The organism is Pseudomonas alkylphenolica (assembly GCF_004025535.1).
GTDB classification, from domain to species: domain Bacteria; phylum Pseudomonadota; class Gammaproteobacteria; order Pseudomonadales; family Pseudomonadaceae; genus Aquipseudomonas; species Aquipseudomonas alkylphenolica_A.
In genome coordinates this window covers 1-115,343 of the sequence record NZ_QJRG01000049.1, presented here as the reverse complement: position 1 = coordinate 115,343, position 115,343 = coordinate 1, and the positions used below count along the sequence as shown (strand labels likewise).

98 protein-coding genes, 2 tRNA genes and 1 pseudogene (1 of these 101 running past the window's edge) are annotated in these 115,343 nt (G+C 59.9%); 33 read left to right on the top strand and 68 right to left on the bottom strand.

The genetic code is table 11. The features are described 5' to 3' along the window. The 36 genes and pseudogenes from gmd to mtnA all read right to left on the bottom strand — a co-directional run. A protein-coding gene (gmd, locus tag DM813_RS24025) for a GDP-mannose 4,6-dehydratase (protein WP_128325912.1) crosses the window boundary here: on the bottom strand, positions 1-30 show its beginning. It extends 1,005 nt beyond the left edge of the window; 30 of the gene's 1,035 nt are visible here — the first part of the coding sequence; its start codon is at positions 28-30; its stop codon lies beyond the left edge, outside the window. 76 nt (positions 31-106) lie between these two features. Then, a complete protein-coding gene (locus DM813_RS24020) occupies positions 107-565 on the bottom strand; it encodes a hypothetical protein (protein ID WP_164897290.1) in 459 nt (152 codons plus the stop codon). A gap of 215 nt (positions 566-780) precedes the next feature. Next, entirely contained in the window at positions 781-3,399 is a 2,619-nt protein-coding gene (locus DM813_RS24015; RefSeq protein WP_164897289.1) for a glycosyltransferase family 4 protein, read from the bottom strand. A gap of 1,408 nt (positions 3,400-4,807) precedes the next feature. Then, a pseudogene (locus DM813_RS29100) lies at positions 4,808-5,539 on the bottom strand (methyltransferase domain-containing protein); the annotation flags it as partial. A gap of 20 nt (positions 5,540-5,559) precedes the next feature. Further along, entirely contained in the window at positions 5,560-7,356 is a 1,797-nt protein-coding gene (locus tag DM813_RS24005; protein WP_128325908.1) for a methyltransferase domain-containing protein, read from the bottom strand. Beyond that, positions 7,353-8,588, bottom strand: coding sequence for an ABC transporter ATP-binding protein (locus DM813_RS24000; protein WP_128325907.1), 1,236 nt, complete (start codon positions 8,586-8,588; stop codon positions 7,353-7,355). Before DM813_RS24000 ends, DM813_RS24005 begins: the two co-directional genes overlap by 4 nt. Further along, the gene (locus tag DM813_RS23995; protein WP_128325906.1) at positions 8,585-9,379 is read right to left on the bottom strand and encodes an ABC transporter permease; all 795 of its coding nucleotides are present in this window, start codon (positions 9,377-9,379) and stop codon (positions 8,585-8,587) included. Before DM813_RS23995 ends, DM813_RS24000 begins: the two co-directional genes overlap by 4 nt. Continuing rightward, positions 9,379-10,740 carry a phosphomannomutase gene (locus DM813_RS23990; protein WP_431312008.1) on the bottom strand — a complete coding sequence of 454 codons (1,362 nt, stop codon included), beginning with the start codon at positions 10,738-10,740 and terminating at the stop codon, positions 9,379-9,381. The genes DM813_RS23995 and DM813_RS23990 overlap by 1 nt, the downstream gene beginning before the upstream one ends. A 60-nt stretch (positions 10,741-10,800) precedes the next feature. After that, entirely contained in the window at positions 10,801-12,246 is a 1,446-nt protein-coding gene (locus tag DM813_RS23985; protein WP_128325905.1) for a mannose-1-phosphate guanylyltransferase/mannose-6-phosphate isomerase, read from the bottom strand. 482 nt (positions 12,247-12,728) lie between these two features. After that, complete coding sequence (gene rfbA, locus DM813_RS23980) at positions 12,729-13,595, bottom strand: glucose-1-phosphate thymidylyltransferase RfbA (RefSeq protein WP_128325904.1); 867 nt, start codon at positions 13,593-13,595, stop codon at positions 12,729-12,731. 4 nt (positions 13,596-13,599) lie between these two features. Beyond that, positions 13,600-14,496 carry a dTDP-4-dehydrorhamnose reductase gene (gene rfbD / locus DM813_RS23975; protein WP_128325903.1) on the bottom strand — a complete coding sequence of 299 codons (897 nt, stop codon included), beginning with the start codon at positions 14,494-14,496 and terminating at the stop codon, positions 13,600-13,602. Continuing rightward, a complete protein-coding gene (gene rfbB, locus DM813_RS23970; protein ID WP_128325902.1) occupies positions 14,493-15,563 on the bottom strand; it encodes a dTDP-glucose 4,6-dehydratase in 1,071 nt (356 codons plus the stop codon). Before rfbB ends, rfbD begins: the two co-directional genes overlap by 4 nt. Before the next feature lie 113 nt (positions 15,564-15,676). After that, positions 15,677-17,674 (bottom strand): polysaccharide biosynthesis protein, encoded by a 1,998-nt coding sequence (locus DM813_RS23965; protein WP_128325901.1) that lies wholly within the window; start codon positions 17,672-17,674, stop codon positions 15,677-15,679. Between the two features lie 56 nt (positions 17,675-17,730). Beyond that, a complete protein-coding gene (locus DM813_RS23960; protein ID WP_128325900.1) occupies positions 17,731-18,744 on the bottom strand; it encodes an MraY family glycosyltransferase in 1,014 nt (337 codons plus the stop codon). Further along, the gene (locus DM813_RS23955) at positions 18,744-19,730 is read right to left on the bottom strand and encodes a UDP-glucose 4-epimerase family protein (RefSeq protein WP_128325899.1); all 987 of its coding nucleotides are present in this window, start codon (positions 19,728-19,730) and stop codon (positions 18,744-18,746) included. The genes DM813_RS23960 and DM813_RS23955 overlap by 1 nt, the downstream gene beginning before the upstream one ends. Next, complete coding sequence (locus DM813_RS23950; RefSeq protein ID WP_128325898.1) at positions 19,730-20,839, bottom strand: DUF1972 domain-containing protein; 1,110 nt, start codon at positions 20,837-20,839, stop codon at positions 19,730-19,732. The genes DM813_RS23955 and DM813_RS23950 overlap by 1 nt, the downstream gene beginning before the upstream one ends. Further along, positions 20,829-21,920, bottom strand: coding sequence for a glycosyltransferase family 4 protein (locus DM813_RS23945; RefSeq protein WP_128325897.1), 1,092 nt, complete (start codon positions 21,918-21,920; stop codon positions 20,829-20,831). Before DM813_RS23945 ends, DM813_RS23950 begins: the two co-directional genes overlap by 11 nt. Continuing rightward, positions 21,917-22,624 carry an acyltransferase gene (locus DM813_RS23940; RefSeq protein ID WP_128325896.1) on the bottom strand — a complete coding sequence of 236 codons (708 nt, stop codon included), beginning with the start codon at positions 22,622-22,624 and terminating at the stop codon, positions 21,917-21,919. Before DM813_RS23940 ends, DM813_RS23945 begins: the two co-directional genes overlap by 4 nt. After that, positions 22,621-23,490: a hypothetical protein gene (locus tag DM813_RS23935; RefSeq protein WP_241653239.1), complete on the bottom strand. Its 870-nt coding sequence runs from the start codon at positions 23,488-23,490 to the stop codon at positions 22,621-22,623. Before DM813_RS23935 ends, DM813_RS23940 begins: the two co-directional genes overlap by 4 nt. Then, complete coding sequence (locus DM813_RS23930; RefSeq protein ID WP_128325895.1) at positions 23,429-24,700, bottom strand: hypothetical protein; 1,272 nt, start codon at positions 24,698-24,700, stop codon at positions 23,429-23,431. The genes DM813_RS23935 and DM813_RS23930 overlap by 62 nt, the downstream gene beginning before the upstream one ends. Beyond that, positions 24,697-26,121: a hypothetical protein gene (locus tag DM813_RS23925; RefSeq protein ID WP_128325894.1), complete on the bottom strand. Its 1,425-nt coding sequence runs from the start codon at positions 26,119-26,121 to the stop codon at positions 24,697-24,699. The genes DM813_RS23930 and DM813_RS23925 overlap by 4 nt, the downstream gene beginning before the upstream one ends. A 3-nt stretch (positions 26,122-26,124) precedes the next feature. Further along, positions 26,125-27,396, bottom strand: a complete 1,272-nt coding sequence (locus tag DM813_RS23920) for an O-antigen translocase (protein WP_128325893.1) — start codon at positions 27,394-27,396, stop codon at positions 26,125-26,127. A 9-nt stretch (positions 27,397-27,405) separates the two neighbouring features. Next, positions 27,406-28,512 (bottom strand): DegT/DnrJ/EryC1/StrS family aminotransferase, encoded by a 1,107-nt coding sequence (locus DM813_RS23915; RefSeq protein WP_128325892.1) that lies wholly within the window; start codon positions 28,510-28,512, stop codon positions 27,406-27,408. Continuing rightward, entirely contained in the window at positions 28,505-28,975 is a 471-nt protein-coding gene (locus DM813_RS23910; RefSeq protein WP_128325891.1) for an acyltransferase, read from the bottom strand. The genes DM813_RS23915 and DM813_RS23910 overlap by 8 nt, the downstream gene beginning before the upstream one ends. Beyond that, positions 28,950-29,948, bottom strand: coding sequence for a dTDP-4-dehydrorhamnose 3,5-epimerase (rfbC, locus tag DM813_RS28830; protein ID WP_128325890.1), 999 nt, complete (start codon positions 29,946-29,948; stop codon positions 28,950-28,952). Before rfbC ends, DM813_RS23910 begins: the two co-directional genes overlap by 26 nt. A 308-nt stretch (positions 29,949-30,256) precedes the next feature. Further along, complete coding sequence (locus DM813_RS23900) at positions 30,257-31,300, bottom strand: LPS O-antigen chain length determinant protein WzzB (RefSeq protein WP_128325889.1); 1,044 nt, start codon at positions 31,298-31,300, stop codon at positions 30,257-30,259. Between the two features lie 232 nt (positions 31,301-31,532). Then, positions 31,533-32,960: an MBL fold metallo-hydrolase gene (locus DM813_RS23895; protein WP_128325888.1), complete on the bottom strand. Its 1,428-nt coding sequence runs from the start codon at positions 32,958-32,960 to the stop codon at positions 31,533-31,535. Positions 32,961-33,063: 103 nt separating this feature from the next. Continuing rightward, positions 33,064-33,327, bottom strand: coding sequence for a LapA family protein (locus DM813_RS23890; RefSeq protein ID WP_128325887.1), 264 nt, complete (start codon positions 33,325-33,327; stop codon positions 33,064-33,066). A gap of 18 nt (positions 33,328-33,345) precedes the next feature. Then, a complete protein-coding gene (gene ihfB, locus DM813_RS23885) occupies positions 33,346-33,642 on the bottom strand; it encodes an integration host factor subunit beta (protein WP_128325886.1) in 297 nt (98 codons plus the stop codon). 263 nt (positions 33,643-33,905) lie between these two features. Next, a complete protein-coding gene (gene rpsA / locus DM813_RS23880) occupies positions 33,906-35,582 on the bottom strand; it encodes a 30S ribosomal protein S1 (RefSeq protein ID WP_045180061.1) in 1,677 nt (558 codons plus the stop codon). A gap of 125 nt (positions 35,583-35,707) precedes the next feature. Next, positions 35,708-36,394: a (d)CMP kinase gene (gene cmk, locus DM813_RS23875; RefSeq protein WP_128325885.1), complete on the bottom strand. Its 687-nt coding sequence runs from the start codon at positions 36,392-36,394 to the stop codon at positions 35,708-35,710. Next, the gene (locus tag DM813_RS23870; protein ID WP_241653247.1) at positions 36,391-38,598 is read right to left on the bottom strand and encodes a bifunctional prephenate dehydrogenase/3-phosphoshikimate 1-carboxyvinyltransferase; all 2,208 of its coding nucleotides are present in this window, start codon (positions 38,596-38,598) and stop codon (positions 36,391-36,393) included. Before DM813_RS23870 ends, cmk begins: the two co-directional genes overlap by 4 nt. 77 nt (positions 38,599-38,675) lie before the next feature. Beyond that, positions 38,676-39,770, bottom strand: a complete 1,095-nt coding sequence (pheA, locus tag DM813_RS23865; protein WP_128325883.1) for a prephenate dehydratase — start codon at positions 39,768-39,770, stop codon at positions 38,676-38,678. Next, positions 39,770-40,855, bottom strand: a complete 1,086-nt coding sequence (serC, locus tag DM813_RS23860) for a 3-phosphoserine/phosphohydroxythreonine transaminase (protein ID WP_128325882.1) — start codon at positions 40,853-40,855, stop codon at positions 39,770-39,772. Before serC ends, pheA begins: the two co-directional genes overlap by 1 nt. A gap of 100 nt (positions 40,856-40,955) precedes the next feature. Next, a complete protein-coding gene (gyrA, locus tag DM813_RS23855; RefSeq protein WP_128325881.1) occupies positions 40,956-43,592 on the bottom strand; it encodes a DNA gyrase subunit A in 2,637 nt (878 codons plus the stop codon). A gap of 279 nt (positions 43,593-43,871) precedes the next feature. After that, positions 43,872-44,948: an S-methyl-5-thioribose-1-phosphate isomerase gene (gene mtnA, locus DM813_RS23850; protein WP_128325880.1), complete on the bottom strand. Its 1,077-nt coding sequence runs from the start codon at positions 44,946-44,948 to the stop codon at positions 43,872-43,874. A 113-nt stretch (positions 44,949-45,061) separates the two neighbouring features. Between mtnA and DM813_RS23845 the strand changes: the two genes are divergently transcribed. The 4 genes from DM813_RS23845 to DM813_RS23830 all read left to right on the top strand — a co-directional run bounded on the left by DM813_RS23845 (position 45,062) and on the right by DM813_RS23830 (position 48,669). Then, entirely contained in the window at positions 45,062-46,393 is a 1,332-nt protein-coding gene (locus DM813_RS23845) for a TRZ/ATZ family hydrolase (protein WP_128325879.1), read from the top strand. A gap of 63 nt (positions 46,394-46,456) precedes the next feature. After that, the gene (gene ubiG, locus DM813_RS23840) at positions 46,457-47,155 is read left to right on the top strand and encodes a bifunctional 2-polyprenyl-6-hydroxyphenol methylase/3-demethylubiquinol 3-O-methyltransferase UbiG (RefSeq protein WP_128325878.1); all 699 of its coding nucleotides are present in this window, start codon (positions 46,457-46,459) and stop codon (positions 47,153-47,155) included. Positions 47,156-47,157: 2 nt separating this feature from the next. After that, the gene (gene mupP / locus DM813_RS23835) at positions 47,158-47,829 is read left to right on the top strand and encodes an N-acetylmuramic acid 6-phosphate phosphatase MupP (RefSeq protein ID WP_128325877.1); all 672 of its coding nucleotides are present in this window, start codon (positions 47,158-47,160) and stop codon (positions 47,827-47,829) included. Between the two features lie 99 nt (positions 47,830-47,928). Beyond that, the gene (locus tag DM813_RS23830) at positions 47,929-48,669 is read left to right on the top strand and encodes a YciK family oxidoreductase (protein ID WP_128325876.1); all 741 of its coding nucleotides are present in this window, start codon (positions 47,929-47,931) and stop codon (positions 48,667-48,669) included. 2 nt (positions 48,670-48,671) lie between these two features. Here DM813_RS23830 and DM813_RS23825 read toward each other — a convergent pair whose 3' ends face one another. The 7 genes from DM813_RS23825 to DM813_RS23795 all read right to left on the bottom strand — a co-directional run bounded on the left by DM813_RS23825 (position 48,672) and on the right by DM813_RS23795 (position 56,408). Further along, positions 48,672-49,424, bottom strand: a complete 753-nt coding sequence (locus DM813_RS23825) for a TenA family transcriptional regulator (RefSeq protein WP_431312012.1) — start codon at positions 49,422-49,424, stop codon at positions 48,672-48,674. A gap of 70 nt (positions 49,425-49,494) precedes the next feature. Then, positions 49,495-51,951 (bottom strand): EAL domain-containing protein, encoded by a 2,457-nt coding sequence (locus tag DM813_RS23820; RefSeq protein ID WP_128325874.1) that lies wholly within the window; start codon positions 51,949-51,951, stop codon positions 49,495-49,497. Positions 51,952-52,062: 111 nt separating this feature from the next. Continuing rightward, positions 52,063-53,895: an ABC transporter ATP-binding protein gene (locus tag DM813_RS23815; protein ID WP_128325873.1), complete on the bottom strand. Its 1,833-nt coding sequence runs from the start codon at positions 53,893-53,895 to the stop codon at positions 52,063-52,065. Beyond that, positions 53,888-54,520, bottom strand: a complete 633-nt coding sequence (locus DM813_RS23810) for a DsbA family protein (RefSeq protein WP_128325872.1) — start codon at positions 54,518-54,520, stop codon at positions 53,888-53,890. The genes DM813_RS23815 and DM813_RS23810 overlap by 8 nt, the downstream gene beginning before the upstream one ends. Before the next feature lie 3 nt (positions 54,521-54,523). Further along, on the bottom strand, positions 54,524-55,462 hold the full coding sequence (locus DM813_RS23805) for a rhodanese-related sulfurtransferase (protein ID WP_128325871.1): 939 nt from the start codon (positions 55,460-55,462) through the stop codon (positions 54,524-54,526). Between the two features lie 107 nt (positions 55,463-55,569). Further along, positions 55,570-55,869 carry a BolA family protein gene (locus tag DM813_RS23800; protein WP_128325870.1) on the bottom strand — a complete coding sequence of 100 codons (300 nt, stop codon included), beginning with the start codon at positions 55,867-55,869 and terminating at the stop codon, positions 55,570-55,572. Positions 55,870-55,883: 14 nt separating this feature from the next. Next, on the bottom strand, positions 55,884-56,408 hold the full coding sequence (locus DM813_RS23795) for a DUF2059 domain-containing protein (protein ID WP_128325869.1): 525 nt from the start codon (positions 56,406-56,408) through the stop codon (positions 55,884-55,886). A 156-nt stretch (positions 56,409-56,564) separates the two neighbouring features. Between DM813_RS23795 and DM813_RS23790 the strand changes: the two genes are divergently transcribed. Beyond that, positions 56,565-57,959: a class II fumarate hydratase gene (locus DM813_RS23790; protein WP_128325868.1), complete on the top strand. Its 1,395-nt coding sequence runs from the start codon at positions 56,565-56,567 to the stop codon at positions 57,957-57,959. 1 nt (position 57,960) lies between these two features. Here the strand turns inward: DM813_RS23790 and DM813_RS23785 are convergent, their stop codons facing one another. Together DM813_RS23785 and pap are read right to left on the bottom strand one after the other, a co-directional pair. After that, positions 57,961-58,917 (bottom strand): DMT family transporter, encoded by a 957-nt coding sequence (locus DM813_RS23785; RefSeq protein WP_128325867.1) that lies wholly within the window; start codon positions 58,915-58,917, stop codon positions 57,961-57,963. Between the two features lie 158 nt (positions 58,918-59,075). Beyond that, positions 59,076-60,569: a polyphosphate:AMP phosphotransferase gene (gene pap, locus DM813_RS23780; RefSeq protein WP_128325866.1), complete on the bottom strand. Its 1,494-nt coding sequence runs from the start codon at positions 60,567-60,569 to the stop codon at positions 59,076-59,078. Positions 60,570-60,664: 95 nt separating this feature from the next. Here pap and mnmC point away from each other — a divergent pair, with 95 nt between their 5' ends. From mnmC to DM813_RS23755, 5 genes are all read left to right on the top strand, one after another. Next, positions 60,665-62,656, top strand: a complete 1,992-nt coding sequence (gene mnmC / locus DM813_RS23775; RefSeq protein WP_128325865.1) for a bifunctional tRNA (5-methylaminomethyl-2-thiouridine)(34)-methyltransferase MnmD/FAD-dependent 5-carboxymethylaminomethyl-2-thiouridine(34) oxidoreductase MnmC — start codon at positions 60,665-60,667, stop codon at positions 62,654-62,656. A 103-nt stretch (positions 62,657-62,759) separates the two neighbouring features. Beyond that, positions 62,760-64,547 (top strand): N-acetylglutaminylglutamine amidotransferase, encoded by a 1,788-nt coding sequence (locus DM813_RS23770; protein ID WP_128325864.1) that lies wholly within the window; start codon positions 62,760-62,762, stop codon positions 64,545-64,547. A gap of 3 nt (positions 64,548-64,550) precedes the next feature. Beyond that, positions 64,551-66,296 carry an N-acetylglutaminylglutamine synthetase gene (ngg, locus tag DM813_RS23765; protein WP_128325863.1) on the top strand — a complete coding sequence of 582 codons (1,746 nt, stop codon included), beginning with the start codon at positions 64,551-64,553 and terminating at the stop codon, positions 66,294-66,296. A gap of 14 nt (positions 66,297-66,310) precedes the next feature. Next, the gene (locus DM813_RS23760; protein WP_128325862.1) at positions 66,311-67,495 is read left to right on the top strand and encodes an osmoprotectant NAGGN system M42 family peptidase; all 1,185 of its coding nucleotides are present in this window, start codon (positions 66,311-66,313) and stop codon (positions 67,493-67,495) included. A 69-nt stretch (positions 67,496-67,564) separates the two neighbouring features. After that, positions 67,565-67,792, top strand: a complete 228-nt coding sequence (locus DM813_RS23755; RefSeq protein ID WP_128325861.1) for a YheU family protein — start codon at positions 67,565-67,567, stop codon at positions 67,790-67,792. On the opposite strand, the gene csrA is transcribed toward DM813_RS23755, so the two are convergent. From csrA to DM813_RS23740, 3 genes are all read right to left on the bottom strand, one after another. Further along, a complete protein-coding gene (gene csrA / locus DM813_RS23750) occupies positions 67,793-67,975 on the bottom strand; it encodes a carbon storage regulator CsrA (RefSeq protein WP_128325860.1) in 183 nt (60 codons plus the stop codon). Between the two features lie 135 nt (positions 67,976-68,110). Continuing rightward, positions 68,111-68,443, bottom strand: a complete 333-nt coding sequence (locus tag DM813_RS23745; protein ID WP_038608269.1) for a YnfA family protein — start codon at positions 68,441-68,443, stop codon at positions 68,111-68,113. A gap of 51 nt (positions 68,444-68,494) precedes the next feature. Then, positions 68,495-69,310, bottom strand: a complete 816-nt coding sequence (locus tag DM813_RS23740) for an SDR family oxidoreductase (protein ID WP_128325859.1) — start codon at positions 69,308-69,310, stop codon at positions 68,495-68,497. A gap of 234 nt (positions 69,311-69,544) precedes the next feature. Here DM813_RS23740 and DM813_RS23735 point away from each other — a divergent pair, with 234 nt between their 5' ends. Next, positions 69,545-69,697 carry a DUF3309 family protein gene (locus DM813_RS23735; protein WP_010224169.1) on the top strand — a complete coding sequence of 51 codons (153 nt, stop codon included), beginning with the start codon at positions 69,545-69,547 and terminating at the stop codon, positions 69,695-69,697. A gap of 90 nt (positions 69,698-69,787) precedes the next feature. On the opposite strand, the gene DM813_RS23730 is transcribed toward DM813_RS23735, so the two are convergent. The 3 genes from DM813_RS23730 to DM813_RS23720 all read right to left on the bottom strand — a co-directional run bounded on the left by DM813_RS23730 (position 69,788) and on the right by DM813_RS23720 (position 72,795). Continuing rightward, positions 69,788-71,446 carry a cation acetate symporter gene (locus tag DM813_RS23730; protein ID WP_128325858.1) on the bottom strand — a complete coding sequence of 553 codons (1,659 nt, stop codon included), beginning with the start codon at positions 71,444-71,446 and terminating at the stop codon, positions 69,788-69,790. After that, complete coding sequence (locus tag DM813_RS23725) at positions 71,443-71,754, bottom strand: DUF485 domain-containing protein (RefSeq protein ID WP_128325857.1); 312 nt, start codon at positions 71,752-71,754, stop codon at positions 71,443-71,445. Before DM813_RS23725 ends, DM813_RS23730 begins: the two co-directional genes overlap by 4 nt. A 192-nt stretch (positions 71,755-71,946) precedes the next feature. Continuing rightward, positions 71,947-72,795 carry a glycine betaine ABC transporter substrate-binding protein gene (locus tag DM813_RS23720; RefSeq protein WP_128325856.1) on the bottom strand — a complete coding sequence of 283 codons (849 nt, stop codon included), beginning with the start codon at positions 72,793-72,795 and terminating at the stop codon, positions 71,947-71,949. Positions 72,796-73,019: 224 nt separating this feature from the next. Here DM813_RS23720 and DM813_RS23715 point away from each other — a divergent pair, with 224 nt between their 5' ends. Beyond that, positions 73,020-74,576, top strand: coding sequence for a beta (1-6) glucans synthase (locus DM813_RS23715; RefSeq protein ID WP_128325855.1), 1,557 nt, complete (start codon positions 73,020-73,022; stop codon positions 74,574-74,576). A 60-nt stretch (positions 74,577-74,636) separates the two neighbouring features. Here DM813_RS23715 and DM813_RS23710 read toward each other — a convergent pair whose 3' ends face one another. Continuing rightward, positions 74,637-75,002 carry a hypothetical protein gene (locus tag DM813_RS23710; protein WP_128325854.1) on the bottom strand — a complete coding sequence of 122 codons (366 nt, stop codon included), beginning with the start codon at positions 75,000-75,002 and terminating at the stop codon, positions 74,637-74,639. A 242-nt stretch (positions 75,003-75,244) separates the two neighbouring features. On the opposite strand from DM813_RS23710, the gene DM813_RS23705 reads away from it, so the two are divergent. Further along, entirely contained in the window at positions 75,245-76,543 is a 1,299-nt protein-coding gene (locus tag DM813_RS23705) for a serine/threonine protein kinase (RefSeq protein WP_128325853.1), read from the top strand. Next, the gene (locus tag DM813_RS23700) at positions 76,536-77,321 is read left to right on the top strand and encodes an MlaA family lipoprotein (protein WP_128325852.1); all 786 of its coding nucleotides are present in this window, start codon (positions 76,536-76,538) and stop codon (positions 77,319-77,321) included. The genes DM813_RS23705 and DM813_RS23700 overlap by 8 nt, the downstream gene beginning before the upstream one ends. A 6-nt stretch (positions 77,322-77,327) precedes the next feature. Here the strand turns inward: DM813_RS23700 and DM813_RS23695 are convergent, their stop codons facing one another. Together DM813_RS23695 and DM813_RS23690 are read right to left on the bottom strand one after the other, a co-directional pair. Beyond that, on the bottom strand, positions 77,328-78,488 hold the full coding sequence (locus tag DM813_RS23695; protein WP_128325851.1) for a patatin-like phospholipase family protein: 1,161 nt from the start codon (positions 78,486-78,488) through the stop codon (positions 77,328-77,330). Positions 78,489-78,524: 36 nt separating this feature from the next. Continuing rightward, complete coding sequence (locus DM813_RS23690; RefSeq protein WP_128325850.1) at positions 78,525-79,457, bottom strand: lipid A biosynthesis lauroyl acyltransferase; 933 nt, start codon at positions 79,455-79,457, stop codon at positions 78,525-78,527. A 111-nt stretch (positions 79,458-79,568) separates the two neighbouring features. On the opposite strand from DM813_RS23690, the gene minC reads away from it, so the two are divergent. The 7 genes from minC to DM813_RS23660 all read left to right on the top strand — a co-directional run bounded on the left by minC (position 79,569) and on the right by DM813_RS23660 (position 86,217). Further along, the gene (gene minC / locus DM813_RS23685; RefSeq protein WP_128325849.1) at positions 79,569-80,327 is read left to right on the top strand and encodes a septum site-determining protein MinC; all 759 of its coding nucleotides are present in this window, start codon (positions 79,569-79,571) and stop codon (positions 80,325-80,327) included. A gap of 98 nt (positions 80,328-80,425) precedes the next feature. After that, positions 80,426-81,238, top strand: a complete 813-nt coding sequence (gene minD / locus DM813_RS23680; protein ID WP_128325848.1) for a septum site-determining protein MinD — start codon at positions 80,426-80,428, stop codon at positions 81,236-81,238. Between the two features lie 3 nt (positions 81,239-81,241). Further along, a complete protein-coding gene (gene minE, locus DM813_RS23675; RefSeq protein ID WP_019693048.1) occupies positions 81,242-81,496 on the top strand; it encodes a cell division topological specificity factor MinE in 255 nt (84 codons plus the stop codon). Between the two features lie 95 nt (positions 81,497-81,591). Next, positions 81,592-82,227, top strand: a complete 636-nt coding sequence (locus DM813_RS23670) for an RluA family pseudouridine synthase (protein WP_128325847.1) — start codon at positions 81,592-81,594, stop codon at positions 82,225-82,227. Positions 82,228-82,328: 101 nt separating this feature from the next. Then, positions 82,329-83,618: a M18 family aminopeptidase gene (locus tag DM813_RS23665; protein WP_128325846.1), complete on the top strand. Its 1,290-nt coding sequence runs from the start codon at positions 82,329-82,331 to the stop codon at positions 83,616-83,618. Positions 83,619-83,841: 223 nt separating this feature from the next. Continuing rightward, positions 83,842-84,012, top strand: coding sequence for a hypothetical protein (locus DM813_RS28510; protein WP_164897288.1), 171 nt, complete (start codon positions 83,842-83,844; stop codon positions 84,010-84,012). Positions 84,013-84,060: 48 nt separating this feature from the next. Continuing rightward, the gene (locus tag DM813_RS23660; protein ID WP_128325845.1) at positions 84,061-86,217 is read left to right on the top strand and encodes a mechanosensitive ion channel family protein; all 2,157 of its coding nucleotides are present in this window, start codon (positions 84,061-84,063) and stop codon (positions 86,215-86,217) included. Here the strand turns inward: DM813_RS23660 and phnR are convergent. Beyond that, a complete protein-coding gene (gene phnR, locus DM813_RS23655) occupies positions 86,214-86,927 on the bottom strand; it encodes a phosphonate utilization transcriptional regulator PhnR (protein ID WP_128325844.1) in 714 nt (237 codons plus the stop codon). The genes DM813_RS23660 and phnR overlap by 4 nt on opposite strands. A 293-nt stretch (positions 86,928-87,220) precedes the next feature. On the opposite strand from phnR, the gene DM813_RS23650 reads away from it, so the two are divergent. From DM813_RS23650 to DM813_RS23625, 6 genes are all read left to right on the top strand, one after another. After that, a complete protein-coding gene (locus DM813_RS23650; RefSeq protein ID WP_128325843.1) occupies positions 87,221-88,285 on the top strand; it encodes an ABC transporter substrate-binding protein in 1,065 nt (354 codons plus the stop codon). A 121-nt stretch (positions 88,286-88,406) separates the two neighbouring features. Next, positions 88,407-89,213, top strand: a complete 807-nt coding sequence (locus DM813_RS23645) for an alkaline phosphatase family protein (protein WP_128325842.1) — start codon at positions 88,407-88,409, stop codon at positions 89,211-89,213. A gap of 23 nt (positions 89,214-89,236) precedes the next feature. After that, complete coding sequence (locus DM813_RS23640) at positions 89,237-90,052, top strand: ABC transporter permease (RefSeq protein ID WP_128326423.1); 816 nt, start codon at positions 89,237-89,239, stop codon at positions 90,050-90,052. After that, positions 90,039-90,836 (top strand): ABC transporter permease, encoded by a 798-nt coding sequence (locus tag DM813_RS23635; RefSeq protein WP_128325841.1) that lies wholly within the window; start codon positions 90,039-90,041, stop codon positions 90,834-90,836. The genes DM813_RS23640 and DM813_RS23635 overlap by 14 nt, the downstream gene beginning before the upstream one ends. Before the next feature lies 1 nt (position 90,837). Next, entirely contained in the window at positions 90,838-91,827 is a 990-nt protein-coding gene (locus DM813_RS23630; RefSeq protein ID WP_128325840.1) for an ABC transporter ATP-binding protein, read from the top strand. A gap of 25 nt (positions 91,828-91,852) precedes the next feature. Next, on the top strand, positions 91,853-92,506 hold the full coding sequence (locus DM813_RS23625; RefSeq protein ID WP_128325839.1) for an HAD family hydrolase: 654 nt from the start codon (positions 91,853-91,855) through the stop codon (positions 92,504-92,506). Between the two features lie 79 nt (positions 92,507-92,585). Here DM813_RS23625 and DM813_RS23620 read toward each other — a convergent pair whose 3' ends face one another. Next, the gene (locus tag DM813_RS23620) at positions 92,586-93,548 is read right to left on the bottom strand and encodes an NAD(P)H-quinone oxidoreductase (protein ID WP_128325838.1); all 963 of its coding nucleotides are present in this window, start codon (positions 93,546-93,548) and stop codon (positions 92,586-92,588) included. 140 nt (positions 93,549-93,688) lie between these two features. Between DM813_RS23620 and DM813_RS23615 the strand changes: the two genes are divergently transcribed. Next, a complete protein-coding gene (locus DM813_RS23615; protein WP_164897287.1) occupies positions 93,689-95,776 on the top strand; it encodes a carboxy terminal-processing peptidase in 2,088 nt (695 codons plus the stop codon). Positions 95,777-95,899: 123 nt separating this feature from the next. Then, positions 95,900-97,678 (top strand): bifunctional diguanylate cyclase/phosphodiesterase, encoded by a 1,779-nt coding sequence (locus tag DM813_RS23610; RefSeq protein ID WP_128325836.1) that lies wholly within the window; start codon positions 95,900-95,902, stop codon positions 97,676-97,678. Here DM813_RS23610 and DM813_RS23605 read toward each other — a convergent pair. The 10 genes from DM813_RS23605 to DM813_RS23560 all read right to left on the bottom strand — a co-directional run bounded on the left by DM813_RS23605 (position 97,654) and on the right by DM813_RS23560 (position 108,864). Beyond that, complete coding sequence (locus tag DM813_RS23605) at positions 97,654-98,028, bottom strand: hypothetical protein (protein ID WP_128325835.1); 375 nt, start codon at positions 98,026-98,028, stop codon at positions 97,654-97,656. The two genes, DM813_RS23610 and DM813_RS23605, sit on opposite strands and share 25 nt — an antisense overlap. Further along, the gene (locus DM813_RS23600; RefSeq protein WP_128325834.1) at positions 98,025-98,363 is read right to left on the bottom strand and encodes a helix-turn-helix domain-containing protein; all 339 of its coding nucleotides are present in this window, start codon (positions 98,361-98,363) and stop codon (positions 98,025-98,027) included. Before DM813_RS23600 ends, DM813_RS23605 begins: the two co-directional genes overlap by 4 nt. Before the next feature lie 98 nt (positions 98,364-98,461). Further along, positions 98,462-98,902 (bottom strand): YkvA family protein, encoded by a 441-nt coding sequence (locus DM813_RS23595; protein ID WP_128325833.1) that lies wholly within the window; start codon positions 98,900-98,902, stop codon positions 98,462-98,464. 282 nt (positions 98,903-99,184) lie between these two features. Further along, positions 99,185-99,907: an FKBP-type peptidyl-prolyl cis-trans isomerase gene (locus tag DM813_RS23590; RefSeq protein ID WP_128325832.1), complete on the bottom strand. Its 723-nt coding sequence runs from the start codon at positions 99,905-99,907 to the stop codon at positions 99,185-99,187. Between the two features lie 226 nt (positions 99,908-100,133). Further along, positions 100,134-101,066 (bottom strand): pca operon transcription factor PcaQ, encoded by a 933-nt coding sequence (gene pcaQ / locus DM813_RS23585; protein WP_128325831.1) that lies wholly within the window; start codon positions 101,064-101,066, stop codon positions 100,134-100,136. 40 nt (positions 101,067-101,106) lie between these two features. Next, the gene (gene nirD / locus DM813_RS23580; RefSeq protein ID WP_128325830.1) at positions 101,107-101,472 is read right to left on the bottom strand and encodes a nitrite reductase small subunit NirD; all 366 of its coding nucleotides are present in this window, start codon (positions 101,470-101,472) and stop codon (positions 101,107-101,109) included. Then, positions 101,472-104,030 (bottom strand): nitrite reductase large subunit NirB, encoded by a 2,559-nt coding sequence (nirB, locus tag DM813_RS23575; protein ID WP_128325829.1) that lies wholly within the window; start codon positions 104,028-104,030, stop codon positions 101,472-101,474. Before nirB ends, nirD begins: the two co-directional genes overlap by 1 nt. A gap of 289 nt (positions 104,031-104,319) precedes the next feature. Next, positions 104,320-108,369, bottom strand: a complete 4,050-nt coding sequence (locus DM813_RS23570; protein WP_128325828.1) for a bifunctional nitrate reductase/sulfite reductase flavoprotein subunit alpha — start codon at positions 108,367-108,369, stop codon at positions 104,320-104,322. 322 nt (positions 108,370-108,691) lie between these two features. Next, positions 108,692-108,768 (bottom strand) — tRNA-Asp (locus tag DM813_RS23565). Positions 108,769-108,788: 20 nt separating this feature from the next. Next, positions 108,789-108,864, bottom strand: a tRNA-Val gene (locus tag DM813_RS23560). 158 nt (positions 108,865-109,022) lie between these two features. Between DM813_RS23560 and rdgC the strand changes: the two genes are divergently transcribed. Together rdgC and sugE are read left to right on the top strand one after the other, a co-directional pair. Beyond that, the gene (rdgC, locus tag DM813_RS23555; protein WP_128325827.1) at positions 109,023-109,943 is read left to right on the top strand and encodes a recombination-associated protein RdgC; all 921 of its coding nucleotides are present in this window, start codon (positions 109,023-109,025) and stop codon (positions 109,941-109,943) included. Positions 109,944-110,103: 160 nt separating this feature from the next. Beyond that, the gene (gene sugE, locus DM813_RS23550) at positions 110,104-110,421 is read left to right on the top strand and encodes a quaternary ammonium compound efflux SMR transporter SugE (protein WP_128325826.1); all 318 of its coding nucleotides are present in this window, start codon (positions 110,104-110,106) and stop codon (positions 110,419-110,421) included. Positions 110,422-110,436: 15 nt separating this feature from the next. On the opposite strand, the gene DM813_RS23545 is transcribed toward sugE, so the two are convergent. Both DM813_RS23545 and DM813_RS23540 read right to left on the bottom strand, forming a co-directional pair. Continuing rightward, positions 110,437-112,311 (bottom strand): MFS transporter, encoded by a 1,875-nt coding sequence (locus DM813_RS23545; protein ID WP_128325825.1) that lies wholly within the window; start codon positions 112,309-112,311, stop codon positions 110,437-110,439. A 79-nt stretch (positions 112,312-112,390) separates the two neighbouring features. Further along, on the bottom strand, positions 112,391-113,536 hold the full coding sequence (locus DM813_RS23540) for a TDT family transporter (RefSeq protein ID WP_128325824.1): 1,146 nt from the start codon (positions 113,534-113,536) through the stop codon (positions 112,391-112,393). Between the two features lie 183 nt (positions 113,537-113,719). Here DM813_RS23540 and DM813_RS23535 point away from each other — a divergent pair, with 183 nt between their 5' ends. Further along, positions 113,720-114,895 carry an MFS transporter gene (locus DM813_RS23535; protein ID WP_128325823.1) on the top strand — a complete coding sequence of 392 codons (1,176 nt, stop codon included), beginning with the start codon at positions 113,720-113,722 and terminating at the stop codon, positions 114,893-114,895. Positions 114,896-115,047: 152 nt separating this feature from the next. After that, on the top strand, positions 115,048-115,343 hold a 296-nt coding region (locus DM813_RS23530; RefSeq protein WP_347233032.1), incomplete at its 3' end, for a toxin VasX.

Below are 115,343 nucleotides of genomic sequence, written 5' to 3'. Positions count from 1 at the left end.
AGTAATTCCAGTGACAATGGCCTTCTTCATGAACTCTATTCCTCAATTAAAAACACCCAGGCCGCACTCCGCGCGGCCTGACGAAAAAAGATAAAACCCGCAACGGTCAGTTTACGATTACCGTCAGGTCCAGTGGTTTGACCTTTTTATCCGAGAACCAGGCAACGCCTTCCTGGACCATATTCATTCTCAGCAAATAAATACCCTGCTCCTTCGGAGCCACTACAGTGGCATTTACCAAGACTTCCTTCCCTGGTGCTACATCCTGAGAAAACGAGGTACGCACGCCGTCGCGCAGCAGCATCTGCTCGTCAACATACAACCAGTTGTAAGCGACGTGGACACGATCCTTGCCCGAGGACCAGACGACCTGGCTAGTATTTTCAACGGTCACGGGTACCACGAATTTCGAGCCTGCCTTGACTTGCAAATCCAGGCGATCCGTTTTGTACTCAGCGTGAAATACGTCCTGCTGTGCCTTTCCCGCTGGCGAAGCCGCATTTTGTTTGCCGTCATCACAGGCAGCAAGCAACGAGAAAACCCCTGCACACACCAGCGTTTTCATAACAGTACTCGCATTGAACGAGTAACCGTTACCCAAACGGCTGCTTATTACATTCCCCATACTGCACCCAAAAAATAGAATTTGAGCCGTGCGTAACCGGCATGCCGGACAAACGGCCATTTTAACATCAAATATTCAACGCAAAAACTCTGCCACTACCTTGCGGTGCGCCAGGAAAACCGCCATTTCCACGACGCACTATCAAAGGTGCGGCCTTACGCCCCTTGCAATGCCTGCCGCCAAGGGAACACAAGCACTGACGCCGACGAGATCTGACTGCCGGACTCCACCCAAAAGACACACAGCTCGTACTCACCGGGCTCCAATGGCATCTTCACTTTCAACGGCGCCCGCGGTGAAACCGCTTGAACATCCCGACTGCCATCAACGACAACAGCATCGCCCGCATAGATTCGATAGCCAACACCCGCCATTACTTGATTGACGTTGATATCGATCCACAGCCCGGGTAAGCCGGCCACTACATTGTCGTCCGTTACAGCCAGGGTCATTGGCTTGGCTACCCCGCCAATCAGACGCTGGGCATGGTACTTGTCGTACGCTGCGGCGTAATTGAGCAATCCTGCCGAAGGGTCATTGGCAGAATCATTGCCGGGGTAGTAATTCATGTAATGCACTTCACTGGCAAACCAGCCTGGCATCCACGACGAATAATCTTCTGGCCAGTTCAATGTCGTCACTGGCACGGCACAGAAACGATTGCTGTAACGGTTCAGGCACACGTTAAAGTACAACGACCATTCATCAACACCCCCTGCAACGCAGTTGGCGTACTCACTGTAGATCTCTTGGACCAGTCGCTTCTCGATGATCTGTGGCTGGTGAGCGGAAAACGATTTGTCACCGTAGCCATGCGCAGTCAGGAGTGCCGAAGTTCTCCACTGCCCTTCGTCATACGAAGTCATGCCAAACGGGCTGGCACGCCACTTGGCCATCGAGGAGAAGTAGTAATAGCCTTTGTAGTTCTGCTGATCGCCGTAGTGGTTGGCCGGTAATGGTTTCAGCAGAATGGCGTCATCATCAAGCGAGAGGAAAACAGGCTCGATGGCAGCATTGCCATAGAGGCGCTTGCGCAGCTGGAAATTCCGCTCCTGATGGTCGGCCGGAATTTCTTCACCGACAAACAGATCTTCATCGCAGAGCACAACACCTGCAACGCCCAATGATGCCAGCACAGCCTCGACCGCGCCCTTCATCGCCTCACTGGTCAGTACGACAACAGCACCAAGGTGCCCGAACTTTTTCAGCGACAGCAACGAGCGCTGAAGCGACTCTGGGCGGATGGAGATATACACCAGCTGCAGCGTTTGCCAGTCGATGCCGTGCCGGTCACAAGGCAGATAGGCACGCAATACTTCGTGCACTTTTGCAATGGCGTCAGACCAGACAGGCGCATGGAACTTGCTGACGTTTGCTTTCAACTGGTCGTAGCGCTGCGGATCGGCGACAAGAGCGCTGACAGTTCGCGCCAAGCCTTGCTCGTCATCCAGGCGGAAACTCAAGGTATACCCACGCCCTACCTCTTCGAGCGCACCACCGTCACTGGTCACCACGGCACACCCGTAAGAAAGCGCCTCGAGTACGGGCAACCCGTAGCCTTCGTAGTGAGCAACCGAGACGTACAGGTAGCATGTTTCGTAGAGGTGCTTGAGCACGCCGTCTGTAGCATTCTGCAGCCACAGGAAATTGCCCGCTTTCTGTGCTTCGGCCAGCCGGTCAATAACTTCGTCGCTCTCCCAGCCTTTCTTCCCGACCAGGATGACCTTCAACCCGAGCTGTTTGAACATATCGAGGTTGCGGATGAGCAGCGAATAGTTCTTTCTCGGCTCAACAGTCCCTACAAACAACACAAAACGTTCGCGAGAGAACTTCGAAACCTCAACGGGAATTTTTTCGTCGGATGCATCCAGCGCCGAGAACACGTTACCCAACGGCATGACCGTGGTAGGTGCACAACGCCCCTTCAACTGCTCGGCGATTTTTATATAGTCGCGCCGCACCGCTTCAGAAATGCAAACAAACGTGTCTGAAAAATTGGAAGCGGCAAAAAAATGCTCGAGGAATCGCAGCACGGTAATCGGATGCGAGTACATGGGGAACAGGATAGGGGCTGCATCATAATGGACGTTCAAGATACGAACACCCGCCTCCCGCAACGTGCGATACAACGGCCAGCGCGAGACAGCATCGCCCCATGAGCCATCGACATCGAAGTACACATCACCCCGATCAAAGCAGACCTGAGCGGCGTCGTTGAGCTCGACGAATTCATCATCGTCCAAAGCGACGCGCTTGAATTTTTTATCCGCCCTCGAATAGGCAACATAAACAATATTCTCGACCGCACTGCTGCCCTGCAGCTCACGACTGAGTTCCCGAACCACCCGCTGGATGCCCGTACGGGCTTTGGTAGTCGTGGTATTGGTTACATCAAAAAAGATGTTCGGGCCAGTGTCTGATCGAGAAGCGAATTCAAGGGAAAATTCGGATCGACCTTGTAGCGAATATTCTTCCGAACGCAATATTGCGGCCTGACAGTATTCAACCAGCCCTGCTCGATCCCGGACACGAAGACGCTCAATTGCACCTGGATCTGCCAGACGTCGCAGGTAGTAGTAGTACACCAGGTGTACGACTTCTTCCTTGTCATTGACCCGCGACAACCCCAGATTGGCGAACGTTTCTCCACAACAGATAGCTGCTACGGCATCGACAGCAGCTTCCGACCATGAAAAGAAATCAACCTCAGCTCCTGAGGTGCAATTGCCGCCCGCCAGGCGAAAGAGCGCCTTGGCGTTGTCCTTGAATTCCATTACTTCACTTCTCGCTACAGTCATCAATAATTTTCTTGTGTGCCTGCGCAATGACCGCATGCGCCGCACCACCGTTTTTTTCAACATACGCATCAAACAGGCGCATGTTCGAGGCATCATTGAAGTCGATACCGCCTGAGCCATGAAGGCGTGGCTCACCAGCAACCGCCTCTTGCCCCGGATTCACCGGTACAGTCTCGACCTTTGTTGCCAAGGCCGCCTCAGGCGCGCCAGCCTCGGTATCAGCGATTTCAACCGACTCGGCAAAAATGCTTTCTTGCAGAAATTCCCGGTGAATGGCGAACGCCCGCAAATGGGCATGTAACCGCGGAAACCTTTTCAGCAGGCGATTTAGCCGTTGACTCAACGCTGGTCGCGACAAGACGCCCGCCATCAGCCCTGACACCAACGGTCGAAACATTGCCTTCAACAGCCGGACCGGCAATGACAGTACCCAGCGGGCAGCGATCGACACGCCCCGCAGCGGCGAGGAAATACGCCAGGACGTACTGCTAAGCAGTGCCTGAACGCGTGCGTGGTGCGTTTCGGTTTGCAATGCAAGTTGCTCTGCGGTGGCAAGCGCTTCTGTAAGCTGCACTTGCGACTGCTTCAGTTGCCCTTGCAATTCCGCACTGTGCTTGAGCAGATCCTGTACTTGACTCACCGCCTGGTGACGCTGAGGCTCTGCTGCTGCCAAGCGCTGCTCCAGTGTACTGGCCTGCGTGGTGCGCTGTTGAATCTCGGTTCGCAGTTGTTCAATTTCGTCTTGCAATTGCTGCCCGGCGTCCTTGGCTTGCGCGCTTTCACGCAGCGCTTGATCCCGCTCGGCAAGGAGTATCTCCTGCTCACGGACAAGTGTTTGAGCATGCGCATCTTGCTCGGCAACTTGGTGGCGTAACGCTTCACTTTGCGACTGCAGCAAAGTGCGTTCATTATCAATAGCCAACTTGAGCACTTGCTGCTCTTTGTACATTGCCAACAGTTCAGCAGTTACTTGTTGCAGCTGACGCTGGAACACCTCGACAGACGCCTGCGAGTTTGTCAGCAGCCCCTCGGCTTTTGCGGCGCGAGCCAATTGATCACGCAGCGCAAGTTCGGCGTTCTGGTAGCGAACTTCCGCATTACCGAGACTGTGTTGTGCCTCTTGCAATTGCAAACGCAAATGATGCGCCACCGCCTCGCCTTGCAGTACATCAAGGTCCAGCACCGGATGATTTGCAGCAGCCTGCGCCGTGGTTTTCCCCCTGAGGCCTGGCGCATCCGTACGAGTAACAGCGTGATTCGATGTATCCATGAGTACCGCTGACTTTCCTTGTAAATGCGTAATATATTGGTTCAATACCGCAGATAACTTGACCGCTTTTTCAACTTTGCCTTCCAGCACCAGAAACCGACTTTCAAGGCCATGCTCATAGCGCTCGGCAAGCGTCCCAAGTGCCAGGCCATAGTCCTTGGAAAAGGCCTGATCAAATAGAGCTGTCTGAGTAGTGTCGCCGCTTTTTTGTGCAACGATACCATAATCGGGACTCACTCCCCCAAGCACTTGCATCAATTTGACATCAGTGGCTTGGGACAGGCCGGCAGGTTCCTGCAAACGCATGAGCTTGGAACGAGCGAAGCCTGCGTATTCAGTCAAAAAACCCAATAACAAATGAGGGATTGGCCGTTCATGAGTCGGGTCCAGATAGAAATTATTGGTACCCACCACCAGGTTTTCGGCATTCGGTGTTTCGAGAATCAGAAGCCCCGCAGGCTTGAGTACCCGCAACGCTTCTGTAACCAATTCTTGCAAGCTGGGAAACGGAATGTGCTCGGCAATGTGAAAGCCAGACACAACTGCCAGGCTTTCGTCGGGGAGCTCCTTCAGCTTCTTCAGCGCATCACAGAGTTCAACCGGCAGCTGCAAGGCCTCACAGACCTCCAGCATACCTTCATCAAGGTCTACCCCCAGAGGGGTGAATCCGCTTTCGAGAAGCAGTTCAAGCCATTCACCTCGACCACAGCCGAGATCGAGAGCCATACACTCACCATACAGCGAGGGCAAAGGCGCTATGAAAGCGTGGTACACCTTGAGGCGTTCTTTTATAAGCTCTCTGGAGCCACGATAGCGATCTTCAAATGCTCGGTAAAAACTCGGCATGATCAACGACTCCTAAATGATCAATTTTCTACTACAACCTTGACCATGGAGTCTGTGGAAAGTTTCTGGTCATACCAGCGAACGCCTTCCTGAACAGCGGCTAACTTCAAGTAATATATACCGGTCTTCAGCGGTACTTTAACATCAAGGCTATAGAAGCCACTTTCACCGGGCAGCAATGAAGTATGCAATGGCGTTCGCGTGCCATCAAAAACACAGACTTCGCCCTGCTCATCCAGCAAATGATAACTCAAGTTCACCGGACAAGGCTGAATACTTGCCAGACGAACATCCGTCAGGTTTTCTACCCGCACTGGAACTTCAAAACGTTGCCCTGCACGCACTGAATACGTCAATGCCTCGGCCTTGATATCGACAATAGCTGCGTAATGTGCCGGAATAACGGGCATGACGAAGGCCGACTTGAGTGTCTCAATATCAATCGGCTTGTGCGAGGCAATAGCAAAAATGCTGGTCGACTTCTTGAAGTCACTCACGCCAAAGCGCTTGAGCAAACTACCGCCCGCCGTACGATCAGCAAACCACAGCACAACATAGGGAAAATGTTTTTCCAGCTGCCGTTTGAGTACCCGCGGGTTTTGCTCATTGATATGCATGAGCCGCTCATACCAGGTACGTCGTACCCGCGGCAGCCAAAAGCCGGCAGCGACAGCCTTTTTCTGCTCCTGAGGGTGCAGATATTCGTAATTCCAGGCGTTTGGCGCCGTGTGCACAACCAACTGCCCTTTGTTTTTTTCCAACTTTGCACTGACCAGGGCATACATGGCATCGTTTTCCTCAGGACTGAGGTGCTCAACGATGTCCGCCGCCACTGCCAGGTCATAGTCGCCTTCGTAGGCCTGCGGCTCAAGCACACTGCCGCAAACAACCCGAACATTGGCCGCAGGCCCGTCCATATCCGCAAGGGTCTGGCGGATCAGGGCACAGGCATCGGCGGAATAATCAATTGCCGTTACCGCTGCGCCTTGTTCATAGAACAGGCGCGTCAACTCGCCACGGCCGGCGCCCAGGTCCATAACGGCCTTGGGCTTGCCAAACACCATTGCGGCATCCGCTACTGCCTGCAAACGACTGTCGATAGCGGCGCCTTTGCTTCGACGCCACTCGGAAAATCCGCCGCAATCGTTGAGGTAGTAGTTCTTGGTGTAAGCCGTTGACAGCGGAGCGCTGGAATCGCTGCCGACTTTGGCCATGTCTGAAACGTCCAGATTGGTACGAATCAGCAATTCCCCCGCATAACCCGGGATGATCAGTACCGAGTGAACAGCAGCCTTGTTCAACCACAACCACTCGTTGACAGAGTAGAAGTTCTCGCGAGACCACTGATAACCGTCAACCAGAATGTATCGGCTTTGGGTGACCGCCAGGTCCAGGTCACGGTATGTGCCGTTGCCATCCTGCTGGCCATCGATATGGATAAGGTCGTAATAGCCGCCGGGGAACGCTTTCAACGATTGCGTGTTAACTGAATGCAGATCTGCATTGAAACCCGACGCACGCAGGTTCTCCCCCGCCCAGGCAAGGGCTCCTTTGCTGCCGCCAAACGTGTCGATATCAGCATCCAGCCCGACGAATTGAGCGTCGGGGCAGGCTTCAAGAAACGCCCGGGCCGAGTAACCGTAGCGAACACCCACTTCGAGTATCCGCTTAGGGTTGATGGCCTTGGCAATTGCCCATTTGACCTTGTAGTAATCGACCCACTCATCAAACAGGTGCCGTAAAGGGTCGGCGGGGTTGGCCTGCGCTCTAAAGTCATAGTTAGAGACGCTATGAAAACTCATTATCAAATCAATCATGAAAAACTGACCTCTGGTCGAATGTCAACCATTCCACTCCAGCCTGGAACAGAGCCCGCTAACACTTCAAACACCAACATTGACTGATCAAAAAACAGAGGAATCTTGAATGAGCCGCGGTCATAGCCGCCGTCCGCCACTCCTACCATCAACTCATAGGTATCCGGATAAAGTGCACAATCGAAACTGAACTCAACTGCCAGGCTCTCACCGCACTTGACCGGTCTTAATTTGCCGCCCAAGGTGTAGGTATTAGCCTCATAAATGACAATGCCAGACTTCGTTCTGATTCCGAAGCCCACGTGCGGATCCTGCCAGTCGCTGGCAAACTGAGTGGTAATACGTACAGTCATTCTGGAACCCATCTGTAAATACCCCTGCTCACAGGTAATATTTACACTGACTGGACCAGACGCTTTGTCAACGACAACAAACTTGGCATCACGGTTGTCGTGCAGCGCCTCGTCGGCAATCAAACTGGATTCGGCACTCTCGTCTACCGCGTTGCCCATTACCATTGCGGCCTGGTAATAGTCCATGACACTGGCGGCATCCCCCATCTTCTCGATGGTGCCATCTTTGATGTAGATGCCTTTCTGGCAGAACATGCGGATCGTATCCGGCGCGTGCGAAACCAGCAAAAGGCTCATGCCTTCCTGCTGATAACGCCGGATTCGCTGCATGCATTTATGCTGAAAGCGGGCATCCCCCACCGACAACGCTTCGTCGACGATCAGAATGTCGGGGCGAAACGCTGTTGCCACGGAAAATGCAACGCGAACCTGCATACCGCTCGAATAGGTGCGGACAGGCTCGTCGAAATAAGCACCAATTTCGGCAAAATCCTCGATTTCTGCAATGACCTTGTCGATCTGCTGAAAACTGAAGCCCATCAACCCGCCCGCGTGATAGACGTTCTGGCGACCACTCAGTTCAGGGTTGAAGCCCATCCCCAACTCAAGGATCGCAGCGATACGACCGCCAACCTGCACCTGGCCCTGCGTAGGCTGCAAGGTGCCTGTGATCATTTTCAGCAACGTTGACTTGCCAGCACCATTTTGCCCAACAATGCCAACCGCTTCACCGCGCTCTACCGTAAAGCTGATGCCTTTAAGCACCCAATGTTCTGCACTGGGCTTTACCGGAAGGTAAAACCATCGGGCAATGCGCTGCCACTCGGAACGGTAACTGCGGTAGGCCTTCCCGAGATTATTAACACTTAACAATGTCATAGGGCGTCCACCATTTCTGCAGACGCACGACGAAACAGGAACAGGCCAAGCAACAGCAACCCGACCGACAGGGCGGTGATGATCGCCAGTTGCTGGGGTTCGGGTGCCTTCCCGTACACCAGAACGTCATGATAGGCCGTGACGATGGAATACATGGGGTTGAACACCACCAGCGATTTGAATTGCTCCGGGATAATGGTCACCGGGTAGGCAATTGGCGTGAACCAGAACCACGCCTGGAGAACGATAGGTACCACCTGGCCGACATCGCGAACAAACACATTCAGCACACCCAGCACCAGGCCGATACCCAGTGACAATGCGAGCAGGACAACCGTCAAGGGCAGCAACCACACCACCGCCAGACTGGAGCGGTGGCCGAGTATCGCGAACACCAGCAACAGCGCAAGAAACAGTAGAACATAGTTCAAAAGGCTGGAGCCCACGACAATGGCGGGCAATGTGATTCGCGGAAAACTTATTTTCTTCATCAAGTTGCCCTTCTCGATGAAGAGTGTCAGGCAACGGCCTATCACTTCAGCAAAGAGACTCCAGGCGAGAATGCCGGACATCAGGTACAAGGCATAAACATACTTGTTATCGATGCCCGGCAATTTGGCAGCAAGGACACTGGACAGCACCAGGGCAAAGATGGCGACCTGAGCCAATGGATGGATGATCATCCACAGCCCGCCCAGACGGCTACGGGCAAATCGCGCAACAAACTCATTGCGAATCGAAGAGAAAACGAAGCCCCGGTACCTGATCAGGCTCCTGAGTAATGCAAACATCAGCACTCCAGTATGAGCGTTTCCAGCTCAAAAATTTTCCGCTGCAGCAAGGACTCATCGGCCCGCGTCTCGATGTTCAGACGCAGTAGCGGTTCGGTATTTGAACCCCGGACGTTCAAACGCCACTGTGCAAACTCGATACTTACGCCGTCCGTCTCATCAATGCCCAGCGCAGTGGCTGAGAAATGTTCGCGAATACGTTTGACCGTCCCGGCAACATCGGTCACCTGGTAATTGATTTCGCCGCTGCACGGGAACTGAGCGATGTAAGCGTCTACCAGCTCCGCCAGGGAGTTACCCGATTCGCTAATCAAGGCACACACCAGCAGCCAGGGAATCATGCCGCTATCGCAGTAAAAGAACTCACGGAAGTAATGGTGAGCGCTCATTTCGCCACCGTAAATCGCATCCTCGGCTCGCATGCGTTCTTTGATGAAAGCGTGCCCGGTTTTGCACTGAACTGCATCGCCGCCCGCCCTGCGAACCGTCTCGATGGTGTTCCAGGTCAGGCGCGGGTCATGGATTATTTTGCTTCCAGGGTTTTTCTTCAGGAGCGATTGGGCAAGCAGCGCAACCAGGTAGTAACCCTCGATGAAACGGCCATTGCCATCAAAGAAGAAACAGCGGTCAAAATCACCGTCCCAGGCCAGCGCCAGGTCGCACCCATGCGCAAGCAGAGCCTCTTGGGTCAATGCACGGTTTTCAGGTAACAGCGGGTTGGGCACACCGTGAGGAAATTCGCCATCAGGCTCGGCGTTGATCACAACCCATTCGAAGGGTAACGATTCTTGAAGGGCCGCAATCACTGGGCCGGCAGCGCCATTTCCAGGGTTGGCCAGAATTTTCAGAGGTTTGAGCGCACCGATATCAACATAGCCCAGCAAATGCTGCAGGTACGCCGTTTTATCGGGCCGGGAAGAGACCTTGCCTGGCGAACTGCCAACAGCCCCGAAACGTTCTTCAAGGATGCGCGCCTTGATGGCATGAAGTCCGGTATCACCGCTGATCGGCCGGGACTCCTGACGCACCAGCTTCATCCCGTTGTAGCCTTTGGGGTTATGGCTGGCTGTAACCATGACGCCACCGGAAACCTGATAATGGCTCGTAGCGAAATACACTTCTTCCGTACCGCAAAGACCGATGTCGATTACATCGGCGCCGGCATCGGTTATGCCCCGAATCAACGCATTGGCAATGACCGGGCTTTCCAGCCGCATGTCGTAGCCTACGACGTAGCAGTCACCCTTGAGCTCTGCTACCAACGCCCGCCCGATATTGTAGGCAATGTCACCATTCAACTGTTCGGGCACTTTGCCGCGAATATCATACGCCTTGAAACAGCTCAAGGTATCCATACTCATTATTCCCACCGTACCGGCCATGTCCACAAGACGTGAACATGGCAGTTTGTCACCCGTCGACTAGCCGCTTACACGCCCATAGACATCCTGAAAACGAACAATGTCATCTTCACCCAGATAATCACCGCTCTGAACTTCGATCATCACCAGGTCAATTACCCCCGGGTTCTCGAGTCGGTGCTTATGCCCGGCGCGGATGAACGTAGATTCATTGGTATCAAGCATGAGCTCGCGCTCACCATTGATCACCCGGGCCATACCACTGACCACAATCCAGTGCTCACTGCGGTGGTGATGCATTTGCAACGACAACGAGGCTTGAGGTTTGACAACGATGCGCTTGATCTTGAAGCGCTCGCCTTCTTCAAGCGTGGTGTAGGTACCCCATGGGCGATGAACGGTCTGGTGCAGTTTGTGCGCTTCATGGTTGCGCGATTTGAGCTGCGCAAAAATATGCTTCACGTCCTGCGCATGGTCTTTGTGTGCAACGAGGATGGCGTCTGGCGTGTCGATGACGATGAGGTCCTTGACGCCGACCAAGGCAGCCAGGCGTTCTTTGCTCAGGACGAAATTGTTGCTTGCCCCATGAATCATGACCTCACCGTCCAGGCGGTTGCCGGCCTCATCGGAAGCTGCCAGGTCACTCATGGCTGTCCAGGAACCAATATCGCTCCAACCGATATCGCAGGGAACCGTCGCGACTTTGCTGGAGCGCTCCATCAAGGCATGGTCAATGGAAATATCCGGAACGCCGGCGAAAGAATCCGGGTTCAGCGTGAGTGCCCGACGGCGTCCGCCCTCCTCCATGACACTGCTTTCGTCCATGCAGGCCTTCACAGCCGAGGTGACATCCGGGGCATGGCTTTCCATCTCACGGATCAGATCAGCCGCTTTGAAACAGAAAATACCCGCGTTCCACAGGTACTCTCCCGAGTCCACGTAGCCTTGTGCCGTTTCAAAGTCCGGCTTCTCGACAAAGCGTTTTACCAGGGCACCACCCTCCAGCGCCTGACTGGTGTCGCGATGGATATAGCCATACCCCGTTTCAGGATACTTTGGGGTAATCCCGAATGTGACCATCCAGCCCTCGGCCGCGAGTTTCATGGCGCTATCTACCGCCACCGCAAACGCTTCCTGCTTTTCGATGAGGTGGTCGGCCGGCATTACCAGCATCAGCGTATCCGGCCCATGCGTTTCAAGCAGCTCAAAGGCCGCTGCGACTACGGCCGCTGCGGTATTGCGCCCAAAGGGCTCAAGCACGAAGTTGAGCTCGGCGCCAGCGCTGCCTACCTGGCCGTACTCATCTGCAGTTTTGAAGTAAAGGTCCCGGTTGGTGACCGTCAGAACACTATCAACCCCTGGAAGGTTCAGCGCGCGCGTAAACGTTTTACGAATCAGGTTGCTGCCATCCGGGAGGGGGATAAACGGCTTTGGGTGGGCTGTACGAGATACCGGCCACAGACGTGAGCCAGAGCCACCACAAATAATTACAGGAACGATTTTCACGCGGGGATAGTCCTTTAAATTCGGCCTGAGACGAAGCTGTCAGCCAATCCAGAGTCGACACCCTAGCGTCACGTCAGGATGGAAGAAATCAAACCAGCCTAGCTGGCGCTTCAAGGCGCTTTTAAGGTTAACGAGAAGGTGGGAACTGTAACATAAAACTGCGCTGCTACCGTGAGGAGCGCCACACACAATCGGGCAACTTGCCGACGAAGCGACAGGTTTGCACCCAGCTGACAGCAGGCTGATTATCCCAGCCGTGGTTGTGCCACTTGTGGAGAGCAGCAAACTGCGGATTGTCTAGAGAAGTGCCGGCATTCACTGCCGTATTGAACGTCCTGATTGAATCTGGACAACTGCACCATGCGCCGCTATCAACGGCGTGTACATGGTGCAGGCATTTAACAATGGCGTTGCAACCGATAACTGTGATGCGCTCCCGAAGATGAGGCGCGCGTCACAGTTACGCAACTGCACATCGGACCTTACAACAACCGCAACAAGTACTGCCCATATCCATTTTTCGCCAATGGAGCGGCCAACTTTTCCAACTGTTCGGCATCAATCCATTTCATCCGATACGCCAGTTCTTCCGGGCAGGCAACCTTCAGCCCCTGACGGTGCTCGATCGTGGCGATAAACTGGCTTGCCTCGAGCAAGGACTCATGGGTGCCGGTATCGAGCCAGGCATAGCCACGTCCCATGATCTCGACCGAGAGGTTGCCCCGCTCCAGGTAGGTGCGGTTGACGTCGGTAATTTCCAGCTCACCCCGCGGCGATGGCTTGATCTCTTTGGCAATATCAACCACGTCGTTGTCATAGAAATACAAACCCGTGACAGCATAATTGGACTTGGGTTGCTTGGGCTTCTCTTCAAGGCTGACGGCTTTGCCGGCGCTGTCGAACTCAACCACACCGTAACGCTCAGGGTCGTGAACGTGATAGGCGAACACGCTGGCACCCTCTTGGCGAACCATGGCGCTGGCCAGGAGTTCGTGGAAGTTGTGGCCATAGTAAATGTTGTCGCCCAGCACCAATGCGCAAGGGTCCCCGGCAATGAAGCTTTCACCGATGATGAACGCTTGCGCCAAACCGTCAGGCGAAGCCTGCACCGCGTACTGAATGTTCAGGCCCCACTGACTGCCATCACCCAGGAGCTGCTCAAACCGTGGCGTGTCCTGAGGGGTGGAAATGATCAGGATGTCCCTGATCCCAGCCAGCATCAGCGTGGTCAAGGGGTAGTAGATCATCGGTTTGTCGTAAACCGGCAACAGTTGCTTGGAAATCGCCAGTGTTGCAGGGTGAAGGCGAGTGCCGGAGCCGCCGGCCAGAATGATGCCTTTACGTTTCATGTGCTTATTTCCCATGGATTTCCATCAGCATTCGGGCAACACCTTGTCGCCAATCAGGCAGGGTCAATGCGAAAGCTTGCTGTAGTTTTTGCGTGTTGAGGCGCGAGTTGGCCGGGCGTTTCGCCGGCGTTGGATATGCATCGGTGGTCAGCGCCTGGACCTGTCCGGCGGACACTTTCAATGGCACACCAAGTGCCGCTGCCTGCTCCAGGACAAAGCGCGCGTAACCACACCAGCTGGTCTCCCCCGCTGCCGCCAGATGATACAAGCCACCGCGTTGAGGATCGCGACGAACAGCAACAATGGCATGAGCGCTGACATCGGCAATCAGCTCTGCAGCAGTCGGTGCACCGAACTGATCATCGATGACACCCAGCGTTTCACGCTCGCAAGCCAGTCGCAGCATGGTGCGGGCAAAGTTGCTGCCCCGCGCCGCATAAACCCAGCAGGTGCGGAAAATCAGGTGCTTGCAACCGGAGGCCAAAATAGCCTGCTCCCCAGCCAGTTTGCTGTGCCCGTAGACGTTCAACGGGCCGACGGGCTGGTCTTCTTGCCACGGCGCACTGCCATCTCCAGGAAACACATAGTCAGTCGAATAATGCACCAGCAGTGCACCCGAACGGGCCGCGGCCTGAGCCATGACGCCCACTGCCTCGGCATTGACGCGGTGCGCCTGCTCAGGCTCGGACTCGGCCTTGTCCACAGCGGTGTAGGCTGCTGCGTTGACAATGACATCCGGCGCGTAGCGCTCAAGCGTCGCCTGAAGGCCTTGGAGATCGGAGAGGTCGCCACAGTAATCCTGGCTACGCGCATTGAGTGCCAGCACCTGGCCCAAAGGCGCCAGGCTGCGCTGCAATTCCCAGCCGACTTGGCCGTCCCGGCCCAACAGCAGGATTTTCATGCAGTGCGTCCGCTGTAGTTCTTGTCCAGCCACTCCCGGTAGCTGCCCGACTGCACACCTTCCACCCACTGCCAGTTGTCCAGGTACCACTGAACAGTCTTGCGGATGCCGCTCTCGAAGGTTTCGGCAGGCGTCCAGCCCAGTTCGCGCTCCAGCTTGCGAGCATCGATGGCATAACGACGGTCATGACCAGGACGGTCGGTGACGTAGGTAATCTGGTCGGTGTAAGGCTTGCCATCGGCACGGGGGCGCATCTCATCGAGCAATGCGCAAATTCGCTGCACGATTTCAACATTGGGCTTTTCATTCCAGCCACCCACGTTATAGACCTCACCCACCAGGCCGGCTTCTAGAACGCGGCGAATGGCACTGCAGTGATCCTTGACGTACAGCCAGTCACGGATTTGCTGGCCATCACCGTAGATCGGCAACGGCTTGCCCGCCAGGGCATTGACAATCATCAGCGGGATGAGCTTTTCCGGGAAATGATACGGGCCATAGTTGTTGGAGCAGTTGGTGGTCAGGACCGGCAGGCCATAGGTATGGTGATAGGAGCGAACCAGGTGGTCGCTTGCCGCCTTGGTGGCCGAATAGGGGCTATTTGGCTGGTACTGGTGAGTCTCGGCAAACGCCGGCTCATCGGCAACGAGCGAGCCGTACACCTCATCCGTGGACACATGCAGGAAGCGAAACGCCTGACGCGCCGACTCATCCAGACCCTTCCAGTAGCCGCGGACGGCTTCGAGCAAACGGAAGGTACCGACAATGTTGGTCTCGATGAAGTCTTCTGGACCGTGAATCGAACGGTCGACGTGCGATTCAGCGGCAAAGTTGAGAATCGCGCGCGGTTGATGTTCACGGAGCAGGCGCTGGACCAACTGGGAGTCGCCGATATCACCATGAACGAAAATGTGCCGCTTGTCGCCTTCAAGGCTACTCAGATTCTGCAGGTTGCCAGCGTAAGTCAGCTTGTCGAGGTTTACCACAGGCTCATCGCTGGTCGCGAGCCAGTCCAGGACAAAGTTGGCGCCGATGAAACCAGCACCGCCAGTTACCAAGATAGTCATTGTTCAGATCTTCCTATTGCACACGTTCAAACCTGGCAAAGTTTGAATTTCATTTGTTGTGCGCCGCGCTGCGGGCGACGCCTTCTTTACTTGTAACCGGCCGATTCAGAGACTCAAGGCTCGAGACGGCGACGCTGATAAAGCCAGTCGACAATCTCCCCACCCGGGGAGTAGCCACTTACAGTGTCCCGGAGCAACTGTCGGACGGTGTTGAAATCATCGGCCGAGATGGCGGCCATCAACCCGTCCAGACGCTGCTTCAGAACCTCCCATGGCAGGTAGTCCTCATTGGCGCTCATGATCATCGGGTGACGGGTAGCCAACACGTTTTCACCGATCAACAGCTCCTCATAGAGCTTTTCTCCCGGCCGCAAGCCAGTGAAATTGATGGCGATATCGCCCAGTGGATTACGCTCCGAGCGAATGCTGAACCCCGAAAGATGGATCATCTTTTCAGCCAGCTCGATAATCTTGACCGGCTCGCCCATGTCCAGCACGAAAACATCACCACCCTGCCCCATCGACCCCGCCTGAATAACCAGTTGCGCGGCCTCAGGAATGGTCATGAAGTAGCGGGTGATCTTGGGATGGGTCACGGTCAACGGGCCACCCGCCTTGATCTGCTTGTGAAACAACGGAATGACCGAGCCCGAGGAACCCAGTACGTTGCCGAAGCGGACCATGGTAAAACGGGTTTTGTTTACCTGTGAAACGTTGCCCGAGTCGCCCACCAGCACCGGGGCCAATTCGCGACTCAACGCCTGCAACACCATTTCAGCGAGCCGCTTGGTACTCCCCATGACATTGGTCGGGCGCACAGCCTTGTCGGTTGAAATCAGCACAAAGTTGGCGACACCCGCCTGCAGGGCAGCCTGGGCCGTGTGCAAGGTACCGATGACGTTGTTGAGCACGCCCTCGGCAATATTATGCTCGACCATAGGCACGTGCTTATAGGCCGCCGCGTGGTAAACGGTTTCGACACGCCATGCCCGCATGATATCGAGCATCTTCGCCTGATCGCGCACCGACCCCAGTATCGGAATCAACTGTACAGCCATGCCTTCCCGGGCAATACGCTGCTCCAGTTCGTTGGCGATACTGTAAAGGTTGAACTCACTGTGTTCGTAAAGCAGCAGCGTGCGGGGCTTCTGTCCCAGAATCTGCCGACACAGCTCCGAACCGATCGAACCGCCAGCACCTGTAACCATTACCGTCTGCTCGACAATACAACGCTCAAGCAGATCATGCTGCGCAGGCACCGCATCGCGTCCAAGCAGGTCGGCGATATCGACCTCCTGAATGTCATCTACCTTGACGCGTCCGCTGGCCAGGTCCATAAACCCCGGCACACTGCGAACATGCAGGGGGTAACCCTCAAGCAGGTTGAGAATCTCACGCCGACGGCTTCGGCTGACAGATGGAATAGCCAGCAGAATTTCCTGGGCACCGGTTGCATCGATCATTCGTTGCAACTGCTCAGGCGGGTAAACCTGCAGCCCGGCGATTACCCGGTCAGTGATGCTGGCATCGTCATCGATGAAGGCTACCGGCCGCATGGCCTTGCCCATGCGCAGCGCCGCAACGAGCTGATTGCCCGCCGCTCCGGCACCATAAATGGCGACTCGCGGCAAACCATCATCGCGATTGGCAAAGGGCACATGCTGTACTGCCGTAGCGAACCAGTCGCCAAGGAAATACTGACGCATGGCCAGGCGCAGGCCACCCACCATGATCAGGCTCAACCACCAGTAGTTGAACGTAATCGAGCGTGGAACGACGTTCTGGTGGTTGCTTGCCCAGTAAATGATGAAGCCGAGAATCAGTGCCGACAGCGTAACCGCCTTGATGATCGCGATGAGCGCGTCATTGCCGAAATAGCGCATCACTGCCCTGTACAGCCCGAATCGGATAAACAGTGGTATCGCCACCAAGGGGGCGCAGACGAACAGCCAGGTATGATCCACCACAGGATTGGCCAGATCATCGATTCCCAGGCGCACGACGAATGCCATCCACAGTGCAACCCACACCAGTACGACGTCCGTCACGACCTGGATCAGACGCTTCTGGCGGCGAGGCAGCCCGAGCAGTTTTGTGCGCAGCTTATCCATAGAACCTCTGTAGTTTTTCCAACCTGAGTGCACAACCTTTAGTCATATCACTTTAGCTAGTGTTCGAGCTCACCGGCGCGCCATCGCACGGCCAAAAGCACCAGTGGTACATAAGCGATGATCAGACCCGATACGCCGTCCAGCCCCAGCAACAGCACACAAAGTGCTACCGGCAACAGCCACAACAGGTTGAGTGCAGCCACTGCCAGGGTGACCGGAAGATGCCTGCCGTAGTGGCGCGAAGCAAACTGGTAGGCGTGACTGCGATGGGCCTCGTAGACCTTGTCGCCGCGCACCAGACGCCGGATCAGGGTGAAGGTCGCATCGACCACAAATACCCCCAGCAAAATCAGCCAGCTCCAAAACAGCTGAGATGAATGCCAGGCGGCCTGAAGCGAAAGCCCCGCCAGCACAATCCCCAGAAAACCGCTGCCAGCATCACCCATGAAGATCTTGGCGGGAGGAAAGTTCCAGAACAGGAAACCTGCAGTAGCCCCAGCCAGCAGCAGTGGCAAGGTTGTCAGATCCGGTGCCCCTGCCAGTACCGACAGTAAGGCCATGCCCAGGCATGCCGTTATGGCTTCAACACTGGCGATTCCGTCGATCCCGTCCATGAAGTTGTAAAGGTTGAGCATCCACACGCTGTAGAAAGCCGCCACGATGTACCCAAACCAATGAAGGTTCAGCGTGTAGCCGAACACCTGCAACGGTGCCAGGCCATCCAGCCAGAAGAGCATCCAGGCCGCCGCTGCAAAGTGCCCGAGCAGTCGCCAGCGTGCCGCGATGTGACCGTGGTCGTCCATGAAGCCGATCACTGCCACCAACGCCCCCGCCCCACCGATTGCCAGAAGCGCTTGCCCTGGAACCCAGTCAAAGGCACCGAGCAGCGCCAGGCAGCCAAGGAACGTGAGGACGATCCCTACCCCACCACCACGCGGCGTCGGAACAGAGTGCGAGCTACGGGCGTTCGGAACGTCAATGATCTGCTTGTTCAATGCATAGCGTCGCAAGGCCGCTGTCAGCAACAGGGATACGCCTGCTGCCAGGGGAATCAACCACCATCCGATCATCAGTGTTGCTCTTTCAAGAAGTTGACGGCTGTCGCCCTGAGCGCCTGGTCGACACCAAGCGGGGGCGTCCAGCCCAGTAATTCACGCGTCTTGCTGATATCAACCTGCAACGATCCACACAAACGCTGGGACAGGCTGCCTAGCCCCACCATTTTCGCCCCCCCCTTGATCAGCGCCGCCGGTACCGGCAACAGTTTCGCGGGCTTACCCAGGGCGGTGCCTAGACGCCGTAGCAACTCTGTGGTCGACAGGTCTTCACCATCGCTTGCCAGAAAAGTCTGGTTTGCAGCTGCCGGGTGATTGATGCAGGCCACCAGCAGGTCTACAAGGTTATCCACAGACACCAGGCTGCGCTTGTTGTGAATTGCACCAAAGGGCAGTGGCACCCCCTTGTTGAGCCAGCTCATCATGCTGCGAAAGTTGGCTTTCACACCCGGGCCATAGACCAGCACTGGGCGAACGATCACCACTTCCAGGGAAGTTTGCGCCGCCAGATGCCTCAAGGCTTCCTCGGCTTCGTGCTTTGAGATGCCATAGGGATCCAGAGGCGCAGGCGCCTCATCAGCATCAAATGGCGGACGACCATCCGTGGTTTCACCGTTGACCTTGACCGAGCTGACAAAAACAAAACGCCGGACTCCGGCCTCTACTGCCGCACGCGCCAGACCCAGCGTACCTTCAACGTTGACCCGGCGAAATTCTGCCAGCGGATCCGCGGCGGTCTCCTGCATCACATGAACGCGTGAGGCCAGGTGAATCACCGTGTCGACACCCTCGAAATACCCAGTTGCCCGGTCGATGTCCGACAGCTCCGTGAACAGCCGGTAATCCACACCAGGCAATCGTGATTCAGGCTGCTGCCTGACCAACGCTCTTGGTGTCCATACAGGTTCTTCATCAAGCCGCTTTAGCAACGACTTGCCAACGAAGCCACTGCCCCCGGTCACTAGAATACCTTGGCACGCCTGGCGGTCATGACCCGTCATCAGCGTCTCCCCGCCGAATCCAACAGGCTGGTGAACACACTGCGGTACTGATCTGCGACTACCGACCAGCGATAACGGCGATTTGCAATTTCATGCATGCGTTCAGCCAATGCTGCACGCGCCTCAGTCCCTTCAAGCAGTGCCGTTACATGCTGGCGCAGCGAGCCGCTGTCGGCAAAATACAATGCCTGCTCTTCGGTGGTAGCCCGATTGAACGAAACATCGAAGGCAACCACGGGCAGCCCAAGCCACATAGCCTCAACAAGCGAAGGGTTGGTCCCGCCAGCACTATGACCATGCAGGTAGACGGATGCGCCACTGCGCAGCGGGCTCAATCGCTCCACCTCATAGATGGGATCAAGCAGATGGATGTTGGCATTCGCGGCATAACGCTTACGCAACTGGACGCCATAATCACTGTGATTCCAGTTGCCAATGATCACCAGTGTCATGTTGGTATCGGCAAAGGCTTCCAGAATCACATGGATATTGTTCTCCGGTTCGATTCGGCAAACCGTGAATGCGTAAGGCGCATTCAGGAATGGATACGCCTCACGCGCTTCAGCCGTAGGTTCAATTGCCTTTGCCTGGTTCCCACCATAAGCGATCAGCGTACTGTGCTTGCCGTACTCGTCCTTTACATACTCCTGCAGCACTTTATTGTCGGTGATCACGGCGTGGGCGAAACGCACCGCCACCGCCTCTGACAACCTCAGGAACCAGCGTGCAGGCTTGGACCATTTGGCACGCTTCCATTCATAACCATCGATATTTACCACGATGGGCTTACGTGTAAGCAAACGCATGAACGGCAGCGCGATGCAGCCAGAGACACCGAGCACCAGCATAAGGTCATGCTGGCGATAAGCATGCAGCATGCTCAACACATCGTAGGGGATACTCTGGATGCCATTGGCCTTGAGCTTGATGTAAACCAGACGGGCGCGCTCAAAGAATGCCGGGCGCTCCGGATAATGCGGTGCACTGCAATAAACCGTCAGTTCGCAGTCATCAGGCAGATTACGGACCAATTGTTCGGTCAGCGTCTCCCAGCCACCATACTGTGCGGGCAACCCTACCGTACCAATCACTGCGATTTTATAGCTCATCAAACACCATCACGATTTTTTTCTGAAAGTTGGCGGTGGAGAACTCACTCGCCTTCGCTCGCGCCCGCTCGGAAAGCGCCTGGCACAACTGGGAATCCTTTGACAGCCGCACGACAGTACGCACCAGCAACTCGTGATTCAAGGCATCGATCTGATACCCCTCAACGCCATCGCAGACCAGTTCGATCGGCCCTCCAACGGGGGGCACGATTGTCGGTATTCCGAAACTCATTGCCTCCAGGATCGTCAGGCCGAAGGTTTCAATCCAGCCATCGACATGTGACAAATTGAGTACCAGGCTCGCATCGCCATAAAAGCTCGCCACATTCGAGCTGGCCGGGTAAATCTCAAGATTGCACGGCACCGATCGGCTGGCGAAATACTCGTCTACTTCACGCTGGCTGGCGTTGAGCACCAGGGTGAATTTCAGCAGAGGATCCTCTGCCAGTGCAGCCGCCAACGCGACAAACTCGTTCACGCCCTTGTAAGCCTTCAGCGATGCCAGCATCAGTACATTGAATCTGCCCTTGCGTACAGGCTGATAGGCCGTTGCCATTGCTTGACGCTGGAAGGCTTCGGACAGGCCGTTATACACAGTGACAGCCGGCACACCGGCGATACCTTCCTGCACCTGCAGGTACTTCGAGACATAGATGACCTTGCTTGCACAGCAGGCAATCACGCGGCGCAAAAACGACTTGAGCGCGGCAGGTCGAATGGACGTTTCATGCACGTGGTAGACGACCTTGGCACCCCGCAGCCTGGCGGCCAGCGCGGCGCCAAAGGGCAGCATGGTATTGACAAGGACGACTGCCTCCGGCCGAACACGCCACACGAGAGCAAAAAACAGGGCCACCTGCGACCAGACATACGCCAGCAACGTCAGCCAGCGATTGTCGAATCGTTTGTAGGTAAAGGTATGGGTAGCGACATCCAGTTCGTCGAGCACGCCATGGCCACTACTGCCCACAAACAACGTACAGTCATTACCCTGTTGGCGCAGTGCGGTGATGGTCTGGTTCAACACACGAGGACTGCCACTGTAATCATTGAGCAGATGAACAAAGTACAACTTCTTCATGCCACGCCTTCTTCGACAACCCGCGACTTAATGAACTTCGCGGGTACACCACCGTAAATCGAGTTCTTTCGATAAATACCTGCAGCAACTACTGCGCCAGCAGCAAACACGCAACCATCTTCGATCACAGCCCCATCCAGAACAGTGACCTTGGCGCCAATCCAGCAGTTTTTCCCCACACGAATACCCTGGCGGCTCACGCCCTGCTGCCGTATCGGCAGGTCAGGATTATCAAAATTGTGATTTTCCGAATGAAAACTCACGAAATTGCCAATGATCGTGTCAGTGCCGATCTCGATACCGCCGGCACAACCGAGGAAGCAACCAGCGCCTAGCCCTACGTTGTCGCCAATTACCAGGCCTTTGCCAATATTGGTCAAACTGCCGGTGCACTCGATGATGATCTGCTTGTTAAGCGACACAGCCGTACCGAAGCGTATGCCCTCACATGACAGCGCATCCACAAAACAACCCTGATCGATGACCAGTCCTGGGCCGTACTCAATCTTGCCCACTTCTTTGAGGGTGACACCCGAGCCGATGAACGCGAGCTTCATGCGACGCAAACGAATCATCCCGCGGCAAGCCATCAGGAACTTCGACACGAAAAGCCCAAGGAGATAGGCCGATGAGATGCGCCGGTCGACCACGATCGAGCGACGTTTGACCAGCAGCACCAACCTTTCAAGCAAGGCATGCATCATTTGACAGCCCTCATCTGAACAAACAGTGCCTTGATGAAGGCAAGGCTACGGTACGAGAAGGCTTTGCGCACAGCTGCATAGACCAGATACAGATTGAGCAGGCCACGTTCAACCAGACCATGTGAATGGAAACTGATGCGAAGGCCATGAATCATCTCTTCAAAGCGAAACAACGCGCGCTCGGTGGTGTCTGCACTGTGTTCGGAAAGATCATGGACGATCTCCACATCCAGCACGCAAGCCTGCGGAAACTGCTTCTCATAACGAATGAAAAAGTCCGTATCGGTGGCATAGAAGCGCAGCCGCTCATCGTAGAAAGGCGTCATGCGCTCATGACACTGACGGGTAAAAATCAAACCACTATTGATGCCTAACAAGTTTCTGGAGTCAATCAATCCAGCAGGAACGGAAGGCGTCAAACGTCCCATGAACATCCGGCGTTTTCCAGGGCTCACCAGCACACCATGGCTGACCAGCTTTGGCAGGAATACACCCACATCTTCGCACTCAGGCGAATTACGCACGCGTTGAATTTGCTCCAGGCACTGTGACAGGCGAACGTTAGAGTAGTCCGTGTCGTCATCGGAGATCATGAACAGTTCGGTGCCTGCGCTGAACGCCTCCTCGGCGACTCGATTGTAGATCGCCGACAACCTGAGATTATCAGCTTCGTACCAGCGTACGTCCGCACAAGGCTGCGCAAGTCCGGGCGAGTTATTCCAGACAAACAGCTGCAGATCGATGCCTTCCTCAAGCAGTAAAGTCCTTTGCTTGAGTAGCGACTGGAGAGCGATCGAGTCCTGGCTAGACTTTTGATAGAGAACTATCAATACCGCCAGGTTCAACACGTGTTCTTTTGCTTTCACCAATGATCACCATCACAACAATCGCGAATACGTAGAGAGACACACTGTTCGTATAGGACTGAAAAAAGAACGAACTCAGGAAAAACGGGTAACTGGCGATGACGAAACTGCCCATGCCCTTCGTCCATGCACCAGCATAGGACCTTTCTCGAACGATGAAGGTCACCAACTTGTGATACCAGAGGATCATCCCGCTCATGATCAGCAGGCCGATGAACCCACAGGTAGCCAGGAGGTTGAGCCAGAAGGAGTCAAACCAGTGCGCCTGACCAGGCCCCACAGCACCAAAGCCATACCCCATCGGTTGCGACGCGAGAATCGAGAACATGTGCAGCCACTGTCGTTCTCTATCCAGCGCAGAAAGATCCTGGGTATACCCCATCGACAGGTATACGAAAACCGCAAGTGTCAGCCCCACAAACTGCACATAACCGATCAGCGAAATTAACCAGGCGGTTCGTAACAACTTGGTTAACAACAGCATCAGGCAAATACACACCAAACCGATCATCGCCGTACGAACAGAACCGATCACAATCAGCCCACACAACACCACGAACACGCCACTCAACAGCAGGCGCCGACGCAAAGGCCAGCCCCGGCCATTTAGCAATAACGCTAATGTCATGGCTGCGGTATTGAGGATCACGGCGGAAAACTCCAGTGTCCCGGTAAAGAAGCCGGAAACACGCGGATAGCCATCACGCATCGAATTGTACGGCTGCAACTCATATCCCTTGGCTTTGAGTAGCGACCAGTACCAGAACTGGTCTGGCGAAACGATCGTCAGGTACTGATACAACGCGTACAAGCCAGTTGCCAGCGTCATTGCCAAAACCGACCAATAGATCTGCTTGAGCTTGTTTTCCACCGACGCTGCCTGCGCCCAGATCGCGACCGCCATGCCAACGAAAACGGGCACAGCCAATGCCCGGAACATACGCACCGATGACTCGCTGAAATCGCCGAACAGCAGGTACAGAAAAGTGAAAAACAAGACGATCAGCAGTGATCGACCCACCGCTATATTCACTGTACCTCGTGCAGAAACACTGGCAACGGCACGCAGGCACAGCCACATGATCAGCAGCACGCTGATGAGCTCTCGCCACCCCGCAAAAGCACTGCTTAATCCCAGAGTAAGCACAGTGAAGTCACTGAAAAACAGCAGTAGAACGAGCAGGCCAATCAAAGGTTTGTGCACACTCATCCTCGCAGTCTTCTTAGCCAGAGCACAGCGACTTTGATCATGATTTTGATACGTGGCACCCAGGCGTAGGAAAGAAGCGTCCTTATTGCCAGGGCCCGATCAATCTTGCACAACGCATCAAACACATCAGTGGGGATCATGCTCGTGATCTTGCCACTCGACTTCATGAAATCGAGACTGCCTGTCCAGGGCAGCATCGCTACGAGCTCGTTTTCGCTGCATTTTCCATCGTAAACGCAAGCTAAATAACGCGCCTTCACTGACTCTACAGAATTGACCCGCACGACATCCTCAACCACTCCCGCACTCGACCGGGGGTTCTCGATACTGGCAAGCAGTTGCTCAACCGTTTCGACCTTCAGCGCGTCTGCCGGGGAATAACCTTGAATAGGCGAAACCAGACCAATGCATCGTTTGCCCTTCAGCAATTGCTCGGCGAATGCCGTACCGCCCGGTACGGGATAACTGTCGAGATAAAAATCAGCCTGCTCCGCAAACGCCAGATATTCGTTGTACGGTAGATGACGCCGAATGAAAAACCGGGTCGGATAACGGAGTTTTACCCACCACCACCAACTGTTGGTCAGGGGATTCGCACCAATGATCCAGCATTCAGCGTCAGTAAACCGCTTGAGAATTGCAATGATTGACGGGCGCATATCCAAGCCACGGTGGGGCTTGAACTTTGCTGCAGAAGCGGCACTGAATATTTTTAACTTTTCATGCGACGAAGCAGCATCAGCCGCTTTGGCGTTACCGGTTTCAATGGGAATGGCAAGAAAACTTTTTTGTGCCGTGAGGTGTTTTTTCTTGTCAACATAGTGGCCATAGGCACTGATCTCGAAATAGAAATCTGCTACCGATGCACCAAAACTGAAGACATGATCCGCATGGTTGACGAAATAAACCAGCACCTGCTTGCCGCGCTGCTGCTTCAGCAGGCCACAGGCAACAGTTGCAAGAATGTCGTCCGGGTGTATATGCAGAATGACTTTCTCATATCGGCTCAGCTCATTGAGAATGTCCTGCAGCCTTGAGCAAGGGTCATCGCCTTGCGCCACCACGACATGATCGAAAAAGCCTGACATCCGCTCGGTTACCTGCGGCTGTGATTGCCGAGTCACAAGCAGATCGACCGGCTCCCCGTGCATCTGTGCGAGGCGCTCCATCAACCGGGTATGGCCACCTTGGAGGTAGGGCTCGCTGACGACATGCACGCAGGCGTTGGAACCCCCGCCCGCAGGGGGAAGGGAGACAACTGGGGCACACTTCGCAACCAGGCAGCGCTCCAGCTCCGCCGCCTCGTAAATGTCCAGATCCACAGCCCACAGCAAAGCGCCATAGACCTGGGCCTGAGCCAAGGCCTGCGCGGGCTCCGCCTCAATGATCCGCGTGCGCAACTGCTCGACGACATCCTTCATCTCTCAGCTCCGCGCCGAACGGGCAACGATCATCGGCAATCGACGAAATACCGAAAAATACATGACTACTCCGTACAACAGGTAGTTGACGGCATAGGCCAGAGTCACTTTTTCATAACCCCACAATTGAGTCAGGTAGATCGTCAGCGCATACAACGAAAGCGTAGACAGGATTTCGGTCACCAAATACAGGCGCGTCAGTGCCTTTCCCAACATCAGGTAGGCCATCAACCAACTGGCGATCTTCAGACTGTCGCCGACCATTTGCCATGCGAACAATTCACGCATCGGAGCAAACGATTCAGAGAACAGCACATGAATAATAAAATCTCTCAGCAGGTAGATGACCAGCCCGGCCAATACCGTCAGGGGTAAAATCAACTTGTAACCCTGAATGATCTCCCGACGCAGCGCACCTGCATCAGAAAGTTCGGAAAGCCTCGGTAGGTAATACACTGCAAGGGTCGTGGTGATCAGCATCAGATAGGCTGAACTCAAACGCCACATGGCCTCCCAATAGCCAGCGTGCTCCCAGCCGAATGTGGTACCCAGGTAATCCCGGATAAAGACATGGCAAACCGGCAGTGAGCAGGCGGTGACCACCGCCATCAACGCAAACTTCGAAAGCCTGGCAAGTGCCTCTCTGTCCAGTTCACCCCAAAAATCGGCCAGGCGAAACCATTCCGTACGCATACAGATCGTCAGCGTTGCCACAAAACTCAGTGACTGGTAAACCGCGAGGGAAACAAGCGCCCCGTACAGCCCCAGCGTGATGGTCAAGGCACAGGTAACCACCAGCGAAATCAGGCTGCCAACAATATTGGCAACTACATAGCGGGCGACATCCTTTTTGCCGTTGAGCACACCCAGCAGCAGTGAGTTGAATGAAAAAAACACCAGGGTCGCGGCAAACCAGAGCAGCACAGGAGCAAGCGTCTCGTCATTGAAAAACCATCTCGCCAACGGGATGCGCAATACAATGATCAGAACCGCAAGAACGCCCGATACCAATAGCGACAACGTACCGGCTGTCCGCCAGATTTTGCGCTGTTTTTCGGGATGCTCAGCAAACTCCGCGGTGTATTTGGTGACGCCTGTACTGACCGCCCCGCTTGCCAATGTCGTGAACATTGTCACGGCATTCTGCAACTGACCGATGGCGGCGTAACCGGATGGCCCAACATAGAGGGCCAGTACTTTGTTGAGTCCTAGCAATGTTGCCATCTTGACCGCAACAGCAATGGCATTCAGCAAACTTGTTCTGATCAAAGTCATACATGGCACTCAAAGACGCTGAAAGCTGTTACAGGCGTCGATGACGTGCTGAATGGAAGACGCGCTCAAGGTTGGGTCCATTGGCAGACTCAACACTTGCTCATGCAGCAGCTCTGTCAGTGGCAATGAAAGATTGCCGAGCTGAGGATAGGCTTGCTGGCGGTGCGGCGGCACCGGGTAGTGAACAAGTGTCTGTACACCCTGTTGTGACAGATGCTGCTGCAACTGCTCTCGGCAATCACTGCGCACAACAAACAAGTGCCAGGCATGTTGGCCATCGACACCAGGCTCAGGCAACTGAATCGCAGGATTTCGAATGCCGTCCAGGTATTGCTTTGCAACAACCTGGCGCATTTTGGTCTCTTCGTCCAAAAACTGAAGTTTGACCCTGAGCACTGCCGCCTGCAGTTCATCCAGGCGACTGTTTACCCCTTGGTACATATTCATGTATTTGACATGAGAACCGTAGTTTCGTAGCGCCCGAAGGGTCTCGGCCAACGCATCGTCACTTGTGGTTATCGCACCGGCATCACCCAACGCACCGAGGTTTTTGCCAGGGTAGAAGCTGAAACCCGAGGCATCCCCCCAGGCTCCGGCGCGGCACTCGTTCAACTCCGCTCCGTGAGCCTGGGCAGAGTCCTCGAGCACAAGGAGGTCGTGCGCTTTGGCAAACGCCATGATCGCGGGCATGTCCGCGAGCCGCCCATACAAGTGAACCGGCATTATCACGCGTGATCTGGAGGTAAGCGCCTCGCGAAGGTTGTTACCTCCGAGATTGAAACTTCCCTCTTCTGGCTCCACAAGCACAGGAACCAATTTGTTTTCGGTGATCGCAAGAATAGTAGCGATATAGGTATTGGCCGGAACCAGAACCTCATCGCCCTCTGCGATACGCCCCAGAAGCTTCCAGGCGCGTAGGGTCAGGGTCAGGGCGTCCAGCCCGTTGGCAACGCCAATGCAATGTTTCACACCGCAATAGCGCGCAAATTCTGCCTCAAAGTGCTTGAGTTGCTCGCCCATGATGTACCAACCTGAATCAATAACATCAGTACAGGCATCGATCAACGCCTGTCGGTACTGCGCGTTAACACCTTGAAGATCGAGAAACTTAACCATTCCGGTCTATCACCCTGATAATTTTTGCTGGATTCCCCACAACCACTGCGTAAGCGGGGACATCCTTGGTTACCACTGCTCCGGCGCCCACCATGGCGTATTCGCCCACGACGATGCCAGGTAGCAAGGTGGCATTCGCGCCAATACTGGCGCCTTTTTCAATTGTGATGCCGCTGAAGCGATCCGGATAAATTTTGGACCGTGGCATCGGGTCATTGGTAAAGGTCGCATTGGGACCGATAAATACATCATCCGCAATACGCATGCCGTCCCACAGAAAGACACCCGACTTGACTGTTACATTGTCACCAAGCACCACATCACCCTCTATGAAAGTGTGTGCGCAAACATTGCAATTCCGCCCCAAACGCGCGCCCTGCATGATTACAGCGTATTGCCAAATGCGCGTATCTTCGCCGATCAAGTCACTCTTTACGTCAGCCGTTGAATGAATGCTTAGCATCGCATGTAAGCTCGGTAAAAGTTGAGTAATCGCGGATATAGTCCGACTCATCGTAGTGTGCGTCAGCCAATACCAGCAGAACGCAATCCGTAGTGAAATCATGCATCTCATGCCAAACCATTGGCGGAATCAGAATTCCTTTATTGGTTGCATCCAACCAATAGTCGCGCCGCGAATGCCCATCATCCATTGTCATTCGGCACCGACCCGACACACAAACGGCCAACTGGTTGAGCTCCCTGTGGGCATGGAACCCCCTGGACACACCTGGTAGCGTGTCGGTCAGATAATAGGCACGTGCTATAGAAAAAGGAACATTATCAAGAGCTTGCAGTGCAACTAACTGCCCGCGATCATCTCCCAAGACCTTGAACAGTTCAATCTGGTCGCACCCTTTTTGGGCGATTTCACCCCGAGACGTGAGGTACTGCTTGAAAGTTGGAGCAAGGTTATCCTTGTCGCTGACGATCAATCCGTCTCGCAACGGCCAGTCAATGGCCAAGTCAGGGTCATCCCAGTGAATGCTGCCTTCAGCTGCCTTGTTGTAAACATCGGTAGTCTTGTACAGAAAATGTGTGTCGTCTTCCAAAGCAATGAATCCGTGCGCGAAACCTTCCGGAATCCACAACATCCGATTGTTGCGCTCGGTCAGTTCAACCCCCACCCACTGCCCGCAGGTAGGGGACTCTGGACGAATATCGACTGCGACATCATAGGCCGCCCCTCGAACTACCCTTACAAGCTTCCCTTGAGCATGCGGCGCGTCCTGAAAATGCAAGCCACGCAGAACCCCGCGATGGGACATCGAGTGATTGTCCTGGACGAATTTAGGAGGTTTGGCTAGCCCGAGCTTGCGCAATTCGGTGTGAAAACGCGGCTCGTTGAATGTTTCTGTAAACCATCCACGATCATCCTCATACACCACAGGTTCGACTATCACTACCTCAGGAATGTTCGTCTGAACAAGCTTCATCGCCAGAGCCTTTTACATGAATACAGTTTGAGAGTCGGCTCGGACGGAGCCTCACCTTGACAGTTTTACCGCTTGGGCGGAAAAAGTCTTGTCTTAAATTTTCCAGGCAGCCTGAATTCCAGCGCCGGCTAGACGCCTTTACCTGATTTGCTCAATGCCTGATAACAGCCAATTCAGCCGCGGGCAAATGAGAATCAATTCGGGCTATGTGCAAATACTCGTGCCTTGAACAATGAATCCAATAACTCTTGCTCGACCAGCGGCATTGCTGGGCAACAAACCCAAAAACGCCACCGATCAGTGAGTTATCAACCCCTGTTCTTCCTCAAGTTTTGAAACGCGTATCGAAGGATCGCCAGAAAACAGCCGATGAAAATACCAGCGAACAAGCCAATGATAACGATAAGCGCCCGCCGTGGCTTGATGGGAGAATCAGGTTGCTCTATGGTGCCGTCAAGCCGATATACGCTTACATCACGCGTACTTTCGCTGAGCCCCTGAAAGAGTTCTTGCCTGATTTGAAGGTTTCGCAGATTGTCAATAAACGGATCATCCGTTTTACGTTGCTCCAAGTTACTGATTTCCGCCTTGAGCGCCTTGGTGCCACGCATATAGGTCAACTCACCATCCATTTTCGTTGACACTTCTCTGGAGATATCACCATTAATCAACGGTGGGTTATCCAGGCCGATCGCTTCGGCAATCCGTAGTGCCTCGCGCAAGCGCTTGATTTTGTCATCACGCAGACGCAGGCCACTCTCACGCAGATTCTCGATCTGCTGTTGCAGATTGCTGGCTCGGACTTGAGCTTCCTTCGTCACGCTCCCGATCACTTCAGCCCTGGCAGAATCACTCGCCCTACTGACATACGCGGCCGCCCATTCAGATGCAATTTCGGGATCACTATTACGAATTGCCAGGAACGCCCGACCTTGCTCGCCCGCCTCCTGCTCTACGTCCAGCGTGCTGTTAAACGCGGCATACAAAGCCCCTCGAGCCCCTTGCGGCTGTTGCAAGGAGGGCAGAAATACTTCCCGGAAAAACTGGCGGCGCAACGTCTCTCCGTCGAGATGCTGCATGAATACGTCGAATACTTTCTTGACGGTATAAGGCTCAAGCCCGGTTTCCTCATTCCGTCCGTAATTGAGCTCCGCAATGTCACTCACCGAGGGGGCAACCAGAAATACCTTGGCCTCGTAAACAGGCTTCGCCAGCATCGCATACGCAACCGCCACCGCCGTGACGACCAATGTCACCATCAAGATCAGGAGCTTTTGCTGCCATATCCCTTCGATCAGCTCTACGAGATCTACTTCCTCACTACTACTGCAGCGCTCACGATCATTGCGCATTTCTTGTGTTTTTCCTTGGGTCTGACTAAGTGCGGGGTTTCCTGGCATGCCAAGAATAAGCGAGCGCTCACGTTGATACCCCCTCAACGGCTCGCCAATGGCGTATGCGCCTAAAGCATAACGGCAATAGGCCAACATTAGCCATACAGCTAGCGTTAAAGGTAGTAGAGAGAACTGATATCGATAAGTTCCCTGGCTTGCGACCGCCAGCACGCAGTTCGTCAGATGATCATTACGGTACCGTCACCTCCAGCATCAGGCCCATTTTTTTACCTCGCAGGCAAAGCGCACGCTGCAAGGCCAACTTTGCCTTCCGCTCTCCATGCACAAGGATGATGCGCTTGGCTGGCACCTCACCTTCCACGGCAAAACTCACCAACCCCGCTTGATCCGCATGCCCCGAATACCCTGCCAGCGTCATCACCTTCGCCCGAACCTGATACCCCTCCCCGTCCAGTTCAACCTGCACAGCCCCTTGCCCGCCATCACTGGCCTGGATTTTCGCCCCCGGCGTACCTTTGGCCTGATACCCCACGAACATCACTTCATGCCGCGGATCGCCAAGCATGGCTTTGAGGTAATTTACGATCCGCCCAGCCGAACACATGCCATTCCCTGCAATGACGATTGCCGGCCGCCCGGTACTCTTGAGGTAGTTGACCACCTGCCGATGCCGGGCATGGGTATCGACACAGACAAGCTGCTTGAACCCAAGCGGATCTCTGCCAGAACTCAGTCGGGCCCTGGCCTCGTCATTCCAGTAGCTGTGCAGTTCCCGATAGGCCAGCGAGATACGCTGAGCCAAGGGTGAATCGAGAATGATGGGCAGTTGAGACCAATCGAAACCATCGTCAGGCGCGCTGTTCGGGGCACCCAGCAAGGCCTTGCGATACAGAATGTCTTCGATTTCGTACAGCAACTCCTGAGTCCGCCCAAGACTGAACGCTGGAATCATAATCGTGCCGTTATCAGCGAGGGCGCGCTCGATCGCGACCTCCAGCTGCTTGCGCCGATCACTGCGCTCGGTGTGCAGGCGGTCGCCATAGGTGCTTTCAAGCACCAGCACGTCTGCCCGATCAGGTGGCCGCACGGCACGCAGCAGGGGATTGCCAGGGGCGCCCAGATCCCCCGAGAAGACAATCCGCGTGCTGACCTCCCCAAGATCAAGATCACACTCGACATAAGCGGAGCCCAACAGGTGGCCCGCACGCTGCAGCCGAATACGACACGCCAGGCCTGGACGCTCGACGACGGCATGCCAACACCCAAAGGGTACCGACACTATCAACCCATCAAGAAAGTCGAGATAACGCGCCACCTGGGCCGGTTCACTGCTGACACTCAACTTGAAGGCGTCTTCCAGCACCAGCGGCAATAGCCTTGCCGACGGCTCGCTGCAGAGTATCGGGCCCCGAAATCCTGCCGCCAACAGCGCTGGAATACGGCCAACATGGTCGAGATGGACATGGGTGATGATCAGCGCCTGAACACCGCTGATATCAAAGCCGAGCGCACTGGAATCGGCTCCTCGCGCGGCATCAACGCCCTGTTCGAGACCACAATCGATCAACACGCTGGCAGCGAGCCCCAGGTGAAGCTGATGACAGGACCCCGTTACGCCTCGAGTTCCACCGTGGTGCGTAAGGGCAGGAAATTCCATGCTGCAGCACACTCGCCTGGGCCGAAAATGAAGTGCTCTATTACTTCATAACGATGGGTGCGCACGAAAGAAGAACCTGCCTGTTTAAAGGTAGGATGTTTCTTTAGTTACCGCTCAGTGCCGCTCGCCGGGCAGACGCCCGAATCTTGCGTTTGCTACGCAGGACGCCATAAGCACCGAGCAAAGGACCAACTGCCAGACCGACGATCAGGGCAGCAAGGACCAGCACTGCAACGGGTAGCGCGGGTGCCGACCAACCAAACAGGACCAGGGCCACAGACTGCTGATTTTCCAGCACGAAGAACAGGACCAGCACGGCAAGCAGCAGAATGAACAACGCCACGAAAGCGCGTTTGAGATTACGCATCATCGATCCCTCTGGCACTCACGTTTCAGCGTGTTCTTCTTCATTGACCCGGTCACGCAGTTCCTTGCCCGGTTTGAAATGCGGTACGAACTTGCCGTCAAGGCTGACGGACTGACCTGTCTTGGGATTGCGCCCAACCCGCGGTGCGCGGTAGTGCAAGGAGAAGCTACCGAAGCCCCGGATCTCGATCCGGTCTCCGGTCGCCAGGCACTGAGACATCTGTTCAAGCATGGTCTTGATGGCCAGCTCGACATCCTTGGATGAGAGCAGCCCTTGATGGGTGACAATACGTTCGATCAGCTCCGACTTCGTCATATTTTTCCCTTCTTTATCAAGCAGCTAGATCATTGCTTCATTGTTTTTAGCATGACCTGAGGGATTTGAACAGGCCGGTTATTGACTTAATCAAAGATTCTTGTTCCGCCCCCATCTCCAGCAAACGATATCTTTTTGCCACCACCCTTCAGAACGTCAGCCCGTACAAGGGTTACAGCGAAACCTACCCGCCAGGTCAAGGTTAAATCGCAGGCACAAAAAAGGGCGACCGAAGTCGCCCTTTTTCAATACCCAAGCAGAACTTAGTTCTGTTTGGCCATTGCCTGACGCAGCAGCGCGGCCATGGTGGTATCAGCAGCTTCCGGAGCAGTTTCTTTCAGGCTCTGGATAGCTTCTTTCTCTTCAGCGTCGTCTTTCGACTTGATGGAGAGGCTGATGACACGGCTCTTACGGTCAACGCTGATGATCTTGGCTTCGATCTCTTCGCCTTCCTTCAGGACGTTACGCGCGTCTTCAACGCGGTCACGGCTGATTTCGGAAGCTTTCAGAGTGGCTTCGATGTCGTCGGCCAGGGTGATGATAGCGCCCTTGGCGTCAACTTCTTTAACGGTACCTTTGACGATAGCGCCTTTGTCGTTGACAGCAACGTAGTTGGAGAACGGATCGTCTTCCAGTTGCTTGATGCCCAGGGAGATACGCTCACGCTCTGGATCTACCGACAGGATCACGGTGTCCAGCTCGTCGCCCTTCTTGAAGCGACGTACGGCTTCTTCGCCCACTTCGTTCCAGGAGATGTCGGACAGGTGAACCAGACCGTCGATGCCGCCGTCCAGACCAATGAAGATACCGAAATCGGTGATCGACTTGATGGTGCCGGAGATCTTGTCGCCCTTGTTGAACTGGCCAGAGAAGTCTTCCCATGGGTTGGACTTGCACTGTTTGATGCCCAAGGAGATACGACGACGCTCTTCGTCGATGTCCAGAACCATAACTTCCACTTCGTCGCCAACTTGAACGACTTTCGAAGGGTGGATGTTTTTGTTGGTCCAGTCCATTTCGGAAACGTGTACCAGGCCTTCCACGCCTTCTTCCAGCTCTGCGAAGCAGCCGTAGTCGGTCAGGTTGGTTACACGCGCCATTACGCGGGTGCTTTCTGGGTAACGAGCCTTGATAGCAACCCATGGGTCTTCACCCAGTTGCTTCAGACCCAGGGATACACGGTTACGCTCGCGATCGTATTTCAGAACCTTGACATCGATCTCGTCGCCAACGTTGACGATTTCCGATGGGTGCTTGATACGCTTCCAGGCCATGTCGGTGATGTGCAGCAAGCCATCAACGCCGCCCAGGTCAACGAATGCGCCGTAGTCGGTGAGGTTCTTGACGATACCTTTGACTTGCTGGCCTTCCTGCAGCGATTCCAGCAGAGCTTCGCGCTCGGCGCTGTTTTCGGCTTCCAGGACGCTGCGACGGGAAACGACAACGTTGTTGCGCTTCTGGTCCAGCTTGATGACCTTGAATTCCAGCTCTTTGCCTTCCAGGTGGGTGGTGTCGCGCACTGGGCGGACATCAACCAGGGAGCCCGGCAGGAACGCACGGATACCGTTAACGTCGACAGTGAAGCCGCCTTTAACCTTACCGTTGATAACGCCCTTGACCACTTCTTCGGCGGCGAAAGCTGCTTCCAGAACAATCCAGCACTCGGCGCGCTTGGCTTTTTCACGGGACAGTTTGGTTTCGCCAAAGCCGTCTTCGACCGCGTCCAGCGCAACGTGAACTTCGTCACCGACCTTGATGGTCAGCTCGCCAGCTTCGTTGTAGAACTGCTCGAGCGGGATGACGCCCTCGGACTTCAGGCCAGCGTGTACGGTAACCCAGTCGCCGTCGATGTCGACAACGATACCGGTGATGATCGCACCCGGCTGAAGATTGAGGGTTTTCAGGCTTTCTTCAAAGAGTTCTGCAAAGCTTTCGCTCATTTTAATTCCTGTAGATTAGGGCGGGACATACGCCCATCAGCCACATTCCAGACAATGTGGGTTTCGTTCATATAAAGGAAAGCCGACAGGACGTTGACTGGTGCCCCTGCCTGCTTCCCTGGTCATCAGGCGATATCGCGCAGGGCGATCTCGCTTTTGATGCGTTCCAGCACCTGCTCGATGGACAACTCCGTGGAATCCAGCTGTATCGCATCGGCCGCCGGTTTGAGCGGGGCCACTGCGCGCTGGGTATCACGCTCATCGCGCGCACGAATCTCATCTAGCAGACTCGACAGACTAACATCTTCGCCTTTTGCCTTCAACTGCAAGTAACGGCGACGCGCACGCTCTTCAGCGCTGGCGGTCAGAAAAACCTTCAACGGCGCATCAGGGAACACCACGGTGCCCATGTCACGGCCATCGGCAATCAGCCCTGGCGTTTCCTGGAATGCACGCTGGCGCTGCAACAAGGCGTCACGCACCGCCGGCAGCGAGGCAACCCGCGAAGCTCCGGCACCGACGGTTTCGGTACGGATGACGTTGCTGACATCCTCACCCTCGAGAATGATCTGCTGCAGCTTGCCCGGCTCGGCGGCAATGAACTGCACATCCAGATGAGCGGCCAGCGTGACCAGCAACTCTTCGTTGGTCAGGTCGACGCCGTGGTTGCTCGCCGCAAAGGCCAGCAAGCGATACAGCGCGCCGGAATCCAGCAGTTTCCAGCCCAGTTCACGCGCCAGCAAGCCGGCAACGGTACCCTTGCCGGAACCACTTGGACCGTCGATGGTGATGACGGGCGCATTCACGTTCACGACTTGCCCTCTTCAGCGACACGGATACCGACTTCAGCGCACAAGGCCAGGAAGTTCGGGAACGACGTGGCGACGTTGGCGCAGTCATGGATGCGAATCGGCGCGGTCGCCCGCAGCGAAGCCACACTGAAAGCCATGGCAATACGGTGGTCGCCATGCCCATGCACTTCACCGCCGCCGATCGAGCCGCCATCAATGATGATGCCGTCCAGGGTCGGCTCGCACTTCACACCCAGGGTCAGCAGGCCATCGGCCATGACCTGGATACGATCAGATTCCTTGACCCGCAGCTCTTCAGCGCCACGTAGCACGGTACGCCCTTCAGCACAGGCGGCGGCCACGAACAGCACCGGGAACTCGTCGATGGCCAGTGGCACCAGGTGCTCCGGAATCTCGATACCCTTGAGTTTAGCGCCCCGTACACGCAGGTCAGCCACCGGTTCGCCACCGACTTCACGCTGGTTTTCCAGGGTGATGTCACCGCCCATCAGCTTGAGGATGTCAATCACGCCGGTGCGGGTCGGGTTGATACCGACGTGTTCGAGCACCAGCTCAGAACCTTCGGCAATGGAGGCCGCGACCAGGAAGAAGGCTGCCGAGGAGATGTCAGCGGGCACTTCGATATGGGTTGCGGTCAGCTTGCCGCCGGACTCCAGGGACGCTGTCGGCCCCTCGACGTTCACGCTGTAGCCAAAACCACGCAGCATGCGCTCGGTATGGTCACGGGTCGGCGCAGGCTCGGTGACGGTGGTCTTGCCTTCTGCATACAGGCCCGCCAGCAGCAGGCAGGACTTCACCTGGGCACTGGCCATTGGCAGCGTGTAGGTCAGCGCCTTCAACTTGTGACCACCGCGAATGGTCATCGGTGGACGACCTTCGGCGGCAGTTTCAATGACCGCGCCCATTTCCCGCAGCGGGTTGGCGACACGGTTCATCGGGCGCTTGGACAGCGAGGCGTCGCCGGTCAGTACGGTATCGAACGGCTGCGCGGCCAGCAGGCCGGAAAGCAGGCGCATCGAAGTGCCGGAGTTACCCAGGTAGATCGGACCAGGCGGCGGCTTGAGGCCATTGAGGCCAACGCCGTGAATGGTCACGCGACCATGGTGCGGGCCTTCGATGACCACACCCATGTCGCGGAAGGCCTGCAGCGTCGCCAGGGCGTCCTCACCCTCGAGGAAGCCTTCGACTTCGGTGGTGCCTTCTGCCAGGGAGCCCAACATGATCGAGCGATGGGAGATCGATTTGTCGCCTGGTACGCGAATTCGGCCAGACAGTTGGCCACCAGGATTTGCCAGGAAAATCAGGTCGTTGGAGTTCATAGCGTCCACATAGGCCCGGCGGGCCAGGATTTTACTGAAATGCTCGCGGGCAACCCGGGCGCGAGTGAAAACGCCCAGCAATTGATGCCCATCCCCTGCATCGACCGCGTCGCGCAAGGCGTCGAGATCGCTGCGAAATGTATCCAGTGTGCGCAGAACAGCTTCGCGGTTGGCGAGAAAAATGTCGTGCCACATGACCGGGTCGCTTCCGGCGATTCTTGTGAAATCGCGGAAACCACCGGCAGCGTAACGGAAGATATCCAGGTTTTCATTGCGTTTGGCCAGGGAATCAACCAGACCAAAGGCAAGCAGGTGCGGCAAGTGGCTGGTCGCGGCCAGAACCTCGTCATGGCGTTCGACCTGCATGTGCTCGACATCGGCTTCCAGCGCACGCCAGAGCCGGTCGACCAGCGCCAGGGCGGCTGGATCGGTTTCAGCCAGCGGCGTCAGGATAACCTTGTGGCGACGGAACAGGGCCGCATTGGACGCCTCTACCCCGCTCTGCTCGGAGCCAGCAATAGGGTGGCCAGGCACAAAATACGGCAGTTGCTCGGCAAAGGCCTCGCGTGCAGCACGCACGACATTGCCCTTGGCACTGCCGACGTCGGTCAGCACCGCCGCCCCAAGGTCAAGCTGCGCCAGGCGGGCCAGGAGTTTTTCCATTGCCAGGATCGGTACGGCCAGCTGAATGACGTCCGCACCGACACAGGCAGTGGCGAGGTCGTCTTCACAGCGGTCGACGACCCCAAGCTCTACCGCCAGCTTGCGCGATTGAGGGTCAAGATCGACACCGACCACTTCGCGGCACAGGCCACTTTCCCGAAGCCCCTTGGCAAACGATCCGCCAATCAGCCCCAGCCCGACCACTACCAGACGACCGATAATCGGTTCGACCTTGCTTACCACGACTTCAACCACGGGGCAGGACCCTATTCAAATCTGCATGCATGCCACTCATCACCTCAAAGCACCGCTTTGGGGTAGGAACCCAGCACCTTCAGGGCCACGGCTTCCTGGCTGATTTTTTCCAGCACGGCCTTGATCAGCGGATCGCGGTGGTGACCGATGAAATCGATGAAGAACACGTAGGTCCATTTGCCGCTGCGCGAAGGACGCGTTTCGATGCGCGTCAGGTCGATGCCGTTCTCATGGAACGGCACCAGCAACTCGTGCAAGGCACCCGGCTTGTTGCTCATCGAGACAATGATCGAAGTCTTGTCATCGCCGGTTGGTGGCACTTCCTGGTTGCCGATCATCAAAAAGCGCGTGGAGTTGTCCGGGCGGTCTTCGATTTTCTCGGCAAGACGGGTCAAACCATAGAGGCCAGCCGCCATGTCACCGGCGATGGCCGCAGAGTTCCACTCACCCTTGACCCGCTTGGCCGCCTCGGCGTTGCTGGAAACAGCCACGCGCTCTACGTTCGGGTAATGGGCGTCCAGCCACTTGCGGCACTGGGCCAGGGACTGGGCGTGGGAGTAGATGCGGCTGATGCTGTCGGTCTTGGTGTTTTCACCCACCAGCAAATGGTGGTGAATACGCAGCTCGACTTCGCCACAGATGACCATGTCGTGCTCAAGGAAGCTGTCCAGGGTGTGGTTGACCGCACCCTCGGTGGAGTTCTCGACCGGCACTACGCCAAAATTGACGGCGCCTGCCGCCACTTCGCGGAACACCTCGTCGATGGCAGCCATCGGTTTGCTGATCACCGCGTGGCCGAAGTGCTTCATCGCCGCCGCCTGGGTGAAGGTACCCTCAGGCCCCAGGTAGGCGACCTTGAGCGGCTGCTCAAGGGCCAGGCAGGAAGACATGATTTCCCGGAACAGACGGGCCATTTCTTCGTTGCCCAACGGCCCCTGGTTGCGCTGCATAACGCGCTTGAGCACCTGAGCTTCACGCTCCGGACGGTAGAAGATCGGCTCTTCGCCGGCAGGCAATGCCGACATCTTGACCCGCGCCACTTCCTGCGCACAGCGGGCACGGTCACTGATCAGCTCGAGAATCTTCTCATCGAGGCTGTCAATGCGCACCCGCAGCGCCTTGAGTTCCTGCTCCGACATCAGCCGTGCTCCTTCTCGAATTCGGCCATGTAGGCAACCAGCGCATCCACGGCTTCCAGCCCCAGGGCGTTGTAGATCGAGGCGCGCATGCCGCCGACCGAACGGTGACCCTTGAGGTTGAGCAGGCCACGGGCGTCGGCACCGGCCAGGAAGGCCTTGTCGAGGCGCTCGTCCGCCAGACGGAACGGCACGTTCATCCACGAACGCGCGTTGACGCTGATCGGGTTGCTGTAGAAGTCACTGCTGTCGATGAAGCCGTACAGGCGGTCTTTCTTGGCGCGGTTGCGCTGCTCCATGGCCGCGACGCCGCCCTGCTCCTTGAGCCACTCGAAGACCAGGCCGGAGAGGTACCAGGAGTAGGTAGCCGGGGTGTTGTACATCGAGCCGTTGTCGGCAGCGACCTTGTAGTCAAGCATGGTCGGGCAGCTGCTGCGGGCACGACCGATCAGGTCTTCACGCACGATCACCACCACCAGGCCGCTTGGGCCGATGTTTTTCTGGGCGCCGGCGTAGATCATGCCGAAGTCGGCGACATCCACCGGGCGCGAAAGAATGTCGGAAGACATGTCGACCACCAGCGGCGCATCACCGGTTTGCGGCACCCAGTCGAACTGCAGACCACCAATGGTCTCGTTCGAGGCGTAGTGCACGTAAGCGGCACCCTTGGTCAGGTTCCACTCATTCTGGCCAGGGATGTTCAGGTAGTCGTAGGGTTTCGCACTGGCAGCGACATTGATGTTGCCGAAACGGCGGGCTTCTTCAATGGCTTTCTTCGACCAGATACCGGTTTCGATATAGTCGGCGGTGCCGCTTTCAGGCAGCAGGTTCAGCGGGATCTCGGCGAACTGCTGGCTAGCGCCGCCCTGCAGGAAAAGCACCTTGTAATTGGCGGGAACGGACAACAGGTCGCGCAGATCCTGCTCGGCCTTTTCGGCGATGGCCACGTAGTCGTCGCTACGGTGACTCATCTCCATCACGGACAAGCCTTTGCCATTCCAGTCCAGCATTTCGGCCTGGGCGCGCTGCAGGACAGCGTCAGGAAGCGCAGCAGGGCCTGCGCAGAAGTTAAAGGCTCGTTTGCTCACATCCACTCTCGCTCTGCTCTTGATGTCCGTGGAGCGGGCCGTGCGGTGTGAAAAATGACACCGCCGCGGCCACCCCACCAGGGTTACGTTACTGCGTTGCTTATTCCTGAGGTGCCTCTTCGTCGCCAGCGGCCTGAGCTTCTGGCGCTTCGCCAGCCTCACCGGCATCGGCATCGGCTTCGTAGTCTTCGTCACCTTCCTCTTCAGAAGGCTCCTGGACACGCTCCAGACCTACCAGGGTTTCATCGCTGGCCAGCTTGATCAAGGTCACACCCTGGGTGTTACGACCCAGGCTGGAGACTTCGCCGACACGGGTACGCACCAGGGTGCCCTGGTCGGAAATCAGCATGATTTCCTCGCCGTCCTGCACCTGTACCGCACCGACCAGGCGACCGTTACGCTCGTTGCTGACCATGGCGATAACGCCCTGACCGCCACGTTTGTACTCGGGGAACTCGCCGATTTCAGTACGCTTGCCATAACCACGCTCGGAAGCGGTCAGGATCTGGCTGCCCTCTTCCGGAATGATCATGGAGATCAGCTTCTGCCCTTCGGCCAGGCGCATGCCGCGCACACCGCGGGCGGTACGGCCCATGGCACGGACGTCGGATTCCTTGAAGCGGGTAACCTTGCCGGCGTCGGAGAACAGCATGACCTCACGCTCGCCATCGGTAATGGCCGCGGAAATCAGTACGTCGCCTTCGTCGAGCTCCAGCGCGATCAGACCGACGCTGCGCTGACGGCTGAAGGATTCCAGCGGGGTCTTCTTCACGGTACCGTTGGCGGTGGCCATGAAGATGAAGTGACCCTCGGTGTATTCCTCGACCGGCAACATGGTCGAAATGTACTCGCCTTCGTCCAGCGGCAGCAGGTTGACCAGCGGTCGACCGCGCGCGGCACGGGACGCTTCCGGAATTTCGTAGGTTTTCAGCCAGTACACCTTGCCCTTGCTGGAGAACAGCAGCAGCGTGGTGTGGCTGTTGGCGACCAGCAGGTGCGAAATGTAGTCCTCGTCTTTGACGCCTGTAGCCGACTTGCCTTTACCGCCGCGACGCTGTGCCTGGTAGGCCGCCAGCGGCTGGGTCTTGGCGTAGCCACCATGGGAAATGGTCACAACCCGGTCTTCTTCCGGAATCATGTCACCCAGGGTCAGGTCCAGACGCGCATCGAGAATTTCGGTACGGCGCACATCGCCGTATTCGGCGCGAATCAGCTCCAGCTCTTCGCGGATCACTTCCATCAGGCGCTCGGCGCTGTTGAGGATGCGGATCAGCTCGCCGATCTGGTTGAGGATCTCCTGGTACTCGGCCAGCAGCTTCTCGTGCTCAAGGCCGGTCAGGCGGTGCAGGCGCAAGTCCAGAATGGCCTGGGCCTGTTCCGGCGACAGGAAGTACTTGCCGTCACGCAGACCGTACTGCTCGTCGAGGTTTTCCGGACGACAGGAGTCGGCACCGGCGCGCTCGACCATGACCTGCACGGCACTGGACTCCCACGGCGTGCTGATCAGCGCTTCCTTGGCTTCCGACGGTGTCGGCGAGGCCTTGATCAGGGCGATGACCGGATCGATGTTGGACAGGGCAACGGCCTGGCCTTCAAGGATGTGACCACGCTCGCGCGCCTTGCGCAGTTCGAACACGGTACGACGGGTAACCACTTCACGACGGTGACGAACGAATGCCTCGAGCAGGTCCTTGAGGTTCAGGACACGCGGGCGGCCGTCGATCAGGGCGACGATGTTGATACCGAATACCGCTTGCAGCTGGGTCTGGGCGTAGAGGTTGTTGAGGATAACCTCCGGAACCTCGCCACGGCGCAGCTCGATGACGATACGCATGCCGTCCTTGTCGGACTCGTCGCGCAGCTCGGTAATGCCTTCGAGCTTCTTCTCTTTGACCAGCTCGGCGATTTTCTCGATCAGGCGCGCCTTGTTCAGCTGGTAAGGCAGCTCGGTGACCACGATCTGCTGGCGACCACCGACCTTGTCGATGTCTTCGACGGTGGAACGGGCACGCATATAGATGCGGCCGCGACCGGTACGGTAGGCCTCGATGATGCCCTGGCGGCCGTTGATGATGGCGGCTGTAGGGAAGTCGGGGCCCGGAATGAACTGCATCAGTTCATCGACGGTGATGTCGGCGTTGTCGATCAGTGCCAGGCAACCGTCGATGACTTCACCGAGGTTGTGCGGCGGAATGTTGGTGGCCATGCCCACGGCAATACCACTGGAACCGTTGACCAGCAGGTTGGGGATCTTGGTCGGCATGACCGCCGGGATCTGCTCGGTGCCGTCGTAGTTGGGCACCCAGTCGACGGTTTCCTTGTGCAGGTCAGCCAGCAGTTCATGGGCCAGCTTGGTCATGCGCACTTCGGTGTATCGCATGGCCGCAGCGTTGTCGCCGTCGACCGAACCGAAGTTGCCCTGACCGTCGACCAGCAGGTAGCGCAGCGAGAACGGCTGGGCCATACGGACGATGGTGTCGTACACCGCGGTATCACCGTGCGGGTGGTACTTACCGATCACGTCACCGACCACACGGGCGGATTTCTTGTACGGTTTGTTCCAGTCGTTACCCAGTTCGCTCATCGCATACAGAACGCGGCGATGCACGGGCTTCAAGCCATCACGCGCATCGGGCAGTGCACGCCCGACAATGACGCTCATCGCGTAGTCGAGGTAGGACTGTCTCAGTTCGTCTTCGATATTGACCGGGAGGATTTCTTTGGCCAGTTCGCCCATGAGAAGCCTGATTCCTTTTTCTGGTGAAACCTCGTCACATCCATATGGGACGAACGAAGCTCGCCGCTGCAAAGTGACTCCTTGCAGCGACTTACGACAAATCAACGAGTTAAGCCATGGATCTGCGCAGTAAAGACAGCCCCGCGGGCCTGCCTTGGAAACCGTCGGATGTTACCACAATCGCCCAGACGGTGGGAGTAGCCTGCGGCACTACTACCCTACTGCTCGTCAGTAACGCCCGCCAGCCGCTCCATCAGGGCGCAACCAGGCAATAACCCATCAGTGCAATCGCTTGCGACACATCAGTTGCGCCATCTTTACCGTGTCCGGGCGCTCGACAATACCCTTCTCGGTCACGATCACATCGATCAGGTCGGCCGGGGTCACATCAAAAACCGGGTTGACCGCCTCGACATCCGCCCCGACCGGCACACCACCGACAGCCAGCAACTCGCTAGCGCTGCGCTCTTCAAGCAGGATGTCCTCACCGCTCTCCAGGTTCATGTCGATGCTCGAGCTGGAGGCCACCACCATGAAGCGCACCCCGTGGTGCATGGCGTTCACCGCCAGCTGATAAGTACCGATCTTGTTGGCCACATCACCATTGGCGGCAATGCGGTCAGCACCGACCACCACCCAGGTGATGCCCTTGGTCTTCATCAGGTGGGCGGCGGCAGAGTCGACGTTGACCGTGACCGGGATGCCATCTTTGGCCAGTTCCCAGGCGGTCAGGCGCGAGCCTTGCAGCCAGGGCCGGGTTTCGTCGGCATACACGCGTTCGACCATACCTTCCAGGTACGCCGCACGAACCACCCCCAGGGCAGTACCAAAGCCACCGGTGGCCAAGGCACCGGTGTTGCAATGGGTCAGCAGGGCCTGCTCGTTACCCTGATGCTTGCGGATCAGCTCGGCGCCCAGCTGGGCCATGGTCAGGTTGGCTTCGCGATCACTGTCGTGGATAGCGATGGCCTCGGCCTCCATGATGGCGGCCACGTCGTCGCCCTCCTTGACCCGCAACAAGCGTTCGCGCATGCGGTTGAGCGCCCAGAACAGGTTGGCGCCGGTAGGCCGCGAGTTGAACAGGACGTCGAAATCCTCCTCCAGCGCCATCTCCCAATCATCGCCCTGCGCCAGGCGCTGACGCACGGCCATTGCCAAGCCGTAGGCGGCACTTATGCCAATGGCCGGTGCACCACGCACTACCATCAGGCGAATCGCCTCGGCCACTGCATCGGCGTCGGCATAGGCCAGCCAGGTCTCCTCGAATGGCAGAGCGCGCTGGTCAAGCAGGTGCAGGACGCCATCACGCCAATCGATGGCATTCACCTTCTCTGCGGCCAGTAGTCGATCGCGCATGCCTCACCCCGTCGTTCAGACACCAAAAGCGTACGATTATAGCGAGCCCCAGCCGCGGACGCTCGGGTATACTTCGCCCTCAGCCGAACCCAGTGCCCGAGGAAAATCCCGCCATGCCCAAACCCGCTACGCCGCTCGACCTGTTGCTCCTGCCAAGCTGGCTGGTGCCTGTCGAACCTGCCGGGGTGGTATTGAAGGATCACGGCCTGGGCATTCGCGACGGGCAGATCGTGTTCATCGGGCCGCGGGCCGAGGCGCAGCGCTTTGTCGCCAGCGAAATCCGCGAATTGCCAGGCTGCTTGCTCACCCCTGGACTGATCAACGCCCATGGCCACGCCGCCATGACCCTGTTCCGCGGCCTGGCCGACGACTTGCCACTGATGACCTGGCTTGAAGAACACATCTGGCCGGCCGAAGGCCGCTGGGTGGATGAGGCCTTCGTGCGTGACGGCACCGATCTGGCCATCGCCGAACAGATCAAGGGCGGCGTCACCTGCTTCTCGGACATGTACTTTTACCCAAGAATCGCCAGCGAACGCGTGCACAACAGCGGCATCCGCGCGCAAATCGCCGTGCCGCTGCTGGACTTCCCGATCCCGGGTGCGCGCAGCACCGAAGAGGCGCTGCACCTGGGCATCGAGCTGTTCGGCGACCTGCGCCATCACCCGCGCATCACTGTGGCCCTGGGCCCGCATGCGCCCTATACGGTGAGTGACGAGAACCTGGAAAAGATCCGGGTTATCGCCGAAGAACTCGACGCACCGATCCACATGCACATCCACGAAACCGCCTTTGAGGTCGAGCAGTCCCTGGCGACCCGCGGTGAGCGCCCACTGGCCCGCCTCGCCCGCCTGGGCCTGCTCGGTCCGCGCCTGCAGGCGGTGCACATGACCCAGATCAGCGACGAAGACCTGGCCCTGCTGGTAGAAAGCAACACCAGCGTGGTGCACTGCCCGGAGTCCAACCTCAAACTGGCCAGCGGCTTCTGCCCGGTGGAACGCCTGTGGCAGGCCGGCGTCAATGTCGCCGTGGGCACCGACGGCGCCGCCAGCAACAATGACCTCGACGTACTGGGCGAGACCCGTACTGCAGCCTTGCTGGCCAAGGCCGTGGCCGGCTCGGCAGCTGCGCTGGATGCCCACCGGGCACTGCGCATGGCCACCCTGAACGGCGCCCGGGCGCTGGGCCTGGACGCTGTGGCCGGTTCACTGGAAGTGGGCAAGGCTGCAGATCTGGTTGCCTTTGACCTGTCGGGCCTGGCCCAGCAACCGATCTACGAGCCGGTTTCGCAACTGATCTACACCAGCGGCCGTGACTGCGTGAAGCACGTCTGGGTCGCTGGTAAGCAACTGCTCGACGAGCGCCGCCTCACGCGCATGGACGAGCAGGCCCTGCATGCCGCCGCCAGCGCCTGGGGCCAGCGCATCGGCGCGCGTACCGAATAACCGGGCGGCAGCCATCACTGCCACCCTGTGACACCTTTAATCAAAGTTTCAGAGGACCGATCCATGAGCAACGTCGACCACGCCGAAATCGCCAAGTTCGAAGCCCTGGCCCACCGCTGGTGGGACCGCGAAAGCGAGTTCAAGCCCCTGCACGACATCAACCCGCTGCGGGTCAACTGGATCGATGAGCGGGTCAAGCTGGCTGGCAAGAAAGTCCTCGACGTCGGTTGCGGCGGCGGCATCCTCAGCGAAGCCATGGCCCAGCGCGGCGCCACCGTGACCGGTATCGACATGGGCGAAGCGCCGCTGGCAGTTGCCCAGTTGCACCAGCTCGAGTCTGGCGTTCAGGTCGAGTACCGACAGATCACCGCCGAAGCCCTGGCCGAAGAAATGCCCGAGCAGTTCGACGTGGTCACCTGCCTTGAGATGCTCGAACACGTGCCGGACCCGTCCTCGGTCATCCGCGCCTGCTTCCGCATGGTCAAGCCCGGCGGCCAGGTGTTCTTCTCGACCATCAACCGTAACCCCAAGGCGTACCTGTTCGCGATCATCGGCGCTGAATACATCATGAAGCTGCTGCCACGTGGTACCCATGACTTCAAGAAATTCATCCGCCCGTCCGAGCTCGGCGCCTGGAGCCGCGAGGCCGGCCTTACCGTCAAGGACATCATCGGCCTGACCTACAACCCGCTGACCAAGCACTACAAGCTGGCCAGCGACGTCGACGTCAACTACATGATCCAGACCCTGCGCGAGGAATGAACATGCGCCTGAGAGCAGTACTTTTCGACATGGACGGCACCCTGCTCGACACGGCGCCGGATTTCATCGCCATCTGCCAGGCGATGCTGGCCGAGCGCGGCTTGCCCGCCATCGACGACCAACGCATCCGCGACGTGGTCTCCGGCGGAGCCAAGGCCATGGTCTCGGTGACCTTCGACCTTGACCCGGAAGCTGCAGAGTTCGAAGCCTTGCGCCTGGAGTTCCTCGAGCGCTACCAACAAGGCTGCGCGGTGCACAGCAAACTCTACGACGGCATGGCCGAACTGCTGGCCGACATCGAGAAAGCCAACCTGCTGTGGGGCGTGGTTACCAACAAGCCGGTGCGCTTTGCCGAGCCGATCATGCAGCAACTGGGCCTGGCCGAGCGCTCTGCCCTGCTGATCTGCCCGGATCATGTGAAAAACAGCAAGCCGGACCCCGAGCCGCTGATTCTCGCCTGCAAGACCCTGAACCTGGACCCGGCCAGCGTCCTGTTCGTCGGCGACGACCTGCGCGACATCGAGTCGGGCCGCGATGCCGGCACCCGCACGGCTGCCGTGCGTTATGGCTATATTCATCCCAGTGACAACCCCAACAACTGGGGTGCGGATGTAGTCGTCGATCATCCGCTGGAGCTGCGCAAGGTGCTTGATAGCGCGCTTTGCGGCTGCTGAACCCTGAGCTGGCAAGGCGCTGCCTTGCTTCGCCTGCAATGTCGGCACCTGTAGAACGTGGATGCCGACGTTGCCAGCCCCCTATCACGAGGCAACCTCATGTTTGATTACTCCGCCCGTCCCGACCTGCTCAACGGCCGGACCATCCTGGTCACCGGCGCCGGTCGCGGAATCGGCGCTGCGGCCGCCAAGGCCTACGCCGCCCATGGCGCCACGGTACTGCTGCTGGGCAAGACCGAAGGCAACCTGACCCAGGTGTATGACGAAATTGAAGCGGCCGGCCATCCAAAGCCTGCGGTCATTCCGTTCAACCTGGAAACGGCCCTGCCCCACCAGTACGACGAACTCGCCGCCATGATCGAAAGCGAGTTCGGCCACATCGACGGCCTGCTGCACAACGCCTCGATCATTGGCCCGCGCACGCCGCTCGAGCAGTTGTCTGGCGACAACTTCATGCGCGTCATGCAGATCAACGTCAATGCCATGTTCATGCTCACCAGCACCCTGCTGCCGCTGCTCAAGCTGTCTGCGGATGCTTCAGTGGTCTTCACCTCCAGCAGTGTCGGGCGCAAAGGCCGTGCTTACTGGGGTGCTTATGGGGTGTCGAAGTTCGCTACCGAGGGCCTGATGCAGACCCTGGCCGACGAACTGGAAGGCGTGGCGCCGGTGCGTGCCAACAGCGTCAACCCGGGCGCGACCCGCACCAGCATGCGCGCCCAGGCTTATCCGGGCGAGAACCCGGAGAATAATCCGCTGCCCGAACAGATCATGCCGGTCTATCTGTACCTGATGGGCCCGGACAGTACCGGCGTCAACGGCCAGGCGTTCAACGCCCAGTAGGCTCAGCCCTCGACCAGTTCCGCCTGGAGACGGGCGGGCTGGCGCTGTTCCTGCTGCATGCAGCGCTCAAGGAACAGGTACATGTAGTCATAGCTCTTGCAGATGGCCCGGCGCAACTGCGCCTGCAACGCTTGCGGCGGGTTGTTGCCGACCAGTGTGCAGACGATTTCCAGCGCCTCCCACGGGTGCGCATCGTCGTACTGGGCATGCATCTTCAGCCACTTCATCGCGCGCTTGCGCCCTTCTTCCGGGAAGCCCTGAGCGTAGGCCCCCGTCGAGCACACCACCGCCGACCACTCACCGGTGGCACCTTCAATGGCATAGTTGGTAGCGGCAATGGCAACCACCAGCGAGTCGGCCGCACAGGTATGCCAGCACCAGTCACTCAAGGCATTGAGCTCGGTCGGTACGTCCTGGTTTTGCAGGTCTTCAAGGCTCACGCCATGGGCCAGGCTCCAGTTCAGCCAGTAGTCGGCATGATTGAGCTCGACACGAATGTTGCGCATCAACCAGCGGCGCGCCATGTCCTCCCCAGGATGACGAGCGTAGCGGGTCTTGGTCAGGTTCTTGGCCATGTACAGGGAGAACTGTTCGACCACCGGCCAGCCGCCAATCAGGTACTGGCGCATGGTGCGACCGCTGAGCCGGCCGTCGCGCATGCGCTGGTAAAGTTCGTGCTCGACGACCCGGCGCTTGCTCTCATGGCAGTCCTTGATCAGCTGCTGGGCCCAAAGCGGGTAACTGGTGGGGTCCATCAATGGACCGGTACGGACGAACGCGTCAATCACTGTCAGCTCCTTGTTCCTTGTGATTATCGTTGGATCTTCAGCGAAAGGTCCCTGGCGCCTTGAACAACAGGGGCCTTGCGGCAATCCGTTGGCGATGAAGGCTGTCGCAGGTGAACACCTGCGGCCGCTCGATCAGGTACCCCTGGGCGTAATCGACACCAATTTCCTGCAGGGCCTGCTCGATCAACGGCGTCTCGACAAATTCGGCAATGGTGCGTTTGCCCATGACATGGCCGATGTGATTGATGACTTCAACCATAGCCCGGTTGACCGGGTCATCAAGCATGTCTTTAACAAAACTTCCGTCGATTTTCAGGAAATCTACAGGCAAATGCTTCAAATAAGCAAATGACGACATCCCGGCACAGAAGTCATCCAGCGAGAACCGGCAACCCAGCGCCTTGAGTTCGTTGATAAAGCGTATAGCGCTACCCAGGTTGGCAATGGCGCTGGTTTCGGTGATTTCGAAGCAAATCATTTGCGGCGGAATGGCGAACTCACCAAACAGCCGCTTGAGGTACTCGAGGAATTTGTCATCACCAATGCTGCTGCCGGACAGGTTGATCGCGCACATGGCCAGGGGACCGTCACGCCGCTCATCCAGGCCCTGGCGAATCACCATGAAGACGCTGCGCACCACCCAGCGATCCAGCGCCGTCATCAAACCGTAGCGCTCGGCAGCAGGAATAAAGCTGTCCGGCAGAATGATCCGACCGTTTTCATCGTGCAGGCGCAAGAGGATTTCAATGTGCCCCGGGCCGTCATCAGGCCCGAGGGCGGCGATCTCTTGGGCGTACAGGCAAAACCGGTTTTCCTCCAAGGCCACATGCAGGCGCTGGATCCAGGCCATCTCGCCAAAGCGTATGGACAATTCACTGTCGTCGGCGTGGTACACCTGCACCCGGTTTCGGCCTTTTTCCTTGGCCATGTAGCAGGCCATGTCGGCCGCGCGCAACGAGGCCTCCAGCGTGGTGGGCAGCTGCGCGACATGCACAAGGCCAATGCTCACCGTGGTCATGAACGGGCGCGCCTTCCAGACAAAATGCAGGCTTTGCACCGCCTGACGCAGGCTTTCGGCGATGCGCTCAGCCTGTTCCGGCGGGCAGTTCTCCAGCAGAACCCCGAACTCGTCGCCGCCCAGCCGGGCCAGCGTGTCGCCCTCACGCAAGCCCGCCTGCAACACCGCACAAATGTGCCGAAGCAACTCATCACCCGCAGCATGCCCACAGGTATCGTTGACCAGCTTGAACTGGTCGAGGTCGAGGAACATCAGGGCATGCCGCGCCGGCTTGCGCGCCAGGGTGTTGATCGCCTGCTCCAGGCGGTACTCGAACTCGCGGCGGTTGGCCAGCCCGGTCAACGCATCATGGGTTGCCTGCCATGACAGGTTGGCGATGTACTGCCGCTCCTGGGTCATGTCATGCAGAACCAGTACAACACCGCTCACCTGACCGTCTGCCATGATCGGCGCGCCCACCAGGGTCACCGATACCGTGCTGCCATCCAGGCGCTGGATCAGCTTGGTGTGCTCGCTACCACCCTTGAGGCCGCCGCCAAGGATGTGTTCGATGAGGGTCAGGTTGTCTTTCTCGGCGTTCTCATCGAGCAGGCTGAACAGCGCCGCCAAAGGGAGGCCGTGGGCCTGGCTGGCATGCCAGTGGGTCAATTGCTCGGCGGCCGGGTTCATGTAGGCGATGCAGCCGTCAACGTCGGTGGTGATGACCCCGTCGCCAATCGATTCAAGGGTGATCTGGGCCCGCTCCTTCTCGACCTGCAAGGCACTGGCAAAGGCCTGGCGCTGGGTGAGCAACTTGCTCGAGCGCATCCAGGCCAGCGCGATGAGGAACAGCGCAGTCGCCAGGTTGGTCACCAGCAACAGCTGCAGCAACCTGCGCGATCCTTCACCCAAGGCGTCGCTGAAGGCGCGCGCCGCGGGTGTTACACCATCATTGATGTCGGCAATGCGCGCTTTCCAGTTCGTAACCGCCGCGGTATCGAACTTGCCCAGGCGAAAGCCCTCGTGCATCTGCCGGGCGACTTCGTCCAGCTGGCTGAGGAAGCCGTCACCCACGGCCCAACGCTCGATGGCCCGTTCCAGGTAACTGACCTGGCGAAAGTTCAAGTACAGCCAGATGATGCTGGAAACGTCGTCAGGGTGGTTTCCGCCCTGGATCAGGCCGCGCCGCGCCGCCTCCAGGTCCGGAGTCGGCAAGTCCAGGGCGACACGCAGGTCATGGCCGCCCAACGGCACGGCAATCGCCTGGCGATAGCGCTGGAAAGTCGCCTCGTCGCGGCTATCGGCATACAGGTTGAGGTAATAGATTGCGTCTTTCTGGCCCTTGGACCAGAGACTTTCCCCCGCCACATATCCACGCACCGCCGACAAGGCGTACAAGCTGATGCTCCCGAGCAATGCCTGAAACAACACCACGGCAACAAAAGGCCAGATGATGCCCAACAAATTCGGGGCTTCGAGAGTCCGTTTTCGCTTCATGAGGTCCCTTGCACACAGAGCCGGATGAATCTCTTGATCTTATAGATGCACAGCCTAGGCTATTTGCCCTCAATACTGGAGCGCTTTTCTCAATTACTCCGTACTTTGCAATCAGCTCTGTTGCAAATGACCGTACAGCTTGGCGTACAAGCCGCCGTCTGCAATCAGTTGCTGATGATCGCCATCCTCGGCGACATGCCCGCCATCAAACACCAGCACCCGGTCGGCCTGCTTCACGGCAGACAACCGGTGGGCAATGATCAAGGTGGTACGCGCACTCAGAAAGCGCGCCAGGGCCTGATGCAGGTTGTATTCGGTAGCAGCATCCAGCGCCGACGTGGCTTCGTCGAGAATCACCACCTTGGGCTCGGATAGGACCATGCGCGCAATCGCCAAGCGCTGGCGCTGACCGCCAGACAGGCGTACACCCGAGCGCCCGACCACGGTATCCAGCCCCTGTGGCAATGCCGCAATGGTGGTGTCGAGCTGCGCGATACCCAGGGCCTGCCAGCAGGCCTCGTCACTGCAATCGCGGCCCATGGTCAGATTGGCGCGCACCGTATCGTTGAACAGCGACGGATGCTGCAGCACCACCGCTACATGCTCACGCAGGGTCTCCAGACCGATTTCCTGCAAGGTCGAACCGCCAAAGCGAATGGTGCCGGCCTGGGCGCTGTAGAGCCCGAGCAGCAACTGCACCAGGGTGCTTTTGCCACCGCCACTGGCACCGACAATCGCCACCTTTTCCCCGGGGGCGATGGACAGGTTCAGGTGGTCGAGCACCGGTTCATCGGCATACGCGAAACGCAATCCCTGCACTTCGAGCCCTACGGTGTCACGGCCTTTGAAGGGGTCGACACCCCCGGGGTATTGCGGTTCGTCGGCGCGGGCCAGCAACTCGTTGAGCCGACTCAGGGCACCGCCAGCGGCATAGTAGGCGTACTGCAGGTTGAGCAACTGCTCGACCGGGCCGATCATGAACCACAAGTAGCTGAACACCGCCAGCATCTGCCCGATCGACAGGTCGGAAAACAGCACAGTGAGCATCGCTGCTGCGCGGAAAATATCGATGCCAAACTGAAACAGCAGGCCACTGGCGCGGCCACTGGCGTCGCTTTTCCACTGTGAGGCCACGGCATAGTTGCGCACCTCTTGCGCACGCACGCCCAAACGCCCGAGGAAATAGCCCTGGCGGTTGCTGGCGCGGATCTCCTGGATCGCGTCGAGGGTCTCGGTCAGCGCCTGGGTAAAGCGCGAGGTGCTGTCGTTCTCGAGCTTCTTCAGGTGTTTGACCCGCTTGCCCAACTGCACCGTGGCGAAAATCACCAAGGGGTTGAACAGCAGGATCAATAGCGCCAGCTTCCAGTGCATCCACATCAGGATTGCAGCGGTGCCGGTCAGGGTCAGCATGGCCACCAGAAAGCGGCTCAGGGTCTCGCCGACAAACTTGTCCAGGGTGTCCAGGTCGGTCACCAGGTGGGTGGTCACCGTGCCGCTGCCCAGGCTTTCATATTCCTTGAGCGAGATACGCTTGAGGCGTTCGATCAGGCGGATGCGCAGGCGGTAGACAATGTCTTTGGCCAGCCCGGCAAACAACTTGGCCTGCACCACGTTGAAGGCCAGTGCAGCACAGCGCAGGCACAGGGTCACGACCAGCATCAGGCCGATGTAGCCGGCCGCCACTTGCCAGGCGCCCGGCAACAGCTGGTTCATCCACTTGAGCGCGGCATCACCATGGCCAAGCAGCACCTCATCGACCAGCAATGGCAGCAGCAACGGGATCGGTACGCTGCACAGCGCCGCCAACACGGCCACGCCGTTGGCAATCCACAGGGCTTTTTTATGGTGCAAGGCCAGACGGCGAATTTCCGCCCAGCTCAGGCGATCGGCAACAACCGGGGCAGGCCCCGGCACAGGGTCGGGTGACCCTGGCACGTCAAGCACAGGCAGCCTGCTGCAGCCAGCGGCCGAGCAACGGACTCAAGGCATCGAGCGACTGATAGCCGTTGGTCAGCAACGCCAGCTGGCCATTGCGTTCGGCCAGCAAGGTCGGGAAGCCGGCAATGCCCAGGTCCTGTACCCAGGTGAAATCGGCAGCGGTGGCAGCGCGCACGTCAGTGCTGGTGAAGCGTTCGGCAAACGCCGCGCGGTCAAAACCGACCTGCTCGGCCAGATCAACCAGCGCCGGTGCCAGGGTAACGTCGACACTGCCCTGATAAAACGCCTGCTGGATCGCTGCCAGCAATGCCCAGGTGCGCGTCGGGTCCAGGCCGCGCGCGGTTACCAGCGCCCGGCAGGCCGGCTCGGTGTCATAGACAAAACCTTCGGGCATGGCGCCTTCAAGGGTGAAGGGCTGGCCCGTGGTTTCATTGACCGCCTGCCAATGCTCAAGGATGTAGCGCCGGGTCGAGGCATCCAGCGGCGTGCTGCCACTGCGCAAGCCACCGGGCACCAGGTGGGTCTCGATCCCGGCGGCGTGCGCCTGGGCGATCAGGGCCTGCGCCACCGGGGCAAACCCCCAACACCAGGAGCACATCGGGTCCATCACATAGAGCAGGCGTGCGGACATCTATCAGGCCTCGGCAGCTTTACGATAATTGTGGCCGATCGGGTGCGGCATGTTGCGGGCCTTGGCCAGCTCGATCTGCTTCTGCCGGTCGACGGCGCTGCGCCGGGTCTTTTCGCTCAGGCTGTCCCAGCAATGCGGGCAGCTGATGCCTGGCGAATAGTGCTCGGACGCACGGTCTTCCACGCTGATCGGGGTACGGCAGGCATGGCACTGGTCGTAATCGCCTTCGGTCAGGTCGTGGCGCACGGTGACCCGGTTGTCGAACACGAAGCAGTCGCCCTGCCAGCGGCTTTCCTCCTGAGGCACCTCTTCGAGGTATTTCAGGATCCCGCCCTTAAGATGATAGACCTCTTCGAAACCTTCACCGAGCATGTAGCTGGAGGCTTTCTCGCAGCGGATGCCGCCGGTGCAGAACATCGCCACCTTTTTGTGCTTCGACGGGTCGAAGTTGGCCTTGATGTACTCGGGAAACTCACGAAACGTGGTGGTTTTCGGGTCGATCGCACCTTCGAAAGTACCAATCGCCACTTCGTAGTCGTTGCGGGTGTCAATCAACAGCACTTCCGGGTCGCTGATCAGCGCATTCCAGTCCTGCGGCTCGACGTAGGTGCCGACAGTGTGGTTCGGGTCGACGCCAGGCACACCGAGGGTGACGATCTCTTTCTTGAGTTTGACCTTGGTGCGATAGAACGGCTGCTCGTCGCAGTAGGATTCCTTGTGGTCGATATCCACCAGGCGCGCATCGCTGCGCAGCCAGGCCAGCAGGCCGTCGATCCCTTCGCGGGTACCGGAAACGGTGCCGTTGATACCTTCCTCGGCCAGCAACAGGGTGCCCTTGATGCCATTGGCCGTCATGCTTTCGAGCAGCGGCTCGCGCAGCTCGACGTAATCTTTCAGGGTGACGAATTTGTACAGCGCCGCCACGACGATAGCTTGGGTCATGCAATAAATCTCCAGGTGGTCACCCTCGCAAAGGGCGGACCGGATGGCAAAAAAAACGCGCCGACGAGCGGCGCGTTGCACATTCTAGCAAAAACCTGACGATGAAATCAGTGTTTGCTGCCACCTGCGCAGGTGGGCGAAGCCGGCGCTGCACCGACCTTCTGCCACTCTTCGGGTGTGTAGGTGTGCAGGGCCAGGGCATGGAACTGCCCCATCAGCTCACCCAGGGTGGCATAGACCTTCTGGTGGCGCTTGACGCTGTTCAGGCCTGCAAACTGCTCGCTGACCAGCACCGCCTTGTAATGGGTTTCTTGCCCACGGCTGTGCATGTGGCTTTCGTCGAGCACCGACAGGTGCTGCGGCGCCAGCGCGGCCAGGCTTTGTTCAATCTTTTGCTGCATCGACATGGAAAGCTCCGCGTTTACTTCTTCGCTGGGGCGGCGGCCTTGCCAGCGTTCGGATCCAGTTCCTTGGTCATGTCAGCCAGCAGCTTGTTGACCACAGGCACCGCGCTTTCCAGCTTCTGCTGGGTCAGCTGAGCCGACTGCTGGGTAACCTGAGGCATTTTCTCCAGGACTTTCTTGCCCAGTGGCGACTGGTAGAAGGCAACCAGGTCCTTGAGCTCGCTTTCAGTGAAGGTGCTGGTGTACAGCTTGACCATGTCCGGCTTCAGCTTGTTCCAGCCAATAGCCTGGTCCAGGGCGGCGTTGGCCTTGGCCTGGTAGCTGTCGAGCACGGATTTTTTCGACGCAGGTGCCTTGGTCTGTTCAAAACGCTGGGCAAACATCTGCTGCACCTGCATGTAGACCGGGGTGCCAAGCTTGTCAGCGTGCGCCATCATGAGGAATTTTTCGGCACTGGCGTTGTGGCTGGCGGTATCGGCAAGCACCTGGCCGCTGGCGCAGACCAGCGCAACAGCGGTGCAAAGGGCGCGAAGACGGGTCATCGGAAATCCTTCATTAGACAGAGGAGGTAGTACCCCGGAGTCGAGCATTCTGCGCCGACTCGGGCACAGCACTCAAGTGGGTCGACGAGCGATGGAACCGCCGCGACAAAAAGGGACCTAAACTGCGAATTCAGACCACAAGGGAGTGAGTGCAGCATGAGCCGTATCGAAACTGACAGCCTCGGGCCGGTCGAAGTTCCTGAGCTGGCCTATTGGGGCGCGCAGACACAACGCTCGCTGATCAATTTCGCCATTGGCAAGGAACGTATGCCGCTGGCCGTTCTGCATGCCCTGGCGCTGATCAAGAAGGCCGCTGCACGGGTCAACAGCCGCAACGGAGACCTCTCGGCCGATATTGCCCGGCTGATCGAACAAGCCGCCGACGAAGTACTCGATGGTCAGCTCGACGACCAGTTCCCGCTCGTCGTCTGGCAGACCGGCAGCGGTACCCAGAGCAACATGAACGTCAATGAAGTGATCGCCGGGCGCGCCAACGAACTGGCCGGCAAAGGCCGCGGCGGCAAGCTTCCGGTACACCCCAACGACCACGTCAATCGTTCGCAAAGTTCCAATGACTGCTTTCCCACCGCCATGCATATAGCCGCTGCACAGGCTGTCCAGCACCACTTGTTGCCGGCGATTGCCGAGTTGTCGGCCGGTTTGGCTGAGTTGTCGGCGCGCCACCAGCACCTGGTCAAGACTGGCCGCACGCACATGATGGATGCCACACCGATCACCTTCGGCCAAGAGGTCTCAGCGTATGTGGCTCAGCTTGATTACGCCCAGCGGGCCATCCACTCTGCACTGCCGGCAGTCTGCGAACTGGCGCAGGGCGGTACTGCAGTAGGCACAGGGCTGAACGCTCCACACGGCTTTGCCGAAGCCATTGCGGCGGAGCTTGCCGCCCTCTCCGGCCTGCCTTTCGTCACCGCACCGAACAAATTTGCCGCCCTCGCCGGGCACGAGCCGCTGACCACCCTCGCAGGCGGCCTCAAGACCCTGGCGGTGGCACTGATGAAACTCGCCAACGACCTGCGCCTGCTTGGTTCCGGGCCGCGCGCAGGCCTGGCCGAAGTGCGCCTGCCGGCCAACGAGCCGGGCAGCTCGATCATGCCCGGCAAGGTCAACCCGACCCAGTGCGAGGCCTTGTCGATGCTGGCCTGCCAGGTACTGGGCAACGACACTGCGATCGGCTTTGCCGCAAGCCAGGGGCACCTGCAGTTGAACGTGTTCAAACCGGTGATCATCCACAACCTGCTGCAGTCCATCGAACTGCTCGCAGACGGCTGTCGCAACTTCCAGCAGCACTGCGTGGCCGGTATCGAACCGGATGCCGAGCAGATGGCCGCGCACCTGGAGCGCGGGCTGATGCTGGTGACCGCACTCAACCCGCACATTGGCTACGACAAGGCAGCCGAAATCGCCAAGAAGGCCTACAGCGAAGGCCGCACGCTACGCGAGGCGGCCTTGACCCTGGGTTACCTGACCAACGAGCAATTCGACCAGTGGGTGCGCCCGCAAGACATGCTCGAACCCGGTAAAAAGGGTTGAGTCACCGGGCCAGGCGCACGCGCCTGGCCCGCAAGCCGGCCATGATCGAAGGGCCCAGCGCAGTCAGCGCCGAGCCAAGCACCACCACCAGTGCGCCGATATAACCCAGCGTGTTGATCTGCTCGGCGTGCACATAGTCAGGCCAGAACCAGGCGGCCAGCGCGACCGCAACAAAGGTAATCAACGGGGTGACCGCCAGGGTGGCGCTGACCTTGGATGCTTCCCAGTGCGCCAGTGCCTCGGCAAACGCACCGTAGGCCACCAGCGTGTTGAGGCAGCAGGCGAGCAACAGCCAGCCTTGCAGCGGGCTCAACTGCAGCGCTTCCAGCGGGTGCACCCACGGCGTGAGCAGCACCGCGCAGCACAGGTAGATCACCATCATTACCTGCATCGAATTCCACACCGTCAGCAACTGCTTCTGGCTCAGGGCATAGAACACCCAGATGGTGGTGGCCAGAATGATGGTCAGTACACCGGTGGTGTAAACGCTCAGGGAGGTCAGCAGCTCTTCCAGGCGCTGATTGAAGAACAGGCCAAAGCCCATGAGCAGGATCAGCAGCCCTACCCCTTGCCCGAGGCTGAAGCGCTCCTTGAACAGGAACACGCTGGCCACCAGCAACAACACCGGCCCCAGTTGCACGACCAGTTGCGCGGTGCCGGGGCTGAGCAGGTTCAGGCCCATCAGGTACAGCACGTAATTGCCGACCAGGCCGCCGGTGGCCAACGCCACCAGTACCAGGCCCTTGCGCCCGAGCCGGCTGAACGACGGCAGGCGCCTGCTCGCGGCCAGCCAGGCCAGCAACAGGCCACCGGAAACCATCAGGCGAAACCAGGTTACGGTGATCGGGTCCATCACCTGCAGTACCTGCTTGAGTTTGATCGGCAGGATGCCCCAGAGGACTGCGGTCAATAGCGAAAGACAAAGGCCATAGACCCAGCGCCCGGAAGAAATGTGCATACCAGCCTCGATAGCCCTATGGTGGGGGGAGACTGGATTCTACGGGGTGGGCATGGCAGGCCGACAGATACAATTGAGGAAAAGATTTCAGTAGTTCATTCCTTCAGTTCCTGTCAGAAATGCCAGCTTCGCGGGTAAACCCGCGAAAGCTTCTATGGTCATTTCTTGTCTTTCTTGAACGCCGCTTCCAGGGCATCGTTGATGGTGCGCAGCACCTTAACCCGAGCCCAGCGCTTGTCGTTGGCCTCCACCAGGGTCCAGGGTGCAATCTCGGTGCTGGTACGGTCGACCATGTCGCCCACCGCCTGCGCGTACTCGCCCCACTTTTCGCGATTGCGCCAGTCTTCCTCAGTGATCTTGAAACGCTTGAACGGAATCTGCTCACGTTCCTGGAAACGTTCCAGCTGGGTTTGCTGATCAATCGACAACCAGAACTTGACCAGCACCACGCCGGCACCGGTCAGTTGCTCTTCAAAATCATTGATCTCACCATAGGCGCGCATCCAGTCGGCCTGCGTGCAGAAGCCTTCCACGCGTTCGACCAGCACCCGCCCGTACCACGACCTGTCGAACACGGTGAACTTGCCGCGCGCCGGCACATGCCGCCAAAAGCGCCACAGGTAAGGTTGTGCACGCTCTTCTTCAGTGGGTGCGGCAATCGGCACGATGCGGTATTGGCGCGGGTCCAGTGCTGCCGCCACGCGGCGGATGGCGCCACCCTTGCCGGCAGCATCGTTGCCTTCGAACACCGCCACCAGCGCGTGACGACGCATGCGTTTGTCACGCAGCAAACCGGCCAGGCGCGCCTGCTCGGTGATCAACTGTTCCTGGTAGTCGTTCTTGTCCAGACGCAGGCTCATGTCCAGGCTATCGAGCAAGCTGCGCTGATCTATTGCCCGGCCCAGTGGGGCGATGTTGGCTTGGTGCACCGGACCATGCTGGGCCTTTAGCGCGGCCTGCAGGCCCTCAAGCAAAATGCGCCCGACCGCCAGGCTGCGGTAATGCGGATCAACCCCTTCGATCACATGCCAGGGCGCATAGTCACGGCTGGTCTGGCGCAATACCCGCTCGCCAAAGCGCACAAAGCGGTCATAGGTTTCCGACTGCTGCCAATCCAGCGGGCTGATCCGCCAGCTGTGCAACGGATCGTCCTTGAGCGCCTTGAGCCGGGCTTTCATCTGCTTTTTCGACAGGTGGAACCAGAACTTGATGATCAGGGCGCCTTCATCGCAGAGCATTTCTTCAAGGCGCTCGGCACCGCGAATGGCCTGGTCGAGCACCGCATCCTTGAACAGGCCATGCACCCGCCCCTGCAGCATCTGGCTGTACCAATTGCCGAAAAACACGCCGATCCGTCCTTTGGCCGGCAGAGCGCGCCAGTACCGCCAGGCCGGTGGCCGGGCCAGTTCCTCATCGGTCTGCTGATCGAAGGTACGCACTTCAATCAAACGCGGATCCATCCACTCGTTAAGCAGTTTTACCGTCTCGCCCTTGCCGGCACCTTCAATGCCGTTGATCAACACGATCACAGGAAAACGCGCCTGCTGTTTGAGCTCGAACTGCGCCTCGAGCAAGGCCTCGCGTAACGCCGGTACTTCGGCGTCGTAGGTTTCTTTGTCGATGGCGTGACCAATTTCAGCGGATTCGAACATACCAGGCTCCCTACATGGATAAGCAAGACTAGCGGATCCGGGAAGTCTTTGTCCGGGTAAGCTAAAATGCCGCTCTAGACATGCCTGAGCCGACCATGACCGAAGTAACCCACTACGCCCAGATCGACTGGGACGACCAGGGCCGCCCCCACTCTCGCCAGTTCGATGACATCTACTTTTCCAAGGAGCAGAGCCTGGAAGAGACCCGCCATGTGTTCATCGACCAGAACGACTTGCGCCAGCGCTTCAGCGCGATGGCGCCCGACCAGTGCCTGGTGATCGGTGAAACCGGCTTCGGTACAGGGTTGAATTTCTTTTGCGCCTGGCAGCTGTTCAGCGAATGCGCCAGGCCTGACGCCCGCCTGCATTTCGTCAGCGTTGAAAAGTACCCGCTCAGCCACGCCGACCTGAATCGCGCCCTGGCCCTGTGGCCGGAGCTGGCGCCCTTCAGCACGCCGTTGCTGGAGCAGTACGTCGCCGTACACGAAGGGTTTCAGAGCTTTGTCCTCGAGCAGGGCCGGGTACGGCTGACCCTGATGATCGGTGATGCCCTGGAGCAGTTACCGCAACTGGACGCCGCAGTCGACGCCTGGTTCCTTGACGGTTTTGCCCCGGCAAAAAACCCGCAGATGTGGACACCGGAGCTGTTCACCCAGATCGGCCGGCTTAGCGCCGCCAATGCCACCCTGGGAACCTTCACCAGTACCGGTTGGGTGCGGCGCGGGCTGATTGCGGTAGGCTTCGAGATGAAGCGCATTCCGGGCATCGGCAAGAAGTGGGAGGTGCTGCGCGGGGTCTTTCGCGGTGCGCCTGAAACCCTTGCAGCACCGCCCGCGGTCGCTCCCTGGTTCGCCCGCCCTCCTGCCCTGCCCGGCCCGCGTAAAGCCCTGGTCATTGGTGCCGGCCTGGCCGGTTGCGCGACGGCTGCCAGCCTTGCTGCCCGCGGCTGGCAGGTCAGTGTGCTGGAGCGCCACGCCTCTGCTGCCGCCGAAGCATCCGGCAATCCGCAGGGTGTGCTCTACCTCAAGCTGTCGGCACACGGCACGGCATTGTCGCGCCTGATCCTCAGCGGTTTCGGTTACACCCGACGCCTGCTCGAACGCCTGCAGCGTGGCCGCGACTGGGACAGTTGTGGTGTTTTGCAACTGGCTTTCGATGCCAAGGAAGCGCAACGCCAGGCGGTACTCGCCGACGCCTTCAACTCGCAGCTACTACAACCGCTGCAGCGGGAGCAGGCCGAAGCGGTGGCAGGCGTAAGACTGGCCAGTGGCGGCTTGTACTACCCGGAAGCGGGCTGGGTGCATCCGCCGGCCTTGTGCCAGGTACAGTTGCAACACCCGAACATCACCTTGCTCACTCACCATCAGGTGCTGGAGCTGCGCAAGGTCGACAGCCAGTGGCAGGCCTGGGAAAGCGAGAAATTCCTCGACAGCGCGCCGCTGGTGGTACTGGCGACCGCCGCCGAAATCCAGCGATTCGAACCTTGCGCCAGCCTGCCGCTCAAGCGCATCCGCGGCCAGATCACCCGGCTGCCGGTGACCACCAACAGCCAGGCACTTGCCACCGTGGTTTGCGCCGACGGCTACGTCGCGCCAGTGCGCGACGGCGAACACACCCTGGGCGCCAGCTTTGATTTTCACAGTGTCGACCTTGCCCCCACCACTGGTGAGCACATCGGCAACCTGCGCCTGCTGGAAGAGATCTCCAGCGACCTGGCCGAGCGCTTGGGCGCCCACCAACTGGACCCTCACACCCTGCAGGGCCGGGCAGCCTTTCGCTGCACCAGCCCTGACTACCTGCCCATTGTCGGGCCGTTGGCTGACCATCAGGCGTTCAACCATCACTATGTGGTGTTGGCCAAGGACGCCCGCCAAGTGCCGGACACCCCCTGCCCTTGGCTCGAAGGCCTGTACATCAACAGCGGCCATGGTTCCCGCGGACTGATCACCGCGCCGCTGTCGGGCGAACTGATCGCCGCCTGGGCCGACAACGCACCGCTGCCAGTACCGCGCAGCGTCGCCGAGGCCTGCCACCCGAATCGCTTCATGCTGCGCGAACTGATACGCGGCAAAGGCAAGCGAGGCTAAGCGCTTATAACCGATCGATCTAAAACTCTCGCTATCCGCGCCGGTCAGTTTCAATGTGCCCGCGTTCGGGCACCTTCCCCAACGGCAAAACCGGTAAGGACTTATGTGCGGATTAGCTGGAGAGTTTCGTTTCACCCCCATTGCCCATTCACCACGCCCGGCGGACCTCGCCGCGGTCGAGCGGATGACCCATCACCTGGCACCTCGCGGCCCCGACGCCTGGGGCTTTCATAGCCAGGGCCCGATTGCCCTGGGCCATCGCCGCCTGAAGATCATGGACCTGTCCGACGGCTCGGCGCAGCCGATGATCGACAACCAATTGGGTCTGTCATTGGCCTTCAACGGTGCCATCTACAACTTTCCGGAGCTGCGCAGCGAGCTGGAAAACCTCGGCTATGCCTTCTATTCGGATGGCGATACCGAGGTGCTGCTCAAGGGCTATCATGCCTGGGGCGCCGACCTGCTGCCACGCCTGAACGGCATGTTCGCCCTGGCGATCTGGGAGCGCGACAGCCAGCAGCTGTTCCTCGCCCGCGACCGCCTGGGGGTCAAGCCGTTGTACCTGTCGCGCACCGGCGAACGCCTGCGCTTTGCGTCGAGCCTGCCGGCACTAATGAAGGGCGGCGACATCAACCCGGTGCTCGACCCGGTAGCGCTCAACCACTACCTCAACTTTCATGCCGTGGTACCGGCGCCACGCACTCTGCTGGCGAACATCGAGAAACTGCCGCCAGCTACCTGGATGCGCGTCGATGCCCAGGGCCGTGTCGAGCAACAGGTGTGGTGGCAACTGCATTACGGCCCGCGCACCGATGAGCAGGACCTGACCCTGGAAGACTGGCGCGACCGCGTGCTGGACAGCACCCGTGAAGCGGTAGCCATCCGCCAACGGGCGGCGGTGGACGTCGGCGTGCTGTTGTCCGGCGGCGTCGACTCCAGCTTGCTGGTCGGCCTGCTGCGCGAAGTCGGCGTCGACGACCTGTCGACCTTTTCCATCGGCTTTGAAGATGCCGGTGGCGAGCGCGGCGACGAGTTCCAGTACTCCGACCTGATCGCTCGTCACTACGGCACCCGTCATCACCAGCTGCGCATCGATGAACGCGAAATCATCGAGCAATTGCCAGCGGCGTTCCGCGCCATGAGTGAACCGATGGTCAGCCATGACTGCATTGCCTTCTACCTGCTGTCGCGCGAGGTGGCCAAGCACTGCAAGGTGGTGCAAAGCGGCCAGGGCGCCGATGAGTTGTTCGCCGGTTACCACTGGTACCCGCAAGTCGATGGTGCTCAGCAACCATACGACGCCTACCGCGAGGCCTTTTTCGACCGCAGTTTCGACGACTACGCGGCCACCGTGCAGCAACCCTGGCGCCTTGACCACGACGCCGCCGGTGATTTTGTCCGCAGGCATTTCGCCCAGCCGGGGGCCAGCGCTGCGGTGGACAAAGCGTTGCGTCTGGACAGCACGGTGATGCTGGTCGACGACCCGGTCAAACGCGTCGACAACATGACCATGGCCTGGGGCCTGGAGGCGCGCACGCCGTTCCTCGATTACCGCCTGGTGGAGCTGTCGGCGCGTGTTCCGGCGCGCTTCAAGCTGCCCGATGGCGGCAAGCAAGTGCTCAAGGAAGCCGCGCGCCTGGTGATTCCTGCGCAAGTGATCGACCGCAAGAAAGGCTACTTCCCGGTGCCAGGGCTCAAGCACCTGCAAGGCGCGACGCTGGACTGGGTTCGCGAACTGCTGCTGGACCCCAGCCAGGACCGTGGCCTGTTCGAACCGGCTGCCCTCGACCGCCTGCTCAGCGACCCGCATGGCCAGCTGACGCCGTTGCGCGGCTCGAAGCTCTGGCAACTGGCCGCCCTGAACCTGTGGCTCAGCGAACAAGGAATCTGACCGATGAAAGCCCATGCATCACCTTATGGCCAGCGCCTGTTGCGCGGCCAGGTGCCCTCCTACGAGCGTTTGCAGGCGCAGCTGGCCGGCGATGGCAGCGAGCCTCACGACCAGCCGCGCTCGCTGCACTGCGGCTGGGGCCGCCTGCTGATCGGTCACACCTACCCGGACCCGGCAAGCCTGGCTGATGCCCTGCAGGATGAACAGCACGGCGAACGCGATATCGCCCTGTACGTGGCTGCACCGCAGCAGGTACTGGCCCAGGCCCCGCAGCAGCTGTTCCTCGACCCTTCCGACACCTTGCGCCTGTGGTTCAGCGACTACCGTCCGGCGCAACGGGTGTTCCGTGGCTTTCGCATCCGCCGCGCCCAAAGCGACAGCGACTGGCAAGCGGTCAACGCCCTGTACCTGGCGCGCGGCATGCTCGCCATCGATCCTGAGCTACTGACCCCGCACCATCTCGGCGGCCCGGTGTACTGGCTGGCCGAGGATGAAGACAGCGGCGCGGTGATCGGCAGCGTCATGGGCCTGAACCATCACAAAGCCTTCGCCGACCCCGAGCATGGCAGCAGCCTCTGGTGCCTGGCGGTTGACCCGCATTGCACCCGGCCGGGCGTCGGCGAGGTGCTGGTGCGCCACTTGATCGAACACTTCATGAGCCGGGGCCTGAGCTGCCTCGACCTGTCGGTGCTGCACGACAACCGCCAGGCCAAGCGGCTCTACGCCAAATTGGGTTTCCGTACCCTGCCGACCTTCGCGATCAAACGCAAAAACCTCATCAACCAGACGCTGTTCCTCGGCCCGAACCCTGAAACCGGCCTGAATCCGTATGCCCGGATCATTGTCGATGAAGCCTATCGGCGCGGCATCGATGTTCAGGTCGATGACCCCGACGCCGGTCTGTTCACCCTCAGCCTGGGCGGCCGGCGGATACGCTGCCGCGAATCCTTGAGCGACCTAACCAGCGCCGTGAGCATGACCCTGTGCCAGGACAAGAGCCTGACCCACAAAGTGCTGAAAAACGCCGGGCTGCAGCTACCCGCGCAGCAACTGGCAGGCAATGCCGATGACAACCAGGCCTTTCTCGACGATCACGGCGCTGTGGTCGTCAAGCCGCTGGACGGCGAGCAGGGTCAGGGCGTGGCGGTCAACCTGACGTGCCTGGAAGCGATCACCCGCGCCATCGACAATGCCCGGCGTTTCGACAGCCGGGTGCTGCTGGAAAGCTTTCACGAGGGTAAAGACCTGCGCATCGTGGTCATCGGCTTCGAGGTGGTGGCTGCCGCGATCCGTCACCCGGCACAGATTGTCGGCGACGGCCAGCATGCCATCGGCGCGCTGATCGAAGCGCAAAGCCGCCGACGCCAGGCCGCCACTGCCGGCGAAAGCCATATCCCGCTGGATGACGAAACCCAGCGCACCCTGCACGCCGCGGGTGTCGACTACGACACGGTGCTGCCGGCCGGCCAACGCCTGGCCGTACGCCGCACTGCCAACCTGCACACCGGTGGCTGCCTGGAAGATGTCACCGAGCGCCTGCATCCGGTACTGGCCGACGCGGCGATTCGTGCCGCCCGCGCCCTGGATATTCCGGTGGTCGGCCTCGACCTGATGGTCCGCGCTGCCGACCAGCCGGAGCATGTCTTCATCGAAGCCAACGAACGCGTCGGGCTCGCCAACCACGAGCCACAACCCACCGCCGAACGCTTCATCGACCTGCTGTTCCCGCACAGCCGGCCGGCACCTTGAACACAGGAGGCACCATGCCTGATCAGCTCCCGCAGCCAGACCTCAACTACCTGCAGAAAGTCTTGCTGGAGATGCTCGCCATCCCCAGCCCCACCGGTTTTACCGACACCATCGTGCGCTACGTGGCCGAGCGCCTGGAAGAACTCGGCATCCCCTTTGAACTGACGCGCCGCGGCACCATCCGCGCCACCCTCAAGGGCCGCAAAAGCTCGCCGGACCGCGCGGTTTCCGCCCACCTCGACACCATCGGTGCCAGCGTTCGGGCGATTCAGGACAACGGCCGCCTTTCGCTGGCACCCGTAGGCTGCTGGTCCAGCCGTTTTGCCGAGGGCAGCCGCGTCAGTGTGTTTACCGACAACGGCGTGTTGCGCGGTAGCGTACTGCCCCTGATGGCCAGCGGACACGCCTTCAACACCGCCATCGACCAGATGCCGGTAAGCTGGGAGCATATCGAGTTGCGCCTGGATGCCTACTGCGCGACCCGCGCCGACTGCCAGACACTGGGGGTGGACATCGGTGATTTCGTCGCCTTCGATCCGCTGCCCGAATTCACCGAGAGCGGTCATATCAGCGCCCGCCACCTGGACGACAAGGCAGGGGTCGCGGCGCTGCTGGCCTCGCTCAAGGCGGTCGTCGACAGCGGCGCGCAGCCGTTGATCGACTGCCATCCGCTATTCACCATCACCGAAGAAACCGGCTCCGGCGCGGCGGCTGCACTGCCCTGGGATGTCAGCGAGTTCGTCGGCATCGACATCGCCCCGGTCGCCCCCGGCCAGCACTCCAGCGAGCATGCGGTCAGCGTCGCCATGCAAGACTCGGCCGGCCCCTACGACTATCACCTGTCGCGGCACTTGCTGAAACTGGCCCGCGAACACGAATTGCCGGCCCGTCGCGATGTGTTTCGCTACTACTTCAGCGATGCTCATTCAGCCATTACTGCCGGCCACGACATCCGCACGGCGCTGCTGGCCTTTGGATGCGATGCCACCCATGGATACGAGCGCACCCACATCGACAGCCTGGCCGCACTCAGTCGCCTGCTGACCGCCTACCTGCTCAGCCCGCCGGTGTTTGCCAGCGACTCGCAAGCCACCGGCAGTTCGCTGGAAAGCTTCAGCCACCAGTTGGAGCATGAGACGCAAATGGAAAGTGATACCCGGGTACCAGCAGTCGACAGCCTGGTCGGCAACAAGGCCTAGCGCCTACACAGGCAGGCGCGGTTTGGCGTAGCATGTACACACACTTCGCCAAGCCTGCCCTGTTTATTTATGCTGATTCCCTACAACCAACTGGAAGCCGAAACCCTCACCCGCCTGATCGAGGACTTCGTCACCCGCGACGGCACCGACAACGGCGATGACACTCCACTGGAAACCCGCGTGTTGCGTGTGCGCCAGGCACTGGCGAAAAAGCAGGCGTTCATTCTCTTCGACCTCGACAGCCAGCAATGCCAGCTGCTGGCCAAGCACGACATCCCCAAAGAGTTGTTCGACTGATCAACCGCCACTTTTTGCCGTCAGCTCGGCAATGCGCCGATAGATTTCTGCGCGATGGACTTCGATTTCCCGTGGTGCGCTGATACCGAAGCGCACCACGTTGCCTTCCACCGACAGCACCTTGACCTTGATGTGCTCATCAATGGTGATGACTTCGCCTACTTCACGGCCGATTACCAACATGCTCCGATCCTCCACAAAGGTGAGAATTTGGAGACTGCACGCGGGGTCGGAACGCTTCAATACGCCGCCCATCAAATAGACCAATCCCACTAGCGCTGGCGAAAAGACCTACAGATTTCCACCATTTCAGCGCGCTCAAGCACTCTGCAAACGCGGCCCCAGCACAATGATGCTGGCGCCCAGCACACACAACAGCGCGCCGATCCAGTCGCTGCCCAGCGGCCGCGCACGCTCGACCAGCGCCAGCCAGAGCAATGAGGTGACGATATAGATGCCACCGTAAGCGGCGTAAGCGCGTCCGGCATAAGCCGCCTCTACGCGGGTAAGGATCAGTGCAAAGAGGGTCAGGCTTAGCAGCGCGGGGGCAATCCACCAGCCGCTCTTGCCCAGCCGCAGCCACATGTAGAACGCATAGCAACCGGCGATCTCGAAGACCGCCGCGAGGAAAAACCACAGGTAGTTGATCACACCAGGTACTCACAGCCTTCAGAATTCGCCAAGCATACCTGATGCCTGCACTCAGGCTTGCGACGGGCGGGCCTTGGCGCGCATTTTTCCGGCCATGCTGGCCATCTCGTCGTAAAGCATCTGCGGGTTGCGTTGCTTGAGCTGCCAGGCCGCGCGGCCCTGTTCGTGAGGCAGGATCAGGAACTGGCCGTCGGCCACCTGCGCAAAGATGTAGTCGGCAATATCGGCGGCAGAGATCGGCGAGCTTTCCAGAAGTTTACCTACCTGCGCCTTCATCGCCGGAGTCGGCCCGCGGAACGAATCCAGCAGGTTGGTCTGGAAGAACGACGGGCACACTACATGCACTGCCACCTCCTGGTCGCGCAATTCAATCAGCAGGCTTTCCGAAAGTGCCAGTACGCCGGCCTTGGCGACGTTGTAGTTGCTCATGGCCGGACCTTGCATCAGCGCGGCCATCGAGGCGATGTTGATGATGCGGCCCTTGCTGCGCTCAAGCATCGGCAGGAAGGCCTTGCAGCCCTTGACCACGCCCATCAGGTTGATCGACAGCTGCCACTCCCAGTCTTCCAGCGACAGCTCGCTGAAAAAGCCACCCGAGGCCACGCCGGCATTGTTGACGATCACATCGATGCCGCCGAACTTTTCTTCGCAAGCCTGGGCCAGCGCGGTCAGCTGACTGTAATCGCGCACGTCGCAGCGTTGTACGAAGCCATCACCGCCCGCCTCGCGCACCTGTACCAGGGTGTCGCGCAAACCGGCTTCGTTGACATCGGCCAACGCCAGGCGCCAGCCCTCACGGGCCCAGCGCAGTGCGATTTCGCGGCCAAGCCCGGAGCCTGCGCCAGTGATCATCATGCGATTGTGCATAGACGGATGCCTTGTTCTGTTCTGGAGAGTGATGGCCAGTGTAGCGAAGGCAACCGCCGCACCCACGCTCCATCAACCGCCTGAATGACCTGGGCAAACAGTGGCGAAACCACGATTAATTAAACTTTTCGTTGCACGCAGGGGTCGCAATTAACAAGCGGACATGAAACCTGTGACCGAACTGAAGGACTGTACTGATACGCCTATCCCCTACCGTCACACAAGGACACTGCCATGGGCACCATTCTCATCATCATTCTGATACTGCTGTTGATCGGTGGCTTACCTGTCTTCCCGCACTCCAGAAGTTGGGGGTATGGTCCGTCCGGCATCATCGGGACCGTGCTGATCATCCTGTTGATCCTGCTGTTGCTCGGCAAAATTTAGGCACTTTGAGGCTCCTGGCGATAGCCTGCGCCGCTAGCGAAAACAACAACGCCCCGTCAAGCGGGGCGTTGTCAGTTTACGTATCAAGCATCAGTGCGACACGGCACCGCTGGCACCCAGGCCAGTCTGCGAACGCACGAACTGCGGGAAGAACAGTGCACGTTCATCGTCAGCAGCCTTGGACTTGTCGGTGATCGAGAAGAACCAGATGCCGACAAAGGCGATGATCATCGAGAACAGCGCCGGGTACTCGTACGGGTAGATCGCTTTCTCGTGACCGAGGATCTGTACCCAGATGGTCGGGCCAAGGATCATCAGGGCCACCGCACTGATCAGGCCCAGCCAGCCGCCGATCATGGCGCCACGGGTGGTCAGCTTCTTCCAGTACATCGAGAGCAGCAGTACCGGGAAGTTGCAGCTGGCGGCAATGGAGAACGCCAGGCCCACCATGAACGCAATGTTCTGGCTTTCGAACAGGATACCCAGGCCGATCGCCAGCACCGCCAGGGCGATGGTGGTGATCTTCGACACGCGGATTTCATCCTTTTCGTTGGCCTTGCCCTTCTTGATCACGCTGGCATACAGGTCGTGGGACACTGCCGAGGCACCGGCCAGGGTCAGACCGGCCACTACTGCCAGGATGGTCGCGAAGGCCACCGCCGAGATGAAGCCGAGGAACACGCTGCCACCAACGGCGTCAGCCAGGTGCACCGCTGCCATGTTGTTGCCGCCGATCAGGGCGCCCGCTGCATCCTTGAAGTCCGGGTTGGTGCTGACCAGCAGGATTGCGCCAAAACCGATGATGAAAGTCAGGATGTAGAAGTAGCCGATGAACCCGGTTGCATACAGCACGCTCTTACGCGCTTCCTTGGCGTCGCTCACGGTGAAGAAGCGCATCAGGATGTGCGGCAGGCCAGCGGTACCGAACATCAGCGCCAGGCCCAGGGAGAAGGCCGAGATCGGGTCTTTGACCAGACCGCCCGGGCTCATGATCGCTTCACCTTTGGGGTGAACCTTGATGGCCTCGGAGAACAGTGCGTTGAAGTCGAAATTGACGTGTTTCATCACCATCAGCGCCATGAAGCTGGCACCGGAGAGCAGCAGGACTGCCTTGATGATCTGTACCCAGGTGGTGGCCAGCATGCCGCCGAACAGCACGTACAGACACATCAGGATACCCACCAGGATCACCGCGACATGGTAGTCGAGGCCGAACAGCAGCTGGATCAGCTTGCCGGCACCGACCATTTGCGCGATCAGGTAGAACGCCACCACCACCAGCGAGCCGGAGGCCGACAGGGTGCGGATTTCTTTTTGCCCGAGGCGGTACGAGGCCACGTCGGCAAAGGTGTATTTGCCCAGGTTACGCAGGCGCTCGGCGATCAGGAACAGGATGATCGGCCAGCCCACCAGGAAGCCGATCGAGTAGATCAGGCCGTCGTAGCCAGAGGTGAACACCAGCGCGGAAATACCCAGGAACGAGGCGGCCGACATGTAGTCGCCGGCAATCGCCAGGCCATTCTGGAAACCGGTGATACGGCCACCGGCAGAGTAATAGTCGGCAGCAGTCTTGTTGCGTTTGGAGGCCCAGTACGTAATGCACAGGGTGGCACCGACGAAGGCGACGAACATGAGGATCGCCGCAACGTTCAAAGGTTGTTTCTGCACTTCGCCGGTGAGGGCGTCGGCGGCCCAGACGGCGGGTGCAAAAACGCCGAAGGCCAGGGTTGCCAGTAGACGCCGGATCATTGCTGTGCCTCCTTGAGAATCGCTTTGTTCAGCTCATCGAACTCACCGTTGGCACGACGCACGTAAATGCCAGTGAGGATGAAAGCCGAGACGATCAAGCCAACGCCCAGGGGAATACCCCAGGTGATCGACGAGTCGGGGCTGATCTTGTGCCCCAACACTTGTGGACCGTAAGCAATCAACAAAATGAAGCCCGCGTAGAGACCGAGCATGATCGCCGAGAGAATCCAGGCGAACCGTTCGCGCTTTGACACCAGCTCTTTGAACCTCGAGCTGTTTTGAATCGAGAGGTAAATGCTGTCGTTCATTGTTTTTGTCCTCGCAGCACAGATTAGGTAGAACCCACTCCACTTTATGCTGCCTATGGACGCGCTCCAGACGACCTTAGTCTTAGATGCAAAACTCTTTTACCGATTCGGTAACAGCCTGAAACGACAAGGGCCGCAGCCCGATTTTCGGTGCTGCGGCCCTGGAAAGTGCCAGATAGAAGCCTTAGGCCATTATTTAGCGGTCCATTCGGCAACCCGATCCGGGTGCTTGGCCACCCAGTCCTTGGCCGCCGCTTCGGGTTTTGCGCCCTCTTGAATGGCCAACATGACCTCACCGATCTCATCCTTGGACTGCCAGCGGAATTTTTTCAGGAAGTCGGCCACTTCCGGCGCCTTGGTCGCCAGTTCCTTGCTGCCGATGCTGTTGACGGTTTCGGCGGCGCCGTACACGCCTTTAGGGTCATCGAGGAATTTCAGCTTCCATTTGGCAAACATCCAGTGCGGTACCCAGCCGGTCACGGCAATGGACTGCTGTTTGGCATAGGCACGGCCCAGTTCCGAGGTCATTGCAGCGCCGGAGCTGGCTTGCAGCTTGTAGCCTGTCAGGTCGTAGTCCTTGATGGCCTGGTCGGTTTTCAGCATGACCCCGGAGCCGGCGTCGATACCGACGATCTTGTTCTTGAAGCTGGTGTCGGTCTTGAGGTCGGCGACGCTCTGCGCCTTGACGTAGTCGGGGACGATCAGACCGATCTTGGCATCCGTGAAGTTCGGCCCGTAGTCGACGACATTGTCCTTGTTCTTGGTCCAGTAGTCGCCGTGGGTCACCGGCAGCCAGGCCGACATCATCGCGTCGAGTTTACCGGTGGCCACCCCCTGCCACATGATCCCGGTCGCCACGGCCTGCAGTTTGACGTCGTAACCGAGCTTCTGCCTGATCACTTCGGCTGCCACGTTGGTGGTCGCTACACTGTCGGACCAGCCATCGACGTAGCCGATGCTTACTTCCTTGGCCATCGCCTGCGCAGCACCGATGGCCATTACCAGGGCGGTGCCCACCCCCAGGAGTCGTCGCATTTTCATCAAAGCATCCCCTCGTCTCGTCACGGAAGTTGCATCATCAACCGCTGATGCCCCCTGACCTGCTCTGGCAGCGACCTCCAGGCATCGAGAAGCGACATCACTTCGCCAGCCACGCCTGAAGTTACATCAAGCAACATCCAACCCGGTTAACTTTGCCTGCCGAGGCTTTAGCCCGTGTCATTTGCAGGTACTATTGACGGCTTTGCTTAACGACGGTCCGATCCATGTCCCCGACTGCCCGCTTTCCCCTGTTGCCGTATCTGTTCGCCTGCCTGCTCGGCCTGCTTGCGCTGGGAGGGCTCTGGTACGGCCTGGGCAAGCCGGTGGTACTGCCCGATGCGGCCAGCGCCTCGCACAAGTTGCAGTGCGCCTCCTACACTCCGTTCGACAAGGACCAGTCGCCTTTCGACCAGCCGTTCCAGCTGCGTCCGGCGCGCATGGACGCCGACCTGGCCCTGCTTGCCCAGCGTTTCGAGTGCATCCGCACCTACTCGATGACCGGCCTTGAGGCCATTCCCGATCTGGCACGCAAACATGGCCTGAAAGTCATGCTCGGCGCCTGGATCAATGCCAACCCGGTGGATACGCAAAAAGAGGTCAAGGCCCTGATCGCCGCGGCCAACGCCAACCCTGACGTGGTCAAGGCCGTGATCGTCGGCAACGAAACCCTACTGCGCAAAGAAGTCACCGGCGCGCAACTGGCCGCGCTGATCAATCAGGTGAAAAGCCAGGTCAGCGTGCCGGTGACCTACGCCGACGTCTGGGAGTTCTGGCTGCAACACCCGGAAATTGCCCCGGCGGTGGATTTCCTGACCATCCACCTGTTGCCGTATTGGGAGGATGATCCCCGCGGTATCGACGACGCCCTTGCCCATGTGGGCGAAATCCGCCAGGTGTTCGGCAACCGCTTTGCGCCCAAGGATATTGTCATCGGTGAAACCGGCTGGCCCAGCGAAGGCCGCCAGCGCGAAACTGCCCTGCCCAGCCGCGTCAACGAGGCACGCTTCATCCGCGGTTTTGTCGCCATGGCCGAACAGCACGGCTGGCACTACAACCTGATCGAAGCGTTCGACCAGCCATGGAAACGCGCCAGCGAAGGCGCCGTGGGCGGCTACTGGGGGCTGTATGACGCGGACCGTCAGGACAAGGGCATCCTCGAAGGCCCTGTGAGTAACCTGGCGTTCTGGCCACAATGGCTGATCGCCAGTGGCCTGTTGTTCACGGCCACTTTGCTGCTGGCCGGTCGCGTGCGCGGTGCTCGCGCGGCTTGGCTGTTGCCATTGCTAGCGGCGCTGGGCGCGGCGAGCCTGGGCTTGTGGGGCGAACTGGCGCGCATCAATACGCGCTTTGTCGGTGAGTGGATCTGGGTCATCCTGCTGGCGGGCTTGAACCTGATCGTACTGGCCCACGGCGCGCTGGCCCTGGCCGCACGTGAAGGCTGGCGCGAACGGCTCTTCGCCTGGCTTGAAGCGCGGGCCGGCTGGTGGTTGCTGGCGGCGGGTTTTGCCGCGGCAGTGAGCATGCTGGCGCTGGTGTTCGATCCGCGTTATCGCAGCTTTCCGAGCGCTGCCCTGCTATTGCCGGCGGTGGTCTACCTGCTGCGCCCGGCCCCTGCGCGGCGTGCTGAAATCGCCTTGCTGGCCTTGATCGTTGGCGGTGGCATTGCCCCGCAACTGTTCCGCGAGGGCTTGAGCAACCAGCAGGCGCTGGTGTGGGCCGGGGTCAGTGTGCTGATGGTAGCGGCGCTGTGGCGTAGCTTGCGGGTGCGCGTCACGGCGTAACCAAAGCATCGCGGATAAATCCGCTCCCACAGGAATTGCGCCGAACCTGTGGGAGCGGGTTTACCCGCGAAATGGTCGTACCAGGCGCAACCCCGCCAGCACCACGGCAAACACCGCGATACTGGCGCTGTACAACACCAGCGCCGGAATCCCGAACACCAACGCCAGCACCGCCACCCGCCAGCCCGCACCCGCCGGCACTACTTGCGCCAGCAACGCCAGCCCCAGGGCCGTCCAGGCAATCACCCGAAAGTGAATCAGCAAGCCCAGTACCGAGCGCGCCTGGCACTGCCACACTTGTGCCTGCTCGACACAGGCACCCACCCACTGCGCGTCTTCCATCAAGGCATAACGCACCTCGTAACTGGCGGCCAGCCACAAGGGCAGGAACAGCGCCAGGGCGATCAGGGGTAAGCGGCGGGACATGGAACTCTCCGGAAACGTCGAAAACGGCGCCCAGCATAAAGGTCCAAGCCGTCTATGCAAGGCAAAAGCGCCGCCTTCAGCTACTTTGAACTGAAGATAAATGGAACCAATTGTTGCCGCGACGCAATCTCACACGGCACCATCAAGGCAGATGAATGCCAGATCGCCAGGCAACTTTGCCGGGCCCTTCATGGTCCTAGCCTGCATATCGCACTTTGCTACTGCTTTTTTGGGGATCCGTCATGCTTCGATTATTACGCCTGGTTGCCCTTGCTGGCGGCCTTGTCTTGAGTGCGTCTGCGTTAGCACGGGATGTCGATGCGGCCAGCTACGGCTATCCCTTGACCAACCCCTTCGAGGCCACCATCGCCACGACGCCACCGGACTTGCGCCCGGAGCTGCCGACAGACGACGACATCAACCAGTCTGACTACAGCCTGAACATGCGTCCGGAACGCGCCTTTACCCTGCCCGACAATTTCTGGGCGGTGAAGAAGCTCAAATACCGTCTGGCGCGCCAGGACCACCCCGCACCGTTGATCTTTCTGATCGCCGGGACGGCAGCCCCTTATCACAGCAGCATCAATGAGTACCTGAAAAGGCTCTATTACAAAGCCGGCTATCACGTGGTGCAGCTGTCCTCGCCGACCAGTTTCGACTTCATGACCTCGGCCTCGCGCTACGCCACACCCGGCATCAGCACCGAAGATGCCGAAGACATGTACCGGGTGATGCAAGGGGTACGCGCCCAGCACCCGGAACTGTCGATCACCGAGTACTACCTCACCGGCTACAGCCTTGGCGCCCTGGACGCGGCGTTTGTCAGTCATCTGGACGAAACCCGGCGCAGCTTCAACTTCAAACGTGTGCTGCTGCTCAACCCACCGGTCAACCTGTACACCTCGATCACCAACCTGGACAAAATGGTCCAGACCGAGGTCAAGGGCGTCAACAATGGCACCACGTTCTATGAAGTGGTGCTCGGCAAGCTGACCCGTTACTTCCAGCAGAAGGGCTACATCGACCTCAACGACGCGCTGCTCTATGACATTCAGCAGTCGCGCCAGCACCTGAACAACGAACAGATGGCCATGCTCATCGGCACCTCGTTTCGCTTCTCGGCCGCCGACATTGCCTTCACCTCCGACCTGATCAACCGCCGTGGCCTGATTACGCCACCCAAGTACCCGATCACTGAAAGCAGCAGCCTCACCCCGTTTTTCAAGCGCGCCCTGCAATGTGACTTCGACTGCTACATGACCGACCAGGTCATCCCCATGTGGCGCGCCCGCACCGATGGCGGCAGCCTGCTGCAACTGATCAACCAGGTCAGCCTCTATGCGCTCAAGGACTACCTGCAGCAGAGCCCCAAGATCGCCGTGATGCACAACGCCGACGACGTCATTCTCGGCCCCGGCGACATTGGCTTTCTGCGCAGCACCTTTGGTGATCGCTTGACCCTGTACCCCCACGGCGGCCATTGCGGCAACCTCAACTACCGCGTCAACAGTGATGCCATGCTGGAGTTCTTCCGTGGTTAAACCTCTTCTGCTTGTTTCTGCATTACTGGCCAGCGGCCTGGCCCTGGCGGACGAACCGGCACCGCGTGCCAGCGTGATCGAAGCCGATGGCTTTACTGATCCGCTCAAGGAGCTCAAATTCAATCCGGGCCTGGATCAGCGCGAGTTCGAACGCTCGACCCTGGCCGCGCTGAATGTCTATGACCCCCTTGAAGCAATGAACCGCCGTATCTATCACTTCAACTACCGCTTCGACCAATGGGTGTTCCTGCCGGTCGTCGACGGTTACCGCTACATCACCCCAAGCTTCGTGCGTACCGGCGTGAGCAACTTCTTCAGTAACCTCGCCGATGTGCCCAACCTGCTCAACAGCCTGCTGCAGTTCAAGGGCCAGCGTTCGATGGAGATCACCGCCCGCCTGCTGCTCAACACCACCATCGGTGTGGCCGGCCTCTGGGACCCGGCGACCAAGATGGGGCTGCCCTACCAGGGCGAGGACTTCGGCCAGACCCTGGGCGTATGGGGTGTGCCTGATGGTCCGTACCTGATGCTGCCGATCCTCGGCCCGTCAAACCTGCGCGATACCGGCGGCCTGGCGGTGGACTACAGCGCGGAGAACTGGATCAACTTCCTCAACGTTGCCGAGGTCAGCAGCAATCACCCGGAAGTCTGGCTGCTACGCGCCGTCGACAAGCGCTACACCACCAATTTCCGCTATGGCCAGCTGAATTCGCCGTTCGAGTACGAGAAGGTCCGCTACGTCTACACCGAAGCGCGCAAGTTGCAGATTGCCGAGTAACCCGGCTCAACCGGCCACCTGGGGCAAGCCGAGGAAGTTGCACAGCTCCCGACGCTTGGCCAGGGCGTCGCGGCGCCCCAGTTCGATCAGCTCACTGCAGTACCCTGCCTCGAACAGCAGGTAGCTGAGTACTCCGGCGCCACTGGTCTTGGTTGCCCCCGGCCCACGCAGAAACAAGCGCAGGGCTGCTGGCAGCTCGCGTCGATGGCGCGCGGCGATTTCGTCCAGTGGCTGGCTGGGCGCTACCACCAGCACGTCCACCGGCGCCAAGCCCAGGCGCCGCCGCTCCAGGTGCTCGGGCAGCAGGTGGCTGAGGTGGTTGAGGCGCTGCAACAACTCGATGTCGTCTTCCAGGCTGTCGATGAAAGTACTGTTGAGCATGTGCCCACCGATCTGCGCCAGGCTCGGCTGCTGACCGCTGAAAATTCGCGGACTCGGCTCGCCTTCCACCGGACGCTGCGGGTTGCCGCTGACCCCGACCACCAGCACACGGCTGGCGCCCAGATGCAAGGCCGGGCTGATTGGCGCTGATTGGCGCACCGCGCCGTCGCCAAAATACTCCTCCCCCAGTTTGACCGGTGCAAACAGCAACGGAATGGCGGAACTGGCCAGCAGGTGCTCGACACTCAACTGTGTCGGCATGCCGATGCGACGGTGACGCAACCACGGGTCGATAGCGCCCCGGCCTTGGTAGAAGGTCACCGCCTGACCGGACTCGTAACCAAAGGCGGTCACTGCCACCGCGTGCAGATGCGCCTGTTCGAGTGCACAGCTGATGCCATCCATATCCAGGTGCTGGTTGAGCAGGTGCCGCAGCGGTGAGCTGTCGAGCAACGCCACCGGTACCGGCGCGCCCAGGCCGAGCAGGCTGTGGCCGACAAAGCGGCTGGCCTGGCGAATGACGCCTGGCCAGTCGCTGCGCAGTACCTGATGGCTGCGAAAACCCTGCCAGAAGCTGGTCAGGCGGCGAATCGAGTCAGCGAAGTGCATCGCCCCGCTGGCCAGGGTCACCGCGTTGATCGCCCCGGCCGAGGTGCCGACGATTACCGGAAACGGATTGGCCGCGCCAGGCGGCAGCAGGTCGGCAATGCCGGCCAGCACACCGACCTGGTAGGCGGCGCGGGCGCCACCGCCAGAGAGGATCAATCCTGTGATCGGTTTGCTCATCGGCCCTTCCTTAGTCAGTGCTGCCTTATGACCGCTTCAACGCCGCTTGTCGTACAGCTTCGGTGCCCCCGGCGGACGCGACTTGAAGCGGCGGTGGGCCCACAGGTACTGCTCCGGGCATTCGCGCAAGGCCACTTCGATCCACTGGTTGATGCGCAGGCAATCGGCTTCTTCGGACTCCCCCGGGAAATCCGCCAATGGCGGATGGATCACCAGGCGGTAGCCGCTGCCATCGGCCAGGCGCTGCTGGGTGAAGGGAATCACCCGCGCCTTGCCCAGGCGGGCAAACTTGGTGGTAGCGGTCACGGTCGCCGCCTCGATGCCGAACAACGGCACGAACAGGCTTTGCTTGGCGCCATAGTCCTGGTCGGGTGCGTACCAGATGGCACGGCCGGCGCGCAGCAACTTGAGCATGCCGCGCACGTCTTCGCGCTCCACGGCCAGCGAGTCGAGGTTGTGCCGCTCGCGGCCACGCCGCTGAATGAAGTCGAACACCGGGTTGCCGTGCTCACGGTACATGCCGTCAATGGTGTGTTCCTGCCCCAGCAGGGCGGCGCCGATTTCCAGCGTGGTGAAATGCAGGGCCATGAGAATCGCGCCCTGGCCATCACGCTGGGCCGCCTGCAGATGCTCCAGGCCTTCGATGTGCGCCAGGCGCGCCAGGCGGGCCTTTGGCCACCACCAGCTCATGGCCATTTCGAAGAAGGCGATACCGGTGGAAGCGAAATTTTCCTTGAGCAGGCGCTTGCGTTCGACGGACGGTAGCTCGGGGAAGCACAGCTCCAGATTGCGCGCGGCAATGCGTCGACGCTCACCGGCTACCCGGTACATCAAGGCACCCAATACACGGCCGATCACCAGCAATACCCGGTACGGCAGCTGCACGATCAACCACAGCACACCCAGCCCCAGCCACAGGGGCCAGAAGCGCGGGTGCAAAAAATAACGACGAAAACGCGGGCGATCCATTAAAGATTCCGGAAAGACGAGGGCCGTGCATTCTACAACGGTTCGCCACGGGTTGCGGCTAACCGGCGTTCTCGTTATAAGTCTGAGCACTTTTTCGTAACAAGCCGTCCTATGCAGACCATGAGCCCAACTCAATTGCCAGACTCCGCCCCCGTGTTCCAGCTCAAGGGCAGCATGCTTGCCATTACCGTGCTCGAGCTTGCGCAGAACAACCTTGAGGGCCTCGACCGGCAGTTGGCCGCCAAGGTTGCCCAGGCGCCCAACTTTTTCAGCAACACCCCGCTGGTGCTGGCGCTGGACAAGCTGCCGGCCACGGAAGGCGCGGTCGATCTGCCCGGGCTGATGCGCATCTGCCGCCACCACGGGCTGCGCACCCTGGCGATTCGCGCCAACCGCATCGAAGACATCGCTGCGGCGATTGCCATTGATCTGCCCGTACTGCCGCCCTCCGGAGCCCGTGAGCGCCCGGTCGAGCCGGAACCCGAAGTGAAGAAGCCGGAACCGGCCCCGGCGCCCGTGCCAGAGCCGGAACCGGCGATCAAACCGACGAAAATCATCACCACCCCCGTACGCGGCGGCCAGCAGATCTACGCCCAGGGTGGCGATCTGGTAGTGGTGTCGTCGGTCAGCCCGGGCGCGGAACTTCTCGCCGATGGCAACATCCATGTGTACGGTGCCATGCGAGGACGGGCGCTGGCCGGGATCAAGGGCAACACCCGGGCGCGCATCTTCTGCCAGCAGCTGACCGCCGAAATGGTCTCGATCGCCGGCCAGTACAAGGTCTCCGAAGACCTTCGCCGCGATCCGCTGTGGGGCGCCGGCGTGCAGATCAGCCTGTCTGGTGACGTGTTGAACATCACCCGTCTTTAACGGATACTTGCCGCCATTTTCCGCGCAACTTTTTTCGATGTTGCCGTTTTTAGTATTTTTTGGGACTCGACGTCCTTTTTCATTAGGGGTGAAGCACCTTGGCCAAGATTCTCGTGGTTACATCCGGCAAGGGTGGTGTGGGTAAGACCACCACCAGCGCCGCTATTGGTACCGGCCTCGCACTGCGCGGCCACAAGACAGTGATCGTCGACTTCGACGTCGGCCTGCGTAACCTCGACCTGATCATGGGCTGCGAACGTCGCGTGGTGTATGACTTCGTCAACGTCGTCAATGGCGAAGCCAACCTGCAGCAAGCCCTGATCAAGGACAAACGCCTTGAGAACCTCTACGTGCTGGCCGCCAGCCAGACCCGTGACAAGGACGCGCTGACCCAGGAAGGCGTGGAAAAAGTCCTGATGGAGCTCAAGGAGCAATTCGAATACGTGGTCTGCGACTCGCCGGCCGGTATCGAGAAAGGTGCTCACCTGGCGATGTACTTCGCCGACGAAGCCATCGTCGTGACCAACCCGGAAGTGTCTTCTGTACGTGACTCGGACCGTATGCTCGGCCTGCTGGCGAGCAAATCGCGCCGCGCCGAACGCAACGAAGATCCGATCAAGGAACACCTGCTGATCACCCGCTACCATCCAGAGCGCGTGAGCCAGGGCGAGATGCTTGGCGTCGAAGACGTCAAGGAAATCCTCTCGGTGGCCCTGCTGGGCGTGATTCCGGAATCCCAGGCGGTGCTCAAGGCATCCAACCAGGGCGTGCCGGTCATCCTCGACGACCAGAGCGATGCAGGCCAGGCCTACAGCGACACCGTCGATCGCCTGCTGGGCAAAAATGTGGAACATCGGTTCCTTGATGTGAAGAAGAAGGGATTCTTCGAGCGCCTGTTTGGAGGCAACTGACCAATGAACCTTTTTGACTTCTTTCGTGCCAACAAAAAAGTAAGCACCGCGTCGGTCGCGAAAGAGCGTCTACAGATCATCGTGGCGCACGAACGCGGCCAACGCAGTACCCCGGACTACCTGCCAGCCTTGCAGAAGGAACTGGTGGAGGTAATCCGCAAGTACGTCAACATCGGCTCCGATGATGTGCATGTCGCTCTGGAAAACCAGGGCAGCTGCTCGATCCTGGAACTCAACATCACCCTGCCCGATCGTTGATCGGCACCCCAGGGTAACCTGCCACGGCGACGGCCGGGCCCGGGCTGAACAGCCCGGGTTCGGCCGTCGCCGTTGGCGTTTGCAGAGAACACGCAATGCCGCTGTCCAATGTTCATGTCCTCTATGAGGATGACGCCATCCTGGTGATCAACAAGCCGACCCTGCTGCTGTCCGTGCCGGGGCGCGCCGACGACAACAAGGATTGCCTGATCACCCGCCTGCAGGAAAACGGCTACCCCGACGCCCTGATTGTCCATCGGCTGGATTGGGAAACCTCGGGCATCATCCTGCTCGCCCGTGACGCCGACAGTCACCGGGAGCTGTCCCGGCAGTTCCACGACCGCGAAACCGAAAAAGCCTACACCGCGCTGTGCTGGGGCCAACCGGAACTGGACAGTGGCAGCATCGACCTGCCGCTGCGCTACGACCCGCCAACCAAGCCGCGGCATGTGGTCGACCATGAGCAAGGCAAGCACGCCCTGACGTTCTGGCGCATCCTCGAGCGCTGTGGCGATCATTGCCGGGTCGAGCTGACGCCGATCACCGGTCGTTCGCACCAGCTGCGCGTGCACATGCTGTCGATTGGTCACCCGCTGCTCGGCGATCGCCTGTATGCCTGCCCGGAGGCCCTGGCCGCCCACGAGCGCCTGTGCCTGCACGCGAGCATGCTCAGCTTTACCCACCCGGTGTCCGGGGAGCGGCTGCGCTTCGAGTGCCCGGCGCCATTCTGAGACACCGCGTTGCTGACGTCGCCGGCAAGGCCGGCGATGGGGCCCACACAAATCCCCCGCCAAGTACGTTAAACTCGCGCCACTGCTGTCTGGAGTGACCTATGCGCGATGCACTGAACCAAGGCCTGATCGACTTTCTCAAGGCTTCCCCCACGCCCTTCCACGCCACCGCTGCCCTGGCCCAACGCCTGGAAGCCGCGGGTTTTCAGCGCCTGGACGAGCGCGACAGCTGGGCCACGGTGGCCGGCGGTCGCTACTACCTGACCCGTAACGACTCCTCGATCATCGCCTTCAAGCTCGGTCGCCATTCGCCGCTGCTCGACGGCATCCGCCTGGTCGGCGCCCACACCGACAGCCCATGTCTGCGGGTAAAGCCACAACCCGAACTGCAGCGTCAGGGGTTCTGGCAGCTCGGCGTCGAAGTGTATGGCGGCGCCCTGCTGGCGCCGTGGTTCGACCGCGACCTGTCGCTGGCCGGACGCGTGACCTTCCGCCGCGACGGCAAGGTGGAAAGCCAGCTGATCGACTTCAAGCTGCCAATCGCAGTGGTCCCGAACCTGGCCATCCACCTCAATCGCACCGCCAATGAAGGCTGGTCGATCAACCCGCAGACCGAACTGCCGCCAATCCTGGCGCAGGTCGCCGGCGACGAGCGCATCGATTTCCGTGCCCTGCTCACCGACCAGCTGGCACGTGAACACGACCTCATCGCTGACGTGGTGCTCGACTTCGAGTTGAGCTTCTACGACACCCAGAGCGCGGCACTGGTCGGCCTGAACCAGGAGTTCATCGCCGGTGCGCGCCTGGATAACCTGCTGTCCTGCTACGCCGGCCTGCAGGCGTTGCTCAATGCCGACAGCGACGAAACTTGCGTGCTGGTGTGCAACGACCACGAAGAAGTCGGCTCCTGCTCGGCCTGTGGCGCCGACGGCCCGATGCTCGAGCAGACGCTGCGCCGCCTGCTGCCCGACGGTGACGATTTCGTCCGCACCATCCAGCGTTCGCTGCTGGTCTCGGCCGACAACGCCCATGGCGTGCACCCCAACTATGCCGACAAGCATGACGGCAACCATGGTCCCAAGCTCAACGCCGGGCCGGTGATCAAGGTCAACAACAACCAGCGCTACGCCACCAACAGCGAAACGGCCGGTTTCTTCCGCCACCTGTGCATGGCCGAAGAAGTTCCGGTACAGAGCTTCGTGGTGCGCAGCGACATGGGTTGCGGCTCCACCATCGGCCCGATCACCGCCAGCCATCTGGGTGTGCGCACCGTCGATATCGGCCTGCCGACCTTTGCCATGCACTCGATTCGCGAGCTGTGCGGCAGCCACGACCTGGCGCACCTGGTGAAGGTGCTGACTGCGTTTTATCGCAGCCGCGACCTGCCCTAGCAGGAGCAACTGTCTTCTACCTGGTTAACTGTGGGAGCCGGCGCTAGCCGGCGATGGGGCGCGAAGCGGCCCTGACAGATGGGCCTGCTGCGCAGTCCATCGCGGCGGTCCGGCGTCCGGTGAATCCGCTCCTACAGAATCCCGCTACTGATCTCAGTCACACCCCGTCCAGGCCATAGCGGCTATCCTTGCAGCATAAATCCGAAATCAAGGACCTTGGTGCATGCCCACTTCCACCTTCTATTCGCTGTTCGCCCCCGTCATGGTCGGTCTGATTCTGTTGACCGTTGGTTTTACCCTGCGCGACCGTAATATCGGCGTGGTGATGATGTGGATCGGCACCCTGGGCATGATCGGTATCATGTGCTGGAAGATCCTCGAGAAACTCAACTGACAAATACACTACACTCGGGCGATTGATCGTTTTGAGGTTGATTGTCCGGTGCCCGCCTTTTTCCGCGTTTTAACCGTTTTACTGGCATTGCTGTTCTGGGCCCCGGCGCACGCCGCGGGCCTGCCAAGCCTGCTGGGCGGTAGCAAAGCCCAGCCCGAAGCCACCGAACCGCTGGCGCAGTCGCTGGATGAAGTCATCAAGTCGCTGGAAAACGACCAGCAGCGCGCCAAGCTGGTCGCCGACCTGAAGAAACTGCGCGACAGCACCAAGCAGGCACAACCCACCGCCGAGCAAGGCGTGCTGAGCCTGATCGGCAGCACCTTCCATGAGCTTGAAAAGCAGTTCAGTGGCGATGCCAGCCCGCTCACGCGCTGGACACGTGAACTGGAACTGGCGCAGATCGAACTCGATGCCCGCTTGGTACCCTGGAACGAATGGCCGCCGATACTGTTCGGTTTTGCCACCATCATTGCCGTCTGGAGCCTGCTGGCCTATGTGCTGAACTGGGTCGGCCACCGGGTGCGCCTGCGCTTTGGCCTCACCGAAGAACTGCCCCAGCACCCCAACACCTGGGACCTGGTGCGCTTTGCCTTGCGCAAGCTCGGGCCATGGCTGGTCGCCCTGATCATCACCGTGTACCTGAGCTTCGTGCTGCCCTCCTCCCTGGGCAAGTCGATGGCCATGGTGCTGGCCTATGCGCTGGTGGTGGGTACCTGTTTTTCGGCAATCTGCGTCATCGCCTTCTCGCTGCTCGACGGCCCGCACCGCCACCGCGCCCTGCACATCCTCCGTCACCAGGCGTTTCGGCCGCTGTGGCTGATCGGCAGCTTTGCCGCCTTCGGCGAGGCCATGAATGACCCACGCATGGCTAGCGCCTTGGGCGATCACCTGGCGCACACCCTGGCGACCCTGGCCAATATCTTTGCGGCCCTGTCCACCGGACTGTTCATCCTGCGATTCCGCCGCCCCATCGCCCACCTGATCCGCAACCAGCCGCTGTCGCGGCGCCTGACGCGCCGCGCATTGAGCGACACCATCGAGATCCTCGGCACCTTCTGGTACCTGCCGGCGCTGGTGCTGGTCGGGGTATCGCTGTTCGCCACGTTCATTTCTGCCGGCGACACCAGCACCGCGCTGCGCCAGTCGCTGATGTGCACGGTGTTGCTGATTCTGTGCATGGTCATCAATGGCCTGGTGCGCCGCCATGGGCTCAAGCCGCAACGCACCCACCGTCGCCATGCGGTGTACAGCGAGCGCCTGCGCAACTTCGGCTACACCCTGGTGCACCTCGCCGTGTGGCTGGTGTTCATCGAGTTGGGCTTGCGGGTGTGGGGCTTTTCCCTGATCGGTTTCACCGAAGGCGAAGGTCACGAAGTGGCGATGCGTCTGATTGGCCTGGCCGGCACCCTGATCGCCGCCTGGCTGGTGTGGATTCTCGCCGACACCGCCGTGCACCACGCCCTGACCCGCTCACGCAAAGGCCCGGCCAACGCCCGCGCGCAGACCATGATGCCGTTGATCCGCAACGTGCTGTTCGTGGCCATTTTCATCATTGCGGTGATCGTTGCCCTGGCCAACATGGGCATGAACGTGACCCCGCTGCTGGCCGGTGCCGGCGTGATCGGCCTGGCCATCGGTTTCGGCGCCCAGTCGCTGGTCGCCGACCTGATTACCGGCCTGTTCATCATCATCGAAGACTCACTGGCGATCGACGACTATGTCGATGTCGGCGGCCACCTTGGCACGGTCGAAGGCTTGACCATCCGCACCGTGCGCCTGCGCGATATCGACGGCATCGTCCACACCATCCCGTTCAGCGAAATCAAGAGCATCAAGAACTACTCGCGCGAGTTCGGCTATGCGATTTTCCGCGTGGCCATTCCACACAGCATGAACATCGACCAGGCCATCAGCCTGATCCGCGATGTCGGCCAGAAAATGCGCAATGACCCGCTGATGCGCCGCTTCATCTGGTCGCCGCTGGAGTTGCAAGGGGTGGAGAGTTTCGAGTCGGGTTCGGCCATCTTGCGGGCGCGTTTCAAAACCGCGCCAATCCGCCAATGGGAAGTGTCGCGGGCCTTCAACCTGGCACTCAAGCGTCAGCTCGACGAAGCTGGCCTGGACCTCGCTACCCCGCGTCTGAGTGTGCAGGTGATCACCACCGATGCCAGCACGCCGTTCAACGAGACCGCGCCCAAAGCCTAACCGGCATCGGCGGTGATGCGGATCGCATCATGGCGCCAGTACTCAAGGTCGCAGTCGATCAGCCGTCCGCGCTGGTCACTGTTGACCCGGGTGATGTGCAGGCCTGGGCTGCCGGCGGACACCTTGAGCGCCGATGCCGCGGCCGTCGGCAAGGCGGTCGGGAGAATCTCGAAACATACCCGCCCGTAGGCAATGCCATAGTGGCGCGCATAGAGCTCGGTCAGCGACTGGCTCAGGTCGTGCTCAAGGATGGCGGGGAAGTACTCGGGATTGAGGTAGTGCTCGGCATACAGCACCGCGCGCCCATCAATCCGGCGCAGGCGACAGATCTGGATCACACTCGACAATGGCGCCAGCTGCAGGCGCGCGCACACCGTTGCACTAGCGGGCTGCAGACGCGCCGAAAGCAGCTCGGTATGTGCCTCGCGGCCCTGCTCGCGGACCATGGCATGGAAGTGACTGCGCTGGATAAGGTCGTAGGTCAAGCGCTGCGGCGCCACGAACCAGCCGCGCCGCTCCTCCCGATAAATCAGACCGCGTGCCTCCAGCTGCACCAGCGCTTCACGCAAGGTGATGCGCGTGGTGTCGAACACCTCGCTGAGCTTGCGTTCGGCCGGCAGCTTGCAACCGGGCGACAAGAGGCCATGCTCAATCTGCTCCTGCAGGGCATGACAGATAGCTGTTACTGCGCGTGGCGCCACAGGCTGCATCAAAGGTTACCTATCTGGACTAGTCCAGCACCGGCAGCGCGCATTATTCGCGCCGTTCGGGCCATGAGAATAGTGCAAGCCTAGGCAATACAGATGAATGCCAGATGACAGCCGCGGTGGTCTACGCTTGATTTCCAAGGGCACAGGCCCTGGCCAGGCGCGGGGGCTGGACATCAAATTGTCATGCTTTACGCCTACCTTGGCTCGGGTATTGCTGACCTAGACCAACCGAATCGCAACAACGTCCAACACCCTCACTTGCGTTTTGCACGGCACCCAACAAGGAGCTTCGGATGAAACAGCTTTTTCTGGCCTCACTGCTCGGCTCGACCATCGCCCTGTGCACCTCGGCCATGGCCGCCGACGCCGACCTCAAGGCCCTCGAAGACGCCGCCCGTAAAGAAGGCACCGTCAACAGCGTGGGCATGCCCGATGCCTGGGCCAACTGGAAAGGCACCTGGGAAGACCTGGCGAAGAAATACGGCCTCAAGCACATGGACACCGACATGAGCTCGGCTCAGGAAGTGGCCAAGTTCGATGCCGAAAAAAGCAATGCCAGCGCCGACATCGGTGACGTCGGCGCTGCTTTCGGGCCGATCGCAGTGGCCAAGGGCGTGACCCAGCCGTACAAGCCCAGCACCTGGGAACAGATTCCGGACTGGGCCAAGGATAAGGACGGCCACTGGGCCCTGGCCTATACCGGCTCGATTGCCTTCATCATCAACAAACAGGTGGTGAAAGAAGCAGACATGCCGAAGAAATGGGCCGACCTGAAAAACGGCAAGTACAAAGTGGCCATCGGTGACGTGAGCACCGCAGCCCAGGCCGCCAACGGCGTGCTGGCCGCCGCCATCGCCAACGGCGGCAGCGAGAAGAACATCGAACCGGGCCTGGAGCTGTTCGCCGACCTTGCCAAGCAAAAACGCCTGTCGTTGGCCAACCCGACCATCCAGACCCTGGAAAAAGGCGAAGTGGAAGTGGGCGTGGTCTGGGACTTCAACGGCTTGAGCTACCGCCAGCAGATCGACCCGAGCCGTTTCGAAGTGCTGATCCCGTCTGATGGCTCGGTGATTTCCGGCTACACCACCATCATCAACAAATACGCCAAGAACCCCAACGCCGCCAAGCTGACTCGCGAGTACATCTTCAGCGATGCCGGGCAGATCAACCTGGCAGAAGGTCACGCCCGGCCGATTCGTGCCGAGCACCTGACCCTGCCGGCCGACGTCCAGGCCAAACTGCTGCCCAACGAGCAGTACAAGGCGGTGCAACCGATCAAGGACGCCGCAGCCTGGGAAGCGACCTCCAAGGCCCTGCCGCAGAAATGGCAGGAGCAAGTGATCATCGAGATGAACTGAGGCGTTTAGCGGGGGGACCGGAATGCCCGGTTATCCCCAATCGTTGGCAAGGCCACCTCCCACAAGGTCAATGTAGGAGCTGGCTTGCCGGCGATGCGGCCACCGCGCAATTGGAGAAACCATGAACCACAACGTCATCCTGGTCCTGCTCGACGGCCTCAACCATCAGGTCGCCCACCATGCCATGGGCCACCTGCATGCCTACGTGGAAGCTGACCGGGCCGCCCTGTACCGCCTGGAATGCGAACTGCCGGCACTGTCGCGCCCACTGTACGAATGCATCCTCACCGGCGTGCCGCCGATCGACAGCGGCATCGTCCATAACAACGTCACGCGCCTGTCCACGCAGCGGAGCATTTTCCACTATGCCCGCGAAGCCGGCCTGGGCACTGCGGCGGCGGCCTATCACTGGGTCAGCGAACTGTACAACCGCTCGCCGTTCGACCCCCTGCGCGACCGCCATACCCATGCACCGAAGCTGCCGATCCAGCATGGCTTGTTCTACTACGCCGACCACTACCCGGACTCGCACCTGTTCGCCGATGCCGAATACCTGCGCCGTCGCCATGCACCGAACTTTCTCCTGGTGCATCCGATGAACATCGACGACGCCGGACACCGCCATGGCCTGGACAGCAGCCAGTACCGCAACAGCGCCCGCAGCGCCGACATCCTCCTGGCCGACTACCTGCACACCTGGCTTGAAGAAGGTTATCAGGTACTGGTCACCGCCGATCACGGCATGAACAACGACCGTTCGCACAACGGCCTGCTGGCCGAGGAGCGCGAAGTGCCGCTGTTCGTCTTCGGCGATGCCTTCAGCCTCGATCCCGCCGCCAAACCGCTGCAAACCGAACTGTGCGGGACCATCTGCGAACTGCTCGGCGTGCCCCACGACAAACCGGTGTGTCGGGAGCTGCTCACGTGAATTCGTTCAAGCGCGCAAAAGGGATGGCGCTGCTCTGTCTACTGCCCTTTGCAGTGTTCTTCATCATTTTCCAGATCGCGCCACTGGCCTGGGTGGCCATCCACAGCCTGCAGTCCGAAGACGGCTGGGGCCTGGCCAACTTCAGCAAAGTATTTACCTCGAGGTTCCACCGCCAAGCCATCCAGCACAGCCTGGAGATCAGCTTCTGGTCGAGCCTGTTCGGCATCCTCATTGCCATTCTCGGCAGTTATTCGTTGCGCAAGGTCGACTCGCGGCTGCGCGATTTCGTAAACGCCTTCGCCAACATGACCAGCAACTTTTCCGGGGTGCCACTGGCCTTCGCGTTCATCATCCTCCTGGGCTTCAACGGAGCGCTGACCTTGCTGCTGAAGCAGGCCGGCATCATCGAAGACTTCAACCTCTATTCGAAAACCGGGCTGATCATTCTCTACACCTACTTCCAGATTCCGTTGGGCGTGCTGCTGCTCTACCCGGCCTTCGACGCCTTGCGTGAAGACTGGCGCGAGTCGGCCGAAATACTCGGCGCCAGCGCCTGGCAGTACTGGCGGCACATCGGCCTGCCGGTGATGACCCCGGCGCTGCTGGGCACCTTCGTGATCCTCCTGGCCAACGCCCTGGGCGCCTACGCCACGGTATATGCCCTGACCACCGGCAACTTCAACGTGCTGCCCATCCGTATCGCGGCACTGGTGGCCGGCGACATTTCCCTGGACCCGAACCTGGCCAGCGCCCTGGCGATGATCCTGGTGGGGCTGATGACCCTGGTTACCGTCGTCCATCAATGGCTGTTGAAGAGGAGCTACCATGTCGCGCGCTGAGCCGGGCTCCACCCACCTCTACCACCGCCTGGTGGTGTACCTGCTGTTCATCATCCTGTTGCTGCCGCTGGCCGGCACCCTGCTCTATTCGCTGGCCACCAGCTGGTCGGCGACCCTGCTGCCCAGCGGCCTGACCTTCAAGTGGTACATCGCGCTGTGGAGCGACCCGCGCTTTCTGGCCGCCTTTGGCCAATCGCTGCTGGTGTGCGTCGGCGCCCTGCTGCTGTCGGTGCTGTTGATCCTGCCGTTGCTGTTTGTGGTGCACTACCACTTCCCGCGGCTCGACGCGTTGATGAACATCCTCATCCTGCTGCCCTTCGCCGTGCCGCCGGTGGTGTCTTCGGTAGGCCTGCTGCAGCTGTACGGTTCCGGGCCGATGGCCATGGTCGGCACACCGTGGATCCTGATCGGCTGTTACTTCACCGTGGCCCTGCCGTTCATGTACCGGGCGATCACCAACAACCTGCAGGCGATCAACCTGCGCGACCTGATGGACGCCGCCCAGTTGCTGGGTGCCAGTACCTTCCAGGCGGCGTTCCTGGTGGTGCTGCCGAACCTGCGCAAGGGTCTGATGGTGGCCTTGCTGCTGTCGTTCTCGTTCCTGTTCGGCGAATTCGTGTTTGCCAACCTGCTGGTCGGCACCCGCTATGAAACCCTGCAGGTGTACCTCAACAACATGCGCAACAGCAGTGGCCACTTCAACAGTGCCCTGGTGATTTCCTATTTCCTCTTCGTGCTGGTGCTGACCTGGGCAGCCAATCGCCTGAACAAGGACAAGTCCTGATATGAGCTTTGTCAGCGTACAGAATCTGCAAAAAAGCTATGGCGCAAGCCCGGTATTCAACGACATCAACTGCCAGATCGAACGGGGCGAATTCGTCACCCTGCTCGGCCCTTCCGGCTGCGGCAAATCGACCCTGCTGCGCTGCATCGCCGGGCTGACGGCGGTCGACAGCGGCCGGATCCTCCTCGACGGCACCGACCTGGTGCCCTTGAGCCCGCAAAAGCGCGGCATCGGCATGGTGTTCCAGAGCTATGCGCTGTTTCCCAACATGACCGTGGAGCAGAACGTAGCCTTTGGCCTGCGCATGCAGAAGGTCAACGCCGACGACACCCGCAGCCGCGTGCGTGATGTGTTGCAACTGGTGGAGCTGCAGGATTTTGCCAGCCGCTACCCTCATCAGTTGTCTGGCGGCCAGTGTCAGCGGGTGGCCCTGGCTCGCTCGCTGGTCACCCGCCCGCGCCTGTTGCTGCTCGATGAGCCGCTGTCGGCACTGGATGCACGCATCCGCAAACACCTGCGTGAACAGATCCGCCAGATCCAGCGTGAGCTTGGCCTGACCACGATCTTCGTCACCCATGACCAGGAAGAGGCGTTGACCATGTCAGACCGCATCTTCCTGATGAACCAGGGGCGCATCGTCCAGAGCGGCGACGCCGAAACGCTCTACACCGCACCGGCAGACGTGTTCGCCGCCGGCTTTATCGGCAACTACAACCTGCTCGACGCCGAAAGCGCCAGCCGCCTCCTGCAACGGCCCGTGAGCAGCCGCCTGGCGATCCGCCCGGAAGCCATCGCCCTGAGCCTCAGCGGCGAGCTGGAGGGCCTTGTGCGCAGCCACAGCCTGTTGGGCAACGTAATCCGTTACCGTGTCGAGGCTCGCGGGGTAGAGTTAGTGGTCGATGTGCTCAACCGCTCGTCTGCCGATCTGCATCCAGACGGTCAGCGGGTATCCTTGTCGATCGATCCCACCGCCCTCTGCGAAGTCGCCTGAGGGTTGCACAGGAGTTTTTCTGAACATGGCACTAGCGATTTTCGATCTGGACGAAACCCTGATCCACGGCGACTGCGCCTCGCTGTGGAGCGCGCAGATGGCCCGCCTCGGCTGGGTCGACGGCGACGCGTTCCTGCAGCGCGACAAGGAACTGATGGAGGCCTACAGCAAGGGGCAACTGGCCATGGAGGACTACATGGCGTTCAGCCTGGAGCCGGTGGCCGGCCGCGCACCTGACGAGATCGAGCACCTGGTCGAACCCTGGGTCGAAGATTTCATCGAGCCGATCATCTTCAGCGATGCCTGCAAATGCATTGCTGAACACCGCCGCAACGGCGACCGGATCCTGGTGATCTCGGCGTCGGGCACCCACCTGGTCGGTCCGATTGCAGCGCGCCTGGGCATCGATGAGTACCTGGGCATCGAGCTGGAAGTGCTCAACGGCGTGTACACCGGGCGCACGGTCGGCACCCTGACCTACCGCGAAGGCAAGATCGTCCGGTTGCTGGAGTGGCTGGATCAGGAAGAAGAGAATCTGGAGGGCGCGTACTTCTACTCGGATTCACGCAATGACCTGCCGCTGCTGCAGAAGGTCGACTACCCGCATGTAGTCAATCCGGATGCCGTGTTGCGCGAGCATGCCGAGAAGGCTGGCTGGCCGATTCATAGCTGGCGGTAGGAACAACGGTCTTTATCGGAGCGGGTTTACCCGCGAAAGGTTACGCCCATCGCGGGTAAGTCCGCTCCTACAAAAATCGCTACACCAGGCTGTCGTCGATCACCAGCACCAGCTTGCCCGACACCTGGTTGCTCGCAAGTTCGGCAAACGCCGCCTCGGCATCCTTGACCGGGTAGGCCTTGGCCAGTTGCGGCTTGAGCCGGCCTTCGCTGAACAGCGGCCATACCTGTTGCCCCAGGTCGCTGAGCAGGTCGGCCTTGAACTGGTCGTCACGGGTGCGCAGGGTCGAGCCGACCACCTGCACGCGCTTGCTCAGCAGTTGAGCGAGGTCCAGCTCGGCCTTGCGCCCGCCCATCAGGCCGATCAGGACCCAGCGGCCATCGCGCGCCAGCAGCTTGAGGTTGAGCTCGGCATAACTGGCTCCGACCGGATCGAGGATCACATCGAACGGCCCCAGATCGTTCAGGCCATTGAGGTCATCACCGCGCACCACACCGCCGGTGGCACCAAGGGCCTCGCAGTACGCCAGGCGCTCGCTGGAGCCGACACTGACCCAGCACGGGTTGCCAAACGCCTTGCACAGCTGGATAGCGGCCGAGCCGACACCGCTGGCGCCGGCGTGCAGCAACACCTTCTCGCCCGGCGTGAGCCCGGCCAGCTGGAACAGGTTGAGCCAGGCCGTGGCATACACTTCGGGAATCGCTGCCGCTTCCTGCAGGCTCAGGCCTTCCGGCACCGGCAGTACATGACGCGCATCGACAACCACTTCCTCGGCCATGCCGCCACCGGCCAACAGCGCACAAACCCGGTCGCCGACCTGCCACGATGAACCGGCGCCCACTTCGCTGATTACCCCGGAACATTCCAGGCCAAGAAATTCGCTGGCCCCCGGTGGCGGTGGATACAGCCCGGCGCGCTGCAGCAAATCCGCACGATTGAGGCCGGCGGCCGCCACGCGAATTCGTACTTGACCGATATCGCAAGTTGGACTTGTCGTCGCAACCCACTCCACATGTCCGTCAACGCCTTGCAATGCCTTCACAGTGCCTCCATAGTTGAGTCATGACTGAGCCCGGGAGCTGTAGCCCCGGGCTTTTTGCATTATGCGTCCGGTTCTTGTGGAACCGGCGAATTCAAAGACGGCCTAATATGCGTGATCAATTGTCCCTACGTCGAATCAGCATGAAGCATTTTTTGCCAAGCACCACCCTCGCACTGTTGATCGGTCTGGGCAGTCTGCCGTTGGCAGGCAATGCATGGGCCGCCAACAGCTGGGATAAACTCCAGCCTGACCGCGACGAAGTGGTCGCCAGCCTGAACGTGGTCGAGCTGCTCAAGCGCCACCACTACAGCAAGCCGCCGCTCAATGATGCGCGCTCGGTCATCATCTACGACAGCTACCTGAAACTGCTCGACCCGGCACGCAGCTACTTCCTGGCCAGCGACATTGCCGAGTTCGACAAGTGGAAGACCCAGTTCGACGATTTCCTCAAGAGCGGCAATCTCGACCCCGGCTTCACCATCTACAAGCGCTACCTGGACCGGGTCAAATCGCGTCTGGACTTCGCGCTTGCCGAGCTGAACAAGGGCGTCGACAACTTCGACTTCACCACCAAGGAAACCCTGCTGGTCGACCGCAAGGACGCCCCGTGGGTGAAGAACCAGGCAGAGCTCGACGACCTCTGGCGCAAACGCGTCAAGGATGAAGTGCTGCGCCTGAAAATCGCCGGCAAAGAGTCCAAGGCGATCCAGGAGCTGCTGACCAAGCGCTACAAGAACCAGCTCACGCGTCTGGACCAGACGCGTGCCGAAGATATCTTCCAGGCCTACATCAATACCTTCGCCCAGTCGTACGACCCGCACACCAACTACCTGTCGCCGGACAACGCGGAAAACTTCGATATCAACATGAGCCTGTCGCTCGAAGGTATCGGCGCCGTGCTGCAAAGCGACAACGACCAGGTCAAGATCGTGCGCCTGGTACCGGCCGGCCCTGCCGCCAAGACCAAACAGGTGGCACCGGCCGACAAGATCATCGGCGTCGCCCAGGGCGACAAAGAGATGGTCGACGTCATCGGCTGGCGCCTGGATGAAGTGGTCAAGCTGATTCGCGGTCCGAAAGGCTCGGTGGTGCGTCTGGAAGTCATCCCGGCCAGCAATGCGCCGAACGACCAGACCAGCAAGATCGTGCCAATCACCCGCGAGGCGGTGAAGCTTGAAGAGCAGGCGGCGAAAAAATCCGTGCTCAAGCTCAAGCAGGATGGCCGTGACTACAAACTCGGCATCATCGAGATCCCGGCCTTCTACCTGGACTTCAAGGCGTTCCGCGCCGGCGATCCCGAGTACAAGTCCACCACCCGTGACGTGAAGAAGCTGCTCACCGAACTGCAGAAGGAAAAAGTCGACGGCGTGGTCATCGACCTGCGCAACAACGGCGGCGGTTCCCTGCAGGAAGCCACCGAACTGACCAGCCTGTTCATCGACAAAGGCCCGACCGTACTGGTACGCAACAGCGATGGCCGCGTCGATGTACTCGAAGATGAAAACAGCGGCGCCTTCTACAAAGGCCCGTTGGCACTGGTGGTCAACCGCCTGTCGGCCTCGGCTTCGGAAATTTTCGCCGGCGCCATGCAGGACTACCACCGCGCGCTGATCCTCGGTGGCCAGACCTTCGGCAAAGGCACCGTGCAGACCATCCAGCCGCTCAACCATGGCGAGCTGAAACTGACCCTGGCCAAGTTCTACCGGGTTTCCGGACAGAGCACCCAACATCAGGGCGTGCTGCCGGACATCGACTACCCGTCGATCATCGACACCAAGGAAATCGGTGAAAGCGCGCTGCCCGAAGCCATGCCGTGGGACACTATCCGCCCGGCAATCAAACCGGCAGTCGATCCGTTCAAACCCTTCCTGGCGCAGCTCAAGGCGCGGCATGACAGCCGCACCGCCAAAGATCCGGAGTTCGTCTACATCCGCGATCGCCTGGCGCTGACCCAGAAGCTGATGAACGAAAAAACCGTCAGCCTTAACGAAGCCGAGCGCCGTGCCCAGCATGCCGATATCGAAAGCAAGCAACTGGCCCTGGAAAACACCCGTCGCAAAGCCAAGGGCGAAGAGCCGCTCAAAGAGCTGAAGAAAGAAGACGAAGACGCCCTGCCGGCCGAGCCGGACGATACCAAACCGGAAGACGACGCCTACCTGGCGGAGTCCGGGCGGATCCTGCTTGACTACCTGGGGCTCAATTCAGCGGTGGCAAAGAACAACCGCTGAACAAATGATGGCAAAATAATGTGACTGTGCCGCTATTGCGTCATCAAACAGTCACGAAGCTGTCGTGAAATAAAGGACTGGGTGCCGTTGGCCCCAGTCCTTTTTTTTCAAGGTAGTGCCGCCATGACCGTGACCGAACAGCTCAGCGCCTTGAGCACCATACTTGCTCAAGGCGGCTTGCACAGCCTGTTCCAGCCCATCGTCTGCGTATCCGAGCGGCGCATCCTCGGTTACGAAGCGCTCAGCCGCGGCCCTTCCAACAGCCCGCTGCACTCCCCGATCAACCTGTTTGCCGTCGCCCGCCAGGCCGGTCGCCTGACCGAACTGGAGGTGGCCTGCCGCGAAAGCGCCTGTCGACGTTTCAGCCATCAGGATCTGGACGGCAAGCTGTTTCTCAACGTCTCGCCCGAATCCCTGCTGGAACCCCAGTATCAGTCCGGGCGTACCCTGAAGATGCTCCACGACCTGGGCCTGTCGCCGAGCAGGGTGGTAATCGAGCTGACCGAACAGACGCCCACTGATGACTTTGAGCTGTTGTTCAACGCCCTGCACCACTACCGTGACATGGGCTTCTCGATTGCCCTGGATGACCTTGGGGCGGGCTATTCAAGCCTGCGTTTGTGGTCGGAACTGCGGCCGGACTACGTCAAGATCGACCGCCATTTTATCGATGGCATTCATCTCGATGCGGTCAAGCGGGAGTTCGTCGGTTCCATCCTGCAGATCGCCCGTGCCTCCCGGGCGCAGGTGATAGCCGAAGGCATTGAGCTGGCCGAAGAGCTCCAGGTGCTCACCGACATGGGCGTGGACCTGGTGCAGGGGTATTTCCTTGGCCGCCCTCAAGAACAGCCCGCGCGAGACATCCAGCACATCCTTGGCAGCCCGAACCGGGAGCTTCAGGCCCTTGGTGAGGACGGTGGCAACCTTGCCGCGCTGCTCAATGAACAGCCTGCCGTCAACCAGAACACGCCGACCGCACAGGTACTGGAATTGTTTCGCCGCCAGGCCAACCTGAACTCCCTGGCCGTGCTCAACGAGCGCCGCCAACCGTGCGGCATCGTCCACCGTCATTCGCTCTCCGACGCCCTGCTCAAGCCCTTTGCCACCGACCTGTTTGCGCGCAAGCCGATCAGCCGCCTGATGAGCGACGACTTTCTCGCCGTGGAACTGAGCCAGTCACTGCAGCAAGTCAGTCGCCTGCTCACCAGCCGTGCACGTCAGCGCATCGAAGAAGATTTCATCATCATTCAGAACGGCCGCTACCTGGGCCTGGGGCGGGTGATCGATGTGCTCAAGCTGATTACCGAACAGAAGATCCAGCAGGCCCGCTACGCCAACCCGCTGACCCTGCTGCCCGGCAATGTACCGATCCAGCAATGCCTGACGCGCTTGTTGCAGCAACAACGGCAAGCGGCGATCTGTTATGTGGACATCGACAGCTTCAAGCCCTTCAACGACATCTATGGCTATGCCCGTGGCGACGAGGTGCTTTTATGCCTGGCCCAGTGCCTGAGCGAACGGGTAGACCCCGCCCATGATTTTGTCGGCCACATCGGCGGCGATGATTTCATGCTGGTGCTGGGTTCCGCAGATTGGGAGCGCAGGCTGCAACTGCTACAGGAAGACTTTCAGAAACAATGCCGGCGTTTCTATCGCCCCGAGCACCTGCAGGCCGGGTGTTTCGTGGCGGCCAACCGTCAGGGGCAGCACCAGGCATTCGAGTTGCTGTCGCTGTCTATCGGCGTGGTGCAGTTGCACCCACAAGCCTGCGCCGGCCTCGACGCCGGGCAACTGGCCGCACTGGCATCTGACGCCAAGCATCAGGCCAAAGCGGTATCAGGCTACAGCCTGCACCTGATCGACACCGCGCCCGCGCTTCACGCCTCTTCTTTTTCCGGGTAGCTGTACTCGAACACCCGCACCACTTCCGAAGCGTGCCAGGAGGCGGCGGCCATGCCATCTGAAGGCCCGGAAAAACGCCCCAGGCGTTCCACACACTCGAAGAAGCCGGTACGCGGCAAACGGCTTGCGCCCTGGCTGATCACCAGGGAGCTGCGCAACGGTTGCTCGGCCCGCGCATCGAGCGCCGCCAGGTGCTCAAGGGCAGCGGTCAGCGTCTGCATGGCCGGGCTGGGCAACTGCAAGCGCTCCAGCAAGGCGCGGTAGGTCAGCAAATGGCGTTGGCGGCGCGCCAGGTCCAGCTCTTCCAGCAGCCCATCCCAGTGTTGCCGGCTGATCCGTACGCTGCTCACGACGGCTCGCTCCAGCCGGCTACGCCCAGCTCCCAGGCCAGGCTGCGACGAATCGCGGCATCCGGCTGACGCTCGCCACTTTCGATCAGGGCCAGGTATACCGGGCTGATCCCGACGCTACGCGCCAATTGCTCCGGTGCCAGTCCCTTGCCCTCACGCAAACGCGCCAACTCACTGAAACTCGGTAAGTTGGCGCTGCCTGGCGGGACGTCAGGTGTGCTTTCGACGACTGCTGGAGCCAACTGACCTGCGGCCTTCAGCAGTGCCTGATACTGCTCCCAGGGTACAACCGCATACTCGGGTTGACCGTCTCGGCTGATGACCTGAATACCCATTACAACCCCCTTGTAGGATTACGATATGTAATCGGTAGGCATAATCCTTATGCCAATTATATTACCAGCCAGCGAGGGTTGCCGGGGCGCTGTTGTAATCAACCTTTTGTTTGTTCCAGACGCAACGCTTCAGGTGTGTCGGGCAGGCGCTCGACCACCCGCAGTTTTTCCGGTGCCTGGCGGTTGCGCCAGGCGCTGAAGGCCGCCAGTTCGTCGGCGACGGTCTTGAGGACCCAGGCCAGTACGGCAACGTCATCGAAGAAGCCCACGCCCAGCAACCAGTCGGGAATGGCGTCCACAGGGCTGACGAAATACAGCAGGCCGGCCACCACCGTCACCAGGGCTCTGGGGCTGATGGCGCGGTACTCGCCACGCCACCATGCCAGGCACAACGCCTGCATCAGGCGTACGTCTTCACGCAGTTTGCCCAGCCGTGGTCCTTTACGCGCCACCGCAAAAATCAGCGCCGGCAGACGTCCGCGGCTGAGCAAGCGCTCGGCCAGCGGCAGAAAACGGGCGAAGTTCCAAGGTGCTTTCATAAAGCCTCCGGGGCTTAACCTAAGGAAGGTTATCCACATAAATTGTGGATAACCTTGTGAACAGAGCCAGATTTCGGGCTCAAGGCGCCCGCCGGGCAAGGGCCGGGCTCAAATCGGGCGTTTTTTACACACCTGTTTCAATGGCGCAAACGTTTTGCCCATCCTGCACCATTTCCCCGAGTGGTGCAGCTTTTCAGACCGGCGCAGGCCCGCAGGGTTCGAGCGAATCGCAGAAACGACAACGCCCCGTCGAGACGGGGCGTTGGCTAGACCGCGCGCGCTTTACTCGGCAGCGGTGTCGGCATCAGGCTTGGCCTGATCCTTGATACCCAGCAGTTCCAGTTCGAATACCAGCACCGAGTTGGCCGGGATCATCGGGCTCGGGCTCTGCGCGCCGTACGCCAGGTCGGACGGGATGTACAGTTTGTACTTCTCGCCAACGTGCATCAGTTGCAGGCCTTCAACCCAACCAGGAATCACGCCGCTGACCGGCAGGTCGATCGGGCTGCCACGTTCAACGGAGCTGTCGAAGACCTTGCCGTCGATCAGCTTGCCTTCGTAGTGAACGGTAACCACGTCAGTCGGCTTCGGCTGAGCGCCATCGGCTTTCTTGACCACTTCGTACTGCAGGCCCGATGCGGTGGTAACAACACCCGCTTTCTTGCCGTTTTCTTCAAGGAATTTCTTGCCGGCTGCTGCCGACTCTTCGCTCATCTTGGCCAGGCGCTCTTCAGCGCGCTTCTGCAGGGCAGCAAAGGCTTCAACCAGCTCATCGTCCTTGATCTTCTGCTCTTTCTTGCCGACAGCATCTTCGATGCCTTGAGCAACAGCTTTCGAATCAAGGTCGTCCATGCCTTCCTGAGCCAGGCTCTTGCCCATGTTCAGGCCAATACCGTAGGAGGCTTTCTGTGCCGGAGTCTTGAGCTCTACGCTGGTCTGCGAATCGCAACCCGCCAGGACCAGACCAACCAGGGCAACCGCAGCCGCCAACCGATGCTGTTTCATGCTATTTCCTTGTTCATGCGCCAATAGGGCAATCGAGTAAAGCCGCGAGCTTATCAGGCGGCCACGACCAATGGCTACCGGCATGAGAGCAAGAAAAGCCGGATAAGTTCAGCCCGCTAAAACCTTCTTTAGCCAAAGCTGCAGCCAGTGGCCAGTATTGACTGGGCGGAGCAGTTCGGCAAATGCGCCAGGCAGGTTTTGTAGCAGTTTGTAAGTGAGGAAAGTTTCATGGGTAGCTGCCGTCGCGGTATTGCGCGGCGACTTCGCGCAGCACCTCGCACAGCCAGTGCGCCGGTAACCCCAGCGGCAACGCAGCGTTGCTGCAGATGCCGACCGAGCCGCCCGGCTCCTGTACGCCGAGGTCCAGTTCACACAACTCGCCGCGCCCCAGGTCGATCCGCACCGCATCACGCGGGGCCACCCAGACGGCGTCACTGTTCTGTACATAGCGCCGGCTCAAGGCCGGCGAAAGGGTTTCCAGGCGCTGCGCCGGCTGCTCGATGGCGCACTGCACGAACAGGCTGTCGGCGTGCTTGCGGATGGTAGTGCCGGCCAACGGCAGCACCAGCGGGTAGCGCCCCACCTGACTGCGCTCGATAGGCTGGCGAGCCAGCAAAGGATGCCCGGGACGCACCACCAGCGACATCGATTCGCTGTACAGGTGTTCGAACAGCAGGCCCTGGATCTGCGGGTTGTCGGTCATGCGCCCGACCACCAGGTCCAGCTCGCCGACATGCAGCTGCGCCAGCAGGTGCGCGCCGGGGCCGGTGGCGACGCTGACCACCAAAGCCTCATGGCGCTGGTGCAAGCGGCACAGCACTTCCGGCATGAGCAGGCTTTCGACCGTGGACAACACGCCGATACGCACCTGTGGCGGCGCGTGTTCTTCACCGCGCACAGTGCTGACGCCCTCACGCAGCGCCTGCACACTGGGCCCGGCATAGCGCATGAAGCGCACACCGGCCGGTGTCAGCTCGACGCCTTGCTTGCTGCGTTCGAACAGACGGGCCTGCAACAGCTCTTCAAGTTCCTTGAGGCTCTTGGAGATGGCCGGCTGACTGATCGCCATGGCATCGGCGGCCTTGGCGAAACTGCCCTGGCGGGCAATTTCGAGAAAGCACAACAGGTGGCGGAATTTGATGCGGGTATCGACGTTCATGCTCCGGAGTCTATAGGAGCAACGGCGTGGTTTGTAGGACTCAAGCCAGGCCGATTTCTACTTGTTCTCCGCTGATCCGCACCGGCCACACCTGCAGCGATTGCCCGGCATCCTCCAGGCAACGCCCGTCACTCAGGCAGAAATGCTGTTTGTACAACGGTGCTGCCACCACCAGTTCGCCCTTGAGGTGGCCGATCAACCCGCGACCGATGACATGGGCGCCCGATTTCGGGTCCTGGTTGTCGACAGCGAACACCGGCGTGTCGTGCTCTGGCAGGTAGAACAGCGCCACCTGACGACCCTCGAACCAGACCACCACCCCCGATTGCGCGACCAGGTCGTGGCGGCTGCAGACTGCTTGCCAGTCGCTTGTTTGTACCGTTACAGCAGCATTGGACAGGCTCATCACAGCACCTCTTCAGTGGTCGGGATCAAGTGGAGTTCAGCCGCGGCGATCGGCCGCCGTTGACCGCGCTCGCGGACAAAATGCACGCTTGGGTCAGGACGCTGGTCATTGACGAACGTACGGAAGCGCTTGAGCTTTTCCGGGTCTTTGAGGGCGTTGGCCCATTCGCATTCGTAGCGGTCGACTACCAGCTGCATCTGCGCCTCGAGTTCGGCACCCAGGCCCAGGCTGTCGTCGAGGATCACCTGTTTGAGGTAGTCCAGCCCACCGTCGAGGCTTTCGCGCCACACCGAGGTGCGCTGCAGCTTGTCGGCGGTGCGGATGTAGAACATCAGCACGCGGTCGATGATGCGGATCAGCCCGGCGTCATCCAGGTCGGTGGCGAACAGCTCGGCATGTCGTGGACGCATTCCACCATTGCCACAGATATACAGGTTCCAGCCCTTTTCCGTGGCAATCACACCGATGTCCTTGCTCTGCGCCTCCGCGCACTCGCGGGTGCAGCCCGATACCGCGAACTTGAGCTTGTGCGGCGAGCGCAGGCCCTTGTAACGGTCTTCAAGGGTCAGGGCCATCTGTACACTGTCCTGCACGCCGTAGCGGCACCAGGTACTGCCCACGCAGGACTTCACCGTGCGAGTGGACTTGCCATAGGCGTGGCCTGTTTCAAAACCGGCATCTATAAGCTCGCTCCAGATTGCCGGCAACTCATGCAACTGGGCACCGAACAGGTCAATGCGCTGACCGCCGGTGATCTTGGTGTAGAGGTCGTATTTCTTCGCCACCTGGCCAATGACGATCAGTTTGTCGGGGGTGATCTCGCCGCCGGGAATTCTCGGCACTACCGAGTAAGTACCGTTCTTTTGCATGTTGGCCATGAATGTGTCGTTGGTGTCCTGCAGCGGCACCAAGGAAGGGTCCATGATCGGCTGGTTCCAGCACGACGCCAGGATCGAGCCGACCGTGGGTTTGCAGATATCGCAGCCGACATGCCCGCGGCCATGCTTGGCCAGCATCTCGTCAAAGCTGAGGATGCCTTCAACCCGCACCAAGGCATAGAGTTCCTGCCGGGTGTAGGCAAAGTGCTCGCACAGGCTCTTGTCGACACTGACACCGCGGGCGATCAGCTCGTGCTCGAAGACCTGCTTGAGCAGCGCGGCGCAACCACCGCAGCCGGTGCAGGCCTTGGTTTGTTGCTTGAGTTCGCCAAGCTCGCCACAGCCGTTGTCGATCGCACTGCAGATCGCACCCTTGCTGACGTTGTGGCAGGAGCAGATAGTGGCGCTGTCAGGCAGGGCGTCAGCACCCAGCGCCGGAGAGCCGGAGGACTGCGGCAAGATCAACGCCGCCGGATCGGCCGGCAGGGCAATGCCGTTCTGCACATATTGCAGCAACGTGTCGTAGTAGCTGTTATCACCCACCAGCACGGCGCCCAGCACCCGTTTGCCGCTGGCATCGACTACCAGACGACGGTAAGCCGAGCTGGCTTCATCGATAAAGCGGTAGCTGCGTGCACCGGGGGTAGCGCCGTGGGCATCACCAATGGAGCCGACATCCACGCCCAGCAACTTGAGCTTGGTGGACATATCGGCACCGACAAAACTGCCGGCGTTTTCGCCAGCCAGGGCGGCAGCCACATTGCGCGCCATGCTGTAGCCCGGTGCAACCAGGCCGAATACGCTGCCATTCCAAGAGGCGCACTCACCAATGGCAAAAATCCGTGCATCGCTGCTGCGACAATCGCTGTCGATCACCACGCCGCCGCGCGCCGCCACCTCCAGGCCACTGCTACGGCCCAGCGCATCCTGCGGGCGAATGCCGGCGGAAAACACGATCAGGTCGGTCTCGAGAAACTCACCACCGTCGAAGTTCATCCGGTAGCGGTAGGCCTCTCCCGCCGCCACCGACTGGGTCGCACGTGACAGGTGCACACCCACCCCCAGCGCTTCGATCTGTGCCCGCAAGGCGGCACCGCCTTCGTTGTCCAGTTGCACCGGCATCAGGCGTGGCGCGAACTCCACGACATGGGCTTCCAGCCCCAGGGACTTCAGGGCATTGGCCGCCTCAAGCCCGAGCAAACCGCCGCCGACCACAACACCCCGCCGCGCATTGGCTGCAGCGGCGCGAATGGCGTCAAGGTCATCGAGAGTGCGGTACACCAGACGCGATGCCCCTTCGCAGCCTTCGATAGGCGGCACGAACGGGTAGGAACCGGTGGCCAGGATCAACTGGTCATACGGGTAACGCCCCAGCGGGGTCACTACTTCGCGGCGCTCACGGTCGATCTCCAGCACCGCTTCCCCCAGGTGCAGCTGCACGCCATGCTCGGCGTACGCGCCGGCGGCACCGAGGGCCAAAGTCTCGGCATCGCTACCGCTGAAGTACTCGGACAGGTGCACACGGTCATAGGCGCGTTGGCGCTCCTCACCGAATACCCGCAGCGCGTAGCGGCTCAAGGCACCGCGCTCGATCAGTTGCTCGACGCAGTGATGCCCCACCATGCCGTTGCCGACAATGATCAGTTGTTCCCGCGGGACGATGGTCGTTGCTGCATTCATACCCGATCCTCACTCAAGGCCATTCACGGTGGCTGTGCTGCTGGGGCGAGCCCCGAAAAAACAAAAAAAGGCGCCTGGAGCCGAAGCTCCAGGCGCCTTTGCCTGGTCGTTTTTGTAGTTCCCGGTGCGAATCGCCTTTGACCCGCGAGAACGTTGTGGTGTTGCCGTTGTAGCAGGATAAAAGCAGGGACTGTGCCAACTGCCAAAACCCATGAAATCCGGGCGTCTACGCGGTTGGCCGGGCGCAGATGCGACCCAGCCTGGTGCAGCCCTCCCCCTTATGGGGCATTCAATAGACGTCGCGCAGGTAGCGCTTGCTGCGGCTCAGCTCGCTGACATAGGCATCGGCCTGCTCGCCGCTGAGTGCGCCGTGTTCGCGCACCACCTGCCTGAGCGCAGCATCAACATCCCGGGCCATGCGCCCGGCATCACCGCAGACATAAAAGTGCCCGCCCTCCTCCAGCCATCGCCAGAGCTCGCCACCTTGCTCAAGCATGCGCTGCTGTACATAGATTTTTTCTGCCTGGTCGCGGGAAAACGCCGTGTCCAGACGCGTCAAATGACCTTGGCGTTGCCAGGCCAGCAGCTCTTCGCGGTAGTAGAAATCACTGGCGGCTTTCTGCTCGCCAAACAGCAGCCAGTTGCGCCCCTTGCTGCCCTCGGCCTGACGCTCCTGCAGGAACGCCCGGAACGGCGCCACGCCAGTGCCGGGGCCGACCATGATCACCGGTGCATCACTGTCCTTGGGGAGCCGAAAATGCGCACTGGGCTGGGTGAAGATCGCCACATCGTGCTGCCCGGCACGGTCTGCCAGAAAGGTCGAGCACACCCCTTTGCGCTGGCCATAACGCACGGTAGAGAGGGTCAGGTGCACCTGATCGGGGTGTTGCCGGGGGCTGGAGCTGATCGAGTACAGCCGTGGCTGCAACGGTTTGAGCAGGCTCAACCAGGTCGCCTGATCCAGCACCGGCTTGCAGGCTTGCACCAGATCGATCAATTGCTTGCCCCACAGCCAGTCCTTGAGCGCCGCTTTGTTCTGCGGTTCGAGCAAATCGACCAGGACAGAATCACTACCGTGTTCGGCAAACGCTTCCAGCACTGCCGGCGTCACCCGGGCGATTTCCAGATGCTCGCTGAGGGCGGTGGCCAAGGGCATATCGGCCTGGCCATTGAGGCTGACCAAGGCCATGCCGTCCAGACGGGTTGCTGCCAGAAACTCATCAACCAGCTGCGGGCAGTTGCGCGGCCAGACGCCCAGCGCATCACCGGCCTGATAGGTCAGGCCGCTGCCAGCCAGGTCGAAGACGATCTGCCGGGTTTCCTTGCTGGCGCCTGGGCTGTTGAGCAAGCGGTTTTCCAACAGGCGTGCCTGCAGGGGTTGCTGCTTGCTGAAGCCGGTTATTTCCGGAGCGGCCGCGGCCGCCGTTGTGGCGGTGCCCGCGCTGCCCAGTTTTGCAACGATCGCCTGCAACCAGGGCGCGGCGTGTTGCTGGTAATCGCCTTCACAGTCGACCCGTTCAAGCAGGCGCTGCCCGCCCAGCTCAAGCAGGCGCTGATCCAGCTTGCGCCCAAAGCCACAGAACTGCTCGTAGCTGGAATCCCCCAGGGCCAGTACCGCGAACGGCAAGCCGTCGCAGCGACGGGCCGGCTCAGTGTGCAAGCCCTGCCAGAACGCCGCACCGCTGTCTGGCGCTTCACCATCACCGAAGGTGCTGGCAATCACCAGCAGGCTGGCGGCACCGTCCAGCTGCGCCACGCTCACCTCGTCCATGCAGTTCAACTGCACCGCCAGCCCCGCCTTGCGCAGCTGCTCGGCACAGTGCTCGGCCAGGGCCTGGCTGTTGCCGGTCTGCGAGGCCCATAGCAGCAGATGGCGGGCAGGCTCAGGCGCTGACAGTGGCAAGGGCTGCGCCTGTGGCTGGGCGCTGCGGGAAAACAACCCGGCCAGCAGGCCATCGACCAGCAAGCGCCGCGCCGGGGTAAAAGGCGCACTGGCCGGCAGGATCGGCACCTCCTCGCGCACGGCGGGCGCGCTGCGTAACCCCAGAACAAAACCGTGCATGTACTGTTGTTCTTCTGCAGCCAGGGACAGTTCAACGCAACTGTCCAGGCCCAGCAGACGACTCAGGGTGTCAGTCGCCATGGCGGCGGGCTCCTGTTGGATCTCGGTGGCGGGAATGCGCTGGCCAGCAACCCGGCTCAGGGCCACGGCGCAGTATTTGAAGGCGGGTTGCAGCGACACCGGGTCGACGGCATCGCAGGTAACGGCATTGATTGCCAGGTTGTCGCCATACACATCGTTCCAGTGGAACGGCGCAAAACAGTTGCCCGGCAGCACCCGTGTGGTGATCCGCGCAGGCAACAGCGCCTGACCGCGTCGCGAGCGCACCTGCACCTGATCCTGCTCGGCAATGCCCAGGCGCTCGGCATCTTCGGGATGAAGTTCGACAAAGGGCCCGGGGTCGAGTTTGTTCAGCGCTGCGACCTTGCCGGTCTTGGTCAGGGTGTGCCACTGGTGCTGGACGCGCCCGGTGTTGAGCACCAGCGAAAATTCGTCGTCGGGCAACTCGGCCGCCGGCATCCACGGCCGGGCGAAGAAACGCGCCTTGCCACTGGCGGTCGGGAAGGCAATGGCCGGGGCCTGGCCATGAGCATCAAGATGTAATGTCTGACTCACCCCGTCATTGCGATAGCGCAACGGGCTGCGTGAATCTTCACGGCCCGGCTCGCAGGGCCACTGCCGCGGCGCCTGGCGCAAGTCTGCATACTGCACACCGCGCAGGTCGTAGCCGGTGGCGGGGTTCCAGGCCTGGCGGATCTCGTCGAACACTGCTTCGGCAGTGGCGTAGCTGAACGCCTCGTGAAAACCCATGGCACAGGCGATCCGGGCAATGATCTGCCAGTCGGGTAAGCTCTCGCCCGGCGGCTCGACAGCCTGGCTCATCAATGTCAGGTTGCGCTCGGAGTTGATCATCACCCCTTCGCCTTCGGCCCACAGCGCTGCGGGCAGGAGAATATCGGCGTAACGGTTGGTCTCGGTGTCGACAAAGGCATCTTGGGTGATCACCAGTTCCGCTGCCTGCAGGCCCTCGATTACCTGTTGGCGGTTGGCGACGCTGGCTACCGGGTTACTGCAGATGATCCAGCAAGCCTTGATCTGCCCCGCCGCCAATTGCTCGAACAGCGCGACGGTGCCTTCACCGGCCTCGCTGCGCAGGCTGGTGCTGGGGATGTTCCAGAGCTGCTCGACGAACGCACGGTCTGCCTCGACCAGAGCCGAGCGCTGCCCGGGAAGGCCCGGCCCCATATAGCCCATTTCCCGCCCGCCCATCGCGTTGGGCTGGCCGGTCAGCGAGAACGGCCCGGCGCCAGGCCGGCAGATCGCCCCGGTGGCCAGGTGCAGGTTGCACAGGGCGTTGGTTTGCCAGGTGCCATGGACGCTCTGGTTCAGGCCCATGGTCCAGCAGCTCATCCACTCCGGCGCCTGCCCGATCCACACAGCCGCCTGGCGAATATCGGCTTCGGCCAGCCCGGTGATGGCGGCGACCCGCTCGGGGGTGTAGTCCTCAAGAAAGGCCGGCATCGCCTCCCAGCCTTCGGTGTATTGGGCGATAAAGTCCGCATCGCAGCGTCCGGCCTGGTGCAGCAGGTAAAGCAGACCGTTGAGCAGCGCCAGGTCGGTGCCGGGCTTGATCTGCAAAAACAGGTCCGCCTTGTCGGCAGTGGCATTGCGTCGTGGATCGACGACGATCAACCGGGCACCGGCCTTGAGCCGGTCAAGCAGGCGCAAAAACAGGATCGGATGACAGTCGGCCATGTTCGCGCCGATGACGAAAAACACCTCGGCACGCTCAAAGTCCTGATAGCTGCCCGGTGGCCCGTCGGCCCCCAGCGATTGCTTGTAACCACTGCTGGCGCTGGCCATGCACAGGCGCGAATTGGACTCGATGTGCCGGCTGCGCACGAAGCCTTTGGCCAGTTTGTTGATCAGGTACTGGGCTTCCAGCGACATTTGCCCGGAGACATAAAACGCCAGGGCGTCAGGCCCGTGCGTGTCGAGGATCGCGCGCAGACGCGCGCCCGCCTGGGCAATGGCTGCATCCATCGCGGTCTGCACGGGGTCGCGTTGGCGCTGGTTGCGCACGTAGGCAAACTCCATACGCCCCGACTCGCGCAAAGGTAGATGCGCGGTCAGCCCCTTGGTGCACAGACGACCAAAGTTGCTCGGATGCATTTTGTCGCCGCTGATCTTGGTCACGCGGTTGCCTTCAACCGTCATGACGATGCCGCACCCTACTCCACAATACGGGCAAACGCTGCGCACGCTGGTGCTGCTCATCTGCCGACCTCCTGCTGACGCAAACAAAAAGGCGCCCTGCTGCCCCGGCTTGTAAAAACAAGCCGGAGCAACACGGCGCCTTTGTCGTGAACGGGGCAATCTGCGTTGATTGCCGGATAGACAGGCATAAGCAAGGCCCGCGCCAGTTTGCGCAAGCCAGCAACAACGGGGCATCGGCAGTAATGGACAGCGGCGGACGCACCGTCATGGGGAGTGCTGCACCACGCCGAGGCGCTTGGCGAAGTGCAGAAACAAAAAAAGCGACCCTAAGGTCGCTTTCTCTGTGGCTTCCGGGTGTTCAGTGGGCCCTGGAAGCTAAATATGGCGCAGCGGACGGGACTCGAACCCGCGACCCCCGGCGTGACAGGCCGGTATTCTAACCGACTGAACTACCGCTGCGCGATACACTTGAAGACGAGTGGTGGGTGATGACGGGATCGAACCGCCGACCCTCTGCTTGTAAGGCAGATGCTCTCCCGGCTGAGCTAATCACCCTTCGTCTCGGTGTGGCGCGCATTCTACGGAGCACCGAACACTCTGGCAAGCACTTTTTTAAAAAAATTTTTCAGGCGTTCCAAAGACTTAGCGGACTTGGCCTGAAGCGCCTGCTCGGAGAATAATGCCCTCCTTATATGGAAGGAGAGATTCACCCCATGTGGTTCAAAAACCTGCTGACCTATCGCCTGACCCAGGATGTCCCGTTCGAACCCGAAGCGCTGGAAACCGCTCTGGCCAGCAAGCCGGCGCGCCCCTGCGCCAGCCAGGAGTTGACCACCTATGGTTTCGTAGCACCGTTCGGCAAAGGCGAAGATGCCCCCCTGGTCCACGTCAGTGGCGACTTCCTGCTGATTGCTGCGCGTAAAGAAGAACGCATCCTGCCTGGCAGCGTGGTGCGTGACGCGGTCAAGGAAAAGATCGACGAGATCGAAGCCGAACAGATGCGCAAGGTGTACAAGAAGGAACGCGACCAGATCAAGGACGAGATCATCCAGGCCTTCCTGCCGCGTGCCTTTATTCGCCGCTCGATGATCTTCGCCGCCATCGCTCCCAAGCAAGGGCTGATTCTGGTCAACTCGGCCAGCGCCAAGCGAGCCGAAGACCTGCTTTCGACCCTGCGTGAAGTGATGGGCTCGCTGCCGGTGCGTCCGGTGACGGTGAAGATCGCCCCGAGTGCGACCATGACCGACTGGGTCAAGACCCAGCAAGCCGCGCCTGACTTCTATGTACTGGACGAGTGCGAGCTGCGCGACACCCACGAAGACGGCGGTATCGTACGCTGCAAACGTCAGGACCTGACCAGCGACGAAATCCAGCTGCACCTGGGCACCGGCAAGGTGGTCACTCAATTGTCCCTGGCCTGGCAGGACAAGCTATCGTTCGTGCTCGATGACAAGATGGTCATCAAGCGCCTGCGCTTTGAAGAACTGTTGCAGGATCAGGCGGAAGAAGATGGCGGCGACGAAGCCCTGGGCCAGCTCGATGCCAGCTTCACCCTGATGATGCTGACCTTTGGCGAGTTCCTGCCGGCGCTGTTCGAAGCCCTCGGCGGCGAAGAGATTCCGCAAGGGGTCTGATCGAGCGCCCCATCGCCAGCAAGCCGGCTCCTGCATACACTGGAGCTGGCTTGCTGAACGCGCATGACTTGGGCACTATATTGCCCACTGTGGGGACGGCCTCACGACGCACCGCGTGACCATTCCGGGGACGGCCCCATCACTTTGATGGAGACCCTGCATGTCCTGGATCATCCTGTTTTTCGCCGGCCTGTTCGAAGTCGGCTGGGCTGTCGGCCTGAAATACACCGATGGCTTTTCCCGCCCCCTGCCCACCGTACTGACTGTCGGCGCCATGGTCATCAGCCTTGGCCTGCTCGGCCTTGCGATGAAAGAACTGCCGCTGGGTACCGCCTATGCGATCTGGACCGGCGTCGGTGCCGTCGGCACGGTGATCGCCGGCATCATTTTGTTCGGTGAGTCCATGGCCTTGTTCCGCCTGATCAGCGTCGCGCTAATCATTTGCGGCCTGGTCGGGCTCAAGGTCAGCGCCAGCTGACCTTGAGCGAGCGCGTCAGCGCAGCGCGCCACGCAACGCACTGACCCGCTCGCGCAGCAGTGCCGGTTCCGCCGCCTCGACCGGGATGGCGGCACCGGCCACCAGGGTCACCCGCGACCACAAGCGCCGAAAGAAGCCCTTGGCCGGATCGCGACTGAAGAAACTCCCCCACAAGCCCTGCAGGGCCATCGGAATCACCGGCACCGGCGTTTGTTCGATGATGCGGCTGACGCCGCCCTTGAACGCATCGATCTCACCGTCAGCAGTCAGTTTGCCTTCCGGAAAAATACACACCAGTTCGCCCTCGGCAAGGTACCGGGCAATCTGCTCGAAGGCCCGCTCGTAGGTCGCGGCATCTTCGTTGCGCCCGGCAATGGGAATGGCCCCGGCGGTGCGGAAGATGAAATTGAGTACCGGCAACTGGTAGATCTTGTAGTACATGACGAAGCGCACCGGGCGCCGCACCGCACCGCCGATCAGCAGCGCATCGACAAACGACACGTGGTTGCACACCAGCAGCGCCGCGCCCTCCTCCGGAATCTGCTGCAGGCCGCGGTGCTCCACCCGGTACATGGAGTGGCTGAGCAGCCAGATCATGAAGCGCATGGTGAACTCGGGGACGATCCTGAAGATGTAGGCGTTGACGCCGATGTTCAGCAGCGACACCACCAGGAACAACTGCGGGATGGTCAGTTCGGCCAGGCTCAACAACACGATGGTGACGATGGCCGAAACCACCATGAACAACGCATTGAGAATATTGTTGGCGGCGATTACCCGCGAACGCTCCTGCACTGGCGTGCGCGACTGGATCAGCGCATACAGCGGCACAATATAAAAGCCGCCAAACACCCCCAGGCCAACAATCGACAGCAAGATCCACCACGCCTGCGGCATGCCCAGCAGGGCCAGCCAGTCATGCGCCGTGGCACCAGCGGCAACATCCCCCGAATGCCACCACCAGAGCAGGCCGAACAGGGTCAGTCCAAACGAGCCGAACGGCACCAGACCGATTTCCACCTTGTGTCCGCTAAGGCGTTCGCACAGCAATGAGCCCAGGGCAATGCCGACCGAAAACAGTGTGAGCACCAGGGTGACCACGGTTTCGTCGCCGTGCAGCCAGTCCTTGGCATAGGCCGGGATCTGCGTCAGGTAAATCGCCCCGACGAACCAGAACCACGAGTTGCCGACAATCGAACGCGACACCGCCGGTGTCTGGCCGAGCCCCAGGCGCAAGGTCGCCCAGGACTGGCTGAAGATGTTCCAGTTCAGCTTCATCTGTGGCGACGAGGCACTTGCCCGGGGAATCCACTGGCTCGACAGGTAGCCCAGCGCCGCCACGGCAATCACAGCGCAGGCCACCACTGGCGCATAGTACGTGCTCGACATCATTACCCCGGCGCCAATCGTGCCGGCGAGGATCGCCAGGAAGGTGCCCATTTCCACCAGGCCATTGCCGCCAACCAGCTCGTGGTCATGCAGGGCCTGCGGCAGGATCGAGTATTTGACCGGCCCGAACAGTGCCGAATGGGTGCCCATGGCGAACAGCGCCAATAGCATCAATACCAGGTGATCGGTCAGAAAGCCGAGGGCGCCGACCGCCATGATGCCGATTTCGGCCAGCTTGATCAGGCGAATCAAGGCATCCTTGGGGTACTTCTCGCCGAACTGCCCTGCCAGTGCCGAAAACAGGAAGAACGGCAGAATGAACAGCAGCGCACAGAGGTTGATCCAGATCGAGCGGTCACCGTCGATGGCCAGCTTGTAGAGAATGGCCAGAATCAACGACTGCTTGAACAGATTGTCGTTGAACGCACCCAATGACTGGGTAATGAAGAAGGGCAGAAACCGACGTTTGCCAAGAAGGCTGAACTGCGAGGTTTGACTCATCGTCCGTGTACCTGAGTGGGGCTTTGTAATTGGAGGCACGCAAGCCGCACAAAGCCACACTCACCCAGATAAAAGCAATCTACTTGTTCAGCCCGGCAATGCACGGCGAGACGAACAGCTCTCCGCGCCAGGCGCCGCGCAGGGTCAGGCTGGCAACCATCATCCACAGGCCAGCCAGCGCCACCACCAGGACCAGGCCCATGTGCTGGAAGAACACCAGCCCCAGCCAGCTGCCGAGCTTGAGGGTTGCCAGGGTGTAGACCCCGAGCGGGAAGGTAAAGCCCCACCAGCCCAGGTTGAACGGCATGCCGTGGCGCATGTAGCGCAGGGTGATCAGGGTCGCCGTCAGCAACCACCACAAGCCTGCGCCCCACAGCACGATCCCGGCTACCAGGCCGAGGCCGCGGAGGATTTCACCCAGCTCACCAAAGCCGTTGGCGGCAAAGATGGCCGGTGCATCCGCGCCCAGCAGCAACATGCCCAGTGCCCCGGTGCCGATCGGTCCCAGCGCCAGCCAGCTGGAGGCGGCCATGTTGGCGTGCGGCAACTTGTGCAAGGCCATGCGCAGCGTGAGGATGGTCAGGATGCTGAAGGCCACCGGCAACGACACGGCCCACAGTACATAGCTGGTGATCAGCACCAGGAACTGGCTATGGGCATCGACCAGGTGCGGAGCGAGTTGCCCGCCACTGGCGGCGGCGACTTCTGCAGCCACTACCGGCAACAGCCAGACCGCCGTCATCTGGTCGATGCTGTGCTCCTGGCGGGTAAACATCAGGTAAGGAATGGCTACCCCGCACAGCAGCGCCAGGCCAACATCAAACCACCACAGCGCCTCGACCCAGGGCACGATCCCTTCGCCCCAGCGGTTGATGCCAAACAGCAGGCAACCATTGAGGATGGTCGCCAACCCCATCGGGATGGTGCCGAAAAACATCGACACGGTGGAATGCGCAAAGATCTGCCGCGCTTCATGGAAAAACATTACCCAGCGTGCGGTATAGAGCACGCTGAATACCACGAACAAGACGATGGCCAGCCACCACAGGGCCTCGGCCACCCCGTTCAGGCTGCTTACGCCGATCTGCATCAGGGCCAGGGCGAGCACGCCCGTGCCCATGGTGGCGGCGAACCAGTTGGGCGTGAACTGGCGAATCACTTCACGCGGATGAGCCAGGTGGCTCAGCGGACGTAACGGTGATGTGCTGTGTTGAAGGCATGTCACGATCGAATCTCCTGTCCTCTGGTGAGGTTGAGCCAATCTTATGCCTGCATAAAATATCTATAAAACGGGTATTTTCTCTATCTGTTATCTATTCAACCAATATAGAACTGCACTGTTATCGCTCGCCTGTGCTGGCGTATGCTGGGTTATTGGCGGCCACCTGCACGTAACAAGGACGTGACCATGCTCGACGCCGTACGACACTACAGCCCGCAAGTACGCCTGCTGCTGGCGACTACCGGCGTACTGACCCTGGCGCGGGCAATCACCTTGCCCTACCTGGTGGTCTACCTGGCACAGAATTTCAACCTGGACATCAGCACCATCGGCCTGACGATTGGCGGCGCGCTGATCGTCGCCTCGCTGCTGAGCCTGTATGGCGGCTACCTGATCGATACCGTGCGCAGTTACACGGTGATCATCGTCTCGACCGTGGTGTTCAGCCTGTCGTTCGTTGCGGCGATCGTCAGCCGCGAGCTGAGCCTGTTTTTCATCAGCCTGGTACTGATCAACCTGGCCCTCGCGGTGATCGACATCGCCGCCAAATCAGGTTTCTGTGCGCTGCTGCCGCTGGAGCACCGCGCCGAGGCGTTCTCAATCAAGTACACCTTGAGCAACGTCGCCTATGCCGTCGGCCCCTTTCTCGGCCTGGCGCTTGTGGCGCTCGACGACCACTTGCCGTTTTTGCTGTCGGCGCTGCTCGGCCTGGTGATGTGCCTGTGCTACCGGCGCTGGGGCGAGCGTTCGGCGCGGGCGGGCCTGGACAGCGGCGCCCAGGCTGGCTTTCTGAGCATTGGCGGACACCTGCTCAAGGATCGCCGGTTGATTTGCTTTACCCTCGGCGGCGCGCTCAGTGCCGTGGTGTTCGGCCAGTTCACCGCCTACCTGTCGCAATACCTGGTGGTCACCAGCAGCGCCAGCGAAGCAGCGCGCTACATCAGCTACCTGGTGGCGACCAACGCCGTCACCGTGATTGCCTTGCAGTACGTGATCGGCCGACGCATCAGCAGCAGCCAGCTGATGCCCTGGCTGCTGGCCGGCATGGCGCTGTTTTTGGCTGGCCTGCTGGGTTTCTCGCTGGCCCAGTCGCTGCTGGCCTGGTGCCTGGCAATGCTGGTGTTCACCCTGGGCGAGATCATCGTCATCCCCGCCGAATACATGTTCATCGACAGCATCGCCCCCGAGCATCTGCGCGGGGTGTATTACGGCGCGCAGAACCTGTCCAACCTCGGGGCTGCGCTGGGGCCAGTGATCTGTGGTTTTGCCCTGGCGCATCTGGTGCCGGTGGCTACCTTCTACCTGTTGATCGGCTCGGTGGTGCTGGCGGCGCTGTTCTATTACCTCGGGGCCCGGCGCTGAACGCGGTTGCCGTCAGCCTCATCAAATTTAACGAAATCTCCCACAGGCCTTTAGGAAGGGCCAACGGCCCTGCAGAAGTGGTTCCCCGTTAGTGTTTCCCCTCCGAGTTTGGCGAGCAGCGAGCCTGGCGCCCGATGACAAGAGGAATTGCTATGTCCACCCAACGACCATCGTTACGCGAGCTGCTGCGCATGAGCAGCGAAACCGCCAACCTTACCCTCTCCAACGCCAGCCCCAGCGCCTGCGTCGAATGCCATCGCACCATCACCATCCTGCCGTTGCGCTACGGTGTGGTGTCCGGTACCGACCCGGCCATCCTCTCGCAGCTGGCCCCCACGCTGCCTGCGCACCTGGGCAAACAGCTCGTCCCGCCGCTGCGCCACAGCCGCTATGCGGTGCGCAGCATCCGCGAGGGCTACGTCTACATCTTCCTCCAGCGCCTGGGCAA

Excerpts from the sequence above, each read along its gene's own strand:
- DM813_RS23595 (WP_128325833.1), bottom strand. The coding sequence starts at position 98,902 with ATGAAAGCACCTTGGAACTTCGCCCGTTTTCTGCCGCTGGCCGAGCGC.
- DM813_RS23720 (WP_128325856.1), bottom strand. The coding sequence starts at position 72,795 with ATGAAAATGCGACGACTCCTGGGGGTGGGCACCGCCCTGGTAATGGCC.
- pcaQ (WP_128325831.1), bottom strand. The coding sequence starts at position 101,066 with ATGAACGTCGATACCCGCATCAAATTCCGCCACCTGTTGTGCTTTCTC.
- DM813_RS23915 (WP_128325892.1), bottom strand. The coding sequence starts at position 28,512 with ATGGTTAAGTTTCTCGATCTTCAAGGTGTTAACGCGCAGTACCGACAG.
- mtnA (WP_128325880.1), bottom strand. The coding sequence starts at position 44,948 with ATGCGCGATCGACTACTGGCCGCAGAGAAGGTGAATGCCATCGATTGG.
- DM813_RS23635 (WP_128325841.1), top strand. The coding sequence starts at position 90,039 with ATGTCGCGCGCTGAGCCGGGCTCCACCCACCTCTACCACCGCCTGGTG.
- DM813_RS23735 (WP_010224169.1), top strand. The coding sequence starts at position 69,545 with ATGGGCACCATTCTCATCATCATTCTGATACTGCTGTTGATCGGTGGC.
- DM813_RS23955 (WP_128325899.1), bottom strand. The coding sequence starts at position 19,730 with ATGACGGGTCATGACCGCCAGGCGTGCCAAGGTATTCTAGTGACCGGG.
- DM813_RS28510 (WP_164897288.1), top strand. The coding sequence starts at position 83,842 with ATGCCCACTTCCACCTTCTATTCGCTGTTCGCCCCCGTCATGGTCGGT.
- rfbC (WP_128325890.1), bottom strand. The coding sequence starts at position 29,948 with ATGAAGCTTGTTCAGACGAACATTCCTGAGGTAGTGATAGTCGAACCT.
- DM813_RS23790 (WP_128325868.1), top strand. The coding sequence starts at position 56,565 with ATGAGCCGTATCGAAACTGACAGCCTCGGGCCGGTCGAAGTTCCTGAG.
- DM813_RS23650 (WP_128325843.1), top strand. The coding sequence starts at position 87,221 with ATGAAACAGCTTTTTCTGGCCTCACTGCTCGGCTCGACCATCGCCCTG.
- DM813_RS23545 (WP_128325825.1), bottom strand. The coding sequence starts at position 112,311 with ATGAGTCAAACCTCGCAGTTCAGCCTTCTTGGCAAACGTCGGTTTCTG.
- sugE (WP_128325826.1), top strand. The coding sequence starts at position 110,104 with ATGTCCTGGATCATCCTGTTTTTCGCCGGCCTGTTCGAAGTCGGCTGG.
- DM813_RS23820 (WP_128325874.1), bottom strand. The coding sequence starts at position 51,951 with ATGAAGCGAAAACGGACTCTCGAAGCCCCGAATTTGTTGGGCATCATC.
- DM813_RS23945 (WP_128325897.1), bottom strand. The coding sequence starts at position 21,920 with ATGAAGAAGTTGTACTTTGTTCATCTGCTCAATGATTACAGTGGCAGT.
- DM813_RS23940 (WP_128325896.1), bottom strand. The coding sequence starts at position 22,624 with ATGATGCATGCCTTGCTTGAAAGGTTGGTGCTGCTGGTCAAACGTCGC.
- DM813_RS23900 (WP_128325889.1), bottom strand. The coding sequence starts at position 31,300 with ATGCGCAATGATCGTGAGCGCTGCAGTAGTAGTGAGGAAGTAGATCTC.
- DM813_RS23810 (WP_128325872.1), bottom strand. The coding sequence starts at position 54,520 with ATGTCCGCACGCCTGCTCTATGTGATGGACCCGATGTGCTCCTGGTGT.
- DM813_RS23895 (WP_128325888.1), bottom strand. The coding sequence starts at position 32,960 with ATGGAATTTCCTGCCCTTACGCACCACGGTGGAACTCGAGGCGTAACG.
- ubiG (WP_128325878.1), top strand. The coding sequence starts at position 46,457 with ATGAGCAACGTCGACCACGCCGAAATCGCCAAGTTCGAAGCCCTGGCC.
- gyrA (WP_128325881.1), bottom strand. The coding sequence starts at position 43,592 with ATGGGCGAACTGGCCAAAGAAATCCTCCCGGTCAATATCGAAGACGAA.
- DM813_RS23770 (WP_128325864.1), top strand. The coding sequence starts at position 62,760 with ATGTGCGGATTAGCTGGAGAGTTTCGTTTCACCCCCATTGCCCATTCA.
- DM813_RS23845 (WP_128325879.1), top strand. The coding sequence starts at position 45,062 with ATGCCCAAACCCGCTACGCCGCTCGACCTGTTGCTCCTGCCAAGCTGG.
- DM813_RS23795 (WP_128325869.1), bottom strand. The coding sequence starts at position 56,408 with ATGACCCGTCTTCGCGCCCTTTGCACCGCTGTTGCGCTGGTCTGCGCC.
- DM813_RS23930 (WP_128325895.1), bottom strand. The coding sequence starts at position 24,700 with ATGAGTGTGCACAAACCTTTGATTGGCCTGCTCGTTCTACTGCTGTTT.
- phnR (WP_128325844.1), bottom strand. The coding sequence starts at position 86,927 with ATGCAGCCTGTGGCGCCACGCGCAGTAACAGCTATCTGTCATGCCCTG.
- DM813_RS23590 (WP_128325832.1), bottom strand. The coding sequence starts at position 99,907 with ATGAAACAGCATCGGTTGGCGGCTGCGGTTGCCCTGGTTGGTCTGGTC.
- DM813_RS23990 (WP_431312008.1), bottom strand. The coding sequence starts at position 10,740 with ATGAGTATGGATACCTTGAGCTGTTTCAAGGCGTATGATATTCGCGGC.
- DM813_RS23995 (WP_128325906.1), bottom strand. The coding sequence starts at position 9,379 with ATGTTTGCATTACTCAGGAGCCTGATCAGGTACCGGGGCTTCGTTTTC.
- ihfB (WP_128325886.1), bottom strand. The coding sequence starts at position 33,642 with ATGACGAAGTCGGAGCTGATCGAACGTATTGTCACCCATCAAGGGCTG.
- DM813_RS23570 (WP_128325828.1), bottom strand. The coding sequence starts at position 108,369 with ATGAGCAGCACCAGCGTGCGCAGCGTTTGCCCGTATTGTGGAGTAGGG.
- DM813_RS23725 (WP_128325857.1), bottom strand. The coding sequence starts at position 71,754 with ATGAACGACAGCATTTACCTCTCGATTCAAAACAGCTCGAGGTTCAAA.
- DM813_RS23950 (WP_128325898.1), bottom strand. The coding sequence starts at position 20,839 with ATGAGCTATAAAATCGCAGTGATTGGTACGGTAGGGTTGCCCGCACAG.
- DM813_RS23600 (WP_128325834.1), bottom strand. The coding sequence starts at position 98,363 with ATGGGTATTCAGGTCATCAGCCGAGACGGTCAACCCGAGTATGCGGTT.
- DM813_RS23760 (WP_128325862.1), top strand. The coding sequence starts at position 66,311 with ATGCCTGATCAGCTCCCGCAGCCAGACCTCAACTACCTGCAGAAAGTC.
- DM813_RS24005 (WP_128325908.1), bottom strand. The coding sequence starts at position 7,356 with ATGATTGATTTGATAATGAGTTTTCATAGCGTCTCTAACTATGACTTT.
- DM813_RS23630 (WP_128325840.1), top strand. The coding sequence starts at position 90,838 with ATGAGCTTTGTCAGCGTACAGAATCTGCAAAAAAGCTATGGCGCAAGC.
- DM813_RS23925 (WP_128325894.1), bottom strand. The coding sequence starts at position 26,121 with ATGAAGGATGTCGTCGAGCAGTTGCGCACGCGGATCATTGAGGCGGAG.
- DM813_RS23800 (WP_128325870.1), bottom strand. The coding sequence starts at position 55,869 with ATGTCGATGCAGCAAAAGATTGAACAAAGCCTGGCCGCGCTGGCGCCG.
- rfbA (WP_128325904.1), bottom strand. The coding sequence starts at position 13,595 with ATGAAACGTAAAGGCATCATTCTGGCCGGCGGCTCCGGCACTCGCCTT.
- rdgC (WP_128325827.1), top strand. The coding sequence starts at position 109,023 with ATGTGGTTCAAAAACCTGCTGACCTATCGCCTGACCCAGGATGTCCCG.
- DM813_RS23665 (WP_128325846.1), top strand. The coding sequence starts at position 82,329 with ATGCGCGATGCACTGAACCAAGGCCTGATCGACTTTCTCAAGGCTTCC.
- DM813_RS23890 (WP_128325887.1), bottom strand. The coding sequence starts at position 33,327 with ATGCGTAATCTCAAACGCGCTTTCGTGGCGTTGTTCATTCTGCTGCTT.
- DM813_RS23920 (WP_128325893.1), bottom strand. The coding sequence starts at position 27,396 with ATGACTTTGATCAGAACAAGTTTGCTGAATGCCATTGCTGTTGCGGTC.
- DM813_RS23805 (WP_128325871.1), bottom strand. The coding sequence starts at position 55,462 with ATGACCCAAGCTATCGTCGTGGCGGCGCTGTACAAATTCGTCACCCTG.
- nirD (WP_128325830.1), bottom strand. The coding sequence starts at position 101,472 with ATGAGCCTGTCCAATGCTGCTGTAACGGTACAAACAAGCGACTGGCAA.
- mnmC (WP_128325865.1), top strand. The coding sequence starts at position 60,665 with ATGACCGAAGTAACCCACTACGCCCAGATCGACTGGGACGACCAGGGC.
- DM813_RS23825 (WP_431312012.1), bottom strand. The coding sequence starts at position 49,424 with ATGGACCCCACCAGTTACCCGCTTTGGGCCCAGCAGCTGATCAAGGAC.
- DM813_RS23695 (WP_128325851.1), bottom strand. The coding sequence starts at position 78,488 with ATGAGCAAACCGATCACAGGATTGATCCTCTCTGGCGGTGGCGCCCGC.
- DM813_RS23785 (WP_128325867.1), bottom strand. The coding sequence starts at position 58,917 with ATGCACATTTCTTCCGGGCGCTGGGTCTATGGCCTTTGTCTTTCGCTA.
- DM813_RS23730 (WP_128325858.1), bottom strand. The coding sequence starts at position 71,446 with ATGATCCGGCGTCTACTGGCAACCCTGGCCTTCGGCGTTTTTGCACCC.
- DM813_RS23960 (WP_128325900.1), bottom strand. The coding sequence starts at position 18,744 with ATGATCGGATGGTGGTTGATTCCCCTGGCAGCAGGCGTATCCCTGTTG.
- rfbB (WP_128325902.1), bottom strand. The coding sequence starts at position 15,563 with ATGACTATCTTGGTAACTGGCGGTGCTGGTTTCATCGGCGCCAACTTT.
- DM813_RS23740 (WP_128325859.1), bottom strand. The coding sequence starts at position 69,310 with ATGCACAATCGCATGATGATCACTGGCGCAGGCTCCGGGCTTGGCCGC.
- DM813_RS24000 (WP_128325907.1), bottom strand. The coding sequence starts at position 8,588 with ATGACATTGTTAAGTGTTAATAATCTCGGGAAGGCCTACCGCAGTTAC.
- DM813_RS23615 (WP_164897287.1), top strand. The coding sequence starts at position 93,689 with ATGAAGCATTTTTTGCCAAGCACCACCCTCGCACTGTTGATCGGTCTG.
- nirB (WP_128325829.1), bottom strand. The coding sequence starts at position 104,030 with ATGAATGCAGCAACGACCATCGTCCCGCGGGAACAACTGATCATTGTC.
- DM813_RS24020 (WP_164897290.1), bottom strand. The coding sequence starts at position 565 with ATGAAAACGCTGGTGTGTGCAGGGGTTTTCTCGTTGCTTGCTGCCTGT.
- DM813_RS23710 (WP_128325854.1), bottom strand. The coding sequence starts at position 75,002 with ATGTCCCGCCGCTTACCCCTGATCGCCCTGGCGCTGTTCCTGCCCTTG.
- DM813_RS23690 (WP_128325850.1), bottom strand. The coding sequence starts at position 79,457 with ATGGATCGCCCGCGTTTTCGTCGTTATTTTTTGCACCCGCGCTTCTGG.
- DM813_RS23610 (WP_128325836.1), top strand. The coding sequence starts at position 95,900 with ATGACCGTGACCGAACAGCTCAGCGCCTTGAGCACCATACTTGCTCAA.
- DM813_RS23830 (WP_128325876.1), top strand. The coding sequence starts at position 47,929 with ATGTTTGATTACTCCGCCCGTCCCGACCTGCTCAACGGCCGGACCATC.
- minC (WP_128325849.1), top strand. The coding sequence starts at position 79,569 with ATGCAGACCATGAGCCCAACTCAATTGCCAGACTCCGCCCCCGTGTTC.
- DM813_RS23640 (WP_128326423.1), top strand. The coding sequence starts at position 89,237 with ATGGCGCTGCTCTGTCTACTGCCCTTTGCAGTGTTCTTCATCATTTTC.
- DM813_RS23535 (WP_128325823.1), top strand. The coding sequence starts at position 113,720 with ATGCTCGACGCCGTACGACACTACAGCCCGCAAGTACGCCTGCTGCTG.
- rfbD (WP_128325903.1), bottom strand. The coding sequence starts at position 14,496 with ATGAAAATCCTGCTGTTGGGCCGGGACGGCCAAGTCGGCTGGGAATTG.
- DM813_RS23910 (WP_128325891.1), bottom strand. The coding sequence starts at position 28,975 with ATGCTAAGCATTCATTCAACGGCTGACGTAAAGAGTGACTTGATCGGC.
- minE (WP_019693048.1), top strand. The coding sequence starts at position 81,242 with ATGAACCTTTTTGACTTCTTTCGTGCCAACAAAAAAGTAAGCACCGCG.
- DM813_RS23755 (WP_128325861.1), top strand. The coding sequence starts at position 67,565 with ATGCTGATTCCCTACAACCAACTGGAAGCCGAAACCCTCACCCGCCTG.
- DM813_RS24015 (WP_164897289.1), bottom strand. The coding sequence starts at position 3,399 with ATGGAATTCAAGGACAACGCCAAGGCGCTCTTTCGCCTGGCGGGCGGC.
- DM813_RS23625 (WP_128325839.1), top strand. The coding sequence starts at position 91,853 with ATGGCACTAGCGATTTTCGATCTGGACGAAACCCTGATCCACGGCGAC.
- ngg (WP_128325863.1), top strand. The coding sequence starts at position 64,551 with ATGAAAGCCCATGCATCACCTTATGGCCAGCGCCTGTTGCGCGGCCAG.
- csrA (WP_128325860.1), bottom strand. The coding sequence starts at position 67,975 with ATGTTGGTAATCGGCCGTGAAGTAGGCGAAGTCATCACCATTGATGAG.
- DM813_RS23705 (WP_128325853.1), top strand. The coding sequence starts at position 75,245 with ATGCTTCGATTATTACGCCTGGTTGCCCTTGCTGGCGGCCTTGTCTTG.
- DM813_RS23715 (WP_128325855.1), top strand. The coding sequence starts at position 73,020 with ATGTCCCCGACTGCCCGCTTTCCCCTGTTGCCGTATCTGTTCGCCTGC.
- mupP (WP_128325877.1), top strand. The coding sequence starts at position 47,158 with ATGCGCCTGAGAGCAGTACTTTTCGACATGGACGGCACCCTGCTCGAC.
- DM813_RS23645 (WP_128325842.1), top strand. The coding sequence starts at position 88,407 with ATGAACCACAACGTCATCCTGGTCCTGCTCGACGGCCTCAACCATCAG.
- rpsA (WP_045180061.1), bottom strand. The coding sequence starts at position 35,582 with ATGAGCGAAAGCTTTGCAGAACTCTTTGAAGAAAGCCTGAAAACCCTC.
- DM813_RS23670 (WP_128325847.1), top strand. The coding sequence starts at position 81,592 with ATGCCGCTGTCCAATGTTCATGTCCTCTATGAGGATGACGCCATCCTG.
- pap (WP_128325866.1), bottom strand. The coding sequence starts at position 60,569 with ATGTTCGAATCCGCTGAAATTGGTCACGCCATCGACAAAGAAACCTAC.
- DM813_RS23965 (WP_128325901.1), bottom strand. The coding sequence starts at position 17,674 with ATGGATAAGCTGCGCACAAAACTGCTCGGGCTGCCTCGCCGCCAGAAG.
- pheA (WP_128325883.1), bottom strand. The coding sequence starts at position 39,770 with ATGTCGGAGCAGGAACTCAAGGCGCTGCGGGTGCGCATTGACAGCCTC.